This is a genomic window from Pricia mediterranea (assembly GCF_032248455.1).
GTDB classification, from domain to species: domain Bacteria; phylum Bacteroidota; class Bacteroidia; order Flavobacteriales; family Flavobacteriaceae; genus Pricia; species Pricia mediterranea.
The window spans coordinates 3,973,701-4,089,043 of the sequence record NZ_JAVTTP010000001.1 but is presented as its reverse complement, the minus strand read 5'-3'; the positions used below and the strand labels follow the sequence as shown (position 1 = coordinate 4,089,043).

The following is a 115,343-nucleotide window of genomic DNA, read 5'->3' as shown; positions in this document are numbered from 1 at the left end:
TCGACGATGACAAGATCGGTGCCGTATCGAAAGTACAGGTATGGACAAACCGTCCCGTTTGGCCCCAAGGCTATGCGATGCCGGATCCCGATCCGAGTTTGAAACCCGAATCGCTCGATTGGGACCTGTGGCTCGGCCCTGCGGAGAAAAAACCATATATTCCGAACTTACATCCATTCAACTGGCGGGGTTGGTGGGATTATGGAACCGGGGCCTTGGGAGATGTCGGTTGCCACTTAATAGATATTCCCTTCCGCACGCTCAACCTTAAATATCCCACCGGAGCGGAATGCAGCGTCGGTTCGGTCTACTCGAAAATGTGGACGGCGGACTATAATCCCGAGGGTTGTCCCGCTTCCTCTTTTATCACCCTGAATTTCGATGCCACCGATAAGACCAAGTCGCCAATTGAGATGACCTGGAGCGATGGGGGCATTCGTCCCGCACATCCCGATATTATTCCTGCCGACGATGATATCGGAGGAGAGGACAGCCAAAATGGGGTGCTGATTATTGGGGAAAAAGGTATCATTTCAACCAATATCAACGACAGTTCGCCCCTCATGCCTAAACTGTACCTGAACGACGGTACTACGGAGTTTGGCCCAGAGACCGAACCAAATCTGGAACCCGAATACGGCCACCAACGCAAATGGGTCAACGCCTGCAAGGCCGGTTTCGACAGTGAGTTGCACAAAGGCCTCACTTCTTCCTTCGACTATGCCGGCCCCATGACGGAAACGGTGCTCATGGGCAATCTCGCCATCCGCAGCTATCTGTTGCGCAGAGAAAACGAGAAAGGCAATATGGAATTTTTCGGACGTAAAAAACTATTATGGGATGGCGAGAATATGCGTATCACGAACCTTGAGGAGGCCAACCAGTTTGTGGGACGGGAGCATAGGGAAGGCTGGAAGGTTTAGTCGCACCCCTCTTTTCGCCCGGTATCGATAATATAGATGATTTTCCAGTCCCTATCTTCCTTGAACAGTTGGAAGGAGTTGGTCCCGCAATGGTCGAATTCACCGTTGAACCTGAATTCATAGGGTGTCCAAACTTGAGCCATCGGACCGTCGATCCGAATGGAATACGACTTGATAATTTCGCGAAATTGGGTGGTCTTGGGAATACTGACGATCATATTTAAAAAATCGGGGAAATCCTGTTGGCGTACGAATGCCTTGCCAGCGGAATCAGTTGAAATACGCCGCATCACGATTTCATCGGAAACCGTCTGTTTTATCTTCATGGAATCCTGTTGATGGAAGCCCTCGAAAAAGGTTTCTATGGTTCTTTGTACGTCATCTTTTTCCGATTCCTGGGCAGAAAGACTAAAGATGAACAGGCACAGTAAAAAGCTTAGAACATGCTTCATAACGGACGGTTTTTCCGAAATTAATGAAAAATGCCGAAATCGTATATTCTTGCAAAGCATTTCAATTTATGTGGTTTAGGACGAACTACTAACCTCCGGACTTACCAACAGAAACTATTTCCTTACATTTAAGGCCAAATCCAAAATCAATCCTAACATGTCGACCGCAAAAAAAGATTACAAACGGGTGACGGTAAAGTCCCTCGTAGAGATGAAAAAAAACGGGGAGAAAATCTCCATGCTCACCGCCTACGATTATTCCATGGCGAAGATCGTCGATTCGGCCAATGTCGATGTGATTCTGGTCGGTGACTCCGCCAGCAACGTGATGGCTGGCCATGAGACGACGCTTCCCATTACTTTGGACCAAATGATATATCATGCCAGCTCGGTCATCCGAGCCGTGGAAAGGGCTTTGGTAGTAGTCGATATTCCTTTCGGAAGTTATCAGAGCGACCCTAAGGAAGCCCTGCGTTCGGCGATACGGATCATGAAGGAGAGCGGGGCACATGCGGTCAAATTGGAAGGCGGAGTGGAAATCAAGGAATCCGTCAAGCGGATCCTGAAAGCAGGAATTCCAGTGATGGGACACTTGGGGCTGACTCCGCAGAGCATTTATAAGTTCGGCACCTACACCGTTCGCGCCAAGGAAGATCAAGAAGCGGAGAAACTGATGGAAGACGCCCATCTTCTAGAAAAGCTTGGATGCTTTAGTATTGTTCTGGAAAAAATTCCCGCTGCACTGACCAAAAAAGTTTCCGAAGGCCTGAGCATTCCTACCATCGGTATCGGGGGCGGGCAATACGCCGACGGCCAGGTTTTGGTCATCCATGACCTACTGGGCATGACCCATGAATTCAATCCGCGTTTCTTAAGACGCTATATGAATTTGTACGAGGATATGGGAAAGGCGATTTCCGAATATGTGACCGACGTCAAAAAACGGGATTTTCCAAATGAGGAAGAACAGTATTAAAAATAGAAATTCCAGGAAACCACGTGAAAATTCGAAAATGCGATGATTTGAAAATTTTGAGTGGAGATTCAGTTAAAAACTGGGAGTAGTCATGCGACGGGATTTCCATGAAAATCGTCCGCACCAAGGTCGAGAATACGGGGGCGATGCTCGGTTTTGAACGAGATCCGACCAAAAAAAGATAGAGTTATAGTGGGTAACAAGACAGTTTCAAATGCTAAAAACCTTCAAGTGCTTTATGAGGACAACCATTTAATCGTTGTCAACAAGCGCCCGGGGGATTTGGTGCAAGGCGATAAAACCGGGGATGTGCCCCTGAACGAGGTCGTGAAGCACTATTTAAAGGAAAAATACAAGAAGCCCGGCAACGTGTATCTGGGCGTGCCCCATCGTTTGGATCGCCCTACCTCGGGCATCGTAGTCTTTGCCAAGACTTCGAAGGTCCTACCGCGCCTTAACAAGCTCTTCGCGGAAAAAAAGACGACCAAGACCTATTGGGCCGTAGTAAAGAATAATCCAACAAAAGAAAGCGACACCTTGGTCCACTGGCTCCGTCGCAACCCCAAACAGAATAAATCATACGCCAACAAGAAAGAAGTTCCCGATAGTAAAAAGGCGATTCTAGCGTATCGGGTGATAAAAAAACTGGACAATTATTTTTTGTTGGAAATCGACCTGATAACGGGACGCCATCACCAGATAAGGGCCCAAATGTCCGCCATCGGACGCCCGATAAAAGGAGACCTTAAATATGGGTTCGACCGAAGTAATAAGGATGCCAGCATTCATTTACATGCGCGTAGCCTGAGCTTTGTACATCCTGTAAAGAAAGAACCGTTGACCTTGTCCGCCCCCCCGCCCCGGGACCCGGTTTGGGATGCCTGCCCTTGATCGAGCCTCCAAATCCCTTGTAAATCTTATGGCGGACTGGCGGCCTAAAACCCCGGCCTATAAGAACATTATCATCTCCTGATAAGGAGATTTTTTTAGGGGACTAAAATTGAACTCCCAAGGTCAGGCTCGAGGCACATGCCCGTTCGACAGGTGGGTCGATATTATACTGAATTACCCGCCTACGAATTACCGATATGACCTTGCGCTCTCGACCACAACCGACGCCAAGATCAAGGTACCGCCCAATACGGTAGACCATCCGGGTATCTCCGACATAAAAAGCGCTCCGATCAAAATACCGTAAACGGGCTGTACGCTACTGAGAATACTCACCGTAGTAACGGAAAAATGTTTGAAACAGTTGATAAACATCGTATGGCCCAACACCGTGGTGATCAGTGCCACGCCTAAGAGTCCCATCCATTGCTGCCCTATTGCGTTCAGGTCGTACGCAAAAAAGACCGGTAGCAGCAATAACCCGACGATAAACATTTGATAGGTCATCAGTAGAGAACCCTGATACCGATCCACTTTCGTTTTCAGGATCAGATTGCGAATGGCGTAGCACAGGGCGGAAAGCAGTCCGAAACCGATCGCAATGGTGTTTTGGTTACCAAAGTTAAAGTCCGGCACCAAATAATAGATCCCGAAAAGGACCAAAACGCCCAGCAACAAATGGATTTTCTGAAATCGGGATTTTAAAAATAACGGCTCCAAGAAAGCGGTCATGACCGGATAGGTGAACAGGGACAACATGCCGATGGCCACGTTCGACAACTGCAGCGCATGAAAGTAGGTCAGCCAATGGACGGCCATCAGTAAACCACTCAGAAATACGGGCCATCGGTCCGGACCTTCTAGACCGAAAGAAATACCTTTGAACTTACAATAGGCCAAAAGAAAGATCAGGGCCAACGATCCGCGTATTGCGATGGTCAGGGGAACCGGTAGGGTTATAAATTTTCCGAATGGGCCGGAAGTGCTCATCAGCAACATCGCCAGATTGATTTCGAGAAAATTTCCGGTATTGAATTTTGAAGATCGGCTCAAATGAAAACTAGTGTTTGGCGTTGAAAATAATGCTGTATCGTCATGTTAACGCCTGGCCGCCAGGGCCTTTTCACGGATAATATCCGCAACAGGCCTGTTCTGTAGGTGACTCTCCAACCACGATATGATATCCAGATACAAAAAGGAACGTTTTTCATAGGGATGGTCCTCGTACTTCTTGAGTTCAGCGTACAGTTTCTGGAATTCGTTTTTGAGTTCGTGTGGGTATATCCCCCCTAGGTTTCGCAAGAATTTGATCATTTCCTTTTGAACGGCATGCAGGTCGTTCATTTTCAAAAGAAACTTATAGGTACTTTTCAATTGAACTTCCAGATGGTAGTCCATGCCTGCCTCATAATGAGCCACAAGGCTCAATACCCGCGCAAAGCACATAAGGTCTTCACGCATTTTTAGGTTTTTGTTGTTGATAATCTTTTTCAGGTATTTGATAGAGGTCTTGTTATCGCCGATACCGAAATACAGACAGGCAATCTTATAGTAGAGCACCATCACGTGATGGGCATCGATCCGATCTTTGTGCTTCTTAATACCGTATTCCACGATTTTAACCAGATAGAGTCCCTTTTTGAAGGTGCCTTCCAAAAAATGAAGGTTCAATTTATTGGCGTTGACGTAGAGAAAGACCAACGAAGAAATGTTGTCGGTCTTTGGGAAGTTCTTACTCGCTACCATCTCCTCAAGGCGTTCAAGGGTCTGTTTAAATTGAGACGCATATTTCACGTAGAACAAAGACTCCAACAAATAATTATTACCCTTGATAAAGAAAACCGGATTGAGGTAGATCTGTTCTTTTTGTTCATAAAAAAGATCCACCCATTTACTGGCGTATTTGTAGGTCGACAAAAAATCTTGCGTCAAGAAACTGTACCATAAATAGGACTTGTACAACCACAGTTTTTCGCGGAACCCCAGATCTTCGATGCGATATTTTGGCAAATGGCTTTCAAAATATTCCTTGACCTGTAAATAATCTTCATCGCTGCGTACATAGCCTACCTTGAGCATCAGCCCGTACAATTGCAGGGATAGGTTCGAGAGTTTGCTGGTCATAACATTCTGGGCGGACAGCTCCTTGGCCTGAACGGCCAGCTCATCGGCACGGTCGGGAATACTTCTTGTGATGTATTGGGTTTCAATAATTTTTTCCAGCTCGACGATTTCATAGGCGATGTTCTTCTCTTCATTTTCGATGGCGGTGGACTTCGCCTTGTCCAAAATTTTAAGGCTCTGTTTGTAGAGTCCCTTTTGGTACAAAATGGTCGCAAAATCAAGTTGCTCCCGGAGCTGTACCCTGGGAGTTTGGTTCACGGGGTTCAATCGCAAACTAATTAGGATTTGTTTATAGAGATGAGCCTTGAGATTCGAGAGCTGGGCCTTTTTGACGATTCCGCTCCCTAAAATCGTTTTCTCGTTGTATTTTTTAATTTTATCCATTAAATTGAACAAGGCCAAAAATTTGGCATCGGTATTTACGCCCAAGCGACCGACATAAAGTTTAAATTGGCGTTTCTCTGATTTCGAAAGGGATTTCACCAGGACGAACAAGGCATCCCTATGCGCATTTGTCATCGTAATAATAATCGTTTAAATGGTTGTTTGTCAATATCTTAAATTATCATAAATACGACTTGGCGTTGTACTAAAAGTATTTAAAGGATACTGAAATGACTAATTTTGGTGTTATATTCGTATAATCCAAAAAAGTAAGCTAGCTAAAGTACAAAATATAATGGGTAAAGACATAGTACAGATTTTTGATACCACCCTACGCGACGGGGAACAGGTACCGGGATGTAAACTGGATGCCGAACAAAAACTGGTCATCGCCGAACGTCTAGACGATTTGGGCGTGGATGTTATTGAAGCGGGATTTCCGATATCGAGTCCGGGGGACTTCAAAGCCGTCGTGGAGATATCAAAACTGGTGAAGAACGCCACGGTCTGTGGTCTTACCCGGGCCGTGAAAAAGGATATCGAAGTGGCCGCGGAAGCCTTGAAGCATGCTAAGAAGCCAAGGATACATACAGGTATCGGCACTTCCGATTCACATATTAAACACAAATTCAACTCCAATCGCGATGCCATAATCGAACGTGCCGTCAGTGCCGTCAGCTATGCCAAGACCTTTGTGGAGGATGTGGAATTTTACGCCGAGGATGCCGGTCGAACCGATAACGATTTCCTGGCCAGGATCTGTGAGGCCGTCGTACAGGCAGGGGCCACTGTACTGAACATTCCCGATACTACGGGCTACTGCCTGCCAGAAGAATACGGGGCCAAAATGAAATACCTGAAAGAGAACGTAAAAGGCATCGAAAAGGCCATCCTCTCTTGCCACTGTCACAACGATTTGGGCCTCGCCACCGCGAATTCCATTGCCGGCGTGATCAACGGGGCCCGTCAGATCGAATGCACCATCAACGGTATTGGTGAGCGGGCCGGAAACACTTCCCTGGAGGAAGTCGTGATGATTTTACGGCAGCATCCCGACCTGAATCTCGATACGAATATCAATAGCAAATTATTGTTTAGCACCAGCCAGATGGTTTCCCAAAAAATGGGCATGGTGGTGCAGCCCAACAAAGCTATTGTCGGGGCCAATGCCTTTGCGCATAGTTCCGGCATCCATCAAGACGGGGTCATCAAAAACAGGGAAACCTACGAGATTATCGACCCCGAAGATGTGGGTGTTAATGAGTCGTCAATTGTCTTAACGGCACGAAGTGGTCGGGCCGCACTGGCATACCGGGCCAAAATTGTGGGCTACGAACTCACCAAAAGGCAACTCGACGATGTCTATCAGGAATTCCTGAAATTTGCGGATGTCCAAAGAGAGATATCAGACGAGGATATCCCCAGAATCATTGGTGCCTGCAAGTTAGATATCGAGAGTATTTCCTAAACCCGCTTCTCCCTTCAGCTTTGAACGTAATTGCGCTTCCCGAGGCAGTATTTTTGTTCTTAGGAGCTAAGTCTAGCCTACATTCTCCGACGTACAGACCTCGTGACGCATCAATTCATCAATCGTTAATCAAAATTCGCAATCACAGGTCAACGGCGTAAGGCACGAACCTTGAAGCCTGCCTTAAGGTTCAAGCGGGCGCAGCGGTCTTGAATCCGCCCCACCTGTCTGACGAGAAGGTACCTCTCGGAAACTTCTCCGTACAGTTCATTTTTGAAAACCGGTCAATTAGAAATAATTCGGTCATCGGGATGCTTTCTTATTAAGATATTTGCCTAATTTTAAACCCTAATACAACTTCGTAACCCATTGCACTGATGAAGCTGAAAATTGCTCTTCTTGGCGGGGATGGAATCGGCCCCGAAGTACTGGCACAATCCGTGAAATGCCTTCGGGCGGTGGAGGAGACCTTCAGCCATCGCTTTGAGTATCAGGAAGCCCCGGTAGGTGCCATCGCCATGACCAGTACCGGCAAACCTTTGCCCGACGAGACCTTGGAATTATGCCGGGAATCAAACGCCATTTTATTTGGAGCGATAGGCGCACTGGAATACGACAATAATCCGGACGCCAAGGTACGACCGGAACAAGGTCTTTTAAAGTTACGAAAGGAGCTAGGGCTGTTTGCCAGTATCCGACCGATTAAAACTTTCCCTAGCTTGATCGGAAACTCGCCCTTGAAAAAAAATATAATCGCCAATACCGATCTGGTTATTTTTAGGGAGCTGACCGGAGGTATTTATTTTGGTAGAAAAACCTTGAGTGCCGATGGCAGTGTAGCGTCAGATCTTTGCCAATACTCCGAGCAGGAAATAAGCCGTATCGCCCATTTGGCCTTTAAGGCGGCCAAAAAGCGAAGAAAAAAATTGACCTTGGTCGATAAGGCGAACGTCTTGGAATCTTCCCGGCTATGGCGGAAGACCGTTACCGAAATCGGCAAGAGTTATCCCGAGGTCGAAATGCAGTCCCTTTTTATAGACAATGCCGCCGTACAGATGATGATGGATCCCCGGCAATTCGATATTATCTTGACCGACAACATGTTCGGGGACATCCTTTCCGATCAGGGCAGTGTTATCATCGGCTCTACGGGCTTATTGCCTTCTGCATCCGTTGGGGCCGAAAACGCCATGTTCGAGCCTTTTCATGGCTCGTATCCGCAAGCCAAGGCCAAGAATATCGCGAACCCCGTGGCATCCATACTAAGTATGGCCATGATGCTGCAGCATTTCGGACTCGATGAGGAGGCCAACGCCGTGATGGTCGCGGTGCACAAATCCTTCGTTAAAAAAGTGGTAACCCCCGACGTGCTGGGAAGCAGTAAATACGGAACAGACTATGTAGGGGACTATATCTCGGGAAATATTGTCGATTCGGATGAAAACCTCAATCTGAACGATGAAAATATCTGGTTGGGGAAGTCGACGATTATTTAAGGAGACAATCCCGAAAATCCAAACCCATTTCTTTTATCTTTGTCGCTGCTTTATCGGGGCCATATTTTTCACCGGCCCCCCTTATCTTAAATCTAAGCCATGCAGATTTCTTACAATTGGTTGAAGCAGTTCATCAACATGGATCGCCCATCCGCCAAAACCGCCGAACTCCTTACCGATCTTGGACTGGAAGTTGAGGGCATCACCTCTTTTGAATCCATCAAAGGCGGATTGAAGGGGGTTGTCGTCGGCCATGTACTCACCTGTGAAAAACATCCGAATGCCGATCGGTTGAAACTGACCTCGGTCGATATCGGGGCGGAAGCGCCAGTGCAGATCGTATGCGGCGCGCCTAATGTAGCCAAAGGCCAAAAAGTACCGGTTGCCACGATCGGCGCTACCTTGTACACTTCGGAGGGAGAGGCCTGGAAAATCAAAAAAGGAAAAATACGCGGCGTGGAAAGCCACGGGATGATATGCGCCGAGGACGAACTCGGACTCGGTACCGGTCATGACGGTATCATGGTACTCGATGAAAATACCCCGCCCGGAGCCCCATGTTCCGAAATTTTCGAAGTAGAATACGATGAGGTTTTCGACATCGGTCTTACCCCCAATCGCGCCGATGCCATGAGTCATTATGGGGTAGCAAGGGATCTCAAGGCGGGACTGATTCAGAACGATGTGGACAAAGAGCTGATAACCCCCTCGGTGAGCCAGTTCGCTATCGACAATCGCTCCTTAAAAATACAGGTCAACGTGGATGATAGCGAGGCCGCGCCACGATATTGTGGAGTGACAATGAACAACCTGTCCGTAAAACCTTCTCCCAACTGGTTGCAGAATCGGCTACGCGCCATAGGACTAAAGCCGATAAACAACGTCGTTGACGCTACCAACTACGTGTTGCACGAGTTGGGACAACCGCTACACGCCTTTGATGCCAAAAGAATACATGGCAATAAAGTTATCGTTAAGACCCTGCCCCAAGGCACTAAATTCATGACCTTGGACGGGGTGGAACGCTCTTTGCACAAAGACGATCTGATGATTTGCGATGACGAGAAGCCTATGTGCATCGCCGGAGTTTTCGGGGGAATCAACACCGGGGTCACCGAACATACGACCTCTATCTTCTTGGAGAGTGCCTATTTCGATCCGATCTCCGTTCGCAAAACGGCCAAAAGACACGGCCTGAACACTGATGCCTCCTTTCGGTTCGAACGGGGCGTCGATATCGAGAACGTCGAATATGCGTTAAAACGGGCTGCCCTGCTTATCGAAGAGGTTGCGGGAGGTGATGTGTCATCGGACATCGTTGATCTCTATCCGAAACGCGTTGAAGACCATCACGTATTCTTGACCTTTCGCAAAACCTATTCCCTGATCGGACAGAAAATATCCCAAGATACTATTAAGTCCATTCTCGCTTCTTTGGACATCAAGGTCAAAAGTGTAACGGAGGCGGGTCTCGGGCTTTCCATCCCCTCCTATCGCGTCGATGTGCAACGTGAAGTTGATGTCATCGAAGAGATTTTAAGGGTCTACGGCTACAACAATATTGACTTTACGAGCAAATTGAACGCCTCGATAGCCTCGACACATAGACACGAGGACCATAAATTGCAAAATGCCATCGGTGATTTTTTGGCGGCCCAGGGTTTTTTCGAAATCATGGCCAACAGCCTCACCTCCCCAGAATACTCAGAATATTTAGGAGACGGATTTGCGAAGGGTGCGGTCACCATGCTCAATCCTTTGGGCGCAGAACTATCGGTAATGCGTCAATCCCTCTTGTTCTCCGGTTTAGAGGCGATATCCCATAATATCAACCGAAAGAAAAAGGACCTTAAATTTTTTGAGTTTGGAAAAACATATCATCACGGGGAAACAAGCCGAATCGAAAACAAATGCTTGAGCTTGTTTTTAACGGGTAATCGCGATAGCGATAGCTGGGCGGTAACCGAAAAAACGACGGACTTCTACTTCCTGAAGTCCATCGTAACAAACGTTTTACATCGTTTGGGGATATCGGAAACCGTATCATCGCCGACGGAGAATACGGTTTTTGCGGAAGGGCTAACCTTACAGGTGAACTCCAAAGACTTGGTTTCGTTGGGTAGGATTAGCGGGTCCATTTTGAGTAAAATGGACATCAAACAGGATTGTCTGTATGCAGAATTTGACTGGGATCAGGTCATCGCCCTGGCAAAGGCAACTAAGGTAGGCTATAAAGAGATTCCGAAATATCCTGAAGTAAAACGCGATTTTGCATTGCTTCTGGATGAAAGGATAACCTTCAGGGAAATCTACGATATCGCCCGACGAACGGAAAAAAAGATGCTAAAAGATGTTAATCTCTTTGATGTCTACACCGGAAACAACCTCCCGAAAGGAAAAAAATCCTACGCCGTAAGCTTTACCCTGCAGGATACACAGCGTACCCTTACAGACAAACAAATCGATAAAATCATGAACAAGCTACTACATAGCTATCAAACGGAGCTCGGCGCGGAACTGAGGTAAACAGTTATAGCAAAAAGACGAACGGTCAGCCTTTTCGTTCGGAAAAATTATATTAATTCTCCCTCATTATTAACACAACATTAACTTTTATGGCTATGATGTGAATTCAGATGCAGGAATGAATTGTTTAATTTTGAGAGAAAAGAAAATAAATGCTATTTAAAAGGACTAACATTGAGGAGAAACTGGTTCATCTCAATAATGATGAAAAAGTCTCGCAAGAAATTTTAAGGGAAGTCGAAAAAATACTCAACGCGGATTCCGATTCCCGTAAACGCATCGAAAAAAACATCAGCGATTCGGATGATGCCGTAATCAATGATTTCGATTTCGATTTTTTGAACACGAACAACATCTACCATCTAAGTCAAATCAAGAAGGTCTGTATCGATTACAGACTACGCTTTCTAGATTCCAAGTATTTTAAGGGAGATATTCCCCCAGAGGCCATCTCAAAAATAAAACGGCTCGAACAGGAGCACAATATTGAAGTCAAAGGCTTTAAGATTATGGCGCCTTCCAAGTTATTCAGGTTGGAAGACAAGGATGACCCAATTCTTTTTACGCCCATCGGAAACAACTATTATTATTTGATCCATAAGTGGGGCAATGATTTGCACCCTCTGCGCAAAATGATGATGTGGCCCTTTAAAAATATCGTAAATCTGACCCTGCTTACGATTGTAATTAGCTATTTCGTTGCCTTGCTGACACCCGTAGGGCTTTTCTCAAAAGGTAGTTCCAACGCTGAATTTTGGCTCCTCTTCTTCTTTATGTTCAAGTGCATCGCCGCGATGGTCATCTATTATGGATTTGCGATGGGGAAGAATTTCAACCCTGCTATTTGGAACAGCAAGTATTACAATTAGCCGTACCTCCGACCTCTTAGCGATGTGAAGTTTCAACTGTTAGGCGCCAGCGTCGCCACGCCAGGCACTTAATCACCGAAATCGACCTGCGGTGAATCAACTCAAGGAATACCTAATGGGATGTCCTCCATTCTATATGTTGTGGCATCAATTCACGAATATGGTGACGGGAACACCCATTACGTCAAGATACCCCGCCAATTTAGGGTTAGGTTCAAGTTGAATCCTTAGCATTCCCCCTGCATTATTCTCTCCTGATTTCTTATAGCCTACCAGCAACATGTTGTTGGCTTCGTCATAATGCACTACGGTCGTATTTTCGATTGCGAACTCATGGTCACGCTGCGCTTCGGTCAAGAAATTTTCAAAAGCATATAGTTTAACCAAATTCTCATCGAAATCATATATCGCCGGAACTTTCGGATATTCACTGTAAGCGTTGGCCGTCATGGCATAATACATTTTTCCGTTGCTATCGAAATGCTTTAGACGGGAGTTGAAAAAGTTCGGGGCTTTGCCTTCAAGATAATTCGTTTGTTCTGAAACCATCGTCGCGCTGTCGTAGATAACATGCATTTCATCGTAACCTACTACGACGTTCCCTTGGGAATTTTTCAAAATAGTGCGGGCATCATACCCCAGATTCTTAAAAGTAATCGCTTTGTCGCTCGCGAAATCAATGACCATCAATTTGTGTTCATCGGTGATTTCTTCGTCCATTCCCAGGATAAAGAGTTTATCGTTGGAAAAAACCATTTCTTCAGGACGATATGTAAGTGCTATGTCTTCAGACGCAGTCTCGGTTTCGGACATTTCGATGGCCCTTACCCAAAACCCCTTGTTTTGGCCATTAATCTCCTTTTCGTAGGCGATATAAACTTTGTTTCCACCCTTCACGATTGCTTTGGGAATAAGGTTGCAAGCACTCAAATCTGTAAATACGTCCTTTTCTGTGGAAGTATCCTGACTAAAATCGTGTACGATGATTTCACCGGAACACGCCGAATCTTTTAGGTACATAGTGACAACCTTTCCTTCTTCCGAAATCAAAAGTGGTTCTGCAATTTCCTGGAAATCGCTATCCTTTTCATTGGGACTAAGTTTTTCCGAGTTGCCTTGAACCGAGGTGGCTTTGAACTTTCCATTGGTGTTTACCAGCAGGGTATAGTCGGCATCACCTTTCGGTTGCTCCTCGACATCAGCTTTGATATCATTTTCAGATTTACTGCATCCAAAGGTTACAACTGCCGCAAGAACACAAGTTAGGGCGTAGGCTTTCATGAGGTCAAGATTTGGGTTAAACTGGTATCCGTGACCTTTTAAGATTGGAATTGCCGTAAAAGCTAAACTAGCCATTTAGACTATCACCTCAATATATAGAAATCAGCTACCGTAAGAGTAACAAAACCTTGAGGCCAGAAATGGATTGGGCAACCCACTTGTAGGTAAAATAAAAAGTCGAGATACGTCTCTACTAAGCAGGTACAGCGTACATTTTGTCCCGTTGCTCCCGCAATGCCTTGTCAGACATATACTCTTCAAACGTCAAATATCTGTCAATGTTGCCCTTAGGCGTCAATTCGATGATTCGATTGGCGACGGTTTGCGCAAATTCGTGGTCATGTGTGGTGAACATTACGGTGCCCTTAAAATTCTTCAAAGAATTATTGAATGCGGTAATACTCTCCAAGTCCAAGTGGTTCGTAGGTTCGTCGAGCATTAATACATTGGCACGTAACATCATCATTCGGCTCAGCATACATCGTACTTTTTCTCCCCCGGACAGCACCGTACATTTTTTTAGGGCTTCTTCGCCACTAAACAGCATTTTCCCTAAAAATCCGCGGATGTACACCTCTTCCCTTTCCTCCTCGGTCTTGGCCCATTGGCGGAGCCAATCTACCAAATTTATATTTTCTTGGAAAAAATCCGAGTTGTCGGCCGGAAGATAAGACTGGTTGGTGGTTATACCCCACTGAAAAGAACCGGAATCGGCTTTTTTATTGCCGTTGAGGATTTCATAAAAGGCGGTCGTCGCCCGGGAATCCTTCGAAATAATAGCCACCTTGTCCCCCTTGGCCAGATTGATGTTCACATTTTCAAAAAGAGGCTCGCCATCTTCCGTTGAGGCGGACAACTTATCGACGTTCAATATCTGATCGCCCGCTTCCCGCTCACGATCAAAAATGATGGCGGGGTATCTTCGGCTTGAAGGTTTGATATCCTCCACCTTTAATTTCGATAACATTTTCTTGCGCGAGGTGGCCTGTTTGCTCTTTGCCACATTGGCGCTAAATCGAGCGATGAACTCTTGCAGCTCCTTGGCTTTTTCCTCTGCCTTTTTGTTCTGCTGCGCACGCTGACGTGCTGCCAACTGACTGCTTTCGTACCAAAATGTATAATTGCCCGAATAAAGGTTCATCTTCCCAAAATCGATGTCGGCAATACTGGTACAGACCGTATCCAAAAAATGGCGGTCGTGGGAAACAACGATGACGGTATTTTCATAATTGGCCAGAAAATTCTCCAACCAATGGATCGTCTCATAATCCAGGTCGTTGGTAGGTTCGTCCATAATTAGTACATCGGGGTTTCCAAAGAGCGCTTGGGCCAATAGTACGCGTACCTTCAATTTGGAATCCATTTCAGCCATGGTCATATAATGCAACTCTTCGGAAATGCCTAAGTTGGATAGCAAAGCTGCCGCATCACTGTCGGCATTCCATCCGTTCATCTCCTCGAACTCTACCTGCAATTCTCCGATCTTATCGGCATTTTCATCTGTATAATCGGCGTACAGGGCATCGATTTGCTGCTTGATATCAAATAAAGGCTTGTTGCCCATTACGACCGTTTCCAAAACCGTTGAAGTATCATAGGCATTATGGTCCTGCTCTAAAATGGACATCCTTTTGCCCGGTTCGAGGCTTACCCGGCCCGAAGTCGGATCTACCTGTCCGGAAAGGATTTTAAGAAAAGTGGACTTCCCTGCCCCATTGGCGCCGATGACGCCATAACAGTTTCCCTGCGTAAAGGTCACGTTCACTTCGTCGAACAAAACCCTTTTTCCGAATTGAACGGATAAATTTGATACCGACAACATAGTTTAGCTTTTAAAAATTCGTGCAAAAATACGGAATTTTAACCGCATAACCCAATGAACGGATATTGAACCTATCGTTGATTTCATTAGCCCGTTCCAACTTATTTTTAACTCGCTATTAACAGCGCAAGGCAGTAGGGTTACGTAATTTTGAGTTGAACTTGCGGCAAAAGCAAGTACATACAACCTTATGAACAAAACGTTTTTTATTTTTTTTCTGGGCGTGCTGGTAGGATGCGGGAAAGGAGAAAAAATATCCCCCAATGCATTTTTTGCCGGGGAAATCGTTAATCCCACTAGCGAATACGTGGTACTCTACAAGGGAGATGTTGCGCTCGATTCAGCAAAGTTGGACAAGCAGAATAGGTTCGCCATCACCATCGACTCGGTCGTCGAGGGACTATATCATTTTAATCATGAGCCCGAACTGCAGTATGTGTACTTCGAGAAAGGCGATAGCCTGATGATGCGGCTCAATACCCTTTATTTTGACGAGTCCCTCGTATATTGGGGAAGAGGGGAAGAAATCAATAACTTTCTTTTAGAACTTTTTTTGGCGAACGAGGAGGAAGCCGAGATAGTACGTTCCTATTATAAATTAGAAACGGAGGATTTCGTCCATAAAATCGATTCTCTAAAACAAACGCGGCTCGATGCTCTTGCAGCCCTTAAAGATGGGATCGATCTGTCGGAGAAAAAAGAAAAAATCGCTAAGGCCAGTGTAGTCTATACCTATAACACCTATAAAGAAAAATATCCCTTTAAACATAAAAAATATACAGGGGAAAACGTCATCGACGACCTGCCCGAGAGTTTTTATGATTATCGGGCAAATCTGACCTTTGACGATTCGGACCTTACGTACCTTCGTCCCTACTATAATTTTATGAACAACCATATGGGCAACCTGTCGTACATGACCTGCACCCATGATTGCGCCCTTAAAGAAGGTACGGCACGCAACCCCTTGCATTTCAACGTACATAAACTACAATTGATCGACAGCTTGGTCAAGGAAAAGGAACTGAAGGACAATCTGTTCAGGCATGTTGCCTTCAATTACTTATTAAGCACCAATGATGTAGGGGAAAACAATTCAAAGTTTATCGAACGTTTGCACCAACTCTCCGACAATAACCGGCACATGCAAGAAATCGATGTGCTCTACCAGGGCATCAATAACATTCAACCTGATAAAAAAATACCGGATGTGACGGTTTCCGATAGGGACGGAAATATAATCTCGTTGCCGGAAATAGCCGGGAACAATAAAACCGTTTTCTATTTTTGGTCGGGCACGAACCGTAGCCACTTCGATTATATGAATCAAAGAATTTCCCTGCTCGTCGATAAAAACCCCGATTATCGATTCGTCGGCATTAATATAAGAACTCCTGAATCTGTTTGGAAAGGCCTCTTGGAGACCACTGACCTGGATCAAGAAATGCAATACCGTGCTACTGACTTCGGAACACTCACCAAATCACTGGTTATCAATCGGCTCAATAAATGTATCATTACCGATAATGGTCTTATCGTCGATGCTTTCGCCGATGTTTACGGATCGTTCTGATTCCCTTCTTGTCCTTTACTATTTTCGAAGTATGTCGCGATACTGTCCTCAACAAGCTGTGCGGCGTTATCCATGCTGTACTGCAATGGTTTTGAGGTATCCGTTATTTCCAAAATACGCTTCACACTAATGGATTTCGGCCCGTTAGCTTCGATATCTGACTGGCCGCAGACAGCTATCACCGGAATTTTGTATTGCTCTCCAATATCAACAACCCCCTGGATCAGTTTGCCGTGCAACGTCTGCTTATCAATTTTCCCTTCCCCTGTGATAATATAGTCAAACGGGCAAGCCTTTAACAATTGGTGCACGTGGGCCAGTTCAAGCAAAAAATCGATCCCTGAAATGAATTTGGCGTCAAGAAAAACGTTTAGGCCGTAAGCGGTACCCCCGGCGGCACCGGCACCCGGTAAGTCTGCCGCCTCCTTGTTCAACACTTCGGCAACAACGCGGGCCAGATTTCGCAAGCCCTCATCCAATATTCGGGTGCTCTCGTCGGTCGCCCCTTTTTGTTGTGCATAGACGTAAGCCGCACCCTGTCTTCCGTAAAGGGGATTGTCGACGTCGTTTACTGCATAAAAGTTCACTCCGGATACATCCATGGCCCCGCTCCTTTTTTCGATTGTTGCTATTTTAAGGAGGTTACCTCCCATCGGCTTCAGTTCCTTGCCCGAAGCATCCAAAAAACGATATCCCAATGCTGTGGCAATTCCTATTCCCCCATCGTTAGTGGCACTTCCTCCCAGTCCCAGGTAGATTTCGGTCGCACCTTGTTCGATAGCATGGCGTATTTGAAGGCCGGTTCCGTACGTAGAGGTCCGCATCACGTCACGCTCATCTTTCGTCAACAGCTCGAGGCCAGAGGCTTTCGCCAGTTCGATGTAGGCTGTATTGTTGGCGCTATCAAAGAGATAGACCGCTTGTCTTTTACGCTGTAAAGGGTCGACCGTGTCTATCGCGATTTCCCGAACGTTCAAATTTCCGGACACCGCGTTCAGAAAACCATCCCCCCCGTCGGAGGCTAAAACGGAATGAATCTTGGCTTTGGGGTAGATCCGTAGGATTCCTCTGGAAATAGCCTGGATTACTTCCTTGGCATCCAAAGAACCCTTAAATTTATCCGGGATCAGTAAAAATCTCATGGTTCGAATAAAATTTTGCTTAAATATAATCAATGCATACGGACAAGGCACTTCTCGTAAAAGGAATCAAATATCTCGCATATACCATTGCCCTGATGTTCACGGCCCCTGTCGTCATCTACCAAGCCTTCAAAAATCAAGAACATTCCTGGTACTGGCCGGTACTGATCATCGGTCTGATACTGGGTATTGCGGCAATCGCAATGGGGTTTTATAGCATCAAGGTTTTTCTGGATGCATTATTCAGAAAGAAGGAGGATAGTCGTTAGACGACGGTCATTTGTCGTTAGACGATGGTCTGGTCGTTAGTAGTTTCGGAGGGATGAGGTAGAGGTTGGTTATGGAAGATTGATTTTAGTGATGAGGTGGTCGCTAGTGGTTACAATTGATGATAGACATTCTACGTTTGAGGTAGTTGATTTGCAGTGTGTTTTGGTCGTTGGACGTTAGTCGTTGGTCGATAGAGCTGAATAAGATAGATGTTGTTTGTAGCGTGATTGTAGGATGGTAGTCGAGAGATGTGGGTCATCAGATTGGTAGTTAGACCTTCGTAAGCTAGATATCGGACGATTGTCAGCAAGTGCCTTGAATCGCTGTGACCGCGTCAATGGCCAACCCCTCCCCTACTGCTTGGCGCTTGCAGGCCCCCACTTATCGGTGAGCTGGGCGTAATCGTAGTCCAAAACCGATTCCTGGCGTTCCAGTCGATAAGAGGCAAAGGCACGCTGCAGAATATCCTCGATTTGATAGTCTTCGTGAATACGGTCGGGGTGAAATTCTTCTTTAAGACTGATGCTGAATAAACTGGCCGTGGTATTATACCAAAAAGCACGCCAGCCGGTCCGCAGTTCCTTGACCAAGTCGAAAGCGGTGGTGCCGGTCTGCCGGTGGATCAATTTAACCAAAATCTGGCCCTCGGTGCGCGTCAATTTCTTGAGTTCGGCCGAAAACTCGTTCTCAATAAACTTTTGAACTTTACGGGTATAGCGTCTCTGATGTCTTCTTTTTTTGATTTTCGAGATGCTATCGTTCAATTCGACCAGCCGTTCCGCGGCCATTTTGGCATACGGATATACCTTCAGGGTCTTTCGGCGGAGAATATAATACCGTAGCTTATCCTTGTAGGAATCGAATTTGAGGTTCCCGAACAGATAGACCTCGTCTAGATCGATGGAACTCCTAAAAATGGAATCCCCCTCGACAATGATCATCTTCTCGGTCACGGAGTCCATCGGCTGTTCCCTGACCTGGGTGTAACCAACAACCCCGAAGAACAAAAAAAGTAAAATTAAACGACTAGTTTTCATCGGACGTATTTGAGCAAAAGTCCTGCCAAAATTAACGAATATAAAATGCCCTTATTATCGGATTCCTCTTAATTTATAGTGAATATTGGCTTTAACATTTTGCATCATCCCATACATATTCTAAGTTTGTCTTCAAACAAAAATTCCACATGGCCAAAAAAGATATTTTAAACGACAAATCCCTGCAATTTTTAGAAAATTACCTGAACAATGCCTCTCCGACCGGATATGAGTCGGAAGGACAGAAGTTATGGATGAAATACCTCAAACCCTATGTGGACACGTTTATCACGGATACCTACGGCACTGCCGTCGGTGTCATCAATCCCGATGCGGAGTTTAAGGTGGTCATCGAGGGGCATTCGGATGAGATTTCGTGGTATGTCAACTATATCACCGATAATGGATTGATCTACGTCATTCGAAACGGAGGCAGCGACCATCAGATCGCTCCTTCAAAATGGGTGAACATCCATACCAAAAAAGGTATGGTAAAAGGGGTCTTCGGATGGCCGGCCATTCATACCCGTGATAAATCGGATGAGAAACCGCCCAAATTGGACAATATCTTTATAGATATCGGGGCAAAGGACAAGGAGGCGGTCGAAAAGCTGGGCGTACACGTCGGATGCGTCATCACCTATCCCGATGAGTTCCAAATTTTGAACGAGGATAAATTCGTCTGTAGGGCCATTGACAACCGCGCCGGAGGGTTCATGGTCGCCGAGGTAGCGCGCTTACTGCACGAAAACAACAAGGAACTCCCGTTCGGTCTCTACATCACCAATTCCGTTCAAGAGGAAATCGGACTGCGCGGCGCGGAGATGATTACCCAGCGTATCAAGCCCAACGTGGCCATTATCACCGATGTCTGCCATGATACCACTACCCCAATGATCGAAAAGAAGACCCAGGGCCATACCGAGATCGGGAAGGGCCCCGTCATCTCCTACGCCCCTGCGGTTCAGAACAAACTGCGCGAGCGGATTTTGGATACGGCCGAAAAACAAGATATCCCTTTTCAACGCATGGCGGCCTCCCGGGCCACCGGAACGGACACCGATGCCTTTGCCTACAGCAACGGCGGGGTAGCATCCGCCCTGATTTCTTTGCCATTGCGTTATATGCACACCACCGTCGAGATGATACATCGCGATGATATGGAGAACGTCATCCGGTTGATTTACGAAACGTTGCTGAACATTAAGGACGGGGAGACTTTTAGCTATTTTGATTGAGAGAAATGGGGTATTTATTTTAATGGCTCTACCCTAATTTCTGTGAGACAAAACAGATGATATTCAATTTGACCGTAATACGAAAGGAATAAAGAACAAGGACTACCAAAGTTACAAGGATGTTTTAGGCATTGGCTTCATTTTTTTGGATGGTTCGAACAATGTTCGTCCTTCTTCCTTGCTCTTTTCGTCCTTATTCCATCAATGATGGCTTTCAAATGCTCATCGATACTTAAGGGCACCCAAAAATTCAGGGTAGAACCTATTTAATCATATAACAGGTCGAGGTCTCGGCCCAGGCCTTTTTTATACTTCATGGACGAATTAGTGGACATTCTCGATTCCCAAGGAAACCTTACCGGTAAAACCGCCCTTAAATCGGAGGCGCATAAAAACGGATGGCCCCATCCTACGGTACATGTATGGTTTTTTACTTCGGATGGAAAAGTTCTGCTCCAACAACGAGCCAAGAACAAAAGCACCTTTCCTCTGCTATGGGATGTTTCCGTAGCGGGACATGTCAATGCCGGGGAACCTATCAAAGAAGCAGCTATTAGGGAGGTCCGCGAGGAAATTGGACTCGATATTCTCAAGGATGACTTGCAGAAAATCGCGGTTTTTAGAGCGACTCACAAACATCCGGAGGATATAATAGACCGTGAATTTCACCATGTCTTCCTGTCCGGATTAAAAGTTGGGTTGCAAACGCTCACCAAACAGGAAAGCGAGGTCAACGCCCTGACCTTGATGCCCCTTCTCCGTTTCGCCGAAGAAACCTGGGGTTTGGCCAATCCGGGGAAATATGTGCCTCACGGCGCGGAATACTACCAAAGCGTTGTAAAGGCAATTAAGGGACGAATAGAAGGATCGACTGAAGCCCATGATGCTTGAGTCATAGCTTTATTGCAATCGTAATATTTGGCACCTGAACCGGGTGCATCGGTTTGATGGGGAATGGAGACCGACCTACTTCTGTTTAAGATGTTGCATAAAATCGTCCCAATTTTTCAGGGCGTAGGTATCTTGACTTCCGCTCTCCATATCCTTGACCACGAACGATTCTTCCGCCAATTCTTTTTCACCGATCAGTATCACGTAGGGCACGTTCCGTTTATTGGCGTATTTGAACTGTTTTTGAATTTTGGCATCCGAGGGATAGAGATCAGCTTTGAATCCTGCTTCCCTAAGCTGGCTTACCAGTCTTAAGGCAGCCATCGCCTCCTTGTCCCCAAAATTCAGGCAGAGAATCTCCAAACTTTGCTCCAAAGTTTCAGGGAAGCGTCCCAATTCCTCCAACACCAAATAAATACGATCCAACCCGAACGAGATTCCCACCCCGCTGACATCCGGCAATCCAAAGATTCCCGTGAGGTCATCGTAGCGTCCCCCGCCCCCGATGGACCCCATATCCACCCCTGACGGGGCCTCGACCTCCAAAATGGCGCCCGTATAGTAATTCAGCCCCCGAGCCAAGGTCACGTCTATGGAAAGTTCTGCGGACTTAAGGCCCAAGGCCTCGACGGTTTCGAAGATATAGGTTAGCTCTTCAACACCCTTGCTACCATCTACGGAGTTGGACAAAAGATTTTTTAAGACGGACAGCTGCTCCGAATTACTTCCGGTCAATGAAAACAGGGGTTCCACTTTCGCGATGGACTCCTCGGAAATACCTTTATCGGACATCTCCTTTTTTACGCCATCGGCCCCTATTTTATCCAACTTGTCCAATGCCACGGTAAAATCGACCAGTAGGTCTTTTGCTCCGATGGCTTCGGCGATACCCGCCAAAATTTTACGATTGTTGATTTTGATGTTGACCCCATCAAGACCTAGGTCCGAAAAGACCGCATCGTATAGTTGTACGAACTCAACCTCCTGCAGCAGGGAGTCCGCCCCGACCACGTCGGCATCGCACTGGTAAAATTCCCGAAAGCGTCCCTTTTGCGGTCGATCGGCCCGCCATACCGGTTGTATCTGATAGCGTTTGAAAGGAAAATCAATGTCGTTTTGATTCATGACAACGTAACGGGCGAAGGGTACGGTCAGGTCGTAACGAAGTGCTTTTTCGGATATTTTTGTAGTTAGAGCGCTGGTATCCCTCCTAGCATAAGTGGCTTCATCCACTTTCCGCAGAAAATCCCCCGAGTTCAAAATCTTAAATATCAACCGATCGCCCTCGTCGCCGTACTTCCCCATGAGGGTGTCAGAGTTTTCGAAAGAAGGGGTTTCAATAGGCTGAAAACCAAAAATCTCGAAATGCTTTTTCACAATATCCACAATATAATTGCGTTTTGCGACCTCTGTGGGAGTAAAATCCCGGGTGCCTTTGGGAATACTCGGTTTTTTTGCCATGAATTAGTATTTAAAGCAACAAATATAGTGGTTTGGGGCGGGTAGGGCTACTGGGCGGACGGACCGATTACCTTTTCGAACCATTGGTACAGCTCCCCTTTTGTGATAACCGCCCCCTGCTCTATCAACTTGAACTTGTCTAAACCGGGATCTTCCGTATACGCTTTTGAAGCGGTCAGGTATTCCACAAAATCGGATTGCCAGTTCTTCTTGAACCAATCGAAGCCTATTTTGGTGGTCAGGTCGATATCGGGATTCATTAACTTGACCGAAAGCAGTTTCATCTCCTTTTCCGCACAATAGAATAAATGCATATGTTGTGGCGATATGTTTTCCAGATAATCGACCTTTGACAATACGCCCTCCCAGACCAAGTCGCTAAAGACATCGAGTTCTTCCTCGGCGACCTTGGGCTTGTCGGCTTTGATTTGTTTCCATTCCTCACCCGTGATGGACTGGGTAGCCAGAAAATTAACGAATTCCGGTTTCAGCTCCTCCAATTGTTGTTGGGTCAGTCTTCTATATTTCATTACATCGCTATTCATAAAAAAGCCCTCCTGTATATGTACGGGAAGGCTTAGATAATTTGTGAATACTATTGGTTACTGCTGATCGGAGACCACTTCAAAATCGAATTCCATCACAACCTCTCTGTGTAGCCGTATATCCGCTGTGTAGGGTCCGGCTCTTTTAATTGCGCCTCCCTTGATAGCGATGAATTTTTTATCGATTTCATGACCGTCCTTGGCCAGCACGTTCGAAAGATCCGCAGCGGTGACCGAACCGAACAATTTGTCGGCGGCTCCTACCTTGGCCGGTATCTTAATATCCAATGTCTTCAGGGCTTCCGCCGTTCTTTTGGCCGAGTCGACAGCCGTTTTTTCCTTATGGGCCCTCTGGCGCAAGTTCTCTTCCAAAACCTTTTTGGCAGAAGGTGTTGCCATTGTTGCCATGCCTCTGGGAATCAAGTAATTTCTACCGTACCCGTTCTTTACGTCTACGAGATCATCCTTGAAGCCCAAATGCTCTACGTCTTGTTTTAGTATAAGTTCCATCTTTGCTTGTATTATTTTAGTAGATCCCCTACGTATGGCATTAGCGCCACATGACGGCACCTCTTTATCGCCTGGGCCACCTTGCGTTGGTATTTCAATGATGTTCCTGTAAGTCTTCGAGGCAATATCTTACCTTGTTCGTTGACCAGTTTCATCAAAAAATCGGGATCTTTATAATCGATATACTTGATACCGGATTTTTTAAAACGACAATACTTCTTTTTGGTATTGGTCTCGATGTTCAATGGGGTCAAATAGCGGATTTCACCGTCCTTTTTCCCTTTTGCCTGTTGTTGTAATGTTGCCATGTCTTTACGCTTTGGTTTTTAGCCTACTTCTTCTTTTTTCTGCCCACTCGATGGCGTGCTTATCCAATTTGACCGTTAAAAAGCGCATCACACGCTCTTCCCTTTTCAGCTCTTGCTCGTAAGGAGCAACAACCTCCCCGGGGGCAGTAAATTCGAACAAGTGGTAAAACCCACTCTTTTTGTGTTGGATGGCATAGGCCAATTTTTTAAGTCCCCAATTTTCCTTGGAGACCATTTTGGCGCCATTCTTAATTAAGAAATCCTCGAATTTCTTAACTGTTTCCGCTATCTGTTCTTCAGAAAGCACGGGATTCAAGATGAAAACAGTTTCGTAATGGTTCATAAATGTATATTTTTTAAGTGCGCAAAAGTAAGAATATTTGAGACACATTACAAGAAAATCATAATTTCTTCGTTCTATATTGGTATAACCCAAAAAAAACCAAACATACCCAAATCTTAACCTGGGTTCATCGTCGAATACATCAAAAAAACTGCCATTCATACATATTATTTGTAGTTGAAGGTGTTTTTTTAGTAATTTGACCATGGTTAAAGCCCACAAATCGCCCCATTTATGAAATTAAGAAGTATTATCGTAGACGATTCGTCCATGCAACGAATGGCTGTCGTAAAGCTGGTAAACAGCCATCCGCAGTTGACTATGGTTGCGGAATACAGCAACGCGATCGAGGCCAAGAACGGCATCAAGAACCATGAAATCGATTTGATTTTTCTCGATGTGGAGATGCCTATCATCAACGGGTTCGACCTACTCGAATCCCTTGAGAACAGTCCACAGGTTATCCTGATTACCGGAAAGCCCGATTATGCGCTAAAGGCCTTCGATTACGATGTGACCGATTACCTGCACAAACCGATTACCTTGGCCCGTTTCGATGCCTCGGTCAAAAGAGCCATCTCGAAATATGAGCAAATGCATCAGACCTTGGAAGACGAAGAGCACATTTTCGTTAAAAGCAACCTGAAAAAACGCAAGGTAATCCTCAATGACATCAAGTGGATCGAGGCCCTTGGCGATTACATCAAATTGGTGACCGATGAGGCCAATATCGTCATCTTGTCCACCATGAAATCGTTCGAAAAAGAACTGCCGGAAGAGAAATTTCTTCGTATCCACAAATCGTATATCGTGAATTTGGAGAAAATCGAAAAATTTAACAGCAAGAACGTCGAGGTAAGCGGACGGTCGATTCCCTTAAGCAGGAACAAAAAGACCGAATTGGCCGAAGCCTTGAGCAACGTTTAGCATTGTACCTTAAAAATTTAAAGCACCGCTGTTTCCTTAATTGGAGGCAGCGGTGTTTTATTTTGCATCTCGAATGCGCTCGATGTGACGGTGGATTTAACTTGACGTTCTATTGAATCAATTTTCCGTTAAATATGATCTACATTATAGATAACCCGAACACTCCGGTATTGAGAAATCGCATTAAACGATTTTTCGATCCGCCTGGTAATCTCTTTGGTCTTGGTCAATGATGCGTTCTGGGGAATCTTGACCATTACGTTTTTTAAATACTGGTTCCGGATACGCGCGACCGGCGGGTATTCCGGTCCGAGCACATTACTGCCCAAAGCACCGCGCAAGGCCTTGGCAAACCATTCGGCGGCCTCGTTCAAGCGGTTGTACTCCTTATGCTTAAAGGTAATCCGTACGATTCGGATTTCGGGAGGATATTTAAACTGTTCCCGCTCGTACAACTGCTCCTTGAACATGCCTTCATAGTCGTTGTTGGATACTTGGGTCAAGATCCGATGGTACGGATTGTAACTCTGTATAATGACCTTGCCCCGTTTTTGGGTTCGCCCTGCCCTACCCGCTACCTGGGTCAATAGTTGGAAGCAGCGTTCGTGCGCCCGATAGTCGGGAAAATTCAAAAGGGAATCCGCATTCATGATACCCACGAGGCCAACATTCCTAAAATCAAGGCCTTTGGTAAGCATTTGGGTGCCCACCAGGATGTCCATCTCCTGCTGTTCGAAAGCGGTAATGATTTTTTCATAGCCGTGTTTCCCGCGGGTGGTATCCAGATCCATTCGCCAAGTCTTCGCCTCTGGCAACAGGGTCTCCAGTTCCTTTTCGACCTGTTCGGTACCGAAGCCCTTGGTATCTAAAGTGGGACTGCCGCAAGCCTGACAGCTTTCCTGAAGGGCCATATGATAACCACAATAATGGCAGCGCAACTGCTTTTTGTACTTATGAAAGGTAAGGCTCACATCGCAGTTGGGGCATTGTGGAGAATGTCCGCAGGTCGTACATTCCACGATGGGCGCATATCCCCGACGGTTTTGAAAGAGAATGATCTGCTCGCCCCCCTCCAGGGATTCCTTGATTTCCTCGAGCAAGCGTTCCGAGAAATGCCCCTTCATTCGCTTCTTTCGGGCATGCTCTTTAAGGTCTACAAGTTCGATCTCTGGCATCAGCACGTTTCCGAACCGCCGCCTGATCTCCGCGTAAGCGTATTTGCCCGTTCGGGCATTGTGATAACTTTCGATACTCGGGGTGGCGGAACCGAGTAGAATATTACTACTGTGCAGGTTGGCCAATACAATGGCGGCATCGCGGGCGTGGTATCGGGGCGCAGGATCGAACTGCTTGAAAGAGCCTTCGTGCTCTTCATCTACAACGATAAGTCCCAATTCGGAATACGGCAGAAACAAGGCGGAACGGGCCCCGATAACGATTTGTGCCTTGGGCTTTTTGGCCAAGACATTGTTCCACACCTCTACCCTTTCCTGTATGTTGTATTTGGAATGATAAATGGATACTTTTTCCCCGAAGTAATCTTGCAAGCGGGCAATCAACTGGGTAGTCAACGCGATTTCCGGTAAAAGATAAAGGGCCTGTTTGCCCGAACGGATGCAATCCTCGATCAGTTTGACGTACACCTCGGTCTTACCCGAGGAGGTTACGCCGTGCAACAGCACCGTTTTGTTATCCCCAAAGCCTTTCGTAATATCCGCCAAAGCTTCCTCTTGATAGGCGTTCAAAGCTTTGAGAGCATAATTTTCTTCTTCGCCCTCGTAGTTTACCCGATCGGTCCGGATAAAGTACTCCTCCAGGATTTCCTTGTCCACCAAAGCCTTGATGACGGCCTTTGAGCCCCCGCTGGTTTCAACAAGTTCCGAGATCTTGATCGGCTTTTTATTGACTGCCTGCAACTGAAAAAGCGATAGCACGACTTGGCTCTGTTTCGGGGCGCGGCTTAAGTTTTCCAAGAGGATTTCCAGCCTTTCTTCAGATAGGTATTCCGCCCCTAATTTGACGTAACGTACCAATTTCGGCCTGTACTGCTCGTACATTTCTTCCTTTAATAGGATGACATTTTTTTCAAGCAACCGATTAAGTACGGGAAGAATATTCTTTCGATCGACGATAGAACTCACCTCGTGTACCTTTAAGGTCGATTGATGCTGCAGAGCCTCGTACACGAGAAATTCATCATCCTCCAAATCGGTTTCATCTACTGTCATTTGCTGATTGCGCAAGATCAAGGTCTCGCTCTCCAATAAAAAAGCACCGGGAACGGCCGCTCGGAAGACCTCGCCCAAAGAGCACATGTAGTAATCGGCGATCCACTGCCAATGCCTGAGCTGGACGTCATTTACAATAGGATGCTCGTCTAAAATGCGATGGATTTCCTTGGCCTCGTACACCTCAGGGGGCCGTGAATGTACTTCATGCACCAGGGCCGTGTAGATTTTGGACTTCCCGAAAGGCACTCCGACGCGCATTCCGGGCCGCAGAAAGGCTGCTTCGGATTTGGACACCCTGTAAGTAAACAATTTTTCCAGCGGAACCGGAAGAACAACATTTATGAAATAGGACATGGTAGAAGGGAATAAGTTTCACTCTCCGACCCGTTGCCAAGTTTGGGTCCGGTAGATAAAGGCCCAATAGCCACGAACCATCAGCTCATCGGGATTATCGGGATTGAGCCAGATCTTGCAGCGGAAGGTCATAGCCTGTTGGGGGTCGAAGAGGGTGTCGCCTTTGTAAACGCCGTCGCCTTTATGTTCGGCGTCTTCGATGATGGTCATCCCCAAAACCGGCTTGTCCTTACGCTTGCCCTCGCACTTTTCACAGATAAAGTTTTCCTTTCCCCGCTCCACGATCTCGATGACCTTACCGTCCATCAATCCTTTTTGATCCTTATAGATATCGATAATGGCCTTGGGTTTTCCGGTGCGGTCGTCAATGGTCTTCCACTTTCCGAACACCGATTGCGCCTTTAGGGCGGGGATGGCCAAAAGCAAAATTAGAAGGGGTAGCCGCTTAATCTTCTTCATCCTTTTTTTTATGGGTTTTCCTTAGGGAATTCATAGTGGCGTTCAGTTCAAAGCCGAGCAGCAAGATATTGGAATTTATCCAAATGTAGACCATCAAGATCAATAATCCGCCCAAAGCTCCGTAGAGCTCGTTGTAGCGGGCGAATTTTTCTACATACACCCCGAAAAGATACGAGGTAAGCATGAACAACAAAGTGGTCATCAGTGCGCCCACTGAAAAAAAACGGGCCTGTTTGCCCTCTGCGGTCCCGAAATAGTAAAGGATCGCAGTGGTGAAATACGAAAGCAAAACAAAAAATAGCACCTTCCCTAAATTGGCCCAGAAAATAGTACTTTCCGAAAGACCGAAGCCCCGGGTCGTTGATGACCAGTTACTCAGATAATCCAAAATGTAGAATTCGAAATACACAAAGACAATGGCACCTACAATCAGCAAAACCGATAGAATGAGCCCCACCATGAGGGCATAGAGATACTGCCTAAAAAAATTTCGGGTAAGTTCTACGTGGTACGAATTCTCAAACCCCCCGAAAATAGCATTTACCCCATTGGCCATCAGAAAGATGGATATAAAAAATGCAGAGGACAACAGGCCTCCCTGTTTTTGATCCTTGATTTGTTGGTAGATTTCATGAAAATAATCACTTGTCGCGGAAGGGAGGAAGGATTCTAGAAACAGGAGGAACTGAAAATCAAAATCCTCGTTTCCGACGCTCACATAAGGAATAACGAACGGCACTAGGGTCAACAAAAAAATCAGCAATGGGAAAAGGGCGAGAAACAGGCTGAAGGCTATTGAACTGGCCCGGGTCGAAAGGGCACCCCTTAAGATGCCGAAAACATAAATCTCTAACAGGTCGTAAAGGGAAAGGCCTTCGAACGCGGATAGCCTTACCTCTTTAAGAAACCGCACCAAGCGATTGACAACGGGGATTTTGGCCAATTTTTTCTCTACTTCCTGCGACATTTATACCGCTTTAAGGCTTAGGTCCATATTGTAAACGGAATGGGTCAGGGCCCCCGAGGAAATGTAATCCACTCCACATTCCGCATAGTTCCTGATCGTCGTTTCATCGATTCCCCCAGAGGATTCGGTCAGGCAAGTATCGCCGATCAAGGCTACCGCTTTCCGGGTATCCCCATAGTTAAAGTTGTCAATTAGGATTCGATAAATGCCATCGGACTCTAAAATTTCCCTGATTTCGTTCAGACTGCGGGCCTCGACGACTATTTTTAGGTCGCGGCCGGTCTCCATTAAATACTCCTTCGTTTTTTGGATGGCCTTGCTAATGCCGCCGGCGAAATCGATATGATTGTCCTTCAACATAATCATGTCGTACAGGGCAAAACGATGGTTTTCCCCGCCTCCGATCTTCACCGCCCATTTTTCCAAGGCGCGAATGCCGGGCGTGGTCTTCCGGGTATCCAAAATCTGGGTCCCCGTGCCCTTGAGAAGCTCAACAAATCCGTGCGTTTTGGTGGCTATGGCGCTCATGCGCTGCATGGCGTTCAGTACAAAACGTTCCGCCTTTAATATGCTCTGCGCGCTCCCCGAAACATAGAACGCGATATCACCGTTTTTTACGGGAGCGCCATCGGGAATAAGGACTTCAAGTTCCAGATTACCGTCCACATAGGCAAAGACCTGCATAGCAAAATCGATGCCCCCGATAATGCCATCTTCCTTGACCAGTAACTTGGCCTTGCCCTCGGCTTCTTTAGGGATACAGGCCAACGCGCTATGGTCGCCGTCGCCAACGTCTTCGCGAATGGCGTTTGCTATGATGATATCGATTTCTTTTTGAAATTGTGCTTCGGTGATCATATAATGGGAATATCTTATTGCGCTTAACTTCGATTGGCGCTAAATTAGTGAAATCTTACCGAGTTATCGGTTTACCGGTGTGCAGCATCCCGAATTATATTATTTGCTTGTCGGCCCAGTTACCTAATCTTCTAACATGACATTAAATGAATGATTTAAGACGTAGACCATCCACTTTTCTATAAAACGGACCGCTTTTTCTGATTCTTTTATCCTTTTTCCCAAGTCTTACCATCCTATGTCGGGTTTGGGCTTAAAACGGATAAGCATTTCATGTTTTGTGCTGCGGTATTAGGATTTTAGAAATTCCGAATTACATTTGCCAGATGACTATCATCCTTCTAGCCATTGGCAAAACGGACAGCAAACCGCTTCAAACGCTTATTTCGGAATATGAAAAGCGGCTTAGGCATTACGTCAGGTTTGAACTCGTGACCTTGCCCGATATCAAAAACGTAAAAAATCTGACTGAAGTACAGCAAAGGCGAAAAGAGGGAGAACAAATTTTGAAAAAGGTGAATTCGTCGGATGTTCTTGTGCTTTTGGATGAAAACGGAAAACAATTCACATCAGTGGATTTTGCGAAACATTTGCAAAAAAGGATGAACTCCGGAATTAAAAGATTGGTATTTGCCATAGGGGGCCCTTACGGATTCGGCGATACACTTTATGCCCGGGCACAGGGCAAGGTCAGTCTCTCAAAAATGACCTTTTCGCACCAAATGGTACGGTTGTTCGCAATAGAGCAGATGTACCGGGCATTTACAATTCTGCGGAACGAACCCTACCATCACAAATAAAGTTCAAGTTCGAGTGCGGGACGGCATGTGCCAGCGAAAGCTTCAAGCTCAACGAATAACGGAAATTGGCAGCTCGAATTCGCTCCGTCCTTCAGATTTATAACTCGTCCGAGGGGAAGAAAAAAGACAAATAAGCCAGTTTTGGGCTTTGTGTTAACAGGCCCTAGATTAGACCTATTACAAAAGCCCTAAGCGCCGGATCTTTTTTCTTTTTCTAATAAAGTACCCGAAACTTGATGGTGTTCTCTACTTTTTTCAAGGCCTTGATCACATCTTTATTGTATTCCTTGTCCAAATCTGTAATGACGTAGCCGACTTCGCTATCGGTAGACAGGTATTGGCCCGAAATATTGAGTTCGTATTCGGCCAAAACGGCATTGATCTTGGCCATGATACCGGGCATGTTCTTGTGAATATGCAAAAAACGGTGCACCCCGTTCTGTTTGGGCAAACGTATATTCGGAAAGTTCACGGCATCGACCGTATTGCCCGAATTGATATAGTCCATTATCTTATTCGGCACAAAATCGGCAATATCGCGTTGCGCCTCTTCGGTACTGCCTCCGATGTGGGGGGTGAGAATTACATTGTCCAATCCCTGCAGTTCCGACTTAAATTCTCCATTGCTCCTGGGTTCTTCGGGGTAAACGTCAATGGCCGCCCCCGAAAGTTTTCCGGTTTTGAGCGCGTCCGCCAAAGCCGCGATATCGACTACAAATCCTCGGGAAAGATTGACCAGCATGGCTCCGTCGCGCATTTGTCCGATTTCGCGTTCCCCAATAAAATTTTCGTTCGCAGGATTGTCGTCGATATGGAGGGTGACCACGTCCGAAACATTTAAAAGGTCTTCGAGCGTTCCGCATTTTTTTGCGTTGCCCATGGCGAGACTGTCCTCGATATCGTAATAGTAAACACGCATTCCAAGGGCTTCGGCCAAGATGGAAAGTTGTTTTCCGATGTTGCCATATCCCACGATACCGAGATTCTTGCCACGCACCTCGCGAGATCCGACCGCCGTTTTCTGCCAAGAGCCGTTGTGGATTTCCGTACTTCGGGGAAAAATACTCCGCGTAAGCATAATAATTTCGCCAATGGCCAATTCGACCACAGATCGCGTATTGCTGTAGGGCGCATTAAAAACGACTACTCCTTTTTTCTTGGCATGCTCCAGATCAATTTGGGTCGTACCGATGCAAAAGGCACCGACCACCAGCAATTTGTCAGCCGCATCGAGCACTTTTTGTGTCACTTGGGTCTTGGACCGGATTCCTAATACGTGTACGCCCTTGATTTTTTCGATGAGCTCTTCTTCGGGGATACTATGCGTCAATAGTTCCACCGAAAAGCCGTCTTCCGAAAGGTTTTCGAAAGCATCGGAATGCACATTTTCCAGTAGTAGGATTTTGATTCGGTTCTTGGGATAAGATAGGTTTCTAGGCAAATCGTTCACAAATAAAAATTCGTCCATGTTCGGAGCTATATGATCGGCTTTGTTCGCAGCCTTTTCGCGGTGTACGTTTTCGGTATAGGCAAAGAATTTATGGGCGATACCGGATTCGCGCATGACATAGTCGCTATACCCGTCACCGATGACCTGTACCTCGCCATCGAGATTCAATTGCTTAAGGCACTCGATCTTACCATTGTGGGAAGCCAATACGTTGTTTTCGTCAAAACCGATAATATTGCCCTCCTCATCAAACTCGAAAGTATTGGCGTACACGCGTTCCGATGGAATGTTATATTCTTTGACTATAGGGTCGATAAACTCTTTAAAGCCACAGGAAATTACGTAGATATCATCCGAAAACTTCTCGAAAAACTCTTTGTTCGCCTCAATGGATTTAGAAATTTTATGTCGTAGCTCTTCCACCAATGGTATTAGATCATTTTTGTGCGCGTCCAATAATTGAATGCGCCGCTCTAACGACTCCGTAAAGGAAATATCGCCATCGATACCCAGATTGGTAATCTTTTGAATTTTGGCTATGACTTCGTCATAATCCGGTTTTCCTTTCAGCGTCATCTCCGCCAAAACATCCAAGGCCTCGACCCGGGTCAAGGTACTATCAAAATCGAATACGTACTTCCTAGCTGTATCTATCATAATTTAATGAAATCCTTGTCCGTCCACGCGCGTAAAGGGTTTATAATTTTAGGCTTGTCCCTCTAGAAGTCTAGAGAGGTTGTTGGCACCTTTAACAAAATCGAAAGGTCGACCAAAACGTCTCGACTGCGCTCGGCGTGACATCTTTGTTCAAAATGATTAAAATGCTTGTCCGCATTATTTCCTAAACGTTAAAAGGACGTAAGACTTTGGGGTCTAGGACGTAAAACGGTTGATTTCTTTACAAAACAGGCCGTTTTTCCAATATTTTTTAGTCCTTCGTCCTAAATCTTCAGTCCTACCTCAGGTTTAGGTTTCAAAACGGATAAACATTTGGAATTTTAAAATCAAGGCACAAAAATAAAGATAATTTTTTCCCATTACTCGGAATTGGTCCTATAATGTTGTCTCTGTCACTAATCTAAGGCAATTTGATAGGGATGTATCAAATAAGATTTCAAGATTGGATAGATTTCAGGCCCTGTAAATGAGTCCCGTTAGTATGGCAAGCCCGAAACTCAAAAGGGTACCGATCAAAATATACTCCGTTAGTTTTCTATTATTGCTTTCTTTAAGGTCATTGAAGCGGAAAACGGACTTCGCACCAATCAACAGCCCGATAGCCTCCCACCTTCCCAATATAATGAACAGCAGTACGAACAAGCGCTCGATAATACCTATATATTTGCCCGCATTGGGGAGGGATTTATGGTCTAATTCGATTTTATCGCCCATAGCCTCAAGAAATTTACCCATTACAATGGCAGCCGGAAAGGTGACGAAAACGACAGCGGTTACCAAGGGCCAGTCCAGTTTCTGAAAAAAATCCGCGATGATCTGTAGCCAGTCGCCCTGATAGGCGACCAGGTAGAGTACGGTCAGGTGAAGAAATTGATCGACAAAAAACGGGATGCTTTTAAGCCTGAACAAAGGCGCAGCGTAAAGTTTGGCCAAATCTATTGCATAATGTGAAATGGCAACGATTACCGCCAGTTTCCAGTATTGCAAGTCCCACAAAAGAATGAGGGTTACAATGAAATGCAGCAATATGTGTAGATAAAGATACTTCGATCTAATCTTGTTCGTTTCTTTGTGAATCACCCATCGAAGTGGCTGTAATAAAAAATCCCCGATTAAATGCGCCAGTAGAAGTTTGGTGAAAATCATCATCGATTCAGTTCTTTTACGGTAGTGTCATAGTAATCGAGTAACTCAAGGACCAGGTCGAGTCGCGCCCTTTTCTGTCGCTGGCTGACGGCCGACTGTTGAATACCGAGCCGCTTGGCCAGCTCTTTTTGGGAGGCCTTTGGACGTTCAAAAGCCAAAACGACGATTTCTGCGGATACGGTGCTCCAATCATCCATAAAATCAAGGGCCAATTTGAGCATCAGGTTCAAGGTATCATCGTAGAAATCGCTGCCGGTAGCGATGCTGAGATTCAGCTTATCTTCCTTTAAGGATTCAAAGGTTCTACCGGATCGATGGTAAGCGGGCCCATTCGATTCGCTGACCCCCGAACCTTTAAAAGTTTGGGTCCCCAGACCGATTCCCATACGAACGTCAAGCCCGTTTACCGTCTTTATCAAGGCTTTTATATGGATGGCAGCACCTAGTGCGTCATTATCGTTAATTCTCAATTGAAACTCATCGCCTCGGTATATATCCCAGTCGGTAGGCGATTCACCAAGACTGGAGAGGTAGCTTTTCAACAGGCCAAGCCATGTCGAAGCCTCATAGTTCTCAGATTTGATTATATCTCCGGTAATAACAGCTATCATGCCTTTATATAAGTTAATTCACTAATATATAAAAATATTATCGAATTTGCTACTATTTAATTATATAAGCTAAAATGCTTATAGTTCAAAATATAAGCTTATATGATTACCTAAATCAGAACCATCTCCGTACCAACAGGCAATACTGCTTGAAGTCTTTTCCGAAAATCTCGTTCAAAGCCTGTTCTTCGCGGGCAATCTGAAATCGATTCATATAGGCCACAAAGGCCGCGGCCAAAAGGGTGTTGAAAGCATTACCTAACCAGAGGCCCCAGGCTAGTAAAATCAGTAACAAACCAAGATACATCGGATTGCGGGTATAGGCATAAATACCGCTTACTACCAATTTATTCGTTGTGTCGGGACGCGTAGGGTCTATGGTGGTCTTTGCAGTATAAAATTGATATAGCGCTATCGTCACCACCACAATGGCAAATACCACAAAAGCGATTGCCAGATAATGACGACCAAAAAAATCGAAATAACCGAAGGGAAGAAATTCCGCGAGCAAATACATTAGCAATCCGAAGACAAACAACACAACGGCAGGGGGAATTTTCCATTTCATCCTTCAAAATTACTATTTTTAACCGCATGAAACTCGTATTTGCCACACACAATAAAAACAAATTCGCCGAGGTCAAAAAACTGATGCCCGTATGTATCGACCTGGTATCGCTGACCGACATCGGTTGTACCGGCGAAATCCCGGAAACAGGAGAAACCTTGGAGGAAAACGCCCGCATCAAGGCCAATTACGTGACCGAGAACTATACGTTGCCCTGTTTCGCCGATGATACGGGACTTCTGGTGGATGCCCTTCATGGCGCCCCAGGCGTATTTTCCGCGCGTTACGCGGGCGAACATAAAAGTTCGGCGGACAATATGGACAAACTACTGTCGGAACTGAAAGTCCATAGCAACCGTAACGCAATGTTTGCCACGGTAATCGCGCTCAATCTGAACCAAGAACACCATACGTTCAAGGGCACGGTCTCAGGTGAGATCATCACCGAAAAAAAAGGCACGGAGGGTTTCGGTTATGACCCCGTCTTCAGACCGTTCGGATTCAAAAAAACGTTTGCGGAGCTCCCTATAGAAACCAAAAACCGCATTGGCCACAGGGGAAAAGCAATACGAAAATTGCTGCAATTTTTAGAGAAATAGGAGGTCTGGATAAATAAACGTACCTTTGCCGCCTTTTACGCCCAACACGGGTGTTCTAACGCCGCCGGTATGGCAGGTGTTGTTCTGGGGCAGGTCGAATGGGTTATACGCTAATCGCTCTCTACAACACACATATTTGCGATTAACGATAACATATTATGACAAAATTTGAAGCATTGGGGCTGAACAAGCCGTTGTTGAATGCTGTTGCCGACATGGGTTTTGAGACTCCTTCGGAAGTACAGGAAAAAGCCATCCCCATTTTATTGAAGGAGGAGACGGATTTAGTCGCACTCGCCCAAACGGGAACAGGAAAGACCGCCGCTTTTGGATTTCCGCTCATCCAGAAACTGGACCAAAACAGTCGTACTACACAAGGATTGATCCTCTCCCCTACCCGTGAGCTTTGCTTACAGATCACTAAAGAAATACAATCCTACTCCAAGTACGTGAAGGGCGTGAACACCGTCGCCATATACGGCGGTGCGAGCATTACCGATCAAGCACGCCAGATCAAGCGCGGTGCACAGATCGTGGTCGCCACCCCGGGCCGTATGAAGGATATGATCGGTCGCGGTCTGGTCGATATCTCCAAAATCGACTACTGCATTCTTGACGAGGCCGATGAGATGCTAAATATGGGATTTTATGAGGATATCAAAGAAATTCTAAGCAATACCCCAAAAGAAAAATCCACTTGGCTGTTTTCGGCTACCATGCCGAAAGAAGTATCGAAAATCGCGAAGAAATTCATGGACAGTCCCGTTGAAATTACTGTCGGCACCAAAAATGCGGGCACCTCAACGGTTGATCATGAATACTACGTGGTCGGAGGGCGAGATCGGTATCCCGCCCTTAAAAGACTGGCCGATGCCAATCCCGATATCTTTTCCGTGGTTTTTTGTAGAACAAAACGGGATACCCAGCGTGTCGCGGAAAAGTTGATAGAGGACGGTTACAATGCCGGTGCCCTGCACGGAGACCTCAGCCAGAACCAGCGCGACCTGGTCATGAACGCCTTCAGAAAGAAACAGGTACAGATGTTGGTCGCAACCGATGTGGCCGCCCGTGGTATCGATGTTGATGACATTACCCACGTAATCAATTACCAGCTTCCCGATGAAATCGAAGTCTATACCCATAGAAGTGGCCGAACGGGCCGGGCCGGCAAATCGGGAATCTCCATGGTCATCGTTACCCGCAGCGAACTGAGAAAGATCAAGGCCATCGAGAAGAAAATCCAACAAAATTTCGTCCGGAAAAAAATCCCCACCGGGATCGAAATCTGCGAGATTCAGCTATATCATACGGCAAACAAAATAAAAAATACCAAGGTCAATAAAGATGTCGAGAATTACCTGCCCGCCATTACCGAGGTATTGGAGGGAATCGATCGCGATGAGCTGATAAAAAAAATAGTTTCGGTAGAGTTTTCCCGCTTCTCGAATTATTACAACAAGGCCAAAGATTTAAATACGGTCGATAGCGGTAAAAACGCCAGGGAAAGTGGCGGGTCACCGTCTTCGAATGGATCGGTACGCTATTTTATTAACGTGGGCGAAAAAGATGGCTACGATTGGATGTCGCTGAAAGACTTTTTGCGCGATACACTGAACTTGGACAAAGAAGATGTTTACAAAGTCGATACCAAAGACTCTTTTTCTTTCTTCAACACCGATCCGGAACATACCGAGCCAATATTGAAGTTCTTTACCGATTTTAAGTTGAACGGACGGTTTATCAATGTCGAGATTTCCCAAAACCCCGGCGGTGGCGCGGGTGGTGGTTATCGTGGTAAAAAAGGGAAAAGCAAAGGCAAAAAAAGGTCTCAATTCAACGACCGAGGTGACCGCGGCAAGGGGAGACAACGGGACCGATCAAAAGGTAAATCGCAACACTCCGGTAAAAGACGGGGGAAAAAGAGTAGAAGTGATTTCTTTTGAAGCGCCAGGGAAAATTACTTTTAGAGTTAATTGTATATTAAAAAATACGCTTCGGCGTATTTTTTTGTTTTGTTTAGTACATTTAATCCGTAACCTGCAATCATGAAACCGTACCTACTGCTACTATGTATCCTGTTTTCGCATATCGTCCTATCCCAAGAATCAGAAAGTATAGAAGAACGGGAATTAAGTGCCGTAGTGGTCAATGCCCAGACCGACAAACCTATGGAAAGCGTTCATGTAATCAACCTCAACCAAGTTGTGGGTACGATTACCGATGACAAGGGCCAATTCAAGATTACGGCAGCGGTCAACGACACGCTTTATTTTTCCTTTTTAGGGTTTAAGTCCCAAAAAATAAGGGTCACCAATGACATGTTTAAATTTCAGAATACCAAAATAGCGCTGACCGAGCTCGCCTATGCGCTCGAAGAGGTCATCGTACGTCCCTATCAGCTTACCGGCTACCTCGAAATCGATGTAAAGAACCTGCCCATCAATAATGCCTATCAATATAGTATTTCAGGTCTTTCGGTCGGTTACGAGGCCGGCAGTAAAAGTCCGAGTGCCGTGACCAAGGTGTTGGGAGCCATCATGAATCCCGCCGACCTGCTCCGCAACTTATTCGGGAAACAGCCTAACCAGATGAAAAAGCTGCGTAAGATAAAGGAAGATGATCAGATCCGCGATCTATTGGCCTCAAAGTTCGATCGTGAAATACTAACTGAACTACTACAGATCGATAAAGTCGATATTCAAGACATTCTAAACAATTGCAACTATTCGAAATCCTTTATCAAAACAGCGAACGATCTTCAAATTCTCGATGCCATTAGCAGCTGTTATGAAGATTTCAAGGTACTTAACCGACAGTAATTAATATCAAAGTTTAAATTTGTACAGTCTTTTTCGTTTCTACTATTAAGCGAGGACTTTTCATTTATCCATCAAAGGGGAGCACTCGAATAGCCACTACCAAACTCCCCGCTTGGGTCATTTCTCGAACTGACAATGAGAGCAAAATAATATTTTCCGATTCCATTGGCATTTTATAGTTTTAGCATATGAAAGAAATGCTCCCGACCTTGGTACTTCTCCTCGCTTTCGCATCCTGTAAGCAAAGCAGGTCGGACGCTGTTGAAAACCCTAAGGCCCCTATGGAAAAGACTGTACCCGAACCGACCAAAATGGCACCTTTTGCCTGGGAAGGCGCGAACGTCTATTTTTTACTTACCGATCGCTTCCATAATGGGGACACCTTGAACGACGTCAACTTCGAGCGCACAGATCCAACCGGGCCGTTAAGGGGCTTCATGGGCGGTGACATCGTTGGCATTACAAATAAGATCAAGGAAGGCTATTTCACCGAATTGGGAGTGAACGCCATTTGGTTCTCCCCCGTTATGGAACAGATTCACGGTAGCACGGACGAGACGACCGGCAACACGTATGGCTACCACGGCTATTGGACAAAGGATTGGACGGCCTTGGACCCAAATTTCGGCACGAAAAACGATTTAGAGAACCTGGTAAAGACCGCCCACAGGTACGGCATCCGAATTCTGATGGATATCGTAGTAAACCACACCGGCCCCGTGACCCAACGAGATCCGGTTTGGCCCGATGAATGGGTCCGTACAAATCCCTCCTGTACCTACACCGATTATCAAAGTACCACCGAATGTACCTTGGTCGACAACCTTCCCGACATCCACACGGAATCGGACCGACCCATCGAACTGCCCGATGCACTTTTGGCCAAGTGGAAAAAAGAGGGGCGCCTAAGCCAAGAACTTGACGAGCTGCAGCTGTTTTTTGAACGCACCGGCTATCCCAGGGCGCCCCGATTCTACATCATTAAATGGTTGTCGGATTATGTGAACAGCCTCGGCGTTGACGGGTTCAGGGTCGATACGGCAAAGCACGTCAACGAAAACACGTGGTCGGAACTGTATAAAGAGGCATCTTACGCCTTTGAGAAATGGAAAAAAAAACATCCCGAAGAAGTATTGGACGACCTGCCCTTCTTTATGGTAGGTGAAGTGTACGGGTACGGAATTTCAGGCGGAAGGAATTATGATTTCGGGGATAAGAAAGTGGACTATTTCGACCACGGCTTTAAAAGTCTGATCAATTTTGAGTTGAAAAAGGATGCCCAACAGGATTATGAAACTATTTTCGAAAAGTATAACGACATTCTCCATAACAGCTTAAAGGGTAAAAGTGTATTGAACTATCTGACCTCCCATGATGACGGCGATCCCTTCGACAAAGAGCGCAATGACCCGATCAAGGCAGCCAATATTTTGTTGCTGACCCCGGGCGCCTCGCAGATTTACTACGGAGACGAAACTGCCAGAAGCCTGACCATAGCGGGCACGGACGACAATCCGGTCATGGGTGATGCCACGCTGCGGTCTTTCATGAACTGGGACGAGCTGGAAAACCTGCCCCGAACTAAAAGAGTTTTGGAACATTGGCGCAAACTGGGCAAGTTCAGGCACGACCATTTGGCAGTCGGTGCCGGCAAACAACAAAGGCTCACTAAAAGTCCCTATGTCTTCAGCAGAACCTATTTAGACGGCGATTTTAAGGACAAAGTGGTGATAGGGCTCGATTTGCCCGAAGGAAAAAAATCACTCCGGGTCAAAGGCTTCTTCGGGGACGGTACTGCCCTTTACGATGCCTATTCCGACACTGAGGTCACGGTGGCCGAAGGCAAAGTACTTCTCGACAATCCCTATAATATTGCGCTTTTAGAAGTGGCCGAATGAAAACGAGTCTTCCCTTTCTGTGGGCGACCTCAACTTTCTATTATTTTTAAGAATTCCGACCTCCATATGGTATAGCTTTTGACTCCTACGCGGTTGGCCGCTTCAATCCGTTCTAGCGATTATGAATGAATCCACTCTCAAAAAACCGAAAATGGGCAGAAGAAACTTTCTTATGAAATTGTTTCTCGGAATAGCGGGATTACTGTTTCTAGATTCTTTTTGGTTCGAACGATACATCATAGATTGGAAGGAATTCGATATCTCCGAGGGGTCCGCCGATAAAATCAAGCTGATACAACTATCGGATCTTCACATTAATTCAGTCAAGGCCTTTCATAGGTCCCTTGCGGAAAGAATTAACTCCGAACGGCCCGATGCGCTGTTGGTGACGGGGGATTCGCTAAACAATAAGCACGGGATTGCCCCGTTGGACGACTTCCTGGCCATGATCGATCACGACATTCCAAAATTTGCCATCATGGGCAACGTAGATTATTCGGGCCGGGTCGACTTGACTATCTTAAAAAACACCTATGAAAAGCATAACGGTACGTTCTTGATCAACCAAAATCATCCTTTACAAGTGGGGGAACGCACGGTGAACTTGGTCGGGGTGGACGATTATCTTTATGGTAATCCGGATTTTTCGAAAGCATCACGCGGTGTGGACAGTTCTTTGGACACTATTGTACTCAATCACTGTCCCGTTTATCGCAACGAAATTGATGCGATCAACCGTAAGCTCGATCAGAAGGTCAAATTGGTCTTATCGGGTCATACCCATGGCGGACAGATTACATTTTTCGGAAAAGTTATTATTACCCCCAATGGCAGTGGCGACTATGTGAAGGGCTGGTATGAGAACGAAACGAGCCGGATGTATGTTTCAAAAGGGATAGGCACTCGAGGCATACCCTTTCGTTTCGGATCCAGGGCAGAGGCCGTCATCTTCTACGTGTGACCGAGTCCTATTCTTTCACTCATTTAACACATGGGCGGCGTACGAGTAGGATTATCTTGGCCTTTTTTACTTTGACGATCGATGATAGCGTTCCAAAATCGCCTCAATGCTTTTGATCGATTTTTGGGTCCAATCCAAACGCTTTTCCAATTTTTCGGTTTCCGTCAAATGCCATGGCAGATCTGATTTTCGCAATTGTTGGGTCAGGGTTTGCAGAACAATGGCAGCGGAGACCGAAACGTTCAGGCTTTCGGTAAAGCCGACCATTGGAATCTTCAGGAACCCATCACTGCCGGCAATCACCTCTTCGCTCAGTCCCTCTTTCTCGGTGCCAAAGAATAGGGCCGTTTTGCCATCAATTTCAAAATCGTCCAACAAACGGGACTTCGCATGGGGTGTGGTCGCTACTATTCGGTAGCCTTCGCTTTTAAGTTGGGATAGGCAATCCGATGTTTGCCCGTAGCGTTTCACATCGACCCACCGTTGGGCTCCCATGGCAATATGCTTGTCCAGTCGCTTACCGAACCGATCCTCTATGACGTGAACCTCTTGAAGCCCGAAACTTTCGCAACTGCGTATGATTGCGCTGGCATTGTGCAATTGGTACACGTCTTCTATGGCGATGGTGAGGTATTTGGTCCGTTGATTCAGAATGGACAAGAATCGTTGTTTTCGTTCTTCGGATATAAATCTTTCCAAATACTCCAGGAGATGGGCGTCTTTCATTGCTCGAAGATAACAAGAAAATCAATATTTTACGCTTGTACACCGGCAGGGAGAGTTGGTCAGGAGACTGTTTCTAAATCAATGGAACTTTGGCTATTTTTACGGTTTATGGGAAAAAAGAATACATCAGAAACGAAAAAAATTACCGTACTGACCGGTGCAGGGGTAAGTGCGGACAGCGGAATCAGCACCTTTAGGGATGCCGACGGACTATGGGAAGGTCACGACGTGATGGAAGTCGCCTCACCCCAGGGGTTCGCCAACAATCCGAGTTTGGTCCTCGATTTCTACAACCAAAGACGAAAACGGTTGAAGGAGGTTTCTCCCAATCCCGCGCACCTCGCCCTAGCGGAACTTGAAGCGTATTACGAGGTGAGCATCATTACCCAAAACGTAGACGATCTGCACGAACGTGCCGGAAGCACCCATGTCGTTCACCTTCACGGAGAACTTCTAAAAATGCGAAGTTCGGGGAACGAGTTCGTGATATGGGACTGTGAAGGCGATATAGTCGTTGGGGACCTTTGCGAACAAGGACATCAGTTGCGACCGCACATCGTATGGTTCGGCGAAGCCGTGCCCCAACTGGAAAAAGCGGCCTCGGAGACCCGATCTGCGGATATCCTTATCATTATCGGCACTTCGATGCAGGTATATCCTGCTGCGAGTCTGGTACATTACGCAAATGAAGGCGTTCCCATATATTTTATCGACCCCGATCCGAATGTTTCAGAACATGATCTCGACAACTTGAGCATCATTCCCGAGACGGCTGCCAAAGGCGTACCCCCTTTGGTTTCGGACTTAATAGCCGCAGCGTCGTGACCCTACAGGAACTTTATCGAAAATTGGATTATGTAAACCATTCCCGTGAAAGACGGGCGGAGATGTCGGCCTTGATACTTGACAATCCTACGTTGATGGCGCCCTTAATGGAGATAGCCTTCAGGGTCGACGATCCCGTATCGAGCCGTGCCTGTTGGGTTATGGAATTCACGGTCAAAAGGAATCTGTCCTATCTCTATCCGTATTTGGATGGGTTCACGAAAAATCTGGAGCGGGTATATTTGGACTCTTCCGTTCGGCCTGTGGCGAAAATTTGCGAGCTATTGATGGAATCCTATTTTTCCGAACCGCAGAACGAGACCCGAAGGACGATGACCGACCTGCATCTGGAACAGATCGTGTCCGCCTGTTTCGACTGGCTCATCGGCGAACACAAGGTGGCGCCCCAAGCCTATTCGATGACCTCGTTACTGCTGTTGGGAAGAAAATTCGATTGGATCCGTCCCGAGCTGAAAATGGTACTCGAACAAAATTATGCCGCCGGCAGTCCTGCTTTTCAGGCCAGGGCCAGAATGACCTTGGCAAAGATTGATCGCAGTACAACCGCTTCCTAGCGAGGGAAGGGTTGACCAGATCGGACCGTCCCCTCAGAAGAAGGTCCTCATATCCCTCTAAACTTATAAGCCCATACGCCCGTTAACTTTTTTCAAACAAGTATCTTTGTCCTTTCCAAAAAATCAATCTAAAATCACAAACCTATGTCCCTGTACCCCTTGAACGCCATTTCGCCCGTCGATGGGCGCTATCGAAACAAAACGGAAAATCTGGCCCCTTTTTTTTCCGAAGAAGCGTTGATCAGGTATCGAGTACAGGTAGAAATCGAGTATTTTATTGCGCTTTGCGAGATTCCCCTACCGCAACTTGCCCAATTTGACACGTCTCGTTTTGAGGCACTGAGAAGCATTTATCGGGACTTCAGCACCGACAACGCCCTTGAGATCAAGGATATCGAAAAGACTACCAACCACGATGTCAAAGCGGTGGAATACTTCATCAAAAATGCTTTTGATCGGTTAGGGATTCAAGATTTTAAGGAATTCATCCATTTCGGACTGACATCGCAAGATATCAATAACACCGCGGTACCCCTTTCGGTAAAAGAGGCCATGAACAAAGTCTATGTTCCACAATATCGCGAGCTGGTCGAGAAACTGGAGCATTTGGCATCGGAGTGGGCAGCTATCCCCATGTTGGCCCGCACCCACGGGCAGCCCGCCTCCCCTACCCGTTTGGGCAAAGAGGTCGCCGTATTCGTTGCACGAGTAAAAGAACAGTTCGATCTCTTGAACGATATCCCGTCCGCGGCCAAGTTCGGCGGTGCCACGGGAAACTTTAACGCCCATAAAGTGGCGTACCCCGATATCGACTGGAAGGCATTCGGCAAAAGATTCGTACAGGAAAAACTGGGATTGCACCATTCTTTCCCGACCACGCAAATCGAGCACTACGACCATCTGGCCGCCCTGTTCGATACACTGAAACGAATCAATACCATCGTATTAGATCTAGATCGGGATTTTTGGACCTACGTATCCATGGACTATTTTAAGCAAAAAATTAAAAAAGGTGAGGTCGGTTCATCGGCCATGCCGCACAAGGTAAATCCTATCGATTTCGAAAATTCCGAGGGAAACCTCGGAATCGCCAATGCACTTTTTGAGCATCTGTCTGCCAAACTACCCATATCCCGATTGCAGCGTGACCTCACGGATAGCACGGTACTACGTAATATTGGAGTACCATTTGCCCATACCCTGATCGCATTCCAGGCGACCGTAAATGGATTGAACAAGCTTTTACTTAATCGGCCCAAACTGGAAAAGGACCTTGAGGATAACTGGGCCGTCGCGGCGGAGGCCATACAAACCATATTGAGACGCGAGGGCTATCCAAATCCTTACGAGGCCCTGAAAGGCCTTACGCGCACCAACGCCGTAATAAATCGACGATCCATTTCGGATTTTATAGACACCTTGGTCATTTCCGATGACGTGAAAACAGAGCTAAAGGCGATTACCCCTCAAAATTACACTGGCGTTTGAATTAGGATTTTCGCAGATAACACCATAACAAATAACAGATTATTTGTATTTTGAGCGGATTTCAAATGATAATTAACCCGTAACAGTATAATAAACACCACCGAACATGGAAGACAAATTTTCGATACAGGATGCGATAAGCAAACTTTGGGACAAGATGGATGGATGGCTCGATGCCATTATCCTGAAACTTCCGAACATTGTGTTGGCCATCTTGGTAATGGTCATTTTCTACTTCATCGCACGTGGGTTACGTAACCTTTTCAGACATACCCTATTAACGCGTATAGCGCAGGTATCCATACAACAGATCATCGCCAAAACGGTGTTCGTGACCGTACTTCTTATAGGTTTCTTCGTCGCTCTGAGCGTTCTCGACCTCAACAAATTACTGACCAGTGTTTTGGCCGGTGCCGGAGTTATCGGTCTGGCAATCGGTCTGGCGCTACAAGGAACCTTGAGCAACACGGTCGGAGGGTTCCTGCTCTCGTTCATGCCCAATATCAAGATTCACGATTCCATAAAAAACGGTGATGCCTCGGGGGTCGTCCAAGAAATCACCCTCCGTAACATCGTTATAAAGACTCCTGAGAACTATATTACCGTGATACCCAACTCCAAGTTTGTCGATGGGGCGTTTACGAATTACTCCCTTACCGACAGGGGGCGTGTAACCGTAAAATGCGGAGTGGGTTACGAGAGCGACCTTCAAGCGGTGGAAGACCTTACCGTAAAAATTATTAGCGAGAACTTCGAACAGAAAAGCGGGGAGCACGTGGAATTTTTCTTTACCGAGTTCGGCGATAGCTCGATCAACTTTATGGTCCGGTTTTGGACCGATGTAACAGGCTTTAAGCAAGAACACGCTGCCCGGCACAAGGCGGTCAAATTGATCAAAAAGCATTTCGACGAAAAAGATTTCAATATTCCATTTCCCATTCGCACATTGGATTTTGCCAAAAACGATCTTACCGTATTTACCGAGAAACAAAACGGGAAAGAAAAAAGAAAGGAATAGTACTGTCACCCATGTTGTACAGGTTGGAAAGTGCGGCAGAAAACTTCCGCCCTCTTCACGATTCATCGGGACATTCAGAAGTTAAATAACCTATTGATTATCAGCGTAATAATCCGTATCTTAGAGTAAACAAAACCCCGAGAATGAGTCGTTAGCTCGAAAAACGGGGTTTTTATCTAAGATGTTATGTCCAAGATACGAAGAATCCGCGATTTCCAGCACACTTTTTCATTTTCCTCCCAACAGGAACAGTTGGGAGTTTTCTTTGACCGTTTTTTGGAATCCGATCTGGGCAAGATCTACCGGGCGGTGCCCTGGGACGACATGGTGGCGGCCCTCGGTGTGAAGGAGGCGAAAAAAGGCCCGAAGGCGATCTTCTCCCCCCGGGGCAAGGTCGCCCTGATGTTCCTCAAGCACTATGCGGATTGCTCCGACAGAAAACTTGTCGAAGGGCTCAACGGCAACCTGGACTGGCAGTTCTTCTGCGGCATCTATATCGGTGCCGATCGTCTGGAAAACTTCAAGATCGTGAGCGAGATACGGTCGGAACTGGGGGGAAAGCTCGACATCGACGCCCTGCAGAAGGCCCTCTACGGACACTGGTCCCCGCACATGGGGGACAAGGGCTCCGTCACGATGGACGCCACCTGCTACGAGAGCAACATGCGGTACCCTACAAATGTAAAACTGCTCTGGGAATGTACCGACTGGCTGCACCGGCTGCTCAAAAAGGTATGCGGGGAAAAAAAGGTCGCCATGCCGCGCAGCAAGTACCTGAAATGGAAAAAGCGGTACGTGTCCTACAGCAAGATGAAGAGGAAGACCAAGAAGAAGCGGGATGCGCTGACCAGGGCCCTGCTCCTGCTGACCGAAAAGTTCTCGGCGGAACTGGACCGTATGGAAGGGGAGCACGGCCTGGCGTTCACCGTGGACCAGTACGTGCGCAGGGCCGCGGCCAGGAAGGTACGGGAACAACAGTACGCCCTGTTCCACCACGGCGTGCGGCCCGAGGGCCGCATCGTCAGCCTTGACAGGCCCTATGTCAGGCCGATCGTCAGGGGCAAGGAGAAAAAGCCGGTGGAGTTCGGTGCCAAGGTGCACAAGTTCCAGGTGGGCGGCATCGGCTTTATCGAGCACCTATCCTTCGACGCCTTCCACGAGGGGATACGCTTCCGCAAGACCGTCCTGGACGCGCAGGGCCTGACCCGTACCAAGGTCAAGATCGTAGGGGCCGATGCCATCTACGCGACCAACAAAAATCGGAAGTTCGCCACCGGGAACGGTATCCGTACCGACTTCAAGCGCAAGGGAAGGGCCGGCAAACACGAGGGGCACCGTAAGAAACTGGCGGCGGCCATCACCAAGGAAAGGGCCGCCCGCCTGGAGGGCAGCTTCGGCAACGACAAGGAACACTACGGCCTCAAAAGAATAAGGGCCCGCACCAAGGCTACGGAGATCCTCTGGATATTTTTCGGCATCCACACCGCCAACGCCCTTGAGATCGGCAGGCGCATGGCCTCGGCCCGCCTGGCAAAAGCAGCCTGAGCCTCCAGCAGCCAGGAGGCCCGAGGGAGACCTATGTCCCGACGGGACCGGAAGGGCCCGAAATCCGTCCTCCCGAACCGAAAAGACCTCAAAGGCGACACCGGAAATCGAAAATGCCGCCCGACCTCTACGGTCGAACGGCACCGACTTTAAATTTTACCGAAAAAAGGGCTTACTCCTGAATATCCCTTCATCGTTGCACACGGAAAAAGGGGCCCTTGCCTAGGACAAATCCTGGGGATCAACCTTTGATCAACTCCCCGATTTTTTCCAGACCCTCACCTTTATAATCGGACTTTTCGAGGGCCTGTAAAAATTGGACCATTTGGGCCGGGTTCATATCATCGCCTAAGATACGGACCAACATAAAACCTTTATCGTCATTGTCGCCGTAAATGACGACCTCATCGATAGCATCATCGTCGCCCAGATAGGTGATGGTAGCTCGGCCGTAGCTCGTGTTGATCTTCATCAGTTCAATAAACTTATTGCTTTTTAAGATCGACCTGACCCTGGTCTTTTCGGTTTGAAATTCCGATGAGTTCGCCTCCGTTTTTTTAAATGCCAAAAGATTGAGTTTTCTAAGGGATTCAAAAGCTTTGCGCTGCGAATCGGTCAATTCCGCATTTTCCATATTCAAAAGACTAACAGGCAAATCGAGGGATAAAAAGTTAGGATTTTCGGAGTTGTCCACATAATATTCCTGCAAGCTTTGTGTTGAAGAACAGCCGGTCAGAGCGAGGAAGAAAGTGGCAACTAAAATGGATGGAACTAGTTTCATGATCGTGTTTTAAGATTTTGGTAAAATTGTTGCTAATGCCAAAGTAAACCCGCCAGTGGGCAGTAGTCGTTTACCGCTTATCGCTTATTTCGATTTTCCTGCGCTGTTCAATTCCTCAGGTAGATTCAATTTGTTTGTCAAGGCCCCGATTTTATTCAGGTCGATATCGCCGGTCATAGAGACCAACACGCTCTCGAACTTCCGATTTTTGATACCGATTTTGGGATTGTCGATGTCCGATACGAACAGCAAGAGTTCGCTGACATGGTCCTCGTCCTTTCCCTGTTTCACATAGAATTTTACAGTTGCATCCTTATCCTTTACCCGCATTAGCTCCTCTAGGGTCGAGGATTTTAAGTACGCCTTGACCGTTGCGCCCATATCTTCTGATATACCGGGATCTTGGGTGATAAACACCTTGATACCATTTAGGCCTTGTGCAATATCGGCGAAATCCTGCGCATCTTGATCGCTTTCATCGAAAGCTGCGATATTACCTGCCAAACGGATCATGTTTTGGTTGATCGTTACCGACCCTACGTGGTCCATATCATCATATTTGTCGAAGACGGATTGTGAAAGGGCGATAAACGGCAATAATGCCAAGGTGAAGAATAGATTTGCTTTTTTCATGACTTTATAGTTAATGTGATTTTTAATTGATGAACTATTACTACTTTTTATGATTTGATGTAGTGCTACGGATCAATTCTGCTGCGGTCGGTTTCCCCGCCGCTTATTGCCCACTTCCTTTCCCAGCCTTTTCCAACTGTTTCCCGCCGGGCAGGTCCATTTTATCGGTCAGTTTCCCGATATCCTGGAGATTGATATCTCCGGTCAGGGATAGCAACACCGTTTCAAGGTTTCTTCCATCGACCTCAATATCGGCCTCCTTTAAGCCTGTGACGAACATGAGCAGTTCTTTCACATGATCGGCGTCCTTGCCTTCCTTGACGTAGAACTTAACGTTCGATGCACCGTCCTTGACCCGCATCAGCTCTTCATAGCTTGAACTTTTTAACCGTGTGGAAACCCAGCTGTCGATATCCTTTGAAATTGCGGGACTCTCCGTGGTAATAACCTTAAAACTGGTAATTGAATTTACAAGGTTGAAAAATTCCTGGGCCTCGGGGTCGTCACTGCTGACGCTCATTTTGCCCAGCATCTGGAACATTTTGGGCTGCATGGCCACAAAGGTGACCTGATCGCTGTCTTCGTATTTGTCGAAAATGTCCTGCCCGAAGGTCACGATGGGCATGAGGGCCAGAAGTATCGGTATAATTTGCTTTTTCATGATTTCTGATTTACTTACGTTAATGAGGGATTTTGTTTGCAATTTTCTTTTAATGACTGTTTTGGCAGGACTTTTAGCTGAACATCCGTTAGAATTGCCTGCGTTTAATACCTTTTGGGACTATTTTTCACCGTTGTCCAAAAAACGGTTCGTGTTCCTTTCAAATTCTTTCAAATAAGCAACTTGTTCCGCCCCTTTGCTAAAATTGACCGAGAGCAGCGACAAGGCTTCCTGGGCGGCCGCAATTTCTTTTTGTGTATAGGCATCTTGCAAGGTATCGGCAGATGAAGAGGTATTGAAATAGACCCCGACCAAAAGCAATACGATTGCGGCGGTAGCGGCCCAAGAATACCAGATTCGACCAGATAGGCCGGTTTTAGGCACGACTACCGGTTTTGTAAACCGTTCTTCCTTTTCCTTGGCAAAATACCGGAACATAGGCGCGTATTGCTCTAAACGATCCGCTACTTTATCTTGGGAGAAATAGTCTCGCAAGAGCGTTTCTTCGGCAACCGTCGTGGTGGCCTCGAAATACTTTTCTATTAATTTTTCTATCTTATCCGATTCCATAGTTATGTTTTTTTATCAATTCTTCCCTGACCCTTTTCCGTGCCCGGGACAATGCCACTCGCACTGCGGTAGGCTTCATCTCGAGCATTTCCGATATTTCATCGTACTCGTACTGCTCTACATCCCGCAGTTGCAACACCATCTTTTGCTGTTCGGGCAACTCTTCCATAATTTTCTGCACCCACGATACACTATCGACAGCTTCTAATTTCTGCTGCAGCGAACTGTCATTGTCCGTGTAATTGCTGTGTACTAGTTTTAAATTTCCCGCTTGGTGGGACTTCAGCCTGTCCAAACAAAAATTTTTGGTCATGGTCATGGCGAAGGCTTCCGCGTTGTTATAGGTTTCCATCTTCTCGTTCTTCGACCATAGTTTCAGTAGCACCTCCTGGGTAGCGTCCTCCGCTTCTTCCCGTGATACCAGCAAGCGTTTGGCCAGCCGAAAGAGCTTGTCCTTGAAAGGCGTTACGATATCCAAAAATTCCGAGTGTTGCATTTTTAGGCTCGAGCGATTGTATCTTGATTGATGTAAGGTACTATACAAGGAAGACGATGTATAGTTATTTTTGTTACAAATAATTTTGATTTATTCGTAATGTACGTATTTTGGACGGGCGTATCCTAGAACAAAGTGTACGCCAGATTGATTTTGGTCAAGCAATCCCCCGGTTACCGCGTCTTTTTGTTTGGAACGGTTATTGATTTTGGGATGTATTATCCAAATAATTTTCAATACTATTCCACTATGAAAAGATATCCGAAGTTTCTTTATTTTTTAGCTCTTATGGGAATGATCCTTATCGGCTGCGAAACCGATGACAATATTTTTCCCGATATTGAGACAGAGACACCTGATAAAGATGAGCCGCAGACCGTGGCGGACTATCCCGTGGAGGATTTTATGTGGCAGGCAATGAACGCGTATTATTTTTGGCAGGACGAGGTGGATAACCTAGCCGATGACAAGTTCACAGGTTCTTCGGATCCGGACTATATCGACTTTCTCGCTTCCGAAGCTCACCCCGGAGCTTTTTTCGATGATAAATTACTATCCGATCAGGATAGGTTTAGTTATTGGAACGAGGATTATAAAGTGCATACCAAAGCCTCTTCGGGAATTACAAAAAGCAACGGACTCGAATTTAATCTCTACAGTGACGATGGGGCGACAGTGTACGGCGTAGTCATCTATATAGCGCCAGGTTCTGATGCCTCGGGCCAAGATATTAAAAGAGGGGACGTTTTTATCGGGGTGAACGGGCAGGATTTAAACGTGGACAATTATATTCCCCTGCTTTTTAGCGAGGCGAGTACCTATGTTTTGAATATGGCCGATTTTGTAGATAGCGTTCCTGTCGGTAATGGCAAAGAGATCCCCTTGACCAAAGAAGACAATTTTGCCGAAAACCCTATACTCACGAGTAAAGTTATTGAACGCAACGGTATTAAAATCGGATACTTAATGTACAATCAGTTTGTGGCAGATTACGATGACCAGCTCAACGAGGTGTTCGTAACGTTCAAATCCGAAAACATTTCCGAACTTATCTTAGATTTCCGCTACAATCCCGGAGGTCGTGTGTCATCGGCCATTCAAATAGCGAGTGCGGTCTATGGCACTAAAACGGATGAAGTTTTCCTAAAGGCCAAATACAATGACAAGATTCAATCTACCTTGAGCGATGGACAGGTCGAGGATAAATTTTTTGACAAGACCATTGGCAGCAAGACCCCGCTGACTACGCTTGAATTGAATAGGGTTTTTGTACTGACGACGAATTCCTCGGCCTCGGCAAGCGAGTTGGTCATCAACGGTCTCGAGCCCTATGTCGATGTGGTCCAGGTGGGTACCAAGACACGCGGAAAAAATGAATTTTCCCTGACTCTGGTAGATGATATTGAGAATGGATATATCTATGATCCCGAGCGCGAACAGTTTATAAATCCCGACAATCAATGGGCCATACAGCCCTTGCTGGGACGGAACGCCAACGCTGACGGGTTTTTTGATTATACCGAGGGGTTGGTACCGGATTTTGAACTTACCGAAAATATTGAAAGTTTGGGAGTTTTAGGGGATGAGGACGAACGTATGCTTTCGTTTACCCTTGACCTGATTACTGGGGCAACGGCCAAAAAAAGCATTTTATTTGACCATGCACTGTCCGCCAAGCCGATTGCGAATTCGAAAATGTTCAAACCTACATCGGACCATATGTTTATGGACGGCTTGGTTAAACCGACAGCTTTAACATCCCAGCAAAAATAAACCCGGCTTTTTTTCGTTGTACGGTTCAGGAGAAACAATCCTAATTTAATACAACTCAACCTTCATCGAGAAAGCTATGTCAACATATTTAAAAACAGGTCTACTGTTGTTCCTTTTTTGGATGACCTCGTGCGTAACAGAAGACGACATCTACCTTACCGAGACGGTAGAACCCAATCCCGATGCGGGCGTAGCGGTACAGGATTTCATGTGGAAGGCCATGAACTTTTGGTACTTTTGGCAGGCAGAGGTCGATAATTTGGCGGATGACCGCTTTCCGAATACCTCTCAAGGTTCGCGAGATTATACCCAATTTTTGCTTTCGGAAGGTGACGATCCAGGAAAGTTCTTCGATAAGCAATTACTATTTGATGAAGATCGCTTCAGTTTCTACAACGATGACTATGTAGAACTGACCCAAGCCCTTTCGGGCATCTCGAAAAGCAACGGAATGGAATTCGGACTCGTTCGCGTTCCAGAGAGCAATGACCTTGTGGGCTACGTTCGTTATATCGTTCCCAATTCCGATGCCGCTACCAAAACGATTCGACGCGGTGATCTTTTTACGGGCGTCAACGGCACTACTTTGACGGATTCGAACTATCTGGACCTACTTTTCGGAAGCAGCGCTACCTACACCCTGAACATGGCCAATGTCGTCGATGGAAAAGTAGTATCCAACGGGGAGGAAGTGACCTTGACCAAACAAGATAACCTACAGGAAAATCCCATTTTTCTAGACGAGATTATCGAGACCGGCGGAAAGAAAATCGCCTACTTGGTCTACAACGGCTTTACCAACGAATTCGACGAACAGTTGAACGACGTGTTCGGTAGGTTCAAGTCGGGGGGCGTGACCGATCTGGTTCTCGACTTGCGCTATAATCCAGGAGGTTCGGTAAACACGTCTCGCCTACTGTCGAGTATGATCTACGGCACGAACACCAAAGACGTCTTTTTAAAGGCCCGGTACAATGAAAAATACCAGAAGATCCTAGAGGATCGGAATACCGATGTGCAGGAATATTTTGCGGCTAAGACCGGCAGCGGTACCCCTATTAACAGCTTAAAACTGAAAAAGGTCTATGTTTTGACGACCCAAAGCTCTGCCTCGGCCAGTGAACTGGTCATCAATGGGCTCGAGCCGTATATGGACGTTGTACAGATAGGCGAAAAGACCCGGGGCAAAAACGAATTTTCGGTCACTATGGTCGACGATCGGGACAATAACTACCTCTATAGCCCGAAACGGGTAAATAAAATAGCTTCGGACAACCGATGGGCCATTCAACCCCTTCTGGGCCGCAACGAAAATGCAGATGGCTTCTCCGACTATACAGCGGGACTTGAACCCGATATCACATTACGGGAAGACCTCTCTAATTTGGGCAATTTCGGCGACCTGAACGAGCCCTTGCTGGCCAAGGCGATTCGGGAAATTACCGGGACCGCTACGGCCAAAACGGATTTCTCCGTCGCATTACCGATGGAGACCGTTACCAGCTCCAAACTTCATACGCCGATGGGGGACACTATGTACGTCACGGATATACCGATAGTGTGGTAGGGAATGACAGAAAGCGGAGGTCGCAACACAGTAGAATCTGCCCATGCGAACTAGACCACCCTTTTTTTGAACTCATAGAACGCGATTATTCCCCCGCAGCAGCATTAAAATAAATCGCCCCGGGATTGACCCCGACTTCCTTTGAGGTTATTAGGGAATTATCCGACAAATCGTAGATTTCCAACGAACCGTTGCTAGCAAAATCCTTCGCATCGGCTCCGTAAAGCTTCCCTTCCTTAACGGTCATGTCATAAAAGAAAACCCCGGTCATCTCAGGTTCTTCGGGCAATTCGACATCGGAAACATCCATCATAAAAACACTCGCGCCCAGCGTATAATACAACCTGCCATCCTCGTAGGACAAATGCCCCGGATGTTCTGTCGGAAAAAAGGATAGGGACTCCGTCACGGTACGGCTGTCCGTATCGATCTTATTCAATTGGCCAGCGGTCTCGTCCTCGGTATAGGCGGGCTTCCCCCCGGAAAGCACCCACAGATTACCATCCGCGTCCAGTTGCAGGGAATTGGGCCCCTCCCCTACTGAAAGGGATCCCGTTACCGTATCGGAATCCGAATCGATCATTGCTATGCCATTGTTGAAGTTGTAACCGCCCTCAAGGGCCACGTAGATGATATTATCCTTTGCCAGAAGGCGCTCGGGACCTTCGCCAACGGGAATTTTTGTTGTCACCGCATAGTTCTCCAAGTCTATGACGGCTACAAAATCGTCTTCCGGATCACTAGGGTCGCCCCAATCGCTCACGTAGCCCTTTCCGTCGGCAACCGCCATGTAACGGGGACTCATCAACTCAGATTCATCACCCCCGCCGATGGTGGCCACGGAAGTAAAGGTATAACGGTTCACGACCTCTATTTTTCGTGAGTAATTGACGACAATGAAGCCCAGATTGCCGTGGAATGCCATACTCTGCGCCGTATCGCCCCACGCGTCCACTCCGTTGGCGGAACCGAAAATGCTATGTTGCACCGCGCTTAAATCATCCGGTATAAAGCTAATGGAAGCGTTTCCGCTGGTAATGCCCCCTTCGTTGACGACGATAATGCCGTTTTCAAATGCTAAGGGTTCGGGACTCGGATCCGGCACCAGCGGTCCACCATCATCATTGCTACAAGAGGCCAATAAAAATACCGCCGCGGCCGTGGTCAAAATCAGTTGTTTTAATCTCATTGTTTTAAAAATTTAGAAGTAATTGGGTTTGAATATTTCTATTGGGCATGGGGCGCAAGGCCACATTTTCGTAATAGCTATTGAATACATTGTTCAGTGTAAGTCCTACTTCATACTGTATTCTTCCGCCTAATTTTGACGAATACGTGATGCCGGCATTGGCCACCTGATACCCTGCGAGCTGACCTCCGATAATAGAAACGGGACCATTGTACAGATGCTGGTAAAACAGGCGTACGGATGACAGGTTATAAGCGACGGAAGCGTTTGCTCGATGGAAAGGGACATAGATCAGTTGTTCACGGGTCGCTTTGTCCTCGGAAACGGTATAGGCATAGTTCGCCTTGACAACTAACGCTTGCTTTTTTTGAATAGGATAGTCCAATGTGAATTCGCCTTCCAATCCATAAATCCGAACCTCATCGACATTGGATGGGGACCAGAGTCCCGAGCCGCTGGGAAGCCATCGAATCATATCATTTGTAGCGATGTAGTATCCGTTCAGGTTAAAGGTCATACTTCCGAATTCCAACACCTGTCCCAAATCGATCTGGTACGAGTTTTCGGGTACGAGGTCTAGATTGCCTCCGGGCACCCAATAGAGGTCGTTAAAAGTGGGACTTCTGAAATTTCGGGAGGCGCTTAACTGCAGCCCGTAGTGTTGGCTTAACGTATAGGCGCCATCCAGGGAAAAAACAAGGGGACTTGAAAAATCGGAGGAGAAATCCTTTCTAAGTCCTACTGAATAGACGAAATCTGCAGCTACCTTGTGCCTTGCCAAGGCCGTTAGGGCGACATCGTTACGCTGTGGGCTTCCAAAACTTCCCCCTTCGCCCCGATAGTGGTCGTATTCCAAATAGGAATTCAATCGAAAGGCATCGGAAAACTCGATATCATGGGAATAACGGGCCAATAATGTTGTTACCTTTCCCTCCGAAAAGGTATCCGAATCCTTGTTCTCAAAATGTTTGAACCCTTCGTAAAGGTGGGCAAGTTTAAGGGTAGAAACAGACTTTTGGCCCAAATTCACCCATTCCAACTGGGTATGGGACCGGTCATCTTCATACCGGCTTCGGCCCGGTGCCACCAATGTGCCGGAAAGGTTCCGATCGCCCGTAAATGTTTGATGGTACAAGCGCAGCACGTTTTTATCCGTCAGCACGTATCCGGCATTAAAGTTGAACGAGATATTCCGAAATTCCCCGTTTTGGTTCCGGCGGTCGGTCTTCAGGTAGGCATAGTCATTGTCCGATGCCAAATAGTTGACCCCGAAGCTGTGCGACCACTTCCCATTGCCGAAGCCTTGTTCGTAGCTCACTTTTTGGGTATCAAAACTGCCGTAACCGATCAGGGCCCGATGGTCAAAATGTTCGTCGAACCGCAAGGCGTTGTTCAAATGCACACTGCCCCCGATCGCCCCGGTGCCGAACTGAACGCTGCCCCCACCGCTGCGGATATCCACCGAACTATAATTGAGGGGGGCCAGGGTATTGAAATCTACCTGTCCGTTTAAGGGAGAGTTGATATTGATCCCGTTCCAGACCACGGCGGTGTGGGAGGCATTCGTTCCCCGAAAGGCCGGAGAGGACACCATGCCGTAGCCGTTCTCCTTAAAATGGATGTTGGAGTGGAAGGCCAGCAGAGAGGTCAAAAAAGTGCCTCCGTGTTGTATTGTACTGTCCGACAAATGGTTCAGCTTATGGCCTTCGGCGTAGTTTTTCAGGCGGATATCGGATACAACGACCTCTTCCAGCTCCCAGAGCGGTCGTTCCTGGGCGGATAGTTGTCCGGTTACGGACAACGTAAATACTATAGCGACAAGGGTTCTTTTCATCGTTTGTAAACCTCTATCCCGAAAGTTTGACAATTAATAGTTGACGAATTTGGCAGGTCTCCTGACTTGCGTGCTACCATCGACCTTCCCGCCAAGCTGAACTTGATTCGGTATCCATTTGTTTGGTACCGGAAGATTCCATTCAGCGCATACCGAAACAGATTCGGTACAGGCAGTGGTGTTTGAAGAAGATGGTAGCCGGCCCCCTCAGGGGGGACAAAGCTTACAGTTGCGGGAACAGTTCCGGATTCTATGATGGGCAAAGGCCAACAGGCTTCGCACCTCATCCCACCGGATTCCCTTTTAATCCCGTCACCTAAAAGCAGGGGACGGAAACCAAAATTCGGGACGAAAGTAAACAATCCCGATCAAATGACAGCTTGAACATGAAATAATACTACTTTTGGGTGCGCATAAGCTAGTGATCCTGATATGAACTTGCCGTTTTGAAAACAATACTTTCCCTCGTCCTTCTTGTCTGTTTTATTTCCTGTGGGGAAAACAGACCACAAACCCTCCCTCCGGCCAGTGCCACGAAGACCACAAAAATCACCAATGCCCAAGGTTTTTCCGTGGAAAAATCGGAATCCGGATTGACCGTCATCGAGGTAGCGTCTCCCTGGCCCGGTGCGGAAAAAGAGTTCACATACGCCTTGGTTCCCAAAGAAAAGATGGCCGCGATGACCCTGAACAGGGATGCCTACGATGCTATCGTCAGCGTGCCGGTTGAGCGTATCGTTGTCACCTCGACCACCCATATTCCGGCTCTGGAAGCGTTGGACGTAGGCGATAAGCTTGTCGGGTTTCCCGGCACCGAATACATCTCCACGAAGGCCACCAGAAAACGAATCAATGCAGGACAGGTCAAGGAGCTCGGCAAGAACGAGACCATCAATACGGAAATGGTGCTGGAAATGAATCCTGATGCCGTAATCGGCTTTGGCGTCGACGGTCAAAACAAGGCCTACGCTACCTTGAAAAAGGCGAATATTCCCATCGTCTATAATGGGGATTGGACGGAAGAGTCCCCTTTGGGAAAAGCGGAATGGATTAAGTTTTTTGCCCCATTTTTTGATAAGGAAGCGGAGGCCGATAGTATTTTTGAAAGGATAGAAAGTTCTTATCTGAAAGCCAAGAAACTCGCCCAAACCGCCTCCGAAAAACCCAGCGTGCTGAGCGGGGCGCTTTACAAGGATGTCTGGTACCTGCCTGGCGGTAAAAGTTGGGCGGCCCAATTCTTTAACGATGCGCATGCTGACTACCTGTGGAAGAATACCCCGGAAACAGGAAGCATTTCCCTCAGCTTTGAAAGTGTTCTGGAAAAGGGGAAGGCCGCGGAATTCTGGATTGCGCCCGCCCAGTTCGTATCCTATCCCGAGATGGAAGCTGCCAACCCTCACTATCTGCAGTTCGACGCCTTTAAAAACCGAAAGATATACACCTTTGCCGACACCAAGGGAGAAACGGGCGGAATACTTTACTACGAACTCGCCCCACAAAGGCCCGACCTGGTCCTGCAAGACCTTATCCATATTTTTCATCCGGAACTGCTGCCGGAGCACAATCCCTTTTTCTTTAAACCTTTGGATTAATTGGGAAGTCCTAACACATATCGTCTCGGCTTTCTACTCCTGCTAGTGGGGTTGGTGGTTTGTTTCGGACTCAATATTGGTCTCGGTTCGGTCTCCATCCCTTTTTCCCAAACCCTTCAAGCCCTGATGGGAGGCTCCCTTGAAAACCAATCCTGGGAATACATCATTTGGAATTATAGGGTTCCCAAAGCCTTCACCGCCATTTTGGTCGGGAGCGGCCTGGCCTTAAGCGGACTCCTAATGCAGACCCTGTTCCGTAACCCGTTGGCCGGACCTTTTGTGTTGGGAATCAGTTCCGGGGCCAGTCTGGGGGCGGCCCTGCTTATCATGGGCACTTCCCTGTTCCCTGGGTTTGTGGCATTCGGACTCACAAACGATATTTCTCTTGCCGTTGCCGCGAGCATCGGGAGTTTCTTGGTATTGCTGGCCGTAATGGTCGTTGCCGCCAAAGTAAAGGATACCATGGCCTTGCTTATTATCGGATTGATGTTCGGCAGCATCACCGCGGCCATTGTGAGCGTACTCTCCTACTTCACCGATGCGGAAAAACTACAGCAGTTCGTTTATTGGTCCTTCGGAAGTGTGGGCAACCTCTCCGGGGGACAGCTATGGATCCTGTTTACGATAACGCTGCTCGGTATCTTATTGAGCATACTATGCATCAAGGCCCTGAACTCATTTTTATTGGGAGAAAACTATGCCCGGAGTATGGGGGTGGACCTAAAAAAAACCCGCTATCTTGTCATTATCGCAACGGGGCTATTGGCCGGGGGTGCGACCGCATTTGCCGGTCCTATCGCATTTGTCGGGCTGGCCGTGCCCCATTTGGCCCGACAGGTCTTCAACGTTACCGACCATAAAGTTTTGGTGCCCGCCGTGTTGGTCTGCGGCGCCATCTTGATGCTGCTTTGTGACACCGTGGCGCAGTTGCCGAATTCCGCCAGCGTCTTGCCCATCAACGCGATTACCAGTATTTTAGGGGCGCCGGTGGTAATTTGGCTCTTGGTTCGGAAACGGCGGATGGTGTTTTGAGGTAGGGAGTAATTAGTTGTAAGTATTGAGTATAGAGTACTAAATGTTGTGTAATCGGTACGGAGGGAAGAGTGCAAGGAGGCAAGAGGAAGGACGAAAGGATACTTCGGGCAGGGACCTACACCTTGCATCCGTCTTCCGTCTTCCGTTTTCCCTCACCACGTCAAACCAGTAACTGACAGCCGACAACCGACCACTGAACACTAAAAATCTATTAATGACCAAGAGTCAGCCTCCAACTTTGAGCGTTTCCAATCTTAGCATCGGCTATACATCCGCCGTGATTGCCGAAAACATCGATTTTTCGCTATCGGAAGGCGAACTGGCTGCCATCGTAGGCATCAACGGTATCGGAAAATCCACCTTGCTACGTACTTTGGGCCATGTACAGCCCGCTCTTGGGGGAAAAATCCTAATTGCGGGCAAGCCATTAAAAGAATATTCCCACGTACAACTGGCCTCACGAGTAAGCCTTGTACTTACCGAGCCCGTCGCCTCGAAGAATATGACCGTGTTGGAACTTATCGCCCTCGGCCGGCAACCTTATACCAACTGGCTCGGACGCTTGTCCGCCGCGGACAGAACAAAGGTTGGGGAAGCGATCGGCATGTTGGAGCTAGAAGCCCTGCAACACCGTAAATGCTTTGAACTGAGCGATGGCCAATTGCAACGGGTTTTAATCGCGCGAGCCTTGGCCCAGGATACCGCCATTATACTCTTGGACGAACCCACTACCCACTTGGACCTATACCATAAAGTACAGATTTTAAAACTCCTCAAATCCATTGCCGACCAGACCGGTAAGTCTATCCTCTTCACTTCCCATGAAATCGAAATGGCCATTCAACTTTGCGACAAAATGTTATTGGTGAATGGAACGGACAACCCATTCGGACAGCCCTGCAAACTCATCGAACAAAGGGCGTTTCACGACCTTTTCCCAGCGGATACGGTTTCCTTTGACGCCTCGACGGGGGCCTTCCGGATCAAAAAATAAGCTGATACAAAAATCCTATCTTTACCTTGAATTTTGAAAGGGGAATGAACGAACAACAATGAACGAGTATCTTATCTATCCGGGTATAGGCCTTGTATGTATAGCCATCGGCTATTTCTTAGGGAATTACATTCAAGGCCTAAAAACCAAATCTAGCCAAAGTACCCTTGAAGAACGGCAACGACAATTGCACCATAATCTCAGCGTTCTAGAAGGCCGATTAAGTGAATCCGAAGCGCGAACCATGCGCCTGCAATCGGATAAAACGCATTTGGGCAACCAGATCGTACGCTATCGGGCCGAACTCGAGAATCTTCGGGAAAAAAACCGGGAGCAGAAAGAAGAAGTCGCAAAACTCCAGGAAAGGTTTACTAAGGAGTTCGAAAATCTCGCCAATAAAATACTGGAGGAAAAAAGCCTGAAGTTTACGGAGCGTAACGAGAAAAATATAAAGAATATTTTAACGCCGCTGAACGAAAAGATACAGTTGTTCGAGAAAAAAGTCGAGGAGAGTCGAAAGGAAAATTTTGGCATTTATCAAGCGCTCAAACAACAACTACTGAACTTAAGCACCCAGAACCTAAAAATAACCCAAGAGGCGGAAAACCTGACCAAGGCGCTCAAAGGCGACAGTAAAATGCAGGGTAATTGGGGGGAGCTGGTGTTGGAGCGCGTGCTTGAAAGATCGGGACTAGAAAAGGACCGCGAATACACGGTTCAAAAAAGCTTTAAAAAGGAGGACGGCTCCCGCCTACTGCCGGATGTCATCATCAACCTTCCGGACAACAAAAAGATGATTGTCGATTCCAAGGTTTCCTTGACCGCCTATGAGCGTATGATAAATGCGGACGAGGATTTGCGGAAAGGGTTTTTGAAGGCGCATGTCAATTCCCTCAAAAGACATGTGGACCAGCTGTCCTCAAAAAAATATGAGGACCTCTACGCCATGGAGAGTCCCGATTTCGTACTCATGTTCATCCCCATCGAGCCGGCTTTCGCCGTTGCGCTAAATTACGATAACAACCTGTATAACAAGGCCTTCGACCAGAATATCGTCATAGTGACCCCCACGACGCTGTTGGCGACCCTACGTACCATCGACAGCATGTGGAACAACGAAAAACAACAGCGAAATGCCATTGAAATCGCCCGGCAGGCCGGGGCCCTCTACGACAAATTCGAGGGTTTTGTATCCGACCTTGACAAAGTGGGCAAGAAGATAGACGATGCCAAATCGGAGTATAGCGGGGCCATGAGCAAGCTGGTCGATGGCCGCGGCAATATTGTCATAAGCATTGAAAAACTAAAAAAAATGGGCGCAAAAGCGAAAAAGTCCCTTCCAGAACGTATATTGAAACGCGCAACGGAAGAGGAAGAAAAATTTGAGGAAGGAGAAACTGGAAGCAGGGAACGGCCGCAACGTATAGGGAATTAACAGTAGGCAGTGAGCAGAGAACAGTGAGCAGAGAACAGTGAGCAGAGAACAGTGAACAGAGAACAGTGAACAGTGAACAGTGAACAGTGAACAGTGAACAGTGAACAGTGAACAGTGAAATTAAAAACCCAAGCCCTAAACCCAAAAACTTATAATCTTATAAACTCCACATTAATCATCAAGAAATGAAAAGAGCATTGAGAGATTAAAAATTACTTCGCTAAAGGCGGTGTTTAAAATTTTTAATGCGAGAGCGTAACGGTTACATACGTTCTCAATTTTTTGATTAGCTTATTTCTGGACAATTAAAAACATTGAAACGTATGAAAAAAGCCCTATTCTTGACCCTTGGCGGAGTCGCTGTTCTTTTTGCGATAATCTATGCCTTTATTTATTTTGTCACGTTCAGCGATGGAATCCGTTCGGGCGAACTTATCAAGATCAGCCGCAAAGGGGTCATCGTCAAAACCTGGGAAGGCCAGATCAGCCAAGGTATATCGGGAGCACAAATATTTTCTTTTTCCGTTCTGGACAAAGATCAGGAAGTCATCGAAAAATTACAGGAATATCAGGGCGAATACGTTAAACTGGAGTACGTAGAACGCTACGCCACGTTTTTCTGGCTGGGCGACACCAAATACTTTGTCACCAGCGTTGAACGGGACCAATCACCTCATTTCAGGCGCTGAAGCCAAAAAAAAACCATGTTGGATAAGGCGGCCTTTGCTACAATTGACCAAATGGGTAAAGGAAATCGATTTTTATTAAGACCGCAGGCTCCGAGATCAATGGCATCCGTTGGCCATTTCACTAGATTTGAGAACCCTTGGGATCTGTAATATTTTGGGCCGCAGCCTCATCCAAAAACCATATCAAGTTGCCTTTGTAGGGTTCTACCAAACTTGCGGGATAGGCTTTATAATCGCCGGTCTTATCTATGATCTGTCCCACTTTCTCTGCCTTTCCTTCTCCTGTGACCAGAAAAGCCACGTTGGCGGCATGGTTGATAATTCTTCCTGTTATTGTCACCCTTTTCTGTCCCGAATTCGGGTGTTCCGCAACCTCACAAAACTGATCGGCATTCCATAGCCCAATCTCATAAGGAAAAATAGAGGCTGTATGACCATCATCCCCCATTCCCAAAATAATAAGATCGAACCTCGGAAGACCGTCCACTTCCGGAATATTCTCCTTCAACACTCTGGAATAGCGTTCGGCTTCCTGTTTGGGATCCTCCTCCCCCCTGATGCGATGTACATTTTCTTCTGGAATCTCGATCTTCGATAAGAGATGTTCATCGGTCATCTTGTAGTTACTTTCGGCATCGTCCGGTGGCACGCAGCGCTCGTCTCCCCAATAAAAGTGGACTTTCTCCCACCCACTTTTCGGAAGATTACGGGATGCCAGTTCATCAAAAACGATTTTTGGCGTACTCCCGCCCGATAGGGCCACGTGTAGATTGTCGTTCTTCTTAATGAGTTCCACCAGATAATCGGTGAAATTCTCGGCCGTATTCTGTTTAGTACTTGAAATATTCAATCGCATCATACTCTATTTTTGAAGGTTCTCCGTTTTTCATAAAAGGTTCACAAGCCCATCCCCTTGAACCGATCGGACGGAATGCCTCGGATAATATTTATTATAGGAATGTTTTGTATTCGGCTTCCTCCGCTTAGGATATCACACAGAATCCGGGATCGTCCGCCAACTGTTCGCCAGGATTACGCCAAGTATGATGGCCCTCCAGCAGCTCATCCGCGTTTTTGGGTCCCCAAGCTCCGGCCGAATATCCGTAAACATTCTGGTTCGAATCCTTCCAATATTTTAGAATCGGATCTACGAAGGCCCAGGCAGCTTCCACCTCATCTGCCCGTGCGTAAAGGGTCGCATCGCCCTGCATTGCATCTAAAAGTAGTCGCTCATAGGCTTCCATAACATGACTGTCCGTTAGGCTGGAATAATAAAAATCGAGGTTCGCCCGTTCGACCTTAAAGCCTTGACCAGGTACTTTGACCCCGAACTTGATCAAAATGCCCTCGTCAGGCTGAATTCGTATAATCAGCTTATTGTCTTTGCTGTGCATGCTCGAATCCTTGAAAATCTGATGGTGCGGGGTCTTAAAATGGATAACCGCTTCCGTTACCTTGGTCGGCATCCGCTTGGCGGTACGCACATAAAAAGGCACATCGGCCCAACGCCAGTTATCCACATAAAATTTGAGTGCCGCATAGGTTTCTGTCTTTGATTCGGGATCCACATTTTCTTCCTGCCGATATCCCTTTACCTCTTTGCCATCCACCGTTGCGCTTATATACTGGGCCCTTATGGTATCCCTACGCAACACCTCGGGGTCGGTCATGATACGAAGGGATTTCAAGGCCTTCAGTTTTTCATTGCGTATTTCCTCGGCGTCGGCTGACAGGGGAGGCTCCATTATAATAAGGGCAACGATCTGTAGCAAATGGCTCTGGAACATATCCCGTAGCGCTCCCGATTTATCGTAATACTTACCTCGCTTGCCGATCCCGCCGCTCTCTGCACTGGTAATCTCCACGTGGTGTATATAGTGGCGGTTCCACAAAGGCTCGAAAATGCTATTGGCAAATCGGGTCACCAAAAGGTTCTGTACCGTTTCTTTCCCCAGGTAATGGTCGATCCTGAAAATTTGCGATTCCTTAAAGTAGCGGTGCAGTTTTTCATTTAATTCCTTTGCGGACTTGAGACTGTAACCAAAAGGTTTTTCGACAATAAGCCGGCGCCAACCTTGGTCTTCTTCCGTAAGCCCTTGATTGTAAAGATTTTTTGAAATAGGCCCATACGCCGAGGGCGGCGTAGAAAGGTAGAACATATAATTAGCATCAGTGCCATAATCTGAATTCAACGACTCCATCCGCTTTTTCAACGGGGCGTAATCCGAAGACTGATCGTCACTTAACTCATGGTAGAAAAGTTTATCGCTAAACTCCGCTAAAAATTTTTCCTGGCCGTTCTCCATCTTTTCGTCCAGATATTTGCTTTCCAAGACGACCTTTTTCCGAAACTCCCCATCCGAGTACGGGGTACGGCTCGCTCCCAAAACCACAAAATTTTCAGGTAAATAGCCATCTTGGGCCAAACTGACGATGGCCGGAACTAATTTTCTTGCGGTCAGATCGCCCGAGGCGCCGAATATAACCAACATCTGATTTTCTGTCTTGTTCATAAGTTCGATATGGAATTTTAATATTTTAGGATAACAAACGGCAGTAACTTACACAATTTAACCGATTGCCAATTACTAGAGCGAATAATATGCCCCTAGTAAATCAAAAATAAGCTAATAATCAGTAAAATTGAGGTCAAAACGAACGAAATATTAACGGATTAGCCCACTTTGTCCATACAAAAGTTGCTGAATAAACATTAAAGTCCCGCCCTAAAATTATTGGTGCTGACCGCTAGTTTGGACCAATATAGCAAGGCGGACTCGATAATTTGCTTTATTTTTGAGAAAACCGGTGGAGACGATGGCCCTTTGTTTTGCCATGGCGGATCAACGATTTTAGCGGGAGCAAATATATCCCGATGGAAGGGTTCCGGACTACTTGATCGGAAACCAAAATCGGCACTAGCTTACTCTTGAAAATGTATCGGGCCAAAATCAAAGCGAAAAAATTATAAAACTTAAAACTAGATATGGAGGATAAATACGATTTTGGATTAATAGGTCTCGGGGTAATGGGGCGCAATTTTATTTTAAACGTCGCGGACAACGGATTTTCGGCGTTCGGTCATGACCTTGATCAAGAAAAGGTCGATGCGCTTAAGGATGAAGGGGACAAAGAACATAAGATCGATGCTTCTACCAGCATCAAGACGTTTGCGAAGGCCTTGAAACAACCTCGAAAGATTATGTTATTGGTGCCTGCCGGAAAGATCGTGGATTCTGTCATCCAAAGTCTTCTGCCTCACCTTGATCGCGGGGATATTATCATCGATGGCGGCAATTCTTTTTTTACGGATACCGATCGTCGCGAAGAGGAGCTGCAAAAAAGGGCTATCCACTTTTTTGGGGCCGGGGTTTCCGGAGGTGCAAAAGGAGCCCGACTGGGGCCGAGTATCATGCCGGGAGGTTCGAAATCGGCCTATTCCCACATCAAACCGATTTTTGAGGCGGTGGCCGCCAAATACGAGGGAGAGCCCTGTGTGGCGTATCTCGGACCGAAATCGGCCGGCAACTACGTGAAAATGGTCCACAATGGTATCGAATACGGGCTGATGCAACTTACCTCCGAAATTTATGACCTACTCAAAAAGGCGGGCGACTTTTCGAACCAAGAACTGCACGACACCTATTCCCAATGGAACGAGGGACGCCTACAATCCTTTTTAGTGGAAATCACCTCTAAGATTTTTGTGCAAAAAGACGACCTGAACCTAAGCGAACTTGGACTCCTTGATCAAATCAAGGACAAGGCCAAGCAGAAAGGTACCGGAAAATGGACCAGTCAGAATGCAATGGATTTGGGCATTCCTGTGCCATCCATAGACATTGCCGTGAATATGCGCGAAATTTCGGCCTTACTGTCCGAACGCACGGCAGCGGATAAACTCTACGACAGACCGGAAACGGAAAAAATCGACAAGACGAAGCTGGCAGAATTGGCGGAAGAGGCGCTCTATTTCTCTTTTATAGTAACCTATGCACAAGGGCTCCACGTATTGGCCGAGGCCTCGAAAGAATACGGATATCAACTTGATATAAGCGTTATCGCGAAAATCTGGCGAGCAGGCTGTATTATCCGTGCCGGCCTTTTGGCCGATATTACCGAAGCCTTTGAAAAAGATGGCGACCTGCCAAACCTTTTGGTTTCCCCAAATTTTGTGGAAAAAGTAAAGGGCAGTGTGAATTCGGCACGTGAACTGGTCGCCTTCGGGGCGAAAAATGCCATCCCGCTACCGGGACTATCTAATTCCCTTATTTATTTTGATGCCTATACCTCAACCCGCCTACCCTTGAACCTGATTCAGGCACAGCGCGACTATTTCGGTTCGCATACCTATGAGCGGTTGGACAAGGAAGGTGTTTTTCATACAGAATGGGATTAAACCCCAGGTTTAGGTTCCGCCATTCCGAAAATGCTGGTCTTCATTAAAACAAATCGTGATGATCTCCTTGATTTGTCAGATAAGACCTTGGCCTTAAAGGGCCACAGATCAGGTACGATGGCGGTAATTGCAATATTCGAATCCCATTATCGTTTTACAATTCCTACAAAAATGCTGTAATTTATTATCTTAGCAGTGTAAGAAATCTAGTTGCCCATCATCCAACGCGTCCCCAAGCAAGCCTATGACCTTCCGAATCCTTCTTCTGCTTTGTTTTATATTCTGCTGGCCACAGAATAGCTCATCCCAAGAAAATCTTGCCCAACAAAATGATACGCTACAGACGATTATCGAAAAATCGAATAAAGCCTATGATCGCTATGATTATAAAAATGTCATAAAGCACGGGGCATCGCTCATTGAAAGGGGGAAAAGACTGAATGACGACCATGCTACATTTTTGGGATACGATATGCTAGGAGGCGTCTATTCAGAAATCGGCGATACCGTTAGAGGCAGAATGTATTCGGAGAAAGCGCTGGAAATAGCTCGTAACGCCCAAGCGGATAGCCTTATTTCTTGGGGTACTTTGAACCTTGCCATCTTTTATTCCGAAAGGCCGCAGACCTATCAAAAAGCGGTTGGACTTTTCGAGGAAAGCATCGCCATCAACAAGGAATACCAGCAACACAGTCAACTTCTACTGACCTACATCAATCTATCTTGGACGCATTTAGACCACGGTAACCCCGAAATGGCGTATACCGTCTTGAAAAAAGCCCTTTCGCTTTCCAGTACCTTGGAGGGAAATACGCTGAACAAGCACTACGTCGAAATGCTGCTGGGACGGTATTATTTGGCCACAAAAAAATACTCTCCAGCCATCTCCCGACTCAAATCCGTTGCAAAGGAGGCGGATAGGGATTCCATCGTTGACCTTGCCCTAGAAGCCTACGAACATTTGACCTTGGGATATCAAGGCATACAGGATTATAAAAATGCTTACAATAGTCTGACCAAATACAACCGGTACAAACAAAAATCCTTTACCGAAGAAAAAATCGAGGAGGCCGAAAAAGCGAAGGCAAAATTCAATCTTCAAGAGACCCAAAAAGACTTGAACGCCGCACTGCGGGAAAAACAATATTCAGAGCGACTCATCGCGAAGTCGAAAACCCTGAACACAATTTTTATTCTCGCTACCGTAATACTGCTCATTGCTCTTTTGGGGTTTTACCTACTTTTTAAGAGCAGAAAAAAATACATCGGCCGGCTCAAAACGAGAAATAAGGAACTGAAAACGGCCAAGGAAAAAGCCGAAAAACTATCGAAGGTCAAAACACGTTTTCTATCTACGGTCAGCCATGAACTACGCACCCCGTTATATGGCGTGATAGGCATATCTACCCTGCTCAGGGAAGATGAAGACCTCAAGGCCTATGAAGACGACCTCAAATCGCTTAAATTCTCCGCAGATTACCTATTGGCACTTGTCAATGATGTGCTACTGCTCAGTAAAATGGATGCGGAAGCGATTACGCTGTCACAGCAGCCCTACAAGCTAGGAACCCTGATTCAAAACATCGTCCGGTCCTTCGAATTCATCCTACAGAAGAACAATAATACATTGCATCTACAAATTCATGAGGATCTCCCCAATGCTTTGATCGGCGATTCGATGCGCTTATCGCAAATATTGATAAATCTAATCGGTAATGCCGCAAAATTCAACCAAAACGGTAATATATGGCTGACGTTGGATCTGGTCAAAATGACCAAAAAGAACTTATACAGAACCCGGTTTACCATCAAGGATGATGGTCCTGGGATACCGTTGGACAAACAAAAGGTGATCTTCGAGGAATTCTCGCAAATTGAACAGACCAATCATGATTACAAGGGCTCGGGACTAGGCCTGACCATAGTCAAAAAGCTATTGAAGCTTTATAAGAGTGACATTCATCTCAAAAGCGAACCTGGGGAAGGCTCAGAATTTAGCTTCGTTCTGAACCTCAAGGAAGATACCGTCAATCCAGGCAAAAGTCCCAAAAAATCTACTGTCCCAAATCTGGACGATAGTTTTAGAGAGCGTAATTTGCATGTGCTTGTGGTGGATGACAATAGAATCAATCAAAAAATTACACAAAAGATTCTCGAACGCCATCATATTGCATCCAGTCTTGCGAACGACGGGCAGCAGGCCGTGAACATGCATAAATCCCAAAAATTCGATATGATTTTGATGGATATCAACATGCCTAAAATCAACGGGATGCAAGCTGCTAAAATGATTCGGGATATCGATGAAAAGACTCCGATAATCGCTTTGACCGCCGTTGAGCTGGACGAGATACGGGATAAAATTCTCGATTCAGGAATCAGTGATATCATCCACAAACCCTATGAAATCCATGAATTTTTGAAAATGGTTCGAGACAACCTACCGTCCGAAACGGTCGATATACACAAGTAGGCAATAAGGCCGACGCGATTGTACGATATGCATGATGCTCGAAAAAACTACCGGTGCCGCAATTGATCTCTACCCACCTATTCCGTTGAATAGTAATGACTTGGGCAACGCATCGTTAGTTGCCAAGATTGAGGTGTTGCCCCGTTGAGTTACTTCGAAAGGTACATCTTCCGTCGTGTGTATAGGTCGTAAAACTGATCGTCTTTCAGATTATCGATAAACAGAATGCTCTCCCCCGTGCTTTTCATCTCCGGTCCCAAATTTTTATTTACGTTCGGGAATTTATTAAAGGAGAAGACCGGCTGCTTGATGGCAAACCCGTCCAGATGCGGCTTAAACTCAAAATCCTTTATCTTTTTCTCGCCGAGCATCACTTTGGTAGCGTAATTTACATAAGGTTCCCCGTAGGCCTTGGCGATAAAGGGTACGGTTCTCGAAGCCCTGGGATTGGCCTCTATGATGTACACAATATCGTCCTTGACGGCGAATTGAATGTTTATGAGTCCCACTGTATTGAGCGCTAGGGCAATTTTTCTGGTGTGGTCCTTAATCTGTTGCAGTACGAATTCTCCCAGGTTAAAGGGCGGAAGCGTAGCGTTCGAATCCCCGGAATGTATGCCACAGGGCTCGATATGCTCCATGATTCCTATAATGTAAATATCCTCGCCGTCGCAGATGGCATCGGCCTCGGCCTCTATGGCCCCGTCGAGATAATGATCGAGGAGCAGTTTGTTATTGGGAATCTTCCGCAAGAGGTCCACCACGTGCTCCTCCAGCTCTTCTTTATTGATGACAATTTTCATGCCTTGCCCCCCGAGTACGTAAGAGGGCCGTACCAAGAGGGGGAAGTTCAGCTTATCGGCCAGTTCGAGGGCTTCGTCCGCAGTTTCGGCGACCCCAAACTCGGGAAAGGGAATGTCATTCTCCCGCAACAGCTCCGAAAAACTGCCCCGGTCTTCGGCGAGGTCCAGGGACTTAAAACTGGTCCCGATAATCTTGATACCGTACTTGTCCAACTTTTCCGCCAACTTCAATGCGGTCTGTCCTCCTAACTGTACGATGACACCTTCAGGCTTTTCGTGCAGGATAATATCGTAGATATGCTCCCAGAACACCGGTTCGAAGTACAGCTTGTCCGCCGTATCAAAATCAGTGGAAACCGTTTCGGGATTGCAGTTGATCATAATGGTCTCATATCCACATTCCGCAGCGGCCAGTACCCCGTGTACACAGCAATAGTCAAATTCGATGCCCTGCCCTATCCTATTGGGGCCGGACCCGAGCACCACGATTTTTTTCCGATCCGAGACGATGCTGTCATTTTCGACATAACGGGTACCGTCCGGTCTTTCGATTTCCGCCTCGAAAGTAGAATAGTAATAAGGTGTCATGGCCTTAAATTCAGCGGCACAGGTGTCGACCAGTTTATACACCCGATTGATCTCCATCTCCTCTGTCCGTTTTTTATGCACCTCGCTTTCATAGCAATCCAACATGTGGGCGATCTGGCGATCGGCAAAGCCTTTTTGCTTGGCCTCCAGCATCAGGTCACGGGTAATGCTGGCGATGGTATATGTGGATATCTCCATTTCCAGCTGATGCAGTTCTTCGTACTGCTTTAAGAACCACATGTCGATCTTGGTGATCTCATGGATCCGGCTGAGCGGAATCCCCAACTGAATGGCATCGTAGATCACGAACACCCTGTCCCAACTCGGGACGGTCAGTTTACCGATAATCTGGTCGTAGTCTTTATAGCCCTTGCCATCGGCGCCCAGACCGTTTCTTTTGATCTCAAGGGACTGGGTGGCTTTGTGCAGTGCCTCTTGGAACGAGCGGCCGATACCCATGACCTCCCCGACGGATTTCATCTGTAGGCCCAGGCTTCGGTCGGAACCTTCGAACTTGTCGAAATTCCATCGCGGTATCTTTACGATAACATAGTCCAACGTCGGTTCGAAAAGGGCGGATGTAGATTTCGTAATTTGATTTTCAAGCTCGTTGAGATGATAGCCGATGGCCAATTTAGAGGCGATTTTAGCAATGGGATATCCCGTGGCCTTTGAGGCCAGGGCTGAAGATCTCGATACTCTGGGATTTATCTCTATCGCTATGATATCCTCGTTCTCATCGGGACTTACGGCGAACTGTACGTTACATCCCCCGGCAAAATCACCGATACTGCGCATCATATGAATCGCCATATCACGCATCTTTTGGTAGGTCTTGTCGGAAAGGGTCATGGCCGGGGCGACCGTTATGGAATCGCCGGTATGGATGCCCATTGGATCCATATTCTCAATGGTACAGATGATGACTACATTGTTGTTATGGTCCCGCAAGAGTTCGAGTTCGTATTCTTTCCAACCGATCAGGGCCTTGTCGATCATCACTTCGTGTATCGGGGATATCTCGAGGCCTCGGCTGAGCATCTCGTCAAATTCCTCCGGCTTGTAAACTATAGATGCCCCTGCGCCCCCTAAGGTATAGGAAGCCCGGATGACTAGGGGAAATCCGAATTTTTGCGCGATTTCCTTTCCCTGTAAAAACGAGGTGGCCGTCGCTTGTGGCGCCATTCCTACCCCGATTTTCAGCATCAGCTCACGGAATTTCTCCCTATCTTCGGTAATGTTTATCGCATCGATATCGACTCCTATAATCTCCACGCCAAAATCTTCCCAAATTCCTTTTTCATCTGCCTCGATACAAAGGTTCAATGCGGTCTGTCCGCCCATGGTCGGAAGTACGGCATCGATTTCCGGATGTGCCTTTAATATCTCGATAAGGGATTTTGTGGTAAGCGGTTTAAGGTAAACGTGGTCGGCCATGGTCGGATCGGTCATGATAGTGGCCGGGTTACTATTGATCAAGACGGTTTCGATTCCGTCTTCGCGAAGGCTTCGCAAAGCTTGAGATCCGGCGTAGTCGAATTCACAGGCCTGGCCGATAATAATGGGGCCAGAACCTATGATCAATATCGATTTTATATCTTCTCTTTTGGGCATGGTCTGTTTTGAGTATTAGGGTTCTACGGATATTACGTTGCTACGGAGGCGATTAGGCAAAAAAAAGGTGCTACTTAAAAAAGTAACACCTACATATTTCGAAAACGTTGGACTCATTATTTTTTGTGTCTCGGCTCGGAGGATACAGATAGTTTTTTTCTTCCTTTTGCCCTTCTGCGGGCCAATACCTTGCGGCCATTGACAGATGCCATGCGTTCCCTGAACCCATGTTTATTCTTTCTTTTACGCTTCGATGGCTGATATGTTCTCTTTTGTCCGGGCATCTCTGATACTTTTCTTGATTGTTGAAACTTGAAGGTTCGTCCCCAAAATTCCGGTGGCAAATATACAAAGCCTTTTTGCTTTTGCAAACGGATTTGAAAAATTATTTTTACCGAGGCACCATCCTCTGTAAATCCCTTTTTTTACTACTTTTGCAGCCTGAATTAAAGCTAGTTATTCTTTGGCTATGAAATACGTTGCACCTTTGTTTTTTCTATTTTTTTCCGGATACGGGCTAAGCGCCCAAACCGTACTGGAATATAGCTTGAACAAAGATGAAACGTTTACTGTAAAACAGAATGCCGAACAGGTCATTACACAAGAACTTGACGGCGCCGCCCACGAAATTGTCAATACCGTTCAGGGTACCCTAGAATTCAAAGTACTAGCAGAACGTGACGGTACCTACGAAATCGCCATGACCTTTAAAGATCTCAATCTGAAAATGATCTCTAGCATCCAAGGCGAGCTCATGAACGTAAGAGCAAAAGAGATCAATGAAGACGACATACAATCGAAGGTCTTCGCCAGCTTACTGAACCGGCCCGTTCAATTGGTTCTTGCCAAGACCGGCGCTATTCTAGAAGTTAAGGGAGGTGACGGTCTGGTATCAATAATGGCCGATGCATCGGGACTCAAGGATGATTTTTCGTTGAATATTATGAAAAAGTCGCTTCAGAAAGAATTTGGTTCCGAAGCCCTTTCCCAGAGCTACGAACAGATGACCTTTATCTATTCCGAGAACCCTGTCGAAGTCGGGGATAGCTGGACCAATAGCTACTCCGGTAAACTTGAAGCCGAAAACACCTGGGTACTGGAAGCCTCGACGCTCGATGAATTGATAATCAACGGAATGGCCGACGTCAGCCTAGACGTGACCGAACCTGCCACCTCGATGCAGCTTAGCGGCACGCAGCGCACCAGAATAATCGCCGATCCCATTTCCGGGTTTATAAAAAAAATGACGGTCGAAGGGCGATCAGAGGGCATTTCGACCATGACCCAAATGGACAACCAAGAAATACCGACCATCATAAAATCGACAATCAGCTACGAAAGAGTCAATAGCGCTTTATGACCCAAAACCAAAACACGTATGTTCAATAAAAATATAAAACTTGTCATTGCCGGTCTTATCATTGCCTATGCCGTATACCAATTTGTCGATGGCAACATTGGTAACGGCATCTTCTTGATATTGCTATCCCTCATATTCATCTTTCTGTATTTTAGGAACGAACTGATCCTGCTTGCCTTTCTTCGCATGCGCAAGCAAGATTTGGAGGGCACCCAAAAATGGCTCGATAAAATCAAGAATCCCAAAACCGCCCTGATCACCAAACAGCAAGGCTATTATAATTACCTTCACGGCATCATCTATTCTCAGAAAAACCTGACCACCGCAGAAAAATATTTCAAGAAAGCCCTGAAATTGGGGTTGACCATGGATTATGACATCGCTATGGCCAAATTGAGCCTCGCGGGCATCTCCATGCAAAAGCGGCGCAAAAGAGAAGCTACAAAATTACTTCAAGAGGCCAAGAAATTGGACAAGAATAACATGCTGACCGACCAGATCAAGATGATGCAACAGCAGATGAAGAAAATTTAAATCGGTGAAGTACGAGCCTGCGAAAGTTACCGGCCCACATTCTTTTGGCCGGTAGTCTTGTAGTAGCCCACTTTAGGAATAGCAATATTATATTTCTTTTTGGAACTATTGTTCAAATGCGGCTCCCGCAGCCAGGGATTATGTCTCTTAAGGATCTTATAGCTGATTTCATATTTCTGGGCAAAATCGGCGAAGCTGAGAACCGGTTCATCTACTTCGACCTCAAATGTGGGCACGGCCGTGTAGAGGTCCTCTTCCTGAAGATCAAACCCGTATTTTTTCGGATGGCTCAGAATTTCCTTGATCGCCATAATCCTAAAAACATATCTGCCGGTTTCCTGTCCCAGTAGCAGGTCGTAATAATCATCGACTTGCTGAATCCCGAGATAGCGGTCGATAGCCCCCGTGCCGGCGTTATAGGACGCGGCAGCCAGCGTCCACGTACCGTACTTCTTCTTGTATTTGTTCAAGTAATCGCAGGCAACCTGGGTGGCTTTTTCCAGATGATAGCGTTCATCGACATTGTCGTTCACCTCGAGACCGTACTGTCGCCCGGTAGCCTTCATAATCTGCCAAAACCCTGTGGCCCCTGCGGGCGATCGCACATTTTGGAGTCCACTTTCAGCTACCGCCAAATATTTAAAATCATCGGGGACTCCGTTCGCGGCCAGTATCGGTTCGATTATAGGAAAATACATGTTGGCTCTTTTGATCAGCAGTACGGCATTGGACTGCCAGTAGGTGTTGACCAAAAACTCACGGTCGATGCGCTCCATGATCTCGGGGTCGCCTTGAGGAACTGTCTCTCCAGCAAAATTAAGGTCTTCGGGAATGTCTATGGCGGAAATCCGGTATTCCCGAGCGACATTTTTATGTGGCATGGGTTCAGTGGAATCGGATAACTTTTCCGTGTCCGGTGCCAGCTCACTACTGCCCTGAACGGCATATATCAATGTGCTGATCACAAAAAAAAGTCCTAAAAGCGCCAGTCCGTTTTTTAAAATCTTCATTTTTCTAATTTGGTATTTTTCTGTTGACTCCCTACTTCAGTTAAATATAATATTACAACTCCATTATTGCAAAATAATTGCAGGTAAATGTTCATTAAACCATTTTGCCCTGTGAATGATCATGGTATGGGTGCCGTTTTTAACGGGTATGCAGTCCTGAATATTGCGGATCGGAAAAACCGGATCGTTCACTCCATGAATGTGCACTAGGTTCTCCGGCGGATCGGATTGGGACCAGTTTACAATTTGATCGAGCGACCAATCGATATACGTCTTGTCGCGCAGGGATAGGTACTCCTCGTACAGGGCCAAACGTTTGGTGACGGTTTCCCCAAAGGCATATTTAGCCAACAGTTCTACATTGTTGACCAGACCCGTGGGTAAAATTTTATGGATATGTGTGTACTTGGCAAAATGCATTCTCCGAGGCAGTTCCGAGGCCCTTTTTACACTGGAAACGATGATAGTCTTTCGCACTGGCATCAGTTTGGCCATCTCCTGTACCAACATTCCTCCGAAAGAAACCCCGATCAAGACGGGGTTTTCATGGTTCACCTTACCGATCATGATATGTGCATACTCCTTTAAATCCATTCGTTTTTCAGGAACGAACCATTCCAATAGATGGGTCTCGAACCTATCGCCCGGCAAACTGATGTACTTAAAAATAGAAGGATTGGCGGCCATTCCCGGCATGAAATACACATGAATTTTCTCACTGGCCATAAATAATTCGAATTGGGCGGGGCAACCCCATGAGGTAATTAGGATTTTAACATAGTATTCACTACTTTTGTAAATACCTTCGGGGTAATCCCAATAATTTTTTTAACCAAGGCAAAAGTAGCTAAAAATACGGCTTGAGAACACCATTCTTTTTTCTACGGATGTCGAAAACACAAATCCTAACTATATGAATGAAGTAGAAATCATCGACAACAGTTTCTTGCGTCAATTTGAAACTACGGTCAACGGGCATTTGGCCAAAATCGAGTATTCCTCGCAAGAACGAAAAGTATTTCTTACCAAATTAGTAGTTCCGGAAGAAATTACCCAAGTGGATTTCAAGGAAGATTTCATTAAATCGGTGCTTAACCACATTCAGGAGCAAAACCTTCGCGTGGTACCCACAAGTCCTCAAATCGCGGGATTCCTAAGGAAAAACAGACAGTACAAGGGAATGTTGCCCGTTGGTATCAGAATCTAGTAATTCTTTAGGATGAACTTGTAAAAATCCCGCCGATCGGCGGGATTTTTAGTTTGCGTTCCGAGTTACAGGTCGTACGCGTGCCCTTGTCCAGCTTTCCAAATTACCACCGGCTGAAGACAGATGGGATGCGAGCATGGTACGTGTAAAACCTACCGGATAAGCTCCTGTTCCGAAGGCATGACAGGCGCTGCCTCGCGCGCAACAAATTCAAAGCGCACCAGACCGTCGTCGGCAATTTCAGTCAATGCTACCTGATGCAAGGTGTTCACCAATGCGGGGTTCCACGGGGCTTTTACCTTGACGTAGTTCTCGGTGAATCCGTGAATATACCCGGCCTTGTTTTCCCCTTCGAACAAAACCTGGCGCAGCGTGCCCAGTTGACTTTCGTAGAATGCCCTTCGTTTTTTGGCCGACAGGCCCCGCAACATCTTGCTACGTTTCTTTCGCACTGCCATAGGTACTGCCCCGTCCATAGTCGCCGCGGGAGTATTGTCCCTTTCCGAATAGGTGAATACATGCAGATACGAAATATCGAGCTCGTTCAGAAAGTGATAGGTTTCCAGAAAGAGTTCGTCCGTTTCCCCAGGAAAGCCGACAATAACATCTACCCCGATGCAGGCGTGGGGCATAGTTTCCCTGATCTGCTCGACCCGATCCGTATAAAGTCCGCTCATATAGCGCCGCCGCATCCGTTTTAGCAATTCGTCGCTGCCACTTTGCAGGGGGATGTGGAAATGGGGCACGAACGAAGTACTCTCCGCCACGAAATCAATGGTTTCGTTCTTTAAGAGGTTGGGTTCTATGGACGAAATCCGTAACCTATGGATGCCTTCCACCTCGTCCAAAGCCCTCACCAGATCTAAAAAAGTGTGCTCGTGCTTTTTATTCCCGAATTCTCCTTTGCCGTAGTCCCCGATGTTAACGCCCGTTAAAACGATTTCCTTAATTCCTTCTGCGGATATTTCCGCGGCGTTGTCGAGCACGTTTTGTAGGGTATCGCTCCGTGATATCCCCCGGGCCAGCGGAATGGTGCAATAGGTGCATTTGTAATCGCAGCCATCCTGTACTTTTAAAAAAGCGCGGGTGCGGTCTCCGATTGCATAGCTTCCGACATAAAAATTGGCATCCTCGATTTCGCAGGAATGTATTTCCGCCATTTTAGACTCCGACGACGGTCGGTTCAGAATATCGTGGATATAATCCGTAATCTTGAACTTTTCGGTGGCCCCCAATACGAGGTCCACTCCTTCGACGGCGGCCAACTCCTCTGGCTTTAATTGGGCATAACAGCCGACGGCCGCTACAAAGGCATCGGGATTTGCCTTTTGTGCCTTTTTCACAATGGTCTTAAAACGCTTGTCCGCATTCTCGGTGACCGAGCAGGTATTGATTACGTACATGTCCGCGTATTCCGAAAAATCCACACGCCTGAACCCTTCGTCCTTAAAACCACGGGCGATGGTCGAAGTCTCGGAAAAGTTGAGCTTACAGCCCAAGGTATAGAAGGCGACTTTTTTATCCATTTTACAAAGCTACAATTTCGGAATGCAAATATAAGAACTATGGACTAGCGGTCTGTCAATACTAAACGGAATTCATGGGGTATTTGGAGGTTCTAACGCTTGGGGGTCCCGTCATTTGGGACATCGGTCTAGCTAGACCTTATAATTGCGCCATCTTTTCGTAAGCTCAAAAACATGTTCGAGTATCCGCGCTTCTTTTTCATCGAAAGGCACATGTCTTCGTTCCATCATGACCTCGGCCGCCTCAAAGGCTTTCTTGGGCAGATAGGTCGTAAAGCCCGTCGCGCCGCCCCAGCTGAAACTGGGAACAAAATTCCTGGGAAATCCCGGATCGTAGATATTACAGTTCACCCCGATAACGGTACCCGTATTGAACATGGTATTAATGGCCGTCTTGCTGTGGTCGCCCATCATCAGACCGCAAAATTGGAGTCCCGTTTGCTCGAAACTTTCCGTGGCATAGTTCCATAAACGCACCTTGGCATAGTTGTTTTTTAGGTTCGAGTTATTACTACTGGCGCCTATGTTACACCATTCGCCCAGTACCGAATTGCCTAAATACCCGTCGTGGCCCTTGCTCGAATACCCGAAAATCACTGCATTGCTGATCTCGCCACAGACTTTGGACCAAGGGCCGACCGTCGTGGCACCGTAGATCATGGCCCCCATTTTTACGACCGCTCTTTCACAGAGGGCGAAGGCCCCGCGAATCAGGTTGCCTTCCCAAACTTCGGAATTCTTCCCTAAATAGATGGGACCTTCGGTGGCATTCAAGATGCTGTGCTCGACCCTCGCCCCTGCTTCCGCAAAAATACGTTCGGGACAGATCAAGGTATTCGACTTCGAGATTGGGGCACTGGTCCTTCCCGCGGTAATCAATTCGAAATCCGCCTCAAGGGCCTCCGCGTTTTTCTCAAAAATATCCCACGTATGCGCCACCCGAAGCGTGCCATCCTTATAATCAATGGTTTTATAGGACGAAAAATCGACTTCTTCCTGGGTTTCCCTAACATAGAAGGCAACGACCTCCTCCCCTTGAAAGATGGCCTCATTTTCTTGGAGACCGACGACGAGATCTACTAACTTTTGATTCGGTAAGAAGGATGCATTTATTAAAATGTTCCCCGCCATTTCTACCATGGGATATTTTTCGCTGAGATAATCCTCCGTTATGGTAGTGGTCGTATTTCCCAGGTATTTTTCCCATTTTTCGCGGATGGTGAGAATACCGATACGGATGTCCGCCACCGGCCTTATAAAGGTAAAAGGCAGCAGGTTGTCGCGCACGGGGCCGTCAAAAAGGATGTAGTTCATGGGATGCTATTTCGGCAAAAATAATAAATCGGGCGTATAGCTCTACAACGATAAAGTGTTGTGCATATTCTGTTTGCCCTGGAAATTTGTTCAACAAAATGGACAAAAAAAATGCCCTCGAGATTCGAGGGCATTTTATAGGATTGCAAACAACCGTTATTTTTTTTCTTCCTTGGCAGGGGTATCGGCCTTGGGGGTCTCCTTTTTAGGAGCTTCCGGCTTTGCCTCCGCCTTGGGTTTAGAAGCGTCTTTTTTTGGGGCTTCAGATTTCGCCTCGGCTTTTGGGGCCTCCTTTTTGGGGGACTCGGACTTGGTTTCCGCTTTTGGGGCCTCTTGCTCCGCTGGAGCCGCTTTTTTTTTCTTGAACTTGTCGTATTTGTTCTTGAACTTATCGATACGGCCGGCGGTATCCAGCAGCTTGGCCTTTCCGGTGTAGAAAGGATGCGAGGTCCTTGAAATCTCCAATTTCACCAAGGGGTATTCGGTACCTTCAACCTCTAGCGTCTCTTTGGTCTCCGCAGTGGATTTGGTCAAGAACACCTCGTCGTTCGACATGTCCTTAAAGGCTACCAATCTATAATTTTCCGGGTGGATGTCTTTTTTCATTGAGCTAAAATTTTACGCGCCCATTCCGACAGGCACTCATTTTAAGGGTGCAAATTTAGGTATTTTTTTAGGACTTGCAATTGAAACCTGTAAAATTAATGTACTTTTAGCTGTAATAAAAGCTTCAGTAGAACGAACGATCTAACAAACCACTAAATAATTTGAAAAATGGAAGAAAATCAGCCGAAAACAGGAAAATTTGCCTTGAACTACGGGCTGCTTATCGGCGGGGTCGGCGTAGTATTTGGCATTATGCTCTACATGATGGATATGCAGTATGAGCGGGGCATTGGCGTTCAGGGTGCCCAGATAGGAATCTTGGCAGTAGGGGTCGTCTTGGCCATCATCCAGTTTAAAAAAGCGAACCTCGGGTATTTGAAAATTTCAGATGCCTTAAAAGTCGGGGCGGGGGCGGCCTTGATCGCAGGTTTGGTAGGGCTGTTGTATTTTTTTGTCTTCTCTAACTTCGTAGAACCCGAATATATGGACAAGCTTACGGAAATTGGAAAACAGGAAGCCTTGGCGAGCAACCCGAACCTCACCGAGGAGCAAATTGATCAGGGCATAGCGATGCAAAAGAAATTTGCCTGGGTGTCATATCCGTTAATCCTAATTTTCAACATTATTATTGGACTTATTGTCGGTCTTATTACCGGTCTCATCATCAAAAAACAAAAGCCGGCGTATTAAATGACTGTTTGAAATTGTACTTTTGGACGGATTTATAGCGACAATCCATGAATCTATCCATCATCATACCCCTTCTCAACGAAGCGCAATCCCTTCAGGAGCTGCACGATTGGATCGTTACGGTTATGCGCTCAGAAGGCTATTCGTACGAGATAATCTTTATCGACGATGGAAGTACGGACCAGAGCTGGCAACTGATCCGCCAGCTCTCCGAAACCCACCCCCAAGTGCGGGGACTCCGTTTTCAAAAGAATTACGGGAAGTCCCAGGCCCTTCATGCCGGTTTTAAGGTGGCCCAAGGGGAAGTAGTAATTACCATGGATGCCGACCTACAGGATAACCCGGAGGAAATCCCCGAGCTATACCGGCTCATTCGGGAAGAGCATTACGACCTGGTATCTGGCTGGAAGAAAAAACGTTACGATTCCGTGCTCTCGAAGAACATCCCCTCGAAACTCTTCAACTGGGCCGCCAGGCGTACCTCGGGTGTCAAGCTGCACGATTTCAACTGCGGATTAAAGGCGTTTAACAAGGCCGTAATCAAAAATATCGAGGTATCGGGCGAAATGCACCGTTACATCCCCGTACTTGCCAAAAACGCGGGATTCGCGAATATCGGGGAAAAGGTGGTAGCCCACCAAGCGCGGAAATATGGAAAAACAAAATTTGGGATGGAACGCTTTATCAATGGATTTTTGGATTTGATCACCATTTGGTTCGTATCGAAATTCGCCCGTCGCCCGATGCATCTTTTCGGGGCCCTAGGTGTTCTAATGTTCATCATCGGCTTCGGATTCGCTATCTATCTCGGGATAGACAAGTTGTTTATCAATAAGTTCGGCCGCTTGATCACCGACCGCCCCCAGTTTTTCGTCGCCCTGACCGCCATGATTATCGGAACTCAATTGTTTCTGGCCGGATTCCTCGGAGAAATACTGGTGCGCAATAGAAGAAATGAGTCCCGTTACAGCGTTTCGGAGGGCGTTAATTTGGGAGAAAAAGAAAACGGTGTTGCCCCGTAATACATGTAGGGATGCTCGACACAGTCAGGCATCAAAACAAAAATCGGAGGCGCAGCATTTATCCCAAAAATTCCATATCTTCAAATCCTGAACGGTAGTTTATGCCGCTCGGCCCCATCAACCTGATAATTCAGTAACAAAACATCTTTTATTATGGAAAACACACTCAAGACCGCAAAGACCTGGCTTACCGATTTTTTTGATCCTGCCATTAAGAAGGAAGTACAACACCTTATCGAAAACGATCAAGAAGGACTGAAGGACCGATTTTATAAAAATATGGAATTCGGTACCGGAGGTATGCGCGGTATCATGGGTGTCGGCACTAACAGGATCAATAAATATACCTTGGGAAAGAGCACTCAAGGCTTGAGCAATTACCTGAAAGAGGTGTATGAGGGCGAGGAAATTAAAGTGGTCATTGCCTATGATTGCCGTCATAATAGCGATAGTCTTTCGCAATTGGTGGCCGAAGTGTTCTCCGCGAACGGTATCAAGGTCTATCGTTTTTCCGAACTTCGGACTACTCCCGAGCTATCGTTCGCCGTACGTTATTTAAACTGTCACGCGGGCATCGTACTGACTGCATCGCATAACCCCCCGGAATATAACGGCTACAAGGTGTATTGGTCCGATGGCTGCCAGATCGTACCGCCCCAGGACGGGGAAATCGTAGCGGCCATCAACGCCCTCTCCTATGAAGAAATCAATTTCGAGGGAAACGACGAGCTCATTGAAAGCATCGATACCGAGGTCGATGAGGCCTTTTTTGAGGCTTCGGTCGCCCACGGCGATTTCAATGTGCCCGGCAAAGACGACTTTAAAATCGTATTCACGTCGCTGCACGGCACTTCGATAACGGCCATTCCCGAGGTGCTGAAACGGGCGGGCTATAAAAATGTTACGATTATCGAGGCCCAGGCAGAGCCGAACGGGGATTTTCCCACGGTGGAATCCCCCAATCCGGAGGAACCGGAAGCCCTCTCCATGGCCATTGAAAAAGCGGAAGAAATTGGAGCGGACATGGTCATCGGTACCGACCCCGACAGCGATCGTTTAGGAGTGGCCGTACGGAACCTGGAAGGAAAAATGGAAATCGTCAACGGCAATCAGGCCATGATCATGATGACCCACTTTCTATTGGAGCAAAAAAAGAAAAAAGGTTTTGAAGGCAACGAATTCGTGGCAACGACCATCGTTTCTACCCCGATGCTGGAGGCTATGGCCAAGGCCTATGGAGTTACCTTCAAGACGGCCTTGACCGGATTCAAATGGATCGGCAAAATGATCAAGGATTATCCGGAACTTCAATTCCTGGGGGGCGGCGAGGAGAGCTTCGGCTATATGGTCGGGGACTTCGTCCGTGATAAGGATGCCGTCACCTCTGCCCTACTCGCTTGTGAAATCGGGGCCCAGGCCAAGGCCAACGGCAGCTCTTTTTTCAAAGACCTGATCGATTGCTACGTCGCTTACGGTTTTTATAAGGAACACCTGATTTCCCTGACCAAGAAAGGCATCAGCGGGGCCGAGGAGATCAAGCAAATGCTAAAGGATTTTAAGGAAAATCCCGTGCAGACCGTTGCCGGCTCCAAAGTAAAATGGATCGAGGACTACAACACCTCCGTCGCTAAAAACGTATTGACCGGGGAAGAAAAGCCCATCGACATCCCAAAATCCAACGTGCTGATCTATGAGACCGAAGACGGCACACGGATCGCCGCCCGTCCCAGTGGTACCGAACCCAAGGTTAAATTCTACATCAGTACGAACACTGAGCTTGAAAAGGCGGAAAATTTCAAAAAAGTGGATGCGGAGCTCGATGCCAAAATCGATCGCATCAAGAACGAACTCCAGTTGGGATAAATGCCTAAACGCCTGCATGACCTATTTTAGAAAAATTTTGCGTTTTGCCCGACCCTATCGGGCTTACGCTGTACTGAATATTATTGCCAATATTTTTTATGCCCTATTTGCCACTCTGGCCATGGTTTCGCTGTTTCCCATGCTCGCCGTGCTCTTCAAGCAGACCGAAAGCGTAGAGACCGAACCGGTGTGGACCGGCCTCGGGGATGCCAAGGAATATCTTTACGAATACCTCAACTTTTTTGTTACCCAAAAAGCAGGTGACGACAGTAGCGATGCACTGGTATTTATGGTATTGCTCGTCATCATCATGTTCTTTCTCAAAAACGTATTCGGCTATCTCGCCATGTATTTTATCACGTTTTTGCGAAACGGCGTACTCAAGGATCTCAGGAACGAACTCTATGACAAGACCATTGCATTGCCCGTATCCTATTATTCGGAGAAACGAAAGGGGGATACCATTGCGCGGCTGACTTCCGATGTGCTTGAAATCCAACACTCCTTTTTGTCCATTTTAGAGCTGATTGTCAGGGAACCTTTGACGCTGTTGTTCGCCATTGTCGCCATGGTCTCCATAAGTCCCAAATTGACACTATTCGTATTTATATTTCTTCCCTTATCGGGATTTTTGATTTCCCTGATCGGAAAATCCCTAAAACGGAAATCCGACCGCGTTCAGCGGGAACAGGGCATCTTTCTGTCCATTTTGGAGGAAACTTTAGGAGGACTGAAGATTATCAAAGGCTTTACGGCAGAAAATCGATTTAGCGGGAAGTTCCGGGAATCTACCCAGCGGTTCTTCCGGTATTCGAACACCCTGCTGAACCGTCAAAATTTAGCGGCCCCCGCCAGCGAATTCCTTGGCATTGCCGTAATAGGCGTGCTGCTCTGGTACGGGGGACAAATGGTACTCGTCGAAAAAAGTCTGGAACCCGAACTTTTTATAACCTATATGGGACTTGCCTATCAGATTCTTACCCCTGCCAAAGCCATCAGTAAGGCTTCCTACGGGGTCAAGAAAGGCAACGCCGCCGCGGAAAGGGTCCTGGAAATATTGGAAACCGAGAATCCCATCACGGACAGGCCGGATGCCGTGGAAAAGAAGGATTTCGAAACCGCCATTACCCTCGAAAATATCTCCTTTAAGTATGAGGACGATTATGTGCTAAAAAACTTTGACCTCAAGGTGCCCAAAGGTCAGACCGTGGCACTGGTCGGGCAATCCGGAAGTGGAAAAAGTACCGTGGCAAACCTGGTCACCCGTTTTTACGATGTGAACGAAGGCGAGATCAAAATAGATGGTAGCGACATCAGGCATATAACGAAGAAGTCGTTGCGACAACTTATGGGCCTGGTCACCCAAGACTCCATTCTTTTTAACGACACCGTGGCCAAGAACATTTCCCTGGGCAATGAAAAAGCCAGTCGCGAAGAAATCGTAGAGGCCGCCAAGATTGCCAATGCCCACGAGTTTATATCCGGCCTGCCCAGAGGGTACGACACCAATATCGGGGACAGCGGTAATAAACTAAGTGGGGGACAGAAACAGCGCTTGTCCATCGCGCGGGCCGTATTGAAAAATCCTCCGATCATGATCTTGGACGAGGCCACCTCCGCGCTCGACACCGAAAGCGAACGCCTGGTGCAGGATGCGCTTGAAAAAATGATGCGCAACCGCACCTCCATCGTTATTGCCCATCGCTTATCGACCATTCAGAACGCCAACAAGATTGTGGTGCTTCAACGCGGGGAAATCGTCGAACAAGGCTCCCATAACGAACTACTTGGGCGGAAAGGAGTGTATAAGAAATTGGTGGATATGCAGTCGCTGGGGTAAAGGAGTTTAAACCTTTTCCGTATTTTTTAGTCCCATTAAGAGACTGTTTTGAAATCTGTCGATTTTTTTTAATCACACAATTCAAAACGGTCTCTAAGAACCTAAGTCCGAATTTTTGATTGCCGAAGAAAATTTAGTGCAAGAGCTGCAGCATCCGCAAACGTCTTCGCAGGCGTTCGAGGTGCTGGTCGACACGTACAAAGAGCGGCTATACTGGCATATTCGCCGGATTGTGCTCAACCATGAGGATGCCGATGACGTACTGCAGAATACCTTTATTAAGGTTTACAGAAATATAGATGGCTTCAAAGGCGATAGCAAACTCTATTCGTGGATGTACCGGATTGCCACGAACGAGTCCCTGACCTTGTTGAAGAACAAAGCTAGAAAACTAGATATAGGCAATGCGGAACTGCAGGACAGAATGCTTCACAACCTTCAGGCGGACGTGTATTTCGAGGGTGATCAAATCCAGTTAAAATTGCAAAAAGCAATTGCTACCCTCCCGGAAAAACAGAAGCTTGTCTTTAACATGAAGTATTTCGAGGCCCTGAAGTACACCGAGATATCCGAAATTCTGGAAACGTCCGTAGGGGGATTGAAAGCTTCGTACCATCTGGCGGTAAAGAAAATAGAAGCCTATTTAAAAAAAGGATGAAAGGACGAAAAGATGAAGGACGAAAAGACAAAAGCCCATAAACTCAATTTAAACCCATAAAACAAACACCTAAACCTATAAACTCATAAACTCATAAACTCAACTTAAACCTTTTAAGTGTTTGGCAGTCAAACTAAAGCGATGAACGAACTAAACAACAAGAATCCGTTTAAAACTCCCGAAGGCTATTTCGATACGCTTTCCGACAGCTTAAAAGATAGGCTTTCCGAAGTAGAAAAAGGTCTTCCCGGGAAAGACGGTTTCGTTGTCCCCGACCACTATTTTGATGGCTTACAAGGCAGCATCCAGCAAAAATTGGAAGCCGAATCGAAGAAGGTCATCCCTTTTCATTCCTACAGAAAATATTATTATGTCGCTGCTTCCGTTGCTGCGGTTATCCTGTTGGCATTTGTGTTAAACAGGAATACATCCCAAAAAGTTACGTTCGAGGATATCGCGAATTCCGACATAGAAAACTATTTCAATGACAGCGAATTGGATTTTAGTCCCTACGAGATTGCCGAAGTTATACCGATCGACGAGCTCGAAATCGGGGACATGCTAACGGAAAATCTCAATGAGGATAGTATTTTGAACTATATCGACTACCATACCGAAAATGCCGAAGAACTAAACATGGAATACGATGAATAACATAATAAAAATAATTATTTTGTGCGCATTGATGGTTTCGTCCGTTATCTCCGCGCAGCACAAACCGGACGAGGAAAAAATAAAGTCCCTCAAAGTGGCTTTTCTTACCGAACATTTGGATCTGAGCTCCAACGAGGCCCAGAAATTTTGGCCCATCTATAATGAATACGATGAAAAAAGGGATGCCATGCGCGAAAAAAAATACAAGCAGGTCTATCGCAAAATAAAGGATGCCGAGAATCTGTCGGAAAAGGAGGCTAGTGAACTCATTGAGCAATACCTGGATTTTGAGGAGAGGGAAGAAGAACTGGACAAAAATTTTACCGAGAAAATAAGCAAGGTCATTTCAGCAAAAAAAACACTTTTATTACTTCGCTCGGAGCATGAATTTAAAAAACAGTTATTGAAGCGGTACCGGCATAAAAATGACGATAGATAATCCAGAATCCCAGACCCCAAAGGTTTTGAAAACCTTTGAGGTCTGCCTCCCACTATCGAAACGCCAACTTTGCCATCCTGTTCTTGCCCGCGGCATACGCAATAGAATCATTTAGAAATCGAATCGTATAGAACGAATCCGTCTCGGAGAGCTGCTGCCAAGACGCTCCCCTATCCGAACTATAGGAAATTCCCGTGAAGCCCAGCGCAACCATCCCGTTACCTTCGGAATTCGGGACAAATTGGATACAGCTTTTGTATGGTGGGTTTTGACCATCGACTATCAATCTCCAATTGATGCCGCCATCTTCGGTGATGGCCTTATTGGCCCGATTTTCTTCAGGCCTGGTGTAGTCGCCTCCGATCGCGACTCCTAAATCTTCATCGTAGAAGGCAATGGAATAAATGCCTTGGGTGGGTTCCTCACCCACTATGGGGGTTTGTTGAATCTCCCAAGATTTTCCCTTATCGGGGGAAAAATAAACACGCCCGCTTGTCGTGGCTATCCAAGTTTTGTCCCCGATAACTGCAATATTGGTGTTGCTGGCGGCAAAAGCGCCCTCTCCCTCGATACCATCGGGCAGCTCGGAACAGGACAGTTTGTTCCAGGAATTCCCTCCATTTCGCGTAACGATAATACTGAGGCAACCGTTCATGCTATCGCCCATGGCGATGCCCTCTTGGTCGTTCCAAAAGGTCATGGCATCATAAAATACGCCCTCGCCGGTTTCCGTATAGACCAGTTCCATTTTCCCCTCCATCCCTGTTTTGTAGAGTAAGGCGGGGTTCGAGACCGAGAGCATGAAAAAGTCGGAATTCGTATGCGCCACCGCCCTGAATTCAGGGGTGATGCTGTCGTATTGCTGCGTTCCTTCCCTGATTTTTCCGGTTAACAAGTCGATATTACCGAATACCCCGTCGCTCCCGGCATAGGCCAGGCTGTTATCCATCAGTTCAATGGCACGGATACTGACGGAATCCTCATAAATGGTCTCAATGGTTACCGAGGTGAAAGGCAGTGATTTCTTATCGTCTTTTTTATCCTCCGAACAGGAGAATAGGAACAGAACGAACAAAATAAATACAAGGTTTCTCATGAGCGAACATTCAATTTTCTAAAATTAGCCAATTGACCCGCCCCTCACGTTCGGGGGGAAATGGTTAGGGCCGGTCGATAGTTTTTGGGATTCTCTCTTCGGTAAATAGGGTTCCATTCAAACCCCGCCGAACGAGCCAAGTTTTGGGATGGGGATTGAGAGGTCTCCAACCCGAACTGAACTGGTCAAGCCGAATGTACGCCTTATTGAGGAAATTCCCATCAATTCCTATGGAGTTCACTACCTTTGCCGCCTTAATTTGGAGGATGAAATTACACAGAAATCTGGTATTCGCGATCATAGATGCATTAAACCTGATCTTCAACGAAGGGCAATACGCCGACAAGGTCGTGCAAAAAGTCTTAAAGTTCGATAAGCGCTGGGGCAGTCGGGATCGCGGTTTTATTGCCGAGACCACCTACGAGATGGTGCGCTATAAAAGGCTCTATGCCGAAATCGCCGAGGTGAAAGCGCCGTTCAGCCGTCCGGATCTGTTCCGGATGTGGGCTGTATGGGCCGTATTAAAGGGAATAAAGCTGCCGGATTGGAAGCAAATCGAGCCCACCCCCGAGCGGCGTATCAAGGGACGCTTCGACGAACTTTCGAAAATCAGGAAGTTCCGGGAAGCCTTTCCCGATTGGATCGATGAACTTTGTGTCGAGGTTTTGGGAGAGCAATTATGGACGGCCGAAAGCGCCGCGCTCAACCAACAGGCAGAGGTGATTTTACGAATCAACACCCTGAAAACTAATAAAAAAAACCTGCAGAAAGTCTTATTGGAAGAGGATATCCTCACCGAGCCTATTTCGTCATCGGGAAAGGCGAGCCGAAAATATCCCTCGGCCTTGCGGCTACCCGAACGGGCCAACGTTTTCGTGACCGACGCCTTTAAAAAGGGGATGTTCGAGGTTCAGGATGCCAATTCACAATTGGTCGCACCCTTTTTAGACGTACAACCGGGTATGCGGGTGGTCGATACCTGCGCCGGCGCGGGAGGGAAATCCCTTCACCTGGCCGCCTTGATGGAAAATAAGGGGCAGATCGTTGCGATGGACGTCTATGGCAGCAAACTGAAGGAGCTCAAACGCCGCGCCCGCAGAAACGGTGCGCACAATATCGAAACACGGGAAATCGACTCCACCAAGGTCTTTAAAAAGCTATACGGCAGTGCCGACCGGGTATTGATCGATGCGCCCTGTACGGGCCTGGGGGTCATTCGGCGCAATCCCGATACGAAATGGAAACTGCAGCCGGAATTTTTAGAGAAGATCACCAAGACCCAGCAAGAAATCCTGCGCAGCTACAGCAAGATCGTAAAACCGGGAGGTAAGTTGGTTTACGCTACTTGCTCGATACTTCCGCAGGAGAATTACGCCCAGGTGCAGTCCTTTTTGACCTCCGAGGAAGGCCAGGGTTTTTCTTTGGAAAAGGAAAAGAAAATCTTTGCCTCGAAAAGCGGGTTCGACGGATTCTATATGGCCTTGTTGACAAAAAGTAATTAACAACCACTTCCCATTCTGTTAATTGTTACTATAAAATCATTGTCTGAAAATCCGTAAATTTGCGTTTTACAACCCATATAATTTATACCGTCGATGATTTACTTTTTCGGGGATGCGAAAGCCAAGGTTTACGCCGTTCAAACCCAACACGAACTTTCACAGGAAGACATCAATAAACTCATCTGGTTGTTCGGCAACAGCCCCAAAATCAACACGGCGTCATTGGACGCCTTTTTTGTTGGTCCCCGGGCCGCCATGATTACACCCTGGAGTACCAATGCCACTGAAATCACCCAGAATATGGGTATTTCTGGCATCGTCCGTATCGAGGAGTTTCAGGCAGTTGACAGGGATTTTACCGATTTCGACGCCATGCTTTCCCAAAAATTCGACGGGCTGGGGCAGGATACGTTCAAGGTGGATGTAGTGCCCGACCCCATTTTCGAAATCGATGACATTGCTGCCTATAATGAGAAAGAGGGACTCGCATTGAACGGGGAAGAGGTCGAATACCTGAACGGATTATCTAAAAAAATGGGACGCAAATTGACCGATTCCGAGGTATTCGGATTCAGTCAGGTCAATTCCGAACACTGCCGGCATAAAATATTCAACGGGACCTTTGTCATCGATGGTCAGGAGATGCCTTCCTCCTTGTTCAAATTGATCAAAAGAACATCCCAGGAAAATCCCAATGGCATTGTATCGGCCTATAAGGATAATGTAGCTTTCGTTAAAGGGCCCCGAGTCGTCCAATTTGCCCCAAAATCCGCCGACGGACCCGATTTTTATTCGGAAAAGGATTTCGATTCCGTGATATCCCTAAAAGCGGAAACCCACAACTTTCCCACCACCGTCGAACCTTTTAATGGGGCCGCGACGGGCTCGGGTGGCGAGATTCGCGACCGGCTGGCCGGCGGCAAAGGTTCGTTGCCACTGGCGGGTACGGCGGTGTATATGACGGCCTATTCCCGATTGAAAGAAGGTTCGGATTCCGGTAGCGGAGCCGCTTCATCCGACCCTGCCCAAGCCAGACCTTCCGGCTCCGCTCTAGACAGGCCGTGGGAAAACGCGATGCCTGAACGCGATTGGCTCTACCAGACCCCTATGGACATCCTGATCAAGGCCTCCAACGGGGCTTCGGATTTTGGGAATAAATTCGGACAGCCTTTGATTGCGGGATCGGTATTGACCTTTGAGCATTCCGAAGAAAATAGAAGGCTCGGCTACGACAAGGTCATCATGCAGGCCGGGGGAATCGGATATGCAAAAGCGGAACAGGCCTTGAAGGGCACCCCGAACGCAGGGGACGACATCGTCATCCTAGGTGGCGACAACTACCGTATCGGAATGGGCGGTGCTGCCGTGTCGAGCGCGGATACTGGGGAATTCGATTCCGCCATCGAGCTCAATGCCGTGCAACGGTCCAATCCCGAAATGCAGAAACGGGCCGCCAATGCCATCCGAGGGATGGTCGAAAATGACAGCAATCCCATTGTCTCCATCCACGATCACGGTGCAGGGGGACACCTCAACTGCCTGTCCGAACTCGTCGAGGATACCGGCGGGAAAATCGATTTGGACAAGCTTCCCGTCGGAGACCCTACCCTATCCGCCAAGGAAGTGATCGGCAACGAATCACAAGAGCGAATGGGGCTGGTCATCGGTCAAAAAGACACCGATCTGCTCGCCCGGATCGCCGAACGCGAACGATCGCCGATGTACACCGTGGGCAAGGTTACCGCTGACGACCGATTTACCTTTGCCTCCGCATCCAGCGGCCAAATGCCCATGGACGTCAACCTCTCCGATATCTTCAGAAGCTCCCCCAAGACGGTCCTGACCGACACCACTATCAAGAGAACCTACCAAGATGCGGACTATTCCCTCGAATTTTTCCACGATTACCTGCAACAGGTGCTGCAGTTGGAAGCTGTCGCCTGTAAGGACTGGCTGACCAACAAGGTCGACCGCTGCGTCGGCGGACGGGTGGCGAAACAACAATGCGCGGGGCCTTTGCAGCTGCCCCTGAACAACTGCGCCGTCATGGCATTGGATTTCAGGGGCATGGAGGGCATCGCCACGAGTATCGGCCACTCCCCCATCTCGGGAGTGATCGACCCTACCGCCGGAAGCAGAAACAGCATCGCAGAGGCGCTGACCAACATCATCTGGGCCCCGCTGGAAGAAGGACTAAAATCCGTTTCCCTTTCCGCCAACTGGATGTGGCCTTGCAAAAACGAGGGCGAGGATGCCCGGTTGTACGAGGCCGTCCAGGCAATTTCGGACTTTGCCATCGACTTGGGCATCAACGTGCCCACAGGCAAGGACTCCCTTTCCATGAAACAAAAATATCCCGATGGCGAGGTCATCTCCCCCGGAACGGTCATTATTTCCGCCGCCGGCCACTGTTCCGACATCACCAAAGTCGTGGAACCCGTATTACAAGAGGCTGGGGGGTCGATTTACTACATAAACCTGTCGAAAGACCCATACAAATTGGGAGGTTCATCCTTTGGACAGGTTCGAAATGCCGTCGGAAATGAAGCGCCCAACGTTATCGATACCCCTTATTTTAAATCCGCCTTTAATACCATTCAGGCTCTAATTAAAGAGGGACAAATCGTTGCCGGTCACGATGTTGCATCCGGAGGATTGATTACCACCTTATTGGAAATGTGTTTTGCCGACAACGACTTGGGAGCCGAATTGGACCTATCCGATTTAGGGGAATCCGATACCATAAAATTGCTGTTTTCCGAAAATACGGGTATTGTTTTTCAGGGGGATGCGTCCCTCGAGAAAACCCTTTCCGAGGCCGAAATCGAATTTGTAAAAATTGGGGAAGTCGTGTCCGAAGGTACATTGACCATCAAGAACGGCGGGATGGAAATGGGATTGAACATCGCTTCCTTACGGGATACCTGGTACGAAACCTCGTTCTTATTGGATGACCGACAGACCGCCAATGGCCTGGCGAAGGAGCGGTACAATAATTATAAGGAACAAAGTTTAAGGTACAAGTTTCCGGATAACTTCACGGGCCAACTGTCTCCTCGAGCGCAGTCGAGAGGTCATGACGGGGAGGTCTCTACTGCGCTCGACCGGACAGAAGGTGGCGGCGACTCCACGATCTCGACCGAACCTGTCCCCAGCGATGACAAGAGGCTCGACGGGACATCGGGCGTCACTTCGGGCGCAGTCGAGAAGCCAAAAGCCGCCATTCTCCGAGAAAAGGGCAGCAACTCCGAGCGGGAGATGGCCAATGCCATGTACCTGGCGGGCTTTGATGTCAAGGACGTGCATATGACCGACCTGATTTCGGGCCGCGAGACCTTAGAAGATATCCAGTTTATCGGGGCCGTCGGAGGCTTCTCCAATTCCGATGTTCTGGGCAGCGCCAAAGGATGGGCGGGGGCCTTTAAATACAACGAAAAGGCGAATACGGCCCTTAAAAACTTCTTCGCCCGGCCCGACACGCTGTCCATCGGCATCTGCAACGGCTGTCAACTGTTTATGGAACTGGACCTCATCAATCCCGAGCACCAAGTTCAAGGGAAAATGACCTATAACGATTCCCACAAGCACGAAAGCAATTTTGGTTCGGTAAAAATCCAAAAAAACAACTCCGTGATGCTATCCGGTCTGGAAGGCTGCAGCTTGGGGGTATGGATTTCACATGGCGAGGGCAAGTTCGTCCTCCCCCTATCCGAAGAAAACTACGATATCGTGGCGAAATACGGGTATGAGGGCTATCCTGCCAATCCCAATGGCAGTGACTACAATACTGCAATGCTCTGCGACAAAACCGGTCGGCATCTTGTAACCATGCCGCACATCGAACGTTCCATATTTCCATGGAACTGGGCCCATTATCCAAAAGAGAGAAACGACGACGTTTCGCCGTGGTTGCAGGCCTTTGTAAATGCCAAGGAGTGGGTCGAGCAAAATAAGCTTTAACAGTTACCCATTAAATTTTTTCCTATATTTCAACAACCATTCGAACAGACCATGCAAGACATCACCCGACTTTTCGATTTTCCCCAGTACCAGCTGGAAAAATATAACCTGAAGGCGTCCCTTATCACCAAATACGACGGAAAATGGGTGGCCACGTCCACTCAGGAGTATGTGGACAAGGCCAATGCCATCAGTCGGGGCCTGCTGCGGCTCGGGATAAAACCCAACGAAAAAATCGCCGTAATTTCCATGACCAACCGAACGGAATGGAACATTATGGATATCGGCATCCTACAGCTCGGCGCACAAAACGTACCCATATATCCCACTATATCCGAAGAGGAATATACCTATGTGCTGAACCATTCCGAATCGACCTACTGTTTTGTCTCCTGCCGCGAGGTGTACGATAAGGTAAAGGCCGTTCAGGACCAGGTACCCAGTCTCAAGAAGATCTACTCCTTCGATGAACTATCCGATTGCGACAATTGGAACGAGGTGCTCGAACTCGGTGCCGACGATTCGAACCAATCGGAAGTCCAAAAATTAAAGGATGCGGTCAAGGCTGAAGACCTGGCCACATTAATCTATACTTCAGGGACCACCGGGAAACCGAAAGGCGTCATGCTCTCCCATGATAATCTGGTCAGCAATGCCATTGAAAGTTCCAAGCGTTTCCCCATCAAGGACGGTGATACGAAATCCCTTAGCTTTTTACCGGTCTGCCATGTGTACGAACGCATGTTGATGTACCTGTACCAATATCGGGGGGTCAGCATCTATTTCGCCGAGTCGCTGGATAAAATCAGTGAGAACCTCAAGGAAACCGGTCCCCATGTCATGACGGCGGTTCCGCGTTTGCTGGAAAAGGTATATGACAAAATCATCGCCAAGGGCACGGAGCTTACGGGCATCAAAAAGTCCCTCTTCTTTTGGGCAGTGGACTTGGGATTGAAATACGAACCATACGGCCGCAACGGCTGGTGGTACGAGCAAAAATTGGCGGTGGCCCGCAAGTTGATATTCAGCAAGTGGAAGGAAGGGCTCGGGGGCAATCTGGGCCTGATCGCCTCGGGCAGTGCGGCCTTACAGCCTCGACTTTCCCGGATATTCAATGCCGCGGAGTTCGGACTGATGGAAGGCTACGGTTTGACGGAAACCTCGCCCGTTATCTCGGTCAACGATATGCGCGACCATGGTTTTAAAATCGGCACGGTGGGAATTCCCCTAGAGAGGACCGAGGTGAAAATTGCCGATGACGGCGAAATCTGTATCAAAGGGCCACAGGTCATGATGGGGTATTATAAGGATAAGGCGATGACCGAAAAGGTAATGGTCGATGGCTATTTCCATACGGGAGACATCGGAGAAGTCGATGCGGAGGGGTTTCTGAAAATTACCGATAGAAAAAAGGAAATGTTCAAGACTTCTGGGGGCAAATATGTCGCTCCGCAGCTATTGGAGAACCGGTTGAAGCAATCCCGTTTCATCGAACAGGTCATGGTCGTCGGGGAAAGCGAAAAAATGCCCGCCGCCCTGATTCAGCCAGACTTTGAATTTTTACACCAATGGGCCACAAGGCACGGCATCACCGTTCCTGAAAACTCCGATATTGTTCTAAACAAACAGGTATTGGACCGATATCAAGAGGAAGTTGACAAAGCCAACGAAAAATTTGCCAAATGGGAAAAGGTCAAGGTCTTTCGCCTGACCCCCGATGTGTGGACCACCACCGATGGGCACCTTACCCCGACCATGAAATTACGGCGCAAGATCGTAAAGGAAAAATACATGTATCTGTATAATGATATGTATGGGCATTGAGACTCTAGAATCCTAAACGAAAAATCCTAAACCGTCTTTTGGTCCCTCTTATCTTCCGTGGCCAGTTCGTTTCAATCTTCATAGTTTGTGAAACGGATTTCCTCGCTGGAGATGCTAAAATTAATTCCTTTTACTATGCGTGCATAATAAATATTTGCTATATTTGGTATTCCAACCAAGCCCGATGAAAGAAATCACCATCGATTATGCCCTTCGTGCCACATGGCAGGCCGTCGCCCGAATGTACAACGAAGAAGCCAAAAAGTTCGGTTCGACCATGGCGGTGGGATTTACCTTGCTGAGCATAGATCCGAAAACGGGTACTCCCTCGACGGCCTTGGGCCCCAAAATGGGCATGGAAGCGACCAGCCTGTCCCGTATTCTAAAACGGATGGAAACCCAGGGCATGATCGAGCGCAAGCCTAACCCAAATGACGGACGCGGCGTGTTGATTTACCTAACGGAATTCGGCCTGGAAAAAAGGGAGGATTCCAAAAATGTGGTACTGCAATTCAACCAAACGGTCAGGAAACATGTATCCCAAGAGAAATTGGAAGGCTTTTTTGAGGTCATGGAAACCATCAATCAGTTGGTTTCCGAAAAGAATATATATCTAAATCATTCGGCAAAATAATACCCAACAAAAAACGAAAGCAGTGAACAAACATATCAAAAAGGTAGCGGTCATCGGATCGGGAATCATGGGGAGTGGCATAGCCTGCCATTTTGCCAATATCGGGGTAAAGGTGCTCTTGCTCGACATCGTTCCCCGCGAACTGAACGACAAGGAGAAAGCAAAGGGACTCACCTTGGATGACAAGGTCGTCCGCAACCGCTTGGTTAACGATTCATTGGCCTCGGCCCTGAAATCAAAGCCCTCCCCTATCTACCATCAGGATTTTGCCAGTAGGATAAGTACGGGCAACATGGAAGACGATATCGACAAGGTATCCGAGGTGGACTGGATCATAGAGGTAGTCGTAGAGCGTTTGGATATCAAGAAACAAGTCTTCGAAAAACTCGATAAGCACCGAACCCCGGGTACTCTGATCACTTCCAACACTTCCGGCATTCCCATCCATTTTATGTCCGAAGGTCGTAGTGAAGACTTCCAGAAGCATTTCTGTGGCACGCATTTTTTCAATCCCGTTCGGTACTTAGACCTGTTCGAGATCATTCCGGGACCCAAGACCTTGCCGGAAGTCCTTGATTTTTTGAACGCATTCGGCGAAAAATTCTTGGGGAAAACTTCCGTCATCGCCAAAGATACGCCCGCCTTTATCGGCAACCGCATCGGCACCTTCAGCATTCAAAGCCTTTTTCATACGGTAAAGGATATGGATATGACCGTAGAGGAGGTCGATAAACTTACCGGTCCGGTCATCGGCCGCCCAAAATCGGCCACGTTCAGAACGGTGGACGTGGTAGGTCTCGATACCTTGGTCCATGTGGCCAACGGAATCTACGAAAACTGTCCCGATGACGAGCGTCGGAGCGTCTTTAAACTGCCGGATTTTATCGATACCATGGTGGAAAACGAATGGTACGGTAGCAAAACCGGTCAAGGTTTCTACAAAAAAATAAAGGATAAGGACGGTAAGAGCGAGATTCTAGGGCTCGATCTCGATAAAATGGAGTATCGTCCCAAGAAAAGCAAGAAATTTTCGGTTCTGGACAAGACGAAGACCATCGACCATGTCATCGACCGTTTTGAGGTGCTGGTCAACGACAGCGAAAAGCCCGGGGAGTTCTATCGTAGGAATTTTGGAGCCTTGTTCGCCTATTCCTCCAACCGGATCCCCGAGATTACCGATGAGCTCTATAAAATCGACGATGCCATGCGGGCGGGCTTCGGCTGGGGTCACGGTCCCTTCCAGATTTGGGATGCCATCGGGCTCGACAAAGGTTTGGAGCTAATTAAGGCACTGGATTTGAAAGCCGCGTCATGGGTACAAGAAATGAAGGAAGCGGGTATAGAGTCTTTCTACACTGTAAAGGACGGGGCATCATATTATTACGATATTCCCTCCAAATCCATGAAAAAGGTCCCCGGACAGGACGCCTTTATCATTTTGGACAACATCCGAAAATCCAAGGAAGTCTTCAAAAACAAGGGTGTGGTCGTCGAAGATTTGGGCGATGGCATCCTGAACGTAGAATTCCAGTCCAAAATGAACACTATCGGTGGGGACGTCCTGGCGGGCCTAAATACTGCTATCGATAGGGCCGAAAAAGATTTTCAAGGCTTGGTCGTCGGCAATCAAGGGAAAAATTTCTCCGTCGGCGCCAACATCGGTATGATATTTATGATGGCCGTCGAACAGGAATACGACGAGTTGAATATGGCCATCAAAATGTTTCAGGATACCATGATGCGCATGCGGTACTCCGCCATTCCCACCGTATCCGCCCCCCACGATATGACCTTGGGCGGCGGGTGCGAGCTATCCCTGCATGCCGATAAGGTAGTTGCCGCGGCGGAAACCTATATCGGGCTGGTAGAATTCGGCGTCGGGGTCATTCCCGGGGGCGGAGGCTCCAAAGAAATGGCCCTTCGCGCGCAGGACACCTTTCGAAAGGGCGATGTGGAACTGAACGTGCTACAGGAATACTTTTTGACCATCGGGATGGCCAAAGTATCCACTTCCGCCTATGAAGCTTACGACTTAGGCTACCTACAACCCGGGAAAGATATCGTTGTCGTCAATAAAGACAGACAGATTGCCACCGCCAAGGCCCATGCCCAACTCATGGCAGAAGCCGGCTATACACAGCCCATCCAAAGAACCGATGTAAAAGTATTGGGTAAACAGGCGTTGGGCATGTTCCTAGTTGGCACCGATTCCATGGAAGCCAGTAGATACATCAGCGAACACGACAAAAAAATCGCGAACAAGCTCGCCTACGTTATGGCCGGGGGCGATTTGTCCGAACCCACCGAAGTTTCAGAACAATATCTGTTAGATCTGGAACGCGAAGCCTTTCTATCGCTATGTACCGAACGAAAAACCCTGGAGCGGATTCAGCATATGTTGAAGTCGGGGAAGCCGTTGCGGAATTAATTCCTGGACGAAAGGAGCAAGGACAGAAAGATGAAGGACAAAAGGAATTTGTTTTTTTTACAAGGTCAGCGGAATAAACATTTTAGCTCAATACATACGGATGACGCATAATTTCAGAAAACTAAAGATTTGGAGCGAGGGAATTTCTTTGGTTAGAGATTCATATAAAATGACCAGAACGTTTCCAGAGTATGAAAAATATGGGCTTGCAAATCAAATGAATAGATGTGCTGTGTCAATACCTTCAAACATTGCCGAGGGCAGTAGTAAAGGAACTGACAGACATTTTGGAAAGTTTTTAGAAACCAGTCTCGGTTCTGCTTTTGAGTGGGAAACCCAACTAGTTGTTGCCTTTAACGAAGGATACATTAAGGAAGAAAAATTTAAAAATCTCAAAGATCGAATTCAACAATTACAAAAAATGATATCAAGATTTCGAGGAGGTCTAGGTCATTAGTCTTTCATCTTTACTCCTTTTGTCTTTTTGTCAAAACACAAGACCATGAAGCAAGCATACATAGTAAAAGCATACAGAACGGCCGTCGGCAAGGCCCCAAAAGGTGTTTTCCGTTTCAAACGGACCGATGAGCTCGCCGCGGAGACCATCCAATACATGATGGAGGCCCTGCCCGATTTCGACAAAAAACGAATCGATGATGTTATCGTCGGGAACGCGATGCCGGAAGGAAGCCAGGGACTGAACATGGCCCGGTTGATTTCGTTAATGGGCCTCGACATCGTGGATGTTCCAGGAGTTACGGTCAACCGGTTCTGCTCTTCGGGCATCGAAACCATCGGAATCGCCACCGCTAAAATCCAATCCGGAATGGCGGACTGTATCATTGCCGGGGGCGCCGAAAGCATGAGTTCCGTACCCATGACCGGCTATAAGACCGAACTCAACTACGATTTGGCCAAAGAGGGGCATGAGGACTACTATTGGGGAATGGGCAACACCGCGGAGGCGGTAGCGCAGGAATACAATGTCTCCCGCGAAGATCAGGACGAATTTGCCTTCAACTCCCATCAGAAAGCGCTTAAGGCCCAAGCGGAAGACCGCTTTCAAGACCAGATCGTACCCATCAAGGTGGAGCAGACCTATGTCAACAACAAGGGCAAAAAAGACACGAAATCGTACACCGTGACCAAGGACGAGGGTCCGCGAAAAGATACCTCATTGGAGGCCTTGGCAAAATTACGGCCCGTTTTTGCCGAAAACGGTACCGTCACGGCGGGGAACTCCTCCCAGACCAGCGATGGCGCAGCTTTTGTCATGGTGATGAGCGAGGAAATGGTCAAGGAACTGAATCTGGAACCGATCGCAAGGTTGGTCAACTATGCCGCCGCAGGTGTACCCCCCCGGATTATGGGAATCGGTCCCGTATACGCCGTTCCCAAGGCCCTAAGGCAAGCCGGACTAAAACAGGATGATATCGAGCTTATCGAACTCAACGAGGCCTTCGCCTCCCAATCCATCGCCGTTATTCGCGAACTGGGGCTCGACAACGACATCGTCAATGTCAACGGAGGTGCCATTGCCCTGGGCCATCCTCTCGGATGTACCGGTGCAAAACTGTCCGTGCAACTCTTCGACGAAATGCGAAAACGCAACATGCAGGGGAAATACGGACTGGTCACAATGTGCGTGGGGACTGGCCAAGGGGCTGCGGGGATTTATGAGTTTCTCTCCTGATGTCAAATTCAATAACCTTAATTCACAAAACATGAGCACCGAAACAATACAAAAGGAAAACCTGCTCCGAGGTGGGCAGTTTCTGGTCAAAGAGACCAAATGCGAAGATGTCTTCACTTTAGAAGACCTGAACGAAGAACAGCGGATGATGCGTGACAGCACCAACGAGTTCGTCGATCGCGAGCTTTGGGCGCATTGGGAGCGTTTTGAACAAAAAGACTACGCCTACACGGAAGAATGTATGCGCAAGGCGGGGGAATTGGGACTACTGAGTGTGGCTGTTCCCGAAGAGTACGGCGGCATGGGAATGGGCTTTGTTTCCACCATGCTCGTCTGTGACTATATTTCCGGGGCAACCGGCTCGTTCAGTACCGCGTTCGGGGCACACACCGGTATCGGCACCATGCCCATCACCCTCTACGGTACCGAGGAACAAAAGCAAAAGTACGTGCCCAAACTGGCCTCCGGCGAATGGTTCGGGGCCTACTGCCTGACGGAACCGGGCGCAGGTTCGGACGCCAATTCCGGCAAGACCAAGGCAGTGCTTTCCGACGATGGGAAATATTACAGTATTAGCGGCCAGAAGATGTGGATTTCCAACGCGGGATTCTGTGACCTGTTCATCGTTTTTGCCAGAATCGAGGATGACAAATATGTCACCGGTTTTATTGTGGAAAATGACCCCGATAACGGGATATCCATGAACCCCGAAGAAAAAAAGCTCGGGATCCACTCCTCCTCTACCCGACAGGTTTTTTTCAATGAGACCAAAGTGCCTGTAGAAAACATGCTTTCCGAACGGGGCAATGGTTTTAAGATTGCCATGAACGTCCTTAATATCGGTCGTATCAAGTTGGCGGCAGCCTGCTTGGAAGCCCAACGCAAGGTTGTGGACGAAGCGGCGAAATATGCTAACGAACGGGTACAGTTCAAGACCCCGATCGCCAACTTCGGAGCGATAAAAGCTAAATTGGCGCAAATGGCTACTAATGTGTACGCGGGTGAATCCGCCAGCTATCGGGCCGCCAAGGACATCGAAGACCGTATCGCCATTCGCAAATCCGAGGGCAATTCCCATCAGGAGGCGGAACTGAAGGGTGTGGAGGAGTATGCCATCGAATGTTCCATCTTAAAAGTAGCCGTTTCGGAGGATGCCCAGAACACTACCGACGAGGGAATACAGATTTTCGGCGGAATGGGCTTTAGTGCCGACGCCCCCATGGAAAAAGCATGGCGCGATGCCCGTATCGCACGTATCTACGAAGGTACCAACGAAATTAACAGGATGCTGGCCGTAGGGATGTTAGTCAAAAAGGCGATGAAGGGGCATGTAGACCTATTGGGTCCCGCCACTGCAGTCGGGGAAGAATTAATGGGAATTCCTTCCTTCGAGACCCCGGACTATTCCGAACTCTTTGCCGAGGAAAAAGATCTATTGGCGCGGTTGAAGAAAGTATTTCTTATGGTAGCGGGCAAAGCAGTAGAGCAATTCGGCCCTGAATTGGAACAGCATCAGCAGTTGATGTTGGCGGCATCCGATGTGCTCATCGAAGTCTATATGGCCGAAAGCACCCTACTGAGAACGGAAAAAAATGCCAAACGTGAGGGAGAAGAGGCTCAGGCCGTACAGATCGCCATGTCGCAACTATACCTGTATCAAGCTACCGAAACCATCGTTCAAAAAGCAAAGGAAGCGATTATCTCTTTCACCGAAGGGGACGAACAGCGCATGATGCTAATGGGATTGAAGCGGTTTACTAAATACACCAACCATCCCAATGTGGCCGCGTTAAAAATCCAGATTGCCGATAAGATTTCGGCGGATAGCGGATATACATTCGACTGACGACTGACTGTAGTTTTAATGCATATCTGCAGCTGTCGTCAAGCTGTAACCAAACCGCTCTTTGAACAGAGCGGTTTTTTTGCTGTCAGCCGAAAAAAACACTTGATCCGCAGAAAGTTGTGCAAATCTTATCACCTCCTCCAAGTTTTCCAGAGGTTGCCTCTCCGATTAGAAGCTTAAAAGCCTTTTATTCATCTTGAGCACCAACTAGCCAGCCGTCCCCGTCCCGTTCGGACGGACTATCGAAAAGTCAAAGCAAAAGGTCTCGAATGTCCGCCAGCTCGCGCTCCTCACCCGCAATCCGGCGAGCGTACCGGACCGGACGGCGAACCGGACCGGGCGGAAGTGAATCTTTCGGGCCGGCCTGTCTGTGCTGAGTGTCCGCCCGAAAGTCAGCGTCGGGCCGGCAACCGAAGTACTCGAGGTGACATTATTGATCGAATAGGTATTCTTCCGGATACACTATTCCCGCATCGATTCTAAAATCTTCTCTTCCGAGTGTTTTTTCGAAAAATTGATGGCACATTCAATCAAGGCCAGGTGGGAATAGGCTTGGGGAAAGTTTCCGAGCAAGCGCTTGGTCTTAAAATCAAGGTCCTCACTAAACAGCCCCAAATGGTTACTGTAGCCCAAAAGCTCTTCGAAATGGGCTTCCGCCTTTTCGGTTTCGCCGATTTTAAACAGACTGTTGATATACCAAAAGGTGCACACGGTAAATGACGACGACGGCAGACCGAAATCATCCTCGTTTTTGTAGCGGTACAGCAATCCCTCGTGTTTTAGCTCTCGGCCAATCGCGTTCACCGTACTTATAAAACGTTCGTCGTTGGCGTTTACACAGCCATAAGACTCCATCAAAAGCACGGAGGCATCCAGGTGCTTGGTCCCATAGGATTGGGTGTACGCCCCGACTTCCTCGTTCCAGGCCTTTTCTTGGATACTGTCCCAAATTTCGTCCCGGAGAGGTTTCCATTTTCCGATTTTATGGTTTTTGTTCATAATTCCGGCCACCTTAATGGCCCGGTCAACGGCGGTCCAGCAAAGTACCTTTGAAAAGGTAAAATGCCGGTCTTCGGAGCGGAATTCCCAAATGCCCTTATCGGGTTCTTGCCAGTGCTTCTCGACGATCCAGACGATGCCTTTGGTAATGCTCCAGATTTCCTCGCCGTTCTCGATATCGGTGCTAAACCGTTTCAGTTGTTCGTAGATGACGTCCATTAGAATCCCATAGATGTCGTGCTGCCTTTGTTGATAGGCAGCATTGCCGATCCGCACGGGTTTGGACCCCATGTATCCGTCGAGATGGTCCAAGGTCTCCTCGGTAAGTTTCTTTTCCTTATTGATTCCGTACATAATCTGCAGCTTTTCATCCTTATCGGGCATAAGGTCAATGATAAACTGCAAGTAACGTTTTGCAATCTTTTCATGGCCGAGATCGGATACGACCTTGATCACCATCGAGGCATCCCGTATCCAGCAAAAGCGGTAATCCCAATTGCGCACCTCGCCTATGGTTTCGGGCAAGGACGTCGTGGCGGCGGCCAGTACCGCGCCGGTCTTGTCGTAGCTCAATAGTTTTAGGGTAACGGCGCTACGATGGATCTCTTCGTTGTATTTCCTGTAGGTGGGCGTATTGTTGCTCCAGTTCAACCAATATACCTTGGTACGCTCCAGTTCCAAATACATTTTTTGCGTGTTGGGGTGAAGAATTTTCTCATTATATCCCAATAGGAAAAAACCGTCCTCGGTCAGATCGATCTCCCGCCCTTCGATCACGGCATTTTTATTGAACGAAGTATAAAGAAATGCGGTATCGAATTTTTCGGCGTGTGTCAGGCTGGCTATGAAATTGTGTTTGACGTAGGTCTTGGTCTCCCCGATGGCGTATTCCAGTTTGGGATCATAGGCCACTCTGAACTTAGGCTTTCCCTTAATATGTCGGATATACCTAACAAGCTCGGGAGGAGCATGATACCCACCGCCCGCTTTATGGTATCGCGGCATAAAGTCGCGTACCTCGAAGATGTTGTCACCATCCGAAAATTTTGTGATCAATATGGCAGTATGATCCTTATAGCGTTGGGTAATCGCATAATCTTCATCGACCAATATCTCGAAACTGCCGCCGATCTTATCGTCCAACAATTTGGCGAAGACCGATGGCGAATCAAATTCGGGCAGACACAACCAGTCTATACTTCCCGTTTTTGATACCAAGGCGGCACTTCTACAATTTCCAATAATTCCGTAATCCAGGTTATTCATCCATTGTTTAGCTAAGGGTTCGGCACTATTTCTTTCTCTTCAGGAAAATTGCCCTATTCGAAGGCTTTAATTCCGGGCATTTCCAATTTGCGGGGGTATAAATTGGTTTTATCCCGCAATTTGTCGATTTTTATAGAAATTCGTAACTATTATCGACAAAAACTTTCAACAAATGGGCAAAACGATTATTATTTCGAACCGTCTTCCGGTGCAATTACAGATCGACCAGGGTGAAATTACGGCTATCCCAAGTGTTGGCGGGCTCGCGACAGGCATGAAATCGGTACATTCGGGAGGGGACAGTCTTTGGATAGGATGGAGTGGGCTGACGGACGAGGAAATTCCCGATGAACTGGTCTCCAAAATAGATAAAGCCCTTGCCGAACACGGTTCATCGCAAGTCAACTTGACGGAAGACGAAATAGACGGGTATTATTACGGATTCAGCAACCGAACCGTTTGGCCGCTGTTCCATTATTTTATGGAATACACCGAGTTCGAACAAGAGTTTTGGGACGCGTACAAGGCGGTAAACCGAAAGTTCGCCGACGCCATTCTCGCAGAAGCCGAGGACGACGATACGATATGGGTACACGATTATCAATTGATGCTCGTACCCCAAATGGTGCGTGAGGAGAAGCCGGATATTTCCATAGGGTTCTTTTTGCACATTCCCTTCCCCTCCTATGAAATATTCCGAACCATCCCTTGGCGGGAAGAACTGCTAGAAGGACTGCTAGGCTCGGATTTGATCGGATTCCACACTTACGACTATGAACGGCATTTTTTAAGCTCGGTGCGCCGCCTATTGGGACTAGAGGTCAGTTTCAACGATATTTCCCTGGATCATCGAATTATCAAGGTGGACTCCTTCCCCATGGGGATCGATTACAAAAAGTTCAGTGAGGCCGCCAAGAAGAACGAGGAAAGTTCGGAAAAAGGAAAGTCAGAACTTCAAAAACGTCTAGATACCCATAAAAAAGCCGACCCGGAGGCCAAGTTCTTTCTATCCATCGATAGACTGGATTATTCGAAGGGAATTGCCAAGCGCATCTACGCTTTCGAATATTTCCTGAACAAATATCCGGAGTACAAAGAGAAAGTCCGCCTCATTGTATTGGCAGTACCCTCTCGCTCCAACGTGCCTCAGTACCAGTTACTGAAGAGGGAAGTCGATGAATTGGTAGGCCGCATCAACGGGGAATTTTCGACCGTAAGCTGGACGCCCATCTGGTACTTCTACCGCTCCATGCCCTTCGAGAATTTAATCGATTTGTACACCTCAAGCGATATTGCCTGGCTCACTCCGCTGCGGGACGGCATGAATTTGGTGGCCAAGGAATATATTGCCACGCGTACCGACCAAACCGGTGTTTTGATCTTGAGCGAAATGGCCGGATCAGCAAATGAAATGAATGAATCACTCCTTATCAATCCCAACAATTTCGAGCAGATTGCAGATGCCCTACATACCGCCATCAACATGCCGGTCGAGGAACAGCAAGAACGCAATGCCCCGATGCAAAAACGTTTGGAGCGCTACAACGTCGAAAAATGGGCCAACGATTTTATGAACTCGTTGGTGGACCAGAAGCGAAAAGATTACTCCCATATCGCCCGAAGGCTGACCGTCGATACGATGAACGGCATCACCAAATCGTACCAGAAAGCCGATAAGAGATTGCTGTTCATCGATTATGACGGCACCCTCTCCGGCTTTCACAACGATCCACAGAAAGCGGGTCCCGATGAAGAATTATACGCCCTTTTAGATGCGATATCATCCATGGAAAATACCGACATGTACCTCATCAGCGGGCGTGACAAAGAAACTTTTACCAAATGGTTCCTTCCCAAGAAGTATAATATGATCGTGGAGCACGGAGTATGGATTTCAACGGAAGGTGAGGATTTTAAAATGCTCGAAAATGTCAAGAAAGAGTGGATGGAAAAAATCCGCCCGGTACTGGAGTCCTTCGTCGATCGGACCCCTGGGAGTTTTATCGAGGAAAAAAACTACTCCCTGGCCTGGCACTATCGCAATACCGATCCCGATTTCGGACAAAAGCGGGCCACCGAGCTGAATACCGTTTTGACCAGTTTGATCGGCACCGACGACCTGAGCGTGCTGAACGGCAACAAAGTCATGGAAATCAAGAGCAGCAACGTAAATAAGGGCCGGGCCGCGATGCGGGTCTATGCAGAGAACGATTACGACTTCGTATTTGCCATTGGCGATGACTGGACCGATGAGTTCATGTTCGAAGAACTCCCTGAAACCGCAGTGACGGTCAAGGTCGGCCGTCAAAAAACCCAGGCTAAATACTATGTCGATAGCATCAAGAATGTCAGGGCGCTGTTGAGACGGTTTACGAAATGAGAGAAGAGACAAGAGAATAGAGATAAGAGAGAAGGGACGGATAACCGAAGACCGATGACCGATGTTTTTTGACGAGAGACAAGTTCATTACCCGGGCCGCTGGCCCGTGATTGCGAACTTTGACTAACAATTGGCTTTTTTGTGAGTTTATAGGTTTTTGAATTTATAAAGTTGGTTATTTGGTAATCAGTTTATTGAATAGGTTGTTCGATGATTGCGAAGTATTCCAATTTTTCTGACTTTCTTTGTCCTTGGTCAATTTATCCTGCTTCCTGTTACGAAACCAATTTATACCTATGAGAATAATCTTTACACTACTACTCCTTTCATTACAAACGGCCCTTCTCGCCCAGACCAATACCGAAGTGTACCTTTTGGATGTCAATATGGTGGATCGAAAGACCGAGCTGGTCGATCCAAGAAATATCTCCAACAGTGAGGGCTACGATAACCAGCCATCGTTCTATGATGGACAGACCCTGTTGTTTTCATCCACTAGAAACGGACAGACCGATATTGCCCGCTACGATATTAAGCGAGATTCCCTGTCGTGGATTACCGACACCCCTCAAGGCAGTGAGTATTCCCCCTTGAAAATTCCCGGAAAAAATGCGGTGTCGGCCATCCGTCTGGACACCAGCGGATTGCAACGGCTTTATGAGTACGACATTTGGGACGGCACCTCCTCTAAATTGCTCAAAGATTTAGAAGTGGGTTACCATGTCTGGTATAATAGCGACATTGTGGTATCTTCGGTCTTGGCCGAGGGGCAAATGGATCTAGTGGTTTCCAATTTAAGGGACGGTACCAACCGAACGGTACAGCGAAACGTTGGCCGATCTTTGCATCGTATTCCCAAAGCGGCGGTTCCGCTTCCCAATAGCTCGGAAGACGAGAAAGAACAGCAATCCGATCTTATCAGCTTTATCAGTAAGGAGAACGAGCCATGGGAAATCCGCTCCCTAGACCCGATAACCGGTGATGTTCAAAAGATAACCGACATGTATGAGCACACCGATGATATGGCTTGGTTGTCCCACAACAAGATTATCGCGGCCGACGACCGCGTTCTGATGCAGATACAACCGGACAAACAAAGGGGATGGGAGCGTTTCTTACGTCTTGAAAAGAAGGAAATCAGTAATATCAGTCGAATAGCCGTAAGTCCCAATGGCAAATATATGGCCCTGGTCTATGAGCAATCCCCCGAAGCTATCGTCCAAAATCAAATCGAGGCCTACAATGATAGGGATATTGAAGCTTTTTTAAACAGCTATACCCAAGACGTACAGGTCTTCGACTACCCCAATACGCTGCGGTATAAGGGAAAACAAAAGCTGCGCGAGCAATACACCCGATTCTTTGAGAATGCTCCCGACCTTCATTGCGAGGTCAAAAATCGAATGGTCATCGAAAATAAAATTATCGATGAGCATTATATCACCGCAAATGGTAGAAATTTTACTGCCGCTGCCATTTACGAGATAGAAAACGGAAAGATAGCGAAAGTAACCTTTCTCCTATAAAACGAACCTATTATGATAAGAACATTTCTCTCATTGAACTTGCTTTTTTGCACTATGTACGGCTTCGCCCAGACCGACCAACGTATATACGACATCATCGATGCCGTGTCGGCGGAACGCATCGAAAAAGATGTTTCGAAACTGGCCGGTTTCGGTACCCGCCATACCCTAAGTGATACGGTATCGGACACACGCGGGATAGGCGCTGCAAGACGATGGATAAAAGCGGAGTTCGAGAAGATTTCCCAAGCCTGTAGTAGCTGTTTGGACGTCTCTTATCAGAAAAACAGCATCAAAAAAGGAGATAACGACCGGATTGTCAAAGATGTGGAAATCGTGAATGTGTTGGCGGTCAAACGCGGATCAAAATATCCGAACCGCTATATTTTGATGAGCGGGGATATTGATTCCCGTGTCAGCGATCCCAACAATTTTACCTCCGACTCCCCTGGGGCGAACGATAATGCCAGCGGGATGGCCGGCACCTTGGAAGCGGCAAGGGTATTGTCGGATTACGATTTTGAGAACAGCATTCTTTTCGTGGGATTGTCCGGGGAAGAACAAGGCCTGTACGGCGGAAAGGGATTGGCCGCCCATGCCAAGAAGGAGGGGTGGGAAATTATCGGCATCTTGAACAACGATATGATCGGAAACATCAAAGGCGTTGACGGTATCGTCAGCAACACCGATTTTAGGATATTTTCCGAACCCGTGCCCCCCACCGAAACCGAAGAAGAAAGAAAGGCAAGACGCTTTTACGGGGGCGAGGTCGATGGTATCTCCCGACAACTGGCCCGATACGTACATAAGACCACGGAAACCTATATGCCCCAGATGAACCCCATAATGATCTATCGGCTCGATCGCTTCGGGCGGGGCGGGCACCATCGTCCGTTTAACGATGCAGGTTTTGCCGGTATCCGCATCATGGAAGCGCACGAGAACTACACCCAGCAGCATCAGGACATCCGTACCGAAAACGGCATTGACTACGGGGACAAACTCGAATACGTAAACTTCGAATATGCCCGTAAGCTGACTGCCGTCAACGCTATTTCCCTGGCCTCGATCGCCTGGGCCCCGCCCGCTCCCGACACGGTAAAAATCGGGGGAATCGTCGAAGCTTCGGCAAAATTACAGTGGAGCAAGTCTCAAGGAGCAACGGGCTACAAGATCTATTGGCGCGACACGACCTCCCCGACTTGGGACCATAGCCGGTATGTCGGGGATGTCACGGAATTTACAATGGAGGGGGTAGTAATCGATAATTTTTTCTTCGGGGTGGCCGCGGTCGGGTCGAACGGGTTCGAGAGCGTTGTGGTTTTTCCCAATGGGATTATGCGATGAAACGTCAACATTCTAGGGACCGGATAATCATTTCGATTATAGGAAGAAGGAATAGAGACAAGGGGGCAATCAACCAAAGGATGCAGGGTAGAATCGACTAGGGGTCGCAGTTCCTGTAAAGATTTATGGGTGAAATCACCACAAGGATGCCGGGTAGATCCAATTTTCTGAACGCTACATACCACAACAATGAAGTACATTATTTTATTTATGATGCTTGGCATGACAGTTACACTATTCGGTCAAACCTTTACCGAACAGGACAGTCTTCGCGGCAGTATCACCCCCGAGCGTGAATGGTGGGACCTTAACTATTACGACCTGTATGTCGATGTCGATCCCGATCGAAAATTCATCTCCGGAGAAAATACGATCCGGTACAAGGTTTTAAAGCCCAGGCAAGTGCTTCAGGTCGATCTACAGCCCCCGTTGAACATAGAAAGGGTGACCCAAGAAGGGAAAGACCTCAAGGTGGAGAGCAACGGCAACGCTCATTTTGTACATCTTGAAAAGCCACAGAAAAAAGGAGATTTCAACGAAGTGGTCGTAAAATATTCCGGACATCCCAAGGAAGCCGTCCGCGCTCCGTGGGACGGCGGATTTTCATGGGCCACGGATGACAACGGCAAGGATTTCGTAGCCACCTCCAACCAGGGACTGGGGGCCAGCGTTTGGTGGCCCAACAAAGACCATATGTACGACGAGGTCGATAGCATGCTCATCCGGGTTAAAGTCCCCCAAGGCCTGATGGACGTCTCCAACGGTCGGCTTCGTAAGGTGGACTCAACTAGCAACACCTATCACTGGTTCGTTTCCAACCCGATCAATAATTACGGAGTGAACATCAATATCGGCGACTACGTACATTTCGGGGAAACCTATCAAGGCGAAAAAGGACCGCTCGACATGGACTACTACGTGCTTAGGGACAATTTGGAAAAGGCCAAAAAACAATTTAGGGACGCCCCGAAAATGATGGAGGCCTTCGAATACTGGTTCGGTCCCTACCCGTTTTACGAAGATAGTTTTAAACTGGTAGAAGTTCCCTATCTGGGAATGGAGCACCAAAGCTCCGTCACCTATGGCAACGCGTACAAGAACGGATATTTGGGAAGGGATCTTTCAGGAACGGGATGGGGACTCAAATTTGACTTTATCATCATCCATGAGGCGGGCCATGAATGGTTCGCCAACAACATTACCTACAAGGATATCGCCGATATGTGGATCCACGAAGCCTTTACCGCCTACTCCGAAAACCTGTTCCTGGACTACTATTACGGGAAAGAGGCATCGGCGGATTATGTCATAGGTACCCGGAGCAGTATCGCCAACGACGAACCGATTATCGGTCCCTACGGCGTCAACCAAGAAGGGTCAAAAGACATGTACTACAAGGGGGCCAATATGTTGCACACTATCCGGCAACTGGTCGACGACGACGAAAAATGGCGGCAGGTACTGCGCGGCTTAAACCGGGAATTCTACCATCAGACCGTCACTACCGAACAGGTGGAGAACTACATGTCAGAAAAATCGGGAATCGACCTGATCCCGGTCTTCGACCAGTATTTGCGAACTCCGAATATTCCCATTTTTGAGTACGAGGTAGACGGAAACGAACTAAAATATCGGTATTCCAATGTGGTCAAAAAGTTTGAAATGCCGCTTAAAATAGAGGTGGACGGTAAAATGCATTGGATTACTCCCTCCGATCAGTGGAAAACAGAGGAATTCGAGGAGGATCTTTCTACTTTGCAGGTCGATCGGAACTTCTATGTTGATGTTAGTCTGTAGTCTTTAGACTTTAGACCTTGGTCGTTAGCCATTAGTCGTTAGACTTTAGCCGTTTGTCGTTGGTCGTTGGTTTTTAGTGAAGGTCTCGGTCCGCTTAAAAGCCCAAAGAACATTTTTGTCAGCTTGACCGATGCTACCGAGCGCAGTCGAGGTACAGTCGAAAGGTCAGGCCTTAATGTCCCGATTGAGCCTGTTTCGAGCAAATTCGAGAGACTCAACGGGACAATTCTATCATAGATGGATCGGGTGTTCTTCCGGTCTTGCGTTATAGCGAATTAGCGGGGTCATTACTTCGCTTCAAACCGAACATTCGTCAGGGCAACGGGGGATCCTCCCCTTTCTTCTCCTTCTTTTGGTTTGTATACAAAGTAGATTTCATCGGCTTTCACCTCCTTTTCTGTCTCCAATTCGATGGCTATTCTACCTCCGGGTTGTCCTCCTTCGGGTTTGGGCATGCTGCCTTTGCCTAAAAGCTCACCATCGGGGGCGTTTAAATGCATCTCGAATTCGAGTCCGGTTTTGGGTGCTTCCTGCCATCCTGCCGTTAAAATGGCCGCTTTGACCCCTGTAAGATCTACATCTTCCAGGGCGAACCAACCCTCCGAATTGGGAACTATCAATAAATCTTGGCCGTCAAATTGCACCGCGGTAAAGCCATCGGCCTTTGTTTTGTCCGAAAAGCTAACGGTACTCCCCTGCAGGGCAACCGAGGTAACCCCGGTCAACGGAATCGTGCCTTCTGCCCCTTCATCGGTATAGCTGGCAGTCAGGACCAGTACATTGTCCCCCTGTTTTGGGTTAGGTCGTATGGTTCCTGATGCAGGCATCGACTTTTCTTTACCCGAATCGTTCGCCAACGACATGATATATTCTACGATCTGACGGGTTTCCTCTTTGCTCACATCGGGATGGGCGGGCATGACCACCTCGCCCCAAACGCCTCCGCCCCCGGCGATAATCTTATTCTGAAGATAACCCGATGCCTCGGGCTTATCTTTGTACTTCATGGCGATATCAAGGTAGTTCGGTCCGATAGACGCCTCGTCTTCCTTATGGCAGGTCTTGCAGTCCATGCCCTGGGTCAAGGCTCTACCCGTAACCGCAGCGGAAACTTGCTGGTGCCCTAGGGACTGATTCTGTTTATCGTAGCTTTCAAGATAATCTACGGAAACGAAAAGATGGTCGGGATCGATGTCGGTTCCATCGGGGTCCTTGGCCGTAACGGAATAGTTAATGGGAACCCCTTCTAGAAAGAACGACGAATTGCCCCCGTTCAGATCGATAGCGACTTCCGGTCTTGAATTTCCAGCTACCACGGAAGTGACTTCACTATTCGCAGCTTCGCCCTTCCCGTCCCTAACGGTCACCGAGATTTTATAGTTACCTGCGTCCTTATACGTATAGGATACTTCAGGATCCTTGGTTTCTTTGGTCTCCCCGTTGCCCAAATTCCAGATATAGGTGAGGGCATCACCTTCGCGATCCTTCGCATCGACTTTTGCGGTGACCGACAAGGGCAGTTGGCCCGATGTCTTGTCCACGATCAAATGGTCGATCAAGGGCGGTCTGTTTCCGCCGTTGTATTCGATAAAGCTCAGCGCGGAGTCATCGTTCTTAGAAAACCAGCCGCTACCGTATTCCAACAGATAGACCCGACCATCAGGCCCTAGTTCCATATCGATCAGGTTGTTCAGGGAGATATCGGAAGCAAAAGGCTCCATCTTATTAAAAGAACCGTCATCGAAGAGCGTGACGGCCTTCATCCAACCGCGCATCCAATCGTAGATAATGACCTTGCCATCGTAATAGTCGGGAAGGCCGCCCCCGTCGGGGTATTGATCGGAATAATAGGTAGGTCCCGCCATGGCGTTTCTTCCTCCGGAGCCCACTTGGGGAAACTCGGAGGTTTCGGCATACGGATAAAAGGCGTACGCGGGCTGCGCGGGGGGCAGTTCCCGGAGGCCCGTATTGTTTTTTGAATCGTTGATCGGTCTTTCGGGATCGAAAGTGATCCCACTTTCCCCGGTCTCGTAGTCGAAATCCACATAGGCTTTGTTATCTCCGATAAAAAGTGGCCAGCCGTAATTGCCCGCCTCCCGGGCCTGGTTCATTTCATCATAGCCCCGAGGTCCGCGCGTTTCCAGGCTATCAACCCTGGCATCGGGCCCTACATCGCCCCAATAGACATATCCTTTTTTGGGATCTACGGAAATCCGATAGGGATTTCGGTGTCCCATGGTATATATTTCGGGACGCGTCTTTTCGGTGCCGGGAGCGAAAAGATTGCCCTCGGGAATATCGTAGCTACCGTCTTCATTGACTTTTATACGAAGGATTTTCCCCCGCAGGTCGTTGGTGTTGCCCGAGGAACGTCGCGCATCGTACTGTTCGTGTCCCGGAATGTCGTTCAAGGGCGCATAACCACTGTTTACGTATTCTACTCCCTTTTCATTGAAAGGCGTGGAGTTGTCACCGGTGGAGAGATAAAGGAGGTTATCGGGACCGAAGGCGATCGATCCCCCGGTATGGCAACAGATTTCCCGTTGGGAGTCCACATCCAAAATCACCTGCTCGGACGTTTTGTCGAAGACTCCGTCCTTAAATTTAAAGCGCGAAAGCCGGTTCACCCATTCATCCCCGGAAGGGGCATAAAACAAGTATATCCAATGATTCTCGGCATAGTTAGGGTCCGTTTGAAGTCCCATCAGGCCTTCCTCGGCATTGACCCCGGGCGTGTTCAACGTCTTGAAATACACATCTAGGGCCCCTACTTGCTTCAGTTCTTTGGTAGCGTCTTCGTACAGCATGATCTCGCCCCGCCGTTGTGCGACCAGTACGTCGTTGTTGGGCAATACGGTCATTTCCGTGGGTTCAAAGAACTCGCCGACCACCAGCTGTTTTTTGGAAAACCGGTCCACATCGGGCGGAATTTGGGTGACCGCCTTGCTATAATCCAATTTTTCATTGTCACCGATGGCGTATTTGATGCCGCCGAGAAGATGTTCGAGGAACAGGGGCTCCGAAAAGCTCTCGTCGGTATGTCCCGCTCCCGTATAAAAGGCACGGCCCCCGTCGTATTCATGGTACCAGGCGAATGGATGATAATCCCCGTTCGTACCACCTTCATAGGTCGATTCGTCAACGGTCATGATGACGTTGATAT

Annotated in this window: 93 protein-coding genes, 2 pseudogenes and 1 riboswitch (2 of these 96 cut by a window edge); of the genes and pseudogenes, 55 read left to right on the top strand and 40 right to left on the bottom strand. The window is 47.4% G+C overall.

The features are described from left to right. Nucleotides 1-923 carry the 3' portion of a Gfo/Idh/MocA family protein gene (locus RQM65_RS16805; RefSeq protein ID WP_432279851.1) on the top strand. The gene continues 544 nt to the left of window position 1, outside the view, so 923 of the gene's 1,467 nt are visible here — the last part of the coding sequence; the start codon falls outside the window, past its left edge; the stop codon is at nucleotides 921-923. On the opposite strand, the gene RQM65_RS16800 is transcribed toward RQM65_RS16805, so the two are convergent. Further along, a complete protein-coding gene (locus RQM65_RS16800; protein WP_314016577.1) occupies nucleotides 920-1,375 on the bottom strand; it encodes a nuclear transport factor 2 family protein in 456 nt (151 codons plus the stop codon). The genes RQM65_RS16805 and RQM65_RS16800 overlap by 4 nt on opposite strands. Before the next feature lie 157 nt (nucleotides 1,376-1,532). Between RQM65_RS16800 and panB the strand changes: the two genes are divergently transcribed. Then, a complete protein-coding gene (gene panB, locus RQM65_RS16795) occupies nucleotides 1,533-2,351 on the top strand; it encodes a 3-methyl-2-oxobutanoate hydroxymethyltransferase (RefSeq protein WP_314016576.1) in 819 nt (272 codons plus the stop codon). Nucleotides 2,352-2,543: 192 nt separating this feature from the next. After that, the gene (locus RQM65_RS16790; protein WP_314016575.1) at nucleotides 2,544-3,242 is read left to right on the top strand and encodes an RluA family pseudouridine synthase; all 699 of its coding nucleotides are present in this window, start codon (nucleotides 2,544-2,546) and stop codon (nucleotides 3,240-3,242) included. Between the two features lie 189 nt (nucleotides 3,243-3,431). Here RQM65_RS16790 and RQM65_RS16785 read toward each other — a convergent pair whose 3' ends face one another. After that, nucleotides 3,432-4,295, bottom strand: coding sequence for a DMT family transporter (locus RQM65_RS16785; protein ID WP_314016574.1), 864 nt, complete (start codon nucleotides 4,293-4,295; stop codon nucleotides 3,432-3,434). A gap of 45 nt (nucleotides 4,296-4,340) precedes the next feature. Next, entirely contained in the window at nucleotides 4,341-5,885 is a 1,545-nt protein-coding gene (locus RQM65_RS16780) for a hypothetical protein (RefSeq protein WP_314016573.1), read from the bottom strand. Nucleotides 5,886-6,045: 160 nt separating this feature from the next. Here RQM65_RS16780 and RQM65_RS16775 point away from each other — a divergent pair, with 160 nt between their 5' ends. From RQM65_RS16775 to RQM65_RS16760, 4 genes are all read left to right on the top strand, one after another. Then, a complete protein-coding gene (locus RQM65_RS16775) occupies nucleotides 6,046-7,218 on the top strand; it encodes a 2-isopropylmalate synthase (RefSeq protein ID WP_314016572.1) in 1,173 nt (390 codons plus the stop codon). A gap of 377 nt (nucleotides 7,219-7,595) precedes the next feature. Continuing rightward, on the top strand, nucleotides 7,596-8,714 hold the full coding sequence (gene leuB, locus RQM65_RS16770) for a 3-isopropylmalate dehydrogenase (RefSeq protein ID WP_314016571.1): 1,119 nt from the start codon (nucleotides 7,596-7,598) through the stop codon (nucleotides 8,712-8,714). Nucleotides 8,715-8,813: 99 nt separating this feature from the next. Continuing rightward, a complete protein-coding gene (gene pheT, locus RQM65_RS16765) occupies nucleotides 8,814-11,240 on the top strand; it encodes a phenylalanine--tRNA ligase subunit beta (protein WP_314016570.1) in 2,427 nt (808 codons plus the stop codon). A 152-nt stretch (nucleotides 11,241-11,392) separates the two neighbouring features. Beyond that, a complete protein-coding gene (locus RQM65_RS16760) occupies nucleotides 11,393-12,109 on the top strand; it encodes a hypothetical protein (protein WP_314016569.1) in 717 nt (238 codons plus the stop codon). A 147-nt stretch (nucleotides 12,110-12,256) separates the two neighbouring features. Here the strand turns inward: RQM65_RS16760 and RQM65_RS16755 are convergent, their stop codons facing one another. After that, entirely contained in the window at nucleotides 12,257-13,390 is a 1,134-nt protein-coding gene (locus RQM65_RS16755) for a hypothetical protein (protein ID WP_314016568.1), read from the bottom strand. 193 nt (nucleotides 13,391-13,583) lie between these two features. Beyond that, complete coding sequence (locus RQM65_RS16750) at nucleotides 13,584-15,212, bottom strand: ABC-F family ATP-binding cassette domain-containing protein (protein WP_314016567.1); 1,629 nt, start codon at nucleotides 15,210-15,212, stop codon at nucleotides 13,584-13,586. Nucleotides 15,213-15,402: 190 nt separating this feature from the next. Here RQM65_RS16750 and RQM65_RS16745 point away from each other — a divergent pair, with 190 nt between their 5' ends. Beyond that, entirely contained in the window at nucleotides 15,403-16,785 is a 1,383-nt protein-coding gene (locus RQM65_RS16745; RefSeq protein WP_314016566.1) for a TlpA family protein disulfide reductase, read from the top strand. On the opposite strand, the gene RQM65_RS16740 is transcribed toward RQM65_RS16745, so the two are convergent. Next, on the bottom strand, nucleotides 16,770-17,927 hold the full coding sequence (locus RQM65_RS16740; RefSeq protein WP_314016565.1) for a glycerate kinase: 1,158 nt from the start codon (nucleotides 17,925-17,927) through the stop codon (nucleotides 16,770-16,772). The two genes, RQM65_RS16745 and RQM65_RS16740, sit on opposite strands and share 16 nt — an antisense overlap. 32 nt (nucleotides 17,928-17,959) lie before the next feature. Between RQM65_RS16740 and RQM65_RS16735 the strand changes: the two genes are divergently transcribed. After that, nucleotides 17,960-18,196: a DUF6095 family protein gene (locus RQM65_RS16735; protein WP_314016564.1), complete on the top strand. Its 237-nt coding sequence runs from the start codon at nucleotides 17,960-17,962 to the stop codon at nucleotides 18,194-18,196. A 354-nt stretch (nucleotides 18,197-18,550) separates the two neighbouring features. Here the strand turns inward: RQM65_RS16735 and RQM65_RS16730 are convergent, their stop codons facing one another. Next, the gene (locus RQM65_RS16730) at nucleotides 18,551-19,234 is read right to left on the bottom strand and encodes a DUF4294 domain-containing protein (protein ID WP_314016563.1); all 684 of its coding nucleotides are present in this window, start codon (nucleotides 19,232-19,234) and stop codon (nucleotides 18,551-18,553) included. Between the two features lie 149 nt (nucleotides 19,235-19,383). Here RQM65_RS16730 and RQM65_RS16725 point away from each other — a divergent pair, with 149 nt between their 5' ends. Both RQM65_RS16725 and RQM65_RS16720 read left to right on the top strand, forming a co-directional pair. Further along, entirely contained in the window at nucleotides 19,384-20,472 is a 1,089-nt protein-coding gene (locus RQM65_RS16725) for a M42 family metallopeptidase (RefSeq protein WP_314016562.1), read from the top strand. A gap of 315 nt (nucleotides 20,473-20,787) precedes the next feature. Further along, nucleotides 20,788-21,363 carry an NUDIX hydrolase gene (locus tag RQM65_RS16720; protein ID WP_314016561.1) on the top strand — a complete coding sequence of 192 codons (576 nt, stop codon included), beginning with the start codon at nucleotides 20,788-20,790 and terminating at the stop codon, nucleotides 21,361-21,363. Nucleotides 21,364-21,438: 75 nt separating this feature from the next. On the opposite strand, the gene hisS is transcribed toward RQM65_RS16720, so the two are convergent. From hisS to rpsF, 5 genes are all read right to left on the bottom strand, one after another. Beyond that, a complete protein-coding gene (hisS, locus tag RQM65_RS16715) occupies nucleotides 21,439-22,824 on the bottom strand; it encodes a histidine--tRNA ligase (RefSeq protein ID WP_314016560.1) in 1,386 nt (461 codons plus the stop codon). Between the two features lie 47 nt (nucleotides 22,825-22,871). After that, a complete protein-coding gene (locus tag RQM65_RS16710) occupies nucleotides 22,872-23,354 on the bottom strand; it encodes a DUF6495 family protein (RefSeq protein ID WP_314016559.1) in 483 nt (160 codons plus the stop codon). A 72-nt stretch (nucleotides 23,355-23,426) separates the two neighbouring features. Then, nucleotides 23,427-23,879 (bottom strand): 50S ribosomal protein L9, encoded by a 453-nt coding sequence (gene rplI, locus RQM65_RS16705; RefSeq protein ID WP_314016558.1) that lies wholly within the window; start codon nucleotides 23,877-23,879, stop codon nucleotides 23,427-23,429. An 11-nt stretch (nucleotides 23,880-23,890) separates the two neighbouring features. Beyond that, nucleotides 23,891-24,187: a 30S ribosomal protein S18 gene (rpsR, locus tag RQM65_RS16700; RefSeq protein ID WP_314016557.1), complete on the bottom strand. Its 297-nt coding sequence runs from the start codon at nucleotides 24,185-24,187 to the stop codon at nucleotides 23,891-23,893. Nucleotides 24,188-24,191: 4 nt separating this feature from the next. Then, nucleotides 24,192-24,530 (bottom strand): 30S ribosomal protein S6, encoded by a 339-nt coding sequence (gene rpsF / locus RQM65_RS16695; protein ID WP_314016556.1) that lies wholly within the window; start codon nucleotides 24,528-24,530, stop codon nucleotides 24,192-24,194. 234 nt (nucleotides 24,531-24,764) lie between these two features. On the opposite strand from rpsF, the gene RQM65_RS16690 reads away from it, so the two are divergent. Beyond that, nucleotides 24,765-25,457, top strand: a complete 693-nt coding sequence (locus RQM65_RS16690; RefSeq protein WP_314016555.1) for a LytR/AlgR family response regulator transcription factor — start codon at nucleotides 24,765-24,767, stop codon at nucleotides 25,455-25,457. A gap of 128 nt (nucleotides 25,458-25,585) precedes the next feature. On the opposite strand, the gene priA is transcribed toward RQM65_RS16690, so the two are convergent. Genes priA through nadC form a run of 4 tightly spaced genes read right to left on the bottom strand, consistent with a single transcriptional unit; the run spans nucleotide 25,586 to nucleotide 30,326 of the window. After that, nucleotides 25,586-28,042, bottom strand: a complete 2,457-nt coding sequence (gene priA, locus RQM65_RS16685) for a replication restart helicase PriA (protein WP_314016554.1) — start codon at nucleotides 28,040-28,042, stop codon at nucleotides 25,586-25,588. 18 nt (nucleotides 28,043-28,060) lie between these two features. Beyond that, nucleotides 28,061-28,501 (bottom strand): DUF2147 domain-containing protein, encoded by a 441-nt coding sequence (locus RQM65_RS16680; protein ID WP_314016553.1) that lies wholly within the window; start codon nucleotides 28,499-28,501, stop codon nucleotides 28,061-28,063. Next, nucleotides 28,488-29,468, bottom strand: a complete 981-nt coding sequence (locus tag RQM65_RS16675) for a YihY/virulence factor BrkB family protein (RefSeq protein ID WP_314016552.1) — start codon at nucleotides 29,466-29,468, stop codon at nucleotides 28,488-28,490. Before RQM65_RS16675 ends, RQM65_RS16680 begins: the two co-directional genes overlap by 14 nt. Then, nucleotides 29,469-30,326, bottom strand: coding sequence for a carboxylating nicotinate-nucleotide diphosphorylase (gene nadC, locus RQM65_RS16670; RefSeq protein WP_314016551.1), 858 nt, complete (start codon nucleotides 30,324-30,326; stop codon nucleotides 29,469-29,471). It lies immediately after the preceding gene. 326 nt (nucleotides 30,327-30,652) lie between these two features. Here nadC and rlmH point away from each other — a divergent pair, with 326 nt between their 5' ends. Beyond that, nucleotides 30,653-31,126 (top strand): 23S rRNA (pseudouridine(1915)-N(3))-methyltransferase RlmH, encoded by a 474-nt coding sequence (rlmH, locus tag RQM65_RS16665; RefSeq protein ID WP_314016550.1) that lies wholly within the window; start codon nucleotides 30,653-30,655, stop codon nucleotides 31,124-31,126. A 214-nt stretch (nucleotides 31,127-31,340) separates the two neighbouring features. On the opposite strand, the gene serA is transcribed toward rlmH, so the two are convergent. The 4 genes from serA to RQM65_RS16645 all read right to left on the bottom strand — a co-directional run bounded on the left by serA (nucleotide 31,341) and on the right by RQM65_RS16645 (nucleotide 35,579). Beyond that, a complete protein-coding gene (serA, locus tag RQM65_RS16660; protein WP_314016549.1) occupies nucleotides 31,341-33,233 on the bottom strand; it encodes a phosphoglycerate dehydrogenase in 1,893 nt (630 codons plus the stop codon). Between the two features lie 474 nt (nucleotides 33,234-33,707). Continuing rightward, nucleotides 33,708-34,403 (bottom strand): DUF3307 domain-containing protein, encoded by a 696-nt coding sequence (locus RQM65_RS16655; protein ID WP_314016548.1) that lies wholly within the window; start codon nucleotides 34,401-34,403, stop codon nucleotides 33,708-33,710. Then, the gene (locus tag RQM65_RS16650; protein WP_314016547.1) at nucleotides 34,400-35,011 is read right to left on the bottom strand and encodes a SatD family protein; all 612 of its coding nucleotides are present in this window, start codon (nucleotides 35,009-35,011) and stop codon (nucleotides 34,400-34,402) included. Before RQM65_RS16650 ends, RQM65_RS16655 begins: the two co-directional genes overlap by 4 nt. Nucleotides 35,012-35,126: 115 nt before the next feature. Next, nucleotides 35,127-35,579, bottom strand: a complete 453-nt coding sequence (locus RQM65_RS16645; RefSeq protein WP_314016546.1) for a methyltransferase family protein — start codon at nucleotides 35,577-35,579, stop codon at nucleotides 35,127-35,129. Between the two features lie 26 nt (nucleotides 35,580-35,605). Here RQM65_RS16645 and RQM65_RS16640 point away from each other — a divergent pair, with 26 nt between their 5' ends. From RQM65_RS16640 to RQM65_RS16620, 5 genes are all read left to right on the top strand, one after another. Further along, nucleotides 35,606-36,178 carry a non-canonical purine NTP diphosphatase gene (locus RQM65_RS16640; RefSeq protein ID WP_314016545.1) on the top strand — a complete coding sequence of 191 codons (573 nt, stop codon included), beginning with the start codon at nucleotides 35,606-35,608 and terminating at the stop codon, nucleotides 36,176-36,178. A gap of 158 nt (nucleotides 36,179-36,336) precedes the next feature. Further along, entirely contained in the window at nucleotides 36,337-38,121 is a 1,785-nt protein-coding gene (locus RQM65_RS16635) for a DEAD/DEAH box helicase (protein ID WP_314016544.1), read from the top strand. Between the two features lie 102 nt (nucleotides 38,122-38,223). Then, nucleotides 38,224-38,997, top strand: a complete 774-nt coding sequence (locus RQM65_RS16630) for a carboxypeptidase-like regulatory domain-containing protein (RefSeq protein WP_314016543.1) — start codon at nucleotides 38,224-38,226, stop codon at nucleotides 38,995-38,997. Nucleotides 38,998-39,278: 281 nt separating this feature from the next. Continuing rightward, nucleotides 39,279-40,895, top strand: a complete 1,617-nt coding sequence (locus tag RQM65_RS16625; RefSeq protein WP_432279850.1) for an alpha-amylase family glycosyl hydrolase — start codon at nucleotides 39,279-39,281, stop codon at nucleotides 40,893-40,895. A gap of 151 nt (nucleotides 40,896-41,046) precedes the next feature. Further along, a complete protein-coding gene (locus RQM65_RS16620; protein ID WP_314016541.1) occupies nucleotides 41,047-41,856 on the top strand; it encodes a metallophosphoesterase in 810 nt (269 codons plus the stop codon). Between the two features lie 66 nt (nucleotides 41,857-41,922). Here the strand turns inward: RQM65_RS16620 and RQM65_RS16615 are convergent, their stop codons facing one another. Continuing rightward, on the bottom strand, nucleotides 41,923-42,582 hold the full coding sequence (locus RQM65_RS16615; RefSeq protein ID WP_314016540.1) for a TrmH family RNA methyltransferase: 660 nt from the start codon (nucleotides 42,580-42,582) through the stop codon (nucleotides 41,923-41,925). 108 nt (nucleotides 42,583-42,690) lie between these two features. Here RQM65_RS16615 and RQM65_RS16610 point away from each other — a divergent pair, with 108 nt between their 5' ends. The 6 genes and pseudogenes from RQM65_RS16610 to RQM65_RS16585 all read left to right on the top strand — a co-directional run bounded on the left by RQM65_RS16610 (nucleotide 42,691) and on the right by RQM65_RS16585 (nucleotide 48,033). Next, the gene (locus RQM65_RS16610) at nucleotides 42,691-43,407 is read left to right on the top strand and encodes an SIR2 family NAD-dependent protein deacylase (protein ID WP_314016539.1); all 717 of its coding nucleotides are present in this window, start codon (nucleotides 42,691-42,693) and stop codon (nucleotides 43,405-43,407) included. Next, a complete protein-coding gene (locus tag RQM65_RS16605; RefSeq protein ID WP_314016538.1) occupies nucleotides 43,404-43,982 on the top strand; it encodes an adenylosuccinate lyase in 579 nt (192 codons plus the stop codon). The genes RQM65_RS16610 and RQM65_RS16605 overlap by 4 nt, the downstream gene beginning before the upstream one ends. A gap of 144 nt (nucleotides 43,983-44,126) precedes the next feature. Next, nucleotides 44,127-45,470, top strand: a complete 1,344-nt coding sequence (gene purB, locus RQM65_RS16600) for an adenylosuccinate lyase (RefSeq protein WP_314016537.1) — start codon at nucleotides 44,127-44,129, stop codon at nucleotides 45,468-45,470. Nucleotides 45,471-45,576: 106 nt separating this feature from the next. Next, entirely contained in the window at nucleotides 45,577-46,488 is a 912-nt protein-coding gene (locus tag RQM65_RS16595; RefSeq protein WP_314016536.1) for a mechanosensitive ion channel family protein, read from the top strand. Nucleotides 46,489-46,674: 186 nt separating this feature from the next. After that, nucleotides 46,675-46,974 (top strand): annotated as a pseudogene (locus tag RQM65_RS18960) (transposase); the annotation flags it as partial. Between the two features lie 150 nt (nucleotides 46,975-47,124). Next, a complete protein-coding gene (locus RQM65_RS16585; protein WP_314012501.1) occupies nucleotides 47,125-48,033 on the top strand; it encodes a transposase in 909 nt (302 codons plus the stop codon). A 241-nt stretch (nucleotides 48,034-48,274) separates the two neighbouring features. Here the strand turns inward: RQM65_RS16585 and RQM65_RS16580 are convergent, their stop codons facing one another. From RQM65_RS16580 to RQM65_RS16560, 5 genes are all read right to left on the bottom strand, one after another. Continuing rightward, nucleotides 48,275-48,814 (bottom strand): GFO_1091 family lipoprotein, encoded by a 540-nt coding sequence (locus tag RQM65_RS16580; RefSeq protein WP_314016535.1) that lies wholly within the window; start codon nucleotides 48,812-48,814, stop codon nucleotides 48,275-48,277. A gap of 84 nt (nucleotides 48,815-48,898) precedes the next feature. Beyond that, nucleotides 48,899-49,447: a DUF4252 domain-containing protein gene (locus RQM65_RS16575; protein ID WP_314016534.1), complete on the bottom strand. Its 549-nt coding sequence runs from the start codon at nucleotides 49,445-49,447 to the stop codon at nucleotides 48,899-48,901. A 103-nt stretch (nucleotides 49,448-49,550) separates the two neighbouring features. After that, the gene (locus RQM65_RS16570) at nucleotides 49,551-50,108 is read right to left on the bottom strand and encodes a DUF4252 domain-containing protein (protein WP_314016533.1); all 558 of its coding nucleotides are present in this window, start codon (nucleotides 50,106-50,108) and stop codon (nucleotides 49,551-49,553) included. A gap of 120 nt (nucleotides 50,109-50,228) precedes the next feature. Next, nucleotides 50,229-50,678 (bottom strand): PG0215 family putative anti-sigma factor, encoded by a 450-nt coding sequence (locus RQM65_RS16565; protein ID WP_314016532.1) that lies wholly within the window; start codon nucleotides 50,676-50,678, stop codon nucleotides 50,229-50,231. Continuing rightward, complete coding sequence (locus RQM65_RS16560) at nucleotides 50,665-51,174, bottom strand: RNA polymerase sigma factor (RefSeq protein WP_314016531.1); 510 nt, start codon at nucleotides 51,172-51,174, stop codon at nucleotides 50,665-50,667. The genes RQM65_RS16565 and RQM65_RS16560 overlap by 14 nt, the downstream gene beginning before the upstream one ends. 249 nt (nucleotides 51,175-51,423) lie before the next feature. On the opposite strand from RQM65_RS16560, the gene RQM65_RS16555 reads away from it, so the two are divergent. Next, a complete protein-coding gene (locus RQM65_RS16555) occupies nucleotides 51,424-52,947 on the top strand; it encodes a GFO_1087 family putative carboxy terminal peptidase (RefSeq protein WP_314016530.1) in 1,524 nt (507 codons plus the stop codon). A gap of 76 nt (nucleotides 52,948-53,023) precedes the next feature. Further along, nucleotides 53,024-54,514: a GFO_1087 family putative carboxy terminal peptidase gene (locus tag RQM65_RS16550; protein WP_314016529.1), complete on the top strand. Its 1,491-nt coding sequence runs from the start codon at nucleotides 53,024-53,026 to the stop codon at nucleotides 54,512-54,514. Nucleotides 54,515-54,599: 85 nt separating this feature from the next. Here RQM65_RS16550 and RQM65_RS16545 read toward each other — a convergent pair whose 3' ends face one another. Both RQM65_RS16545 and RQM65_RS16540 read right to left on the bottom strand, forming a co-directional pair. Continuing rightward, nucleotides 54,600-55,703, bottom strand: a complete 1,104-nt coding sequence (locus RQM65_RS16545) for a YncE family protein (protein ID WP_314016528.1) — start codon at nucleotides 55,701-55,703, stop codon at nucleotides 54,600-54,602. 4 nt (nucleotides 55,704-55,707) lie between these two features. Further along, nucleotides 55,708-57,537, bottom strand: a complete 1,830-nt coding sequence (locus RQM65_RS16540) for a TonB-dependent receptor plug domain-containing protein (protein ID WP_314016527.1) — start codon at nucleotides 57,535-57,537, stop codon at nucleotides 55,708-55,710. A gap of 34 nt (nucleotides 57,538-57,571) precedes the next feature. Next, a riboswitch (cobalamin riboswitch) is annotated at nucleotides 57,572-57,894 on the bottom strand. Between the two features lie 89 nt (nucleotides 57,895-57,983). Between RQM65_RS16540 and RQM65_RS16535 the strand changes: the two genes are divergently transcribed. The 5 genes from RQM65_RS16535 (at nucleotide 57,984) to RQM65_RS16515 (ending at nucleotide 63,282) form a co-directional block, all read left to right on the top strand. After that, on the top strand, nucleotides 57,984-59,129 hold the full coding sequence (locus RQM65_RS16535) for an ABC transporter substrate-binding protein (RefSeq protein ID WP_314016526.1): 1,146 nt from the start codon (nucleotides 57,984-57,986) through the stop codon (nucleotides 59,127-59,129). Further along, nucleotides 59,130-60,161 (top strand): FecCD family ABC transporter permease, encoded by a 1,032-nt coding sequence (locus RQM65_RS16530; protein ID WP_314016525.1) that lies wholly within the window; start codon nucleotides 59,130-59,132, stop codon nucleotides 60,159-60,161. Nucleotides 60,162-60,378: 217 nt separating this feature from the next. Further along, entirely contained in the window at nucleotides 60,379-61,158 is a 780-nt protein-coding gene (locus tag RQM65_RS16525) for an ABC transporter ATP-binding protein (protein WP_314016524.1), read from the top strand. Nucleotides 61,159-61,216: 58 nt separating this feature from the next. Beyond that, a complete protein-coding gene (locus tag RQM65_RS16520) occupies nucleotides 61,217-62,593 on the top strand; it encodes a DNA recombination protein RmuC (RefSeq protein WP_314016523.1) in 1,377 nt (458 codons plus the stop codon). Between the two features lie 323 nt (nucleotides 62,594-62,916). Next, nucleotides 62,917-63,282 (top strand): 6-phosphogluconate dehydrogenase, encoded by a 366-nt coding sequence (locus RQM65_RS16515; RefSeq protein ID WP_314016522.1) that lies wholly within the window; start codon nucleotides 62,917-62,919, stop codon nucleotides 63,280-63,282. 121 nt (nucleotides 63,283-63,403) lie between these two features. On the opposite strand, the gene pgl is transcribed toward RQM65_RS16515, so the two are convergent. Both pgl and zwf read right to left on the bottom strand, forming a co-directional pair. After that, the gene (pgl, locus tag RQM65_RS16510; protein ID WP_314016521.1) at nucleotides 63,404-64,141 is read right to left on the bottom strand and encodes a 6-phosphogluconolactonase; all 738 of its coding nucleotides are present in this window, start codon (nucleotides 64,139-64,141) and stop codon (nucleotides 63,404-63,406) included. A gap of 124 nt (nucleotides 64,142-64,265) precedes the next feature. Next, nucleotides 64,266-65,795, bottom strand: coding sequence for a glucose-6-phosphate dehydrogenase (zwf, locus tag RQM65_RS16505; protein WP_314016520.1), 1,530 nt, complete (start codon nucleotides 65,793-65,795; stop codon nucleotides 64,266-64,268). A gap of 473 nt (nucleotides 65,796-66,268) precedes the next feature. Between zwf and gndA the strand changes: the two genes are divergently transcribed. Continuing rightward, the gene (gndA, locus tag RQM65_RS16500; protein ID WP_314016519.1) at nucleotides 66,269-67,681 is read left to right on the top strand and encodes an NADP-dependent phosphogluconate dehydrogenase; all 1,413 of its coding nucleotides are present in this window, start codon (nucleotides 66,269-66,271) and stop codon (nucleotides 67,679-67,681) included. Between the two features lie 244 nt (nucleotides 67,682-67,925). Beyond that, nucleotides 67,926-70,154 carry a tetratricopeptide repeat-containing hybrid sensor histidine kinase/response regulator gene (locus RQM65_RS16495; RefSeq protein ID WP_314016518.1) on the top strand — a complete coding sequence of 743 codons (2,229 nt, stop codon included), beginning with the start codon at nucleotides 67,926-67,928 and terminating at the stop codon, nucleotides 70,152-70,154. Between the two features lie 149 nt (nucleotides 70,155-70,303). Here RQM65_RS16495 and carB read toward each other — a convergent pair whose 3' ends face one another. Then, entirely contained in the window at nucleotides 70,304-73,159 is a 2,856-nt protein-coding gene (gene carB / locus RQM65_RS16490; protein WP_314016517.1) for a carbamoyl-phosphate synthase large subunit, read from the bottom strand. Nucleotides 73,160-73,275: 116 nt separating this feature from the next. Further along, nucleotides 73,276-73,443, bottom strand: coding sequence for a 50S ribosomal protein L34 (rpmH, locus tag RQM65_RS16485; RefSeq protein ID WP_314016516.1), 168 nt, complete (start codon nucleotides 73,441-73,443; stop codon nucleotides 73,276-73,278). Between the two features lie 185 nt (nucleotides 73,444-73,628). On the opposite strand from rpmH, the gene RQM65_RS16480 reads away from it, so the two are divergent. Next, on the top strand, nucleotides 73,629-74,519 hold the full coding sequence (locus RQM65_RS16480; protein WP_314016515.1) for a DUF6263 family protein: 891 nt from the start codon (nucleotides 73,629-73,631) through the stop codon (nucleotides 74,517-74,519). An 18-nt stretch (nucleotides 74,520-74,537) separates the two neighbouring features. After that, nucleotides 74,538-75,053, top strand: a complete 516-nt coding sequence (locus tag RQM65_RS16475; RefSeq protein WP_314016514.1) for a DUF2892 domain-containing protein — start codon at nucleotides 74,538-74,540, stop codon at nucleotides 75,051-75,053. A 26-nt stretch (nucleotides 75,054-75,079) separates the two neighbouring features. Here the strand turns inward: RQM65_RS16475 and RQM65_RS16470 are convergent, their stop codons facing one another. Both RQM65_RS16470 and RQM65_RS16465 read right to left on the bottom strand, forming a co-directional pair. Next, complete coding sequence (locus RQM65_RS16470; protein ID WP_314016513.1) at nucleotides 75,080-76,063, bottom strand: lytic transglycosylase domain-containing protein; 984 nt, start codon at nucleotides 76,061-76,063, stop codon at nucleotides 75,080-75,082. Between the two features lie 63 nt (nucleotides 76,064-76,126). After that, nucleotides 76,127-76,789, bottom strand: a complete 663-nt coding sequence (locus tag RQM65_RS16465; RefSeq protein WP_314016512.1) for an alpha/beta hydrolase — start codon at nucleotides 76,787-76,789, stop codon at nucleotides 76,127-76,129. 187 nt (nucleotides 76,790-76,976) lie between these two features. Here RQM65_RS16465 and RQM65_RS16460 point away from each other — a divergent pair, with 187 nt between their 5' ends. Continuing rightward, nucleotides 76,977-77,270 carry a GNAT family N-acetyltransferase gene (locus tag RQM65_RS16460; RefSeq protein WP_314016511.1) on the top strand — a complete coding sequence of 98 codons (294 nt, stop codon included), beginning with the start codon at nucleotides 76,977-76,979 and terminating at the stop codon, nucleotides 77,268-77,270. 152 nt (nucleotides 77,271-77,422) lie between these two features. On the opposite strand, the gene mtaB is transcribed toward RQM65_RS16460, so the two are convergent. The 3 genes and pseudogenes from mtaB to RQM65_RS16445 all read right to left on the bottom strand — a co-directional run. Further along, nucleotides 77,423-78,796 carry a tRNA (N(6)-L-threonylcarbamoyladenosine(37)-C(2))-methylthiotransferase MtaB gene (gene mtaB / locus RQM65_RS16455; RefSeq protein ID WP_314016510.1) on the bottom strand — a complete coding sequence of 458 codons (1,374 nt, stop codon included), beginning with the start codon at nucleotides 78,794-78,796 and terminating at the stop codon, nucleotides 77,423-77,425. 132 nt (nucleotides 78,797-78,928) lie between these two features. After that, nucleotides 78,929-80,110, bottom strand: a complete 1,182-nt coding sequence (locus RQM65_RS16450; protein WP_314016509.1) for a GlmU family protein — start codon at nucleotides 80,108-80,110, stop codon at nucleotides 78,929-78,931. 357 nt (nucleotides 80,111-80,467) lie between these two features. Continuing rightward, a pseudogene (locus RQM65_RS16445) lies at nucleotides 80,468-80,716 on the bottom strand (type B 50S ribosomal protein L31); the annotation flags it as partial. A 168-nt stretch (nucleotides 80,717-80,884) separates the two neighbouring features. On the opposite strand from RQM65_RS16445, the gene RQM65_RS16440 reads away from it, so the two are divergent. The 7 genes from RQM65_RS16440 (at nucleotide 80,885) to RQM65_RS16410 (ending at nucleotide 87,882) form a co-directional block, all read left to right on the top strand. Further along, nucleotides 80,885-81,406 carry a DUF4199 domain-containing protein gene (locus RQM65_RS16440; RefSeq protein ID WP_314016508.1) on the top strand — a complete coding sequence of 174 codons (522 nt, stop codon included), beginning with the start codon at nucleotides 80,885-80,887 and terminating at the stop codon, nucleotides 81,404-81,406. Nucleotides 81,407-81,453: 47 nt separating this feature from the next. Continuing rightward, the gene (locus RQM65_RS16435; RefSeq protein WP_314016507.1) at nucleotides 81,454-82,428 is read left to right on the top strand and encodes a glycosyltransferase family 2 protein; all 975 of its coding nucleotides are present in this window, start codon (nucleotides 81,454-81,456) and stop codon (nucleotides 82,426-82,428) included. A gap of 153 nt (nucleotides 82,429-82,581) precedes the next feature. Next, nucleotides 82,582-84,291 (top strand): phospho-sugar mutase, encoded by a 1,710-nt coding sequence (locus RQM65_RS16430; protein ID WP_314016506.1) that lies wholly within the window; start codon nucleotides 82,582-82,584, stop codon nucleotides 84,289-84,291. Nucleotides 84,292-84,307: 16 nt separating this feature from the next. Beyond that, a complete protein-coding gene (locus tag RQM65_RS16425) occupies nucleotides 84,308-86,131 on the top strand; it encodes an ABC transporter ATP-binding protein (protein WP_314016505.1) in 1,824 nt (607 codons plus the stop codon). 115 nt (nucleotides 86,132-86,246) lie between these two features. Then, the gene (locus RQM65_RS16420; protein ID WP_314016504.1) at nucleotides 86,247-86,789 is read left to right on the top strand and encodes an RNA polymerase sigma factor; all 543 of its coding nucleotides are present in this window, start codon (nucleotides 86,247-86,249) and stop codon (nucleotides 86,787-86,789) included. Nucleotides 86,790-86,930: 141 nt separating this feature from the next. Beyond that, nucleotides 86,931-87,443 carry a hypothetical protein gene (locus tag RQM65_RS16415; RefSeq protein ID WP_314016503.1) on the top strand — a complete coding sequence of 171 codons (513 nt, stop codon included), beginning with the start codon at nucleotides 86,931-86,933 and terminating at the stop codon, nucleotides 87,441-87,443. Further along, nucleotides 87,436-87,882, top strand: coding sequence for a hypothetical protein (locus RQM65_RS16410; RefSeq protein ID WP_314016502.1), 447 nt, complete (start codon nucleotides 87,436-87,438; stop codon nucleotides 87,880-87,882). Before RQM65_RS16415 ends, RQM65_RS16410 begins: the two co-directional genes overlap by 8 nt. Nucleotides 87,883-87,934: 52 nt before the next feature. On the opposite strand, the gene RQM65_RS16405 is transcribed toward RQM65_RS16410, so the two are convergent. Then, nucleotides 87,935-88,978, bottom strand: coding sequence for a WD40/YVTN/BNR-like repeat-containing protein (locus RQM65_RS16405; protein WP_314016501.1), 1,044 nt, complete (start codon nucleotides 88,976-88,978; stop codon nucleotides 87,935-87,937). Between the two features lie 266 nt (nucleotides 88,979-89,244). On the opposite strand from RQM65_RS16405, the gene RQM65_RS16400 reads away from it, so the two are divergent. The 8 genes from RQM65_RS16400 (at nucleotide 89,245) to RQM65_RS16365 (ending at nucleotide 102,865) form a co-directional block, all read left to right on the top strand. After that, nucleotides 89,245-90,480, top strand: a complete 1,236-nt coding sequence (locus RQM65_RS16400) for an RsmB/NOP family class I SAM-dependent RNA methyltransferase (protein ID WP_314016500.1) — start codon at nucleotides 89,245-89,247, stop codon at nucleotides 90,478-90,480. Between the two features lie 93 nt (nucleotides 90,481-90,573). Then, nucleotides 90,574-94,440: a phosphoribosylformylglycinamidine synthase gene (gene purL / locus RQM65_RS16395; RefSeq protein WP_314016499.1), complete on the top strand. Its 3,867-nt coding sequence runs from the start codon at nucleotides 90,574-90,576 to the stop codon at nucleotides 94,438-94,440. Nucleotides 94,441-94,491: 51 nt separating this feature from the next. After that, nucleotides 94,492-96,264: an AMP-dependent synthetase/ligase gene (locus RQM65_RS16390; RefSeq protein ID WP_314016498.1), complete on the top strand. Its 1,773-nt coding sequence runs from the start codon at nucleotides 94,492-94,494 to the stop codon at nucleotides 96,262-96,264. Between the two features lie 184 nt (nucleotides 96,265-96,448). Beyond that, nucleotides 96,449-96,898 carry a MarR family winged helix-turn-helix transcriptional regulator gene (locus RQM65_RS16385; protein ID WP_314016497.1) on the top strand — a complete coding sequence of 150 codons (450 nt, stop codon included), beginning with the start codon at nucleotides 96,449-96,451 and terminating at the stop codon, nucleotides 96,896-96,898. 22 nt (nucleotides 96,899-96,920) lie between these two features. After that, entirely contained in the window at nucleotides 96,921-99,326 is a 2,406-nt protein-coding gene (locus RQM65_RS16380; RefSeq protein ID WP_314016496.1) for a 3-hydroxyacyl-CoA dehydrogenase/enoyl-CoA hydratase family protein, read from the top strand. 100 nt (nucleotides 99,327-99,426) lie between these two features. Next, nucleotides 99,427-99,783 (top strand): four helix bundle protein, encoded by a 357-nt coding sequence (locus RQM65_RS16375; RefSeq protein WP_314016495.1) that lies wholly within the window; start codon nucleotides 99,427-99,429, stop codon nucleotides 99,781-99,783. Nucleotides 99,784-99,828: 45 nt separating this feature from the next. Further along, nucleotides 99,829-101,019 carry an acetyl-CoA C-acyltransferase gene (locus tag RQM65_RS16370; protein WP_314016494.1) on the top strand — a complete coding sequence of 397 codons (1,191 nt, stop codon included), beginning with the start codon at nucleotides 99,829-99,831 and terminating at the stop codon, nucleotides 101,017-101,019. Between the two features lie 31 nt (nucleotides 101,020-101,050). Next, the gene (locus tag RQM65_RS16365; RefSeq protein ID WP_314016493.1) at nucleotides 101,051-102,865 is read left to right on the top strand and encodes an acyl-CoA dehydrogenase FadE; all 1,815 of its coding nucleotides are present in this window, start codon (nucleotides 101,051-101,053) and stop codon (nucleotides 102,863-102,865) included. 462 nt (nucleotides 102,866-103,327) lie between these two features. Here RQM65_RS16365 and RQM65_RS16360 read toward each other — a convergent pair whose 3' ends face one another. Beyond that, nucleotides 103,328-105,130, bottom strand: a complete 1,803-nt coding sequence (locus RQM65_RS16360) for a glycoside hydrolase family 15 protein (protein WP_314016492.1) — start codon at nucleotides 105,128-105,130, stop codon at nucleotides 103,328-103,330. A gap of 172 nt (nucleotides 105,131-105,302) precedes the next feature. Between RQM65_RS16360 and RQM65_RS16355 the strand changes: the two genes are divergently transcribed. The 4 genes from RQM65_RS16355 (at nucleotide 105,303) to RQM65_RS16340 (ending at nucleotide 112,180) form a co-directional block, all read left to right on the top strand. After that, nucleotides 105,303-107,510 carry a bifunctional alpha,alpha-trehalose-phosphate synthase (UDP-forming)/trehalose-phosphatase gene (locus tag RQM65_RS16355; protein ID WP_314016491.1) on the top strand — a complete coding sequence of 736 codons (2,208 nt, stop codon included), beginning with the start codon at nucleotides 105,303-105,305 and terminating at the stop codon, nucleotides 107,508-107,510. A 296-nt stretch (nucleotides 107,511-107,806) separates the two neighbouring features. Then, the gene (locus RQM65_RS16350) at nucleotides 107,807-109,036 is read left to right on the top strand and encodes a nuclear transport factor 2 family protein (RefSeq protein ID WP_314016490.1); all 1,230 of its coding nucleotides are present in this window, start codon (nucleotides 107,807-107,809) and stop codon (nucleotides 109,034-109,036) included. Nucleotides 109,037-109,048: 12 nt separating this feature from the next. Beyond that, nucleotides 109,049-110,383, top strand: a complete 1,335-nt coding sequence (locus tag RQM65_RS16345) for a M28 family metallopeptidase (protein WP_314016489.1) — start codon at nucleotides 109,049-109,051, stop codon at nucleotides 110,381-110,383. Nucleotides 110,384-110,605: 222 nt separating this feature from the next. Then, nucleotides 110,606-112,180: a M1 family metallopeptidase gene (locus tag RQM65_RS16340; RefSeq protein WP_314016488.1), complete on the top strand. Its 1,575-nt coding sequence runs from the start codon at nucleotides 110,606-110,608 to the stop codon at nucleotides 112,178-112,180. Between the two features lie 287 nt (nucleotides 112,181-112,467). On the opposite strand, the gene RQM65_RS16335 is transcribed toward RQM65_RS16340, so the two are convergent. Beyond that, nucleotides 112,468-115,343: the 3' portion of a ThuA domain-containing protein gene (locus tag RQM65_RS16335; protein WP_314016487.1), read on the bottom strand. 532 nt of this gene lie beyond the right edge of the window; only the last 2,876 of its 3,408 coding nucleotides appear in the window; its start codon lies off the right edge, out of view; the stop codon is at nucleotides 112,468-112,470.

Excerpts from the sequence above, each read along its gene's own strand:
- RQM65_RS16800 (WP_314016577.1), bottom strand. The coding sequence starts at position 1,375 with ATGAAGCATGTTCTAAGCTTTTTACTGTGCCTGTTCATCTTTAGTCTT.
- panB (WP_314016576.1), top strand. The coding sequence starts at position 1,533 with ATGTCGACCGCAAAAAAAGATTACAAACGGGTGACGGTAAAGTCCCTC.
- RQM65_RS16780 (WP_314016573.1), bottom strand. The coding sequence starts at position 5,885 with ATGACAAATGCGCATAGGGATGCCTTGTTCGTCCTGGTGAAATCCCTT.
- RQM65_RS16775 (WP_314016572.1), top strand. The coding sequence starts at position 6,046 with ATGGGTAAAGACATAGTACAGATTTTTGATACCACCCTACGCGACGGG.
- leuB (WP_314016571.1), top strand. The coding sequence starts at position 7,596 with ATGAAGCTGAAAATTGCTCTTCTTGGCGGGGATGGAATCGGCCCCGAA.
- pheT (WP_314016570.1), top strand. The coding sequence starts at position 8,814 with ATGCAGATTTCTTACAATTGGTTGAAGCAGTTCATCAACATGGATCGC.
- RQM65_RS16760 (WP_314016569.1), top strand. The coding sequence starts at position 11,393 with ATGCTATTTAAAAGGACTAACATTGAGGAGAAACTGGTTCATCTCAAT.
- RQM65_RS16755 (WP_314016568.1), bottom strand. The coding sequence starts at position 13,390 with ATGAAAGCCTACGCCCTAACTTGTGTTCTTGCGGCAGTTGTAACCTTT.
- RQM65_RS16750 (WP_314016567.1), bottom strand. The coding sequence starts at position 15,212 with ATGTTGTCGGTATCAAATTTATCCGTTCAATTCGGAAAAAGGGTTTTG.
- RQM65_RS16745 (WP_314016566.1), top strand. The coding sequence starts at position 15,403 with ATGAACAAAACGTTTTTTATTTTTTTTCTGGGCGTGCTGGTAGGATGC.
- RQM65_RS16740 (WP_314016565.1), bottom strand. The coding sequence starts at position 17,927 with ATGAGATTTTTACTGATCCCGGATAAATTTAAGGGTTCTTTGGATGCC.
- RQM65_RS16735 (WP_314016564.1), top strand. The coding sequence starts at position 17,960 with ATGCATACGGACAAGGCACTTCTCGTAAAAGGAATCAAATATCTCGCA.
- RQM65_RS16730 (WP_314016563.1), bottom strand. The coding sequence starts at position 19,234 with ATGAAAACTAGTCGTTTAATTTTACTTTTTTTGTTCTTCGGGGTTGTT.
- RQM65_RS16725 (WP_314016562.1), top strand. The coding sequence starts at position 19,384 with ATGGCCAAAAAAGATATTTTAAACGACAAATCCCTGCAATTTTTAGAA.
- RQM65_RS16720 (WP_314016561.1), top strand. The coding sequence starts at position 20,788 with ATGGACGAATTAGTGGACATTCTCGATTCCCAAGGAAACCTTACCGGT.
- hisS (WP_314016560.1), bottom strand. The coding sequence starts at position 22,824 with ATGGCAAAAAAACCGAGTATTCCCAAAGGCACCCGGGATTTTACTCCC.
- RQM65_RS16710 (WP_314016559.1), bottom strand. The coding sequence starts at position 23,354 with ATGAAATATAGAAGACTGACCCAACAACAATTGGAGGAGCTGAAACCG.
- rplI (WP_314016558.1), bottom strand. The coding sequence starts at position 23,879 with ATGGAACTTATACTAAAACAAGACGTAGAGCATTTGGGCTTCAAGGAT.
- rpsR (WP_314016557.1), bottom strand. The coding sequence starts at position 24,187 with ATGGCAACATTACAACAACAGGCAAAAGGGAAAAAGGACGGTGAAATC.
- rpsF (WP_314016556.1), bottom strand. The coding sequence starts at position 24,530 with ATGAACCATTACGAAACTGTTTTCATCTTGAATCCCGTGCTTTCTGAA.
- RQM65_RS16690 (WP_314016555.1), top strand. The coding sequence starts at position 24,765 with ATGAAATTAAGAAGTATTATCGTAGACGATTCGTCCATGCAACGAATG.
- priA (WP_314016554.1), bottom strand. The coding sequence starts at position 28,042 with ATGTCCTATTTCATAAATGTTGTTCTTCCGGTTCCGCTGGAAAAATTG.
- RQM65_RS16680 (WP_314016553.1), bottom strand. The coding sequence starts at position 28,501 with ATGAAGAAGATTAAGCGGCTACCCCTTCTAATTTTGCTTTTGGCCATC.
- RQM65_RS16675 (WP_314016552.1), bottom strand. The coding sequence starts at position 29,468 with ATGTCGCAGGAAGTAGAGAAAAAATTGGCCAAAATCCCCGTTGTCAAT.
- nadC (WP_314016551.1), bottom strand. The coding sequence starts at position 30,326 with ATGATCACCGAAGCACAATTTCAAAAAGAAATCGATATCATCATAGCA.
- rlmH (WP_314016550.1), top strand. The coding sequence starts at position 30,653 with ATGACTATCATCCTTCTAGCCATTGGCAAAACGGACAGCAAACCGCTT.
- serA (WP_314016549.1), bottom strand. The coding sequence starts at position 33,233 with ATGATAGATACAGCTAGGAAGTACGTATTCGATTTTGATAGTACCTTG.
- RQM65_RS16655 (WP_314016548.1), bottom strand. The coding sequence starts at position 34,403 with ATGATGATTTTCACCAAACTTCTACTGGCGCATTTAATCGGGGATTTT.
- RQM65_RS16650 (WP_314016547.1), bottom strand. The coding sequence starts at position 35,011 with ATGATAGCTGTTATTACCGGAGATATAATCAAATCTGAGAACTATGAG.
- RQM65_RS16645 (WP_314016546.1), bottom strand. The coding sequence starts at position 35,579 with ATGAAATGGAAAATTCCCCCTGCCGTTGTGTTGTTTGTCTTCGGATTG.
- RQM65_RS16640 (WP_314016545.1), top strand. The coding sequence starts at position 35,606 with ATGAAACTCGTATTTGCCACACACAATAAAAACAAATTCGCCGAGGTC.
- RQM65_RS16635 (WP_314016544.1), top strand. The coding sequence starts at position 36,337 with ATGACAAAATTTGAAGCATTGGGGCTGAACAAGCCGTTGTTGAATGCT.
- RQM65_RS16630 (WP_314016543.1), top strand. The coding sequence starts at position 38,224 with ATGAAACCGTACCTACTGCTACTATGTATCCTGTTTTCGCATATCGTC.
- RQM65_RS16625 (WP_432279850.1), top strand. The coding sequence starts at position 39,279 with ATGGAAAAGACTGTACCCGAACCGACCAAAATGGCACCTTTTGCCTGG.
- RQM65_RS16620 (WP_314016541.1), top strand. The coding sequence starts at position 41,047 with ATGGGCAGAAGAAACTTTCTTATGAAATTGTTTCTCGGAATAGCGGGA.
- RQM65_RS16615 (WP_314016540.1), bottom strand. The coding sequence starts at position 42,582 with ATGAAAGACGCCCATCTCCTGGAGTATTTGGAAAGATTTATATCCGAA.
- RQM65_RS16610 (WP_314016539.1), top strand. The coding sequence starts at position 42,691 with ATGGGAAAAAAGAATACATCAGAAACGAAAAAAATTACCGTACTGACC.
- purB (WP_314016537.1), top strand. The coding sequence starts at position 44,127 with ATGTCCCTGTACCCCTTGAACGCCATTTCGCCCGTCGATGGGCGCTAT.
- RQM65_RS16595 (WP_314016536.1), top strand. The coding sequence starts at position 45,577 with ATGGAAGACAAATTTTCGATACAGGATGCGATAAGCAAACTTTGGGAC.
- RQM65_RS16585 (WP_314012501.1), top strand. The coding sequence starts at position 47,125 with ATGGACGCCACCTGCTACGAGAGCAACATGCGGTACCCTACAAATGTA.
- RQM65_RS16580 (WP_314016535.1), bottom strand. The coding sequence starts at position 48,814 with ATGAAACTAGTTCCATCCATTTTAGTTGCCACTTTCTTCCTCGCTCTG.
- RQM65_RS16575 (WP_314016534.1), bottom strand. The coding sequence starts at position 49,447 with ATGAAAAAAGCAAATCTATTCTTCACCTTGGCATTATTGCCGTTTATC.
- RQM65_RS16570 (WP_314016533.1), bottom strand. The coding sequence starts at position 50,108 with ATGAAAAAGCAAATTATACCGATACTTCTGGCCCTCATGCCCATCGTG.
- RQM65_RS16565 (WP_314016532.1), bottom strand. The coding sequence starts at position 50,678 with ATGGAATCGGATAAGATAGAAAAATTAATAGAAAAGTATTTCGAGGCC.
- RQM65_RS16560 (WP_314016531.1), bottom strand. The coding sequence starts at position 51,174 with ATGCAACACTCGGAATTTTTGGATATCGTAACGCCTTTCAAGGACAAG.
- RQM65_RS16555 (WP_314016530.1), top strand. The coding sequence starts at position 51,424 with ATGAAAAGATATCCGAAGTTTCTTTATTTTTTAGCTCTTATGGGAATG.
- RQM65_RS16550 (WP_314016529.1), top strand. The coding sequence starts at position 53,024 with ATGTCAACATATTTAAAAACAGGTCTACTGTTGTTCCTTTTTTGGATG.
- RQM65_RS16545 (WP_314016528.1), bottom strand. The coding sequence starts at position 55,703 with ATGAGATTAAAACAACTGATTTTGACCACGGCCGCGGCGGTATTTTTA.
- RQM65_RS16540 (WP_314016527.1), bottom strand. The coding sequence starts at position 57,537 with ATGAAAAGAACCCTTGTCGCTATAGTATTTACGTTGTCCGTAACCGGA.
- RQM65_RS16525 (WP_314016524.1), top strand. The coding sequence starts at position 60,379 with ATGACCAAGAGTCAGCCTCCAACTTTGAGCGTTTCCAATCTTAGCATC.
- RQM65_RS16520 (WP_314016523.1), top strand. The coding sequence starts at position 61,217 with ATGAACGAGTATCTTATCTATCCGGGTATAGGCCTTGTATGTATAGCC.
- RQM65_RS16515 (WP_314016522.1), top strand. The coding sequence starts at position 62,917 with ATGAAAAAAGCCCTATTCTTGACCCTTGGCGGAGTCGCTGTTCTTTTT.
- pgl (WP_314016521.1), bottom strand. The coding sequence starts at position 64,141 with ATGATGCGATTGAATATTTCAAGTACTAAACAGAATACGGCCGAGAAT.
- zwf (WP_314016520.1), bottom strand. The coding sequence starts at position 65,795 with ATGAACAAGACAGAAAATCAGATGTTGGTTATATTCGGCGCCTCGGGC.
- gndA (WP_314016519.1), top strand. The coding sequence starts at position 66,269 with ATGGAGGATAAATACGATTTTGGATTAATAGGTCTCGGGGTAATGGGG.
- RQM65_RS16495 (WP_314016518.1), top strand. The coding sequence starts at position 67,926 with ATGACCTTCCGAATCCTTCTTCTGCTTTGTTTTATATTCTGCTGGCCA.
- carB (WP_314016517.1), bottom strand. The coding sequence starts at position 73,159 with ATGCCCAAAAGAGAAGATATAAAATCGATATTGATCATAGGTTCTGGC.
- rpmH (WP_314016516.1), bottom strand. The coding sequence starts at position 73,443 with ATGCCCGGACAAAAGAGAACATATCAGCCATCGAAGCGTAAAAGAAAG.
- RQM65_RS16480 (WP_314016515.1), top strand. The coding sequence starts at position 73,629 with ATGAAATACGTTGCACCTTTGTTTTTTCTATTTTTTTCCGGATACGGG.
- RQM65_RS16475 (WP_314016514.1), top strand. The coding sequence starts at position 74,538 with ATGTTCAATAAAAATATAAAACTTGTCATTGCCGGTCTTATCATTGCC.
- RQM65_RS16470 (WP_314016513.1), bottom strand. The coding sequence starts at position 76,063 with ATGAAGATTTTAAAAAACGGACTGGCGCTTTTAGGACTTTTTTTTGTG.
- RQM65_RS16465 (WP_314016512.1), bottom strand. The coding sequence starts at position 76,789 with ATGGCCAGTGAGAAAATTCATGTGTATTTCATGCCGGGAATGGCCGCC.
- RQM65_RS16460 (WP_314016511.1), top strand. The coding sequence starts at position 76,977 with ATGAATGAAGTAGAAATCATCGACAACAGTTTCTTGCGTCAATTTGAA.
- mtaB (WP_314016510.1), bottom strand. The coding sequence starts at position 78,796 with ATGGATAAAAAAGTCGCCTTCTATACCTTGGGCTGTAAGCTCAACTTT.
- RQM65_RS16450 (WP_314016509.1), bottom strand. The coding sequence starts at position 80,110 with ATGAACTACATCCTTTTTGACGGCCCCGTGCGCGACAACCTGCTGCCT.
- RQM65_RS16440 (WP_314016508.1), top strand. The coding sequence starts at position 80,885 with ATGGAAGAAAATCAGCCGAAAACAGGAAAATTTGCCTTGAACTACGGG.
- RQM65_RS16435 (WP_314016507.1), top strand. The coding sequence starts at position 81,454 with ATGAATCTATCCATCATCATACCCCTTCTCAACGAAGCGCAATCCCTT.
- RQM65_RS16430 (WP_314016506.1), top strand. The coding sequence starts at position 82,582 with ATGGAAAACACACTCAAGACCGCAAAGACCTGGCTTACCGATTTTTTT.
- RQM65_RS16425 (WP_314016505.1), top strand. The coding sequence starts at position 84,308 with ATGACCTATTTTAGAAAAATTTTGCGTTTTGCCCGACCCTATCGGGCT.
- RQM65_RS16415 (WP_314016503.1), top strand. The coding sequence starts at position 86,931 with ATGAACGAACTAAACAACAAGAATCCGTTTAAAACTCCCGAAGGCTAT.
- RQM65_RS16410 (WP_314016502.1), top strand. The coding sequence starts at position 87,436 with ATGAATAACATAATAAAAATAATTATTTTGTGCGCATTGATGGTTTCG.
- RQM65_RS16405 (WP_314016501.1), bottom strand. The coding sequence starts at position 88,978 with ATGAGAAACCTTGTATTTATTTTGTTCGTTCTGTTCCTATTCTCCTGT.
- RQM65_RS16400 (WP_314016500.1), top strand. The coding sequence starts at position 89,245 with ATGAAATTACACAGAAATCTGGTATTCGCGATCATAGATGCATTAAAC.
- purL (WP_314016499.1), top strand. The coding sequence starts at position 90,574 with ATGATTTACTTTTTCGGGGATGCGAAAGCCAAGGTTTACGCCGTTCAA.
- RQM65_RS16390 (WP_314016498.1), top strand. The coding sequence starts at position 94,492 with ATGCAAGACATCACCCGACTTTTCGATTTTCCCCAGTACCAGCTGGAA.
- RQM65_RS16385 (WP_314016497.1), top strand. The coding sequence starts at position 96,449 with ATGAAAGAAATCACCATCGATTATGCCCTTCGTGCCACATGGCAGGCC.
- RQM65_RS16375 (WP_314016495.1), top strand. The coding sequence starts at position 99,427 with ATGACGCATAATTTCAGAAAACTAAAGATTTGGAGCGAGGGAATTTCT.
- RQM65_RS16370 (WP_314016494.1), top strand. The coding sequence starts at position 99,829 with ATGAAGCAAGCATACATAGTAAAAGCATACAGAACGGCCGTCGGCAAG.
- RQM65_RS16365 (WP_314016493.1), top strand. The coding sequence starts at position 101,051 with ATGAGCACCGAAACAATACAAAAGGAAAACCTGCTCCGAGGTGGGCAG.
- RQM65_RS16360 (WP_314016492.1), bottom strand. The coding sequence starts at position 105,130 with ATGAATAACCTGGATTACGGAATTATTGGAAATTGTAGAAGTGCCGCC.
- RQM65_RS16355 (WP_314016491.1), top strand. The coding sequence starts at position 105,303 with ATGGGCAAAACGATTATTATTTCGAACCGTCTTCCGGTGCAATTACAG.
- RQM65_RS16350 (WP_314016490.1), top strand. The coding sequence starts at position 107,807 with ATGAGAATAATCTTTACACTACTACTCCTTTCATTACAAACGGCCCTT.
- RQM65_RS16345 (WP_314016489.1), top strand. The coding sequence starts at position 109,049 with ATGATAAGAACATTTCTCTCATTGAACTTGCTTTTTTGCACTATGTAC.
- RQM65_RS16340 (WP_314016488.1), top strand. The coding sequence starts at position 110,606 with ATGACAGTTACACTATTCGGTCAAACCTTTACCGAACAGGACAGTCTT.